General features: G+C 65.6%; 109 protein-coding genes, 1 tRNA gene, 2 pseudogenes and 1 riboswitch (1 of these 113 running past the window's edge). Of the genes and pseudogenes, 52 read left to right on the top strand and 60 right to left on the bottom strand.

From position 1 onward, the window contains the following. Positions 1-736 (top strand): hypothetical protein (locus DU478_RS22915; protein ID WP_407703165.1); only part of this gene is annotated, 736 nt, incomplete at its 5' end. 105 nt (positions 737-841) lie between these two features. Here DU478_RS22915 and DU478_RS13325 read toward each other — a convergent pair. Beyond that, the gene (locus DU478_RS13325) at positions 842-1,549 is read right to left on the bottom strand and encodes a DUF1194 domain-containing protein (RefSeq protein ID WP_114511454.1); all 708 of its coding nucleotides are present in this window, start codon (positions 1,547-1,549) and stop codon (positions 842-844) included. Between the two features lie 159 nt (positions 1,550-1,708). Between DU478_RS13325 and DU478_RS13320 the strand changes: the two genes are divergently transcribed. Further along, positions 1,709-1,906 (top strand): CsbD family protein, encoded by a 198-nt coding sequence (locus tag DU478_RS13320; RefSeq protein ID WP_114511453.1) that lies wholly within the window; start codon positions 1,709-1,711, stop codon positions 1,904-1,906. A gap of 119 nt (positions 1,907-2,025) precedes the next feature. On the opposite strand, the gene DU478_RS13315 is transcribed toward DU478_RS13320, so the two are convergent. From DU478_RS13315 to parE, 3 genes are all read right to left on the bottom strand, one after another. Next, complete coding sequence (locus tag DU478_RS13315; protein WP_325048101.1) at positions 2,026-2,739, bottom strand: hypothetical protein; 714 nt, start codon at positions 2,737-2,739, stop codon at positions 2,026-2,028. A gap of 73 nt (positions 2,740-2,812) precedes the next feature. Then, complete coding sequence (locus DU478_RS23580; RefSeq protein ID WP_267897109.1) at positions 2,813-2,944, bottom strand: hypothetical protein; 132 nt, start codon at positions 2,942-2,944, stop codon at positions 2,813-2,815. Between the two features lie 564 nt (positions 2,945-3,508). Continuing rightward, positions 3,509-5,467: a DNA topoisomerase IV subunit B gene (gene parE / locus DU478_RS13310; RefSeq protein ID WP_114511451.1), complete on the bottom strand. Its 1,959-nt coding sequence runs from the start codon at positions 5,465-5,467 to the stop codon at positions 3,509-3,511. Between the two features lie 142 nt (positions 5,468-5,609). Here parE and DU478_RS22910 point away from each other — a divergent pair, with 142 nt between their 5' ends. Further along, entirely contained in the window at positions 5,610-5,783 is a 174-nt protein-coding gene (locus DU478_RS22910; protein WP_158545780.1) for a hypothetical protein, read from the top strand. Between the two features lie 139 nt (positions 5,784-5,922). On the opposite strand, the gene DU478_RS13305 is transcribed toward DU478_RS22910, so the two are convergent. The 4 genes from DU478_RS13305 to DU478_RS13290 form a co-directional block, all read right to left on the bottom strand. After that, positions 5,923-6,300 (bottom strand): type II toxin-antitoxin system death-on-curing family toxin, encoded by a 378-nt coding sequence (locus DU478_RS13305; RefSeq protein ID WP_114511450.1) that lies wholly within the window; start codon positions 6,298-6,300, stop codon positions 5,923-5,925. Then, the gene (locus DU478_RS13300; protein ID WP_114511449.1) at positions 6,297-6,545 is read right to left on the bottom strand and encodes a hypothetical protein; all 249 of its coding nucleotides are present in this window, start codon (positions 6,543-6,545) and stop codon (positions 6,297-6,299) included. The genes DU478_RS13305 and DU478_RS13300 overlap by 4 nt, the downstream gene beginning before the upstream one ends. 67 nt (positions 6,546-6,612) lie before the next feature. Then, positions 6,613-7,014 (bottom strand): hypothetical protein, encoded by a 402-nt coding sequence (locus DU478_RS13295; protein ID WP_114511448.1) that lies wholly within the window; start codon positions 7,012-7,014, stop codon positions 6,613-6,615. A 5-nt stretch (positions 7,015-7,019) separates the two neighbouring features. Continuing rightward, positions 7,020-8,243 carry a pyridoxal phosphate-dependent aminotransferase gene (locus tag DU478_RS13290; RefSeq protein ID WP_114511447.1) on the bottom strand — a complete coding sequence of 408 codons (1,224 nt, stop codon included), beginning with the start codon at positions 8,241-8,243 and terminating at the stop codon, positions 7,020-7,022. 84 nt (positions 8,244-8,327) lie between these two features. On the opposite strand from DU478_RS13290, the gene DU478_RS13285 reads away from it, so the two are divergent. The 3 genes from DU478_RS13285 to DU478_RS13275 all read left to right on the top strand — a co-directional run bounded on the left by DU478_RS13285 (position 8,328) and on the right by DU478_RS13275 (position 9,568). Continuing rightward, positions 8,328-8,720, top strand: a complete 393-nt coding sequence (locus DU478_RS13285) for a helix-turn-helix domain-containing protein (RefSeq protein ID WP_114511446.1) — start codon at positions 8,328-8,330, stop codon at positions 8,718-8,720. Next, positions 8,717-8,983, top strand: a complete 267-nt coding sequence (locus DU478_RS13280) for a succinate dehydrogenase assembly factor 2 (RefSeq protein WP_114511445.1) — start codon at positions 8,717-8,719, stop codon at positions 8,981-8,983. Before DU478_RS13285 ends, DU478_RS13280 begins: the two co-directional genes overlap by 4 nt. An 87-nt stretch (positions 8,984-9,070) precedes the next feature. Then, on the top strand, positions 9,071-9,568 hold the full coding sequence (locus DU478_RS13275; RefSeq protein WP_114511444.1) for a MarR family winged helix-turn-helix transcriptional regulator: 498 nt from the start codon (positions 9,071-9,073) through the stop codon (positions 9,566-9,568). On the opposite strand, the gene DU478_RS13270 is transcribed toward DU478_RS13275, so the two are convergent. From DU478_RS13270 to DU478_RS13250, 5 genes are all read right to left on the bottom strand, one after another. Beyond that, the gene (locus tag DU478_RS13270; RefSeq protein WP_114511443.1) at positions 9,562-10,293 is read right to left on the bottom strand and encodes a DUF1194 domain-containing protein; all 732 of its coding nucleotides are present in this window, start codon (positions 10,291-10,293) and stop codon (positions 9,562-9,564) included. The two genes, DU478_RS13275 and DU478_RS13270, sit on opposite strands and share 7 nt — an antisense overlap. After that, on the bottom strand, positions 10,290-10,994 hold the full coding sequence (locus DU478_RS13265) for a DUF1194 domain-containing protein (protein WP_407703164.1): 705 nt from the start codon (positions 10,992-10,994) through the stop codon (positions 10,290-10,292). Before DU478_RS13265 ends, DU478_RS13270 begins: the two co-directional genes overlap by 4 nt. Next, positions 10,988-11,422: a VOC family protein gene (locus DU478_RS13260; RefSeq protein WP_114511441.1), complete on the bottom strand. Its 435-nt coding sequence runs from the start codon at positions 11,420-11,422 to the stop codon at positions 10,988-10,990. The genes DU478_RS13265 and DU478_RS13260 overlap by 7 nt, the downstream gene beginning before the upstream one ends. Positions 11,423-11,483: 61 nt before the next feature. After that, a complete protein-coding gene (locus DU478_RS13255; RefSeq protein WP_114511440.1) occupies positions 11,484-12,875 on the bottom strand; it encodes a surface lipoprotein assembly modifier in 1,392 nt (463 codons plus the stop codon). A gap of 4 nt (positions 12,876-12,879) precedes the next feature. Further along, the gene (locus DU478_RS13250; protein WP_147276343.1) at positions 12,880-13,914 is read right to left on the bottom strand and encodes a thymidylate synthase; all 1,035 of its coding nucleotides are present in this window, start codon (positions 13,912-13,914) and stop codon (positions 12,880-12,882) included. A gap of 199 nt (positions 13,915-14,113) precedes the next feature. Here DU478_RS13250 and thyX point away from each other — a divergent pair, with 199 nt between their 5' ends. The 3 genes from thyX to DU478_RS13240 all read left to right on the top strand — a co-directional run bounded on the left by thyX (position 14,114) and on the right by DU478_RS13240 (position 17,399). Beyond that, positions 14,114-15,046, top strand: a complete 933-nt coding sequence (gene thyX / locus DU478_RS13245; RefSeq protein WP_114511438.1) for an FAD-dependent thymidylate synthase — start codon at positions 14,114-14,116, stop codon at positions 15,044-15,046. Continuing rightward, positions 15,043-16,293, top strand: coding sequence for a hypothetical protein (locus DU478_RS22685; protein ID WP_147276342.1), 1,251 nt, complete (start codon positions 15,043-15,045; stop codon positions 16,291-16,293). Before thyX ends, DU478_RS22685 begins: the two co-directional genes overlap by 4 nt. Positions 16,294-16,790: 497 nt before the next feature. Next, positions 16,791-17,399, top strand: coding sequence for an outer membrane protein (locus tag DU478_RS13240; RefSeq protein ID WP_114511437.1), 609 nt, complete (start codon positions 16,791-16,793; stop codon positions 17,397-17,399). 68 nt (positions 17,400-17,467) lie between these two features. Here DU478_RS13240 and DU478_RS13235 read toward each other — a convergent pair whose 3' ends face one another. Then, positions 17,468-17,926 (bottom strand): YHS domain-containing (seleno)protein, encoded by a 459-nt coding sequence (locus tag DU478_RS13235; RefSeq protein ID WP_114511436.1) that lies wholly within the window; start codon positions 17,924-17,926, stop codon positions 17,468-17,470. Between the two features lie 378 nt (positions 17,927-18,304). Between DU478_RS13235 and DU478_RS13230 the strand changes: the two genes are divergently transcribed. Continuing rightward, entirely contained in the window at positions 18,305-18,634 is a 330-nt protein-coding gene (locus DU478_RS13230; protein ID WP_114511435.1) for a hypothetical protein, read from the top strand. Between the two features lie 72 nt (positions 18,635-18,706). Next, the gene (locus DU478_RS13225; RefSeq protein WP_114511434.1) at positions 18,707-19,498 is read left to right on the top strand and encodes an inositol monophosphatase family protein; all 792 of its coding nucleotides are present in this window, start codon (positions 18,707-18,709) and stop codon (positions 19,496-19,498) included. Positions 19,499-19,594: 96 nt separating this feature from the next. Here DU478_RS13225 and DU478_RS13220 read toward each other — a convergent pair whose 3' ends face one another. From DU478_RS13220 to putA, 3 genes are read right to left on the bottom strand one after another with little or no spacing between them, the layout of a single operon-like run. Next, the gene (locus DU478_RS13220) at positions 19,595-19,963 is read right to left on the bottom strand and encodes a GFA family protein (protein WP_114511433.1); all 369 of its coding nucleotides are present in this window, start codon (positions 19,961-19,963) and stop codon (positions 19,595-19,597) included. After that, positions 19,960-20,706: a rhomboid family intramembrane serine protease gene (locus DU478_RS13215; RefSeq protein WP_114511432.1), complete on the bottom strand. Its 747-nt coding sequence runs from the start codon at positions 20,704-20,706 to the stop codon at positions 19,960-19,962. The genes DU478_RS13220 and DU478_RS13215 overlap by 4 nt, the downstream gene beginning before the upstream one ends. 56 nt (positions 20,707-20,762) lie before the next feature. Beyond that, positions 20,763-24,188: a bifunctional proline dehydrogenase/L-glutamate gamma-semialdehyde dehydrogenase PutA gene (gene putA / locus DU478_RS13210; RefSeq protein ID WP_114511431.1), complete on the bottom strand. Its 3,426-nt coding sequence runs from the start codon at positions 24,186-24,188 to the stop codon at positions 20,763-20,765. Positions 24,189-24,293: 105 nt separating this feature from the next. On the opposite strand from putA, the gene DU478_RS13205 reads away from it, so the two are divergent. The 3 genes from DU478_RS13205 (at position 24,294) to DU478_RS13195 (ending at position 25,477) form a co-directional block, all read left to right on the top strand. Further along, entirely contained in the window at positions 24,294-24,770 is a 477-nt protein-coding gene (locus DU478_RS13205) for an Lrp/AsnC family transcriptional regulator (protein WP_114511430.1), read from the top strand. A 31-nt stretch (positions 24,771-24,801) separates the two neighbouring features. Then, positions 24,802-25,344 carry a tetratricopeptide repeat protein gene (locus DU478_RS13200; protein ID WP_114511429.1) on the top strand — a complete coding sequence of 181 codons (543 nt, stop codon included), beginning with the start codon at positions 24,802-24,804 and terminating at the stop codon, positions 25,342-25,344. Between the two features lie 47 nt (positions 25,345-25,391). Then, a tRNA-Leu gene (locus DU478_RS13195) sits at positions 25,392-25,477 on the top strand. Positions 25,478-25,552: 75 nt separating this feature from the next. On the opposite strand, the gene DU478_RS13190 is transcribed toward DU478_RS13195, so the two are convergent. The 9 genes and pseudogenes from DU478_RS13190 to DU478_RS13155 form a co-directional block, all read right to left on the bottom strand. Beyond that, entirely contained in the window at positions 25,553-26,362 is an 810-nt protein-coding gene (locus DU478_RS13190; RefSeq protein ID WP_114511428.1) for an amidohydrolase family protein, read from the bottom strand. Then, positions 26,359-27,645, bottom strand: a pseudogene (locus DU478_RS13185) (TRAP transporter large permease). The gene DU478_RS13190 and the pseudogene DU478_RS13185 overlap by 4 nt, the downstream one beginning before the upstream one ends. 21 nt (positions 27,646-27,666) lie before the next feature. Continuing rightward, positions 27,667-28,218 (bottom strand): TRAP transporter small permease, encoded by a 552-nt coding sequence (locus tag DU478_RS13180; protein ID WP_158545779.1) that lies wholly within the window; start codon positions 28,216-28,218, stop codon positions 27,667-27,669. A 67-nt stretch (positions 28,219-28,285) separates the two neighbouring features. Next, complete coding sequence (locus DU478_RS23575) at positions 28,286-28,735, bottom strand: type 2 periplasmic-binding domain-containing protein (RefSeq protein WP_158545778.1); 450 nt, start codon at positions 28,733-28,735, stop codon at positions 28,286-28,288. Beyond that, positions 28,732-29,208, bottom strand: a complete 477-nt coding sequence (locus tag DU478_RS23570) for a type 2 periplasmic-binding domain-containing protein (RefSeq protein ID WP_158545777.1) — start codon at positions 29,206-29,208, stop codon at positions 28,732-28,734. Before DU478_RS23570 ends, DU478_RS23575 begins: the two co-directional genes overlap by 4 nt. A gap of 57 nt (positions 29,209-29,265) precedes the next feature. Next, positions 29,266-29,391, bottom strand: coding sequence for a hypothetical protein (locus tag DU478_RS23565; protein ID WP_267897108.1), 126 nt, complete (start codon positions 29,389-29,391; stop codon positions 29,266-29,268). A gap of 25 nt (positions 29,392-29,416) precedes the next feature. After that, positions 29,417-30,097, bottom strand: a complete 681-nt coding sequence (locus tag DU478_RS13165) for an RraA family protein (RefSeq protein ID WP_114511424.1) — start codon at positions 30,095-30,097, stop codon at positions 29,417-29,419. Position 30,098: 1 nt separating this feature from the next. After that, entirely contained in the window at positions 30,099-31,052 is a 954-nt protein-coding gene (locus tag DU478_RS13160; protein WP_114511423.1) for an NAD(P)-dependent oxidoreductase, read from the bottom strand. Then, the gene (locus tag DU478_RS13155) at positions 31,049-31,906 is read right to left on the bottom strand and encodes a DUF1932 domain-containing protein (RefSeq protein ID WP_114511422.1); all 858 of its coding nucleotides are present in this window, start codon (positions 31,904-31,906) and stop codon (positions 31,049-31,051) included. The genes DU478_RS13160 and DU478_RS13155 overlap by 4 nt, the downstream gene beginning before the upstream one ends. 266 nt (positions 31,907-32,172) lie before the next feature. Here DU478_RS13155 and DU478_RS13150 point away from each other — a divergent pair, with 266 nt between their 5' ends. The 5 genes and pseudogenes from DU478_RS13150 (at position 32,173) to DU478_RS13135 (ending at position 35,832) form a co-directional block, all read left to right on the top strand. Then, positions 32,173-33,111 (top strand): tripartite tricarboxylate transporter substrate binding protein, encoded by a 939-nt coding sequence (locus tag DU478_RS13150; protein ID WP_114511421.1) that lies wholly within the window; start codon positions 32,173-32,175, stop codon positions 33,109-33,111. A gap of 71 nt (positions 33,112-33,182) precedes the next feature. Further along, positions 33,183-33,332, top strand: a complete 150-nt coding sequence (locus DU478_RS22905) for a hypothetical protein (protein ID WP_158545776.1) — start codon at positions 33,183-33,185, stop codon at positions 33,330-33,332. 18 nt (positions 33,333-33,350) lie between these two features. After that, a pseudogene (locus DU478_RS23715) lies at positions 33,351-33,593 on the top strand (tripartite tricarboxylate transporter TctB family protein); the annotation flags it as partial. A gap of 52 nt (positions 33,594-33,645) precedes the next feature. Beyond that, positions 33,646-35,157: a tripartite tricarboxylate transporter permease gene (locus DU478_RS13140; protein WP_114511420.1), complete on the top strand. Its 1,512-nt coding sequence runs from the start codon at positions 33,646-33,648 to the stop codon at positions 35,155-35,157. Between the two features lie 12 nt (positions 35,158-35,169). Then, on the top strand, positions 35,170-35,832 hold the full coding sequence (locus DU478_RS13135; protein WP_114511419.1) for a GntR family transcriptional regulator: 663 nt from the start codon (positions 35,170-35,172) through the stop codon (positions 35,830-35,832). Here DU478_RS13135 and DU478_RS13130 read toward each other — a convergent pair. The 7 genes from DU478_RS13130 to DU478_RS13100 are packed head-to-tail and all read right to left on the bottom strand — an operon-like array spanning position 35,756 to position 41,779. Further along, positions 35,756-37,045, bottom strand: a complete 1,290-nt coding sequence (locus DU478_RS13130; RefSeq protein WP_114511418.1) for a BatD family protein — start codon at positions 37,043-37,045, stop codon at positions 35,756-35,758. The genes DU478_RS13135 and DU478_RS13130 overlap by 77 nt on opposite strands. Continuing rightward, complete coding sequence (locus DU478_RS13125) at positions 37,039-37,692, bottom strand: hypothetical protein (RefSeq protein WP_114511417.1); 654 nt, start codon at positions 37,690-37,692, stop codon at positions 37,039-37,041. Before DU478_RS13125 ends, DU478_RS13130 begins: the two co-directional genes overlap by 7 nt. Then, positions 37,689-38,621, bottom strand: coding sequence for a vWA domain-containing protein (locus DU478_RS13120; RefSeq protein ID WP_114511416.1), 933 nt, complete (start codon positions 38,619-38,621; stop codon positions 37,689-37,691). The genes DU478_RS13125 and DU478_RS13120 overlap by 4 nt, the downstream gene beginning before the upstream one ends. Next, the gene (locus tag DU478_RS13115; protein ID WP_114511415.1) at positions 38,618-39,574 is read right to left on the bottom strand and encodes a VWA domain-containing protein; all 957 of its coding nucleotides are present in this window, start codon (positions 39,572-39,574) and stop codon (positions 38,618-38,620) included. Before DU478_RS13115 ends, DU478_RS13120 begins: the two co-directional genes overlap by 4 nt. After that, positions 39,571-39,939 (bottom strand): hypothetical protein, encoded by a 369-nt coding sequence (locus tag DU478_RS13110; RefSeq protein WP_114511414.1) that lies wholly within the window; start codon positions 39,937-39,939, stop codon positions 39,571-39,573. Before DU478_RS13110 ends, DU478_RS13115 begins: the two co-directional genes overlap by 4 nt. Beyond that, complete coding sequence (locus DU478_RS13105; RefSeq protein ID WP_114511413.1) at positions 39,936-40,793, bottom strand: DUF58 domain-containing protein; 858 nt, start codon at positions 40,791-40,793, stop codon at positions 39,936-39,938. The genes DU478_RS13110 and DU478_RS13105 overlap by 4 nt, the downstream gene beginning before the upstream one ends. Then, entirely contained in the window at positions 40,790-41,779 is a 990-nt protein-coding gene (locus DU478_RS13100) for an AAA family ATPase (protein ID WP_114511412.1), read from the bottom strand. Before DU478_RS13100 ends, DU478_RS13105 begins: the two co-directional genes overlap by 4 nt. A 158-nt stretch (positions 41,780-41,937) precedes the next feature. On the opposite strand from DU478_RS13100, the gene DU478_RS13095 reads away from it, so the two are divergent. Together DU478_RS13095 and DU478_RS13090 are read left to right on the top strand one after the other, a co-directional pair. Next, positions 41,938-43,275, top strand: a complete 1,338-nt coding sequence (locus tag DU478_RS13095; RefSeq protein ID WP_114511411.1) for a sensor histidine kinase — start codon at positions 41,938-41,940, stop codon at positions 43,273-43,275. Next, positions 43,272-43,928 carry a response regulator transcription factor gene (locus DU478_RS13090; protein ID WP_114511410.1) on the top strand — a complete coding sequence of 219 codons (657 nt, stop codon included), beginning with the start codon at positions 43,272-43,274 and terminating at the stop codon, positions 43,926-43,928. The genes DU478_RS13095 and DU478_RS13090 overlap by 4 nt, the downstream gene beginning before the upstream one ends. A gap of 8 nt (positions 43,929-43,936) precedes the next feature. Here DU478_RS13090 and DU478_RS13085 read toward each other — a convergent pair whose 3' ends face one another. From DU478_RS13085 to DU478_RS13060, 6 genes are all read right to left on the bottom strand, one after another. After that, positions 43,937-45,085: an alpha-hydroxy acid oxidase gene (locus tag DU478_RS13085; RefSeq protein WP_233501230.1), complete on the bottom strand. Its 1,149-nt coding sequence runs from the start codon at positions 45,083-45,085 to the stop codon at positions 43,937-43,939. Continuing rightward, a complete protein-coding gene (locus DU478_RS13080) occupies positions 45,085-45,828 on the bottom strand; it encodes an SDR family oxidoreductase (protein ID WP_114511408.1) in 744 nt (247 codons plus the stop codon). Before DU478_RS13080 ends, DU478_RS13085 begins: the two co-directional genes overlap by 1 nt. A 10-nt stretch (positions 45,829-45,838) precedes the next feature. Beyond that, the gene (locus DU478_RS13075) at positions 45,839-46,603 is read right to left on the bottom strand and encodes an SDR family oxidoreductase (protein WP_114511407.1); all 765 of its coding nucleotides are present in this window, start codon (positions 46,601-46,603) and stop codon (positions 45,839-45,841) included. A gap of 3 nt (positions 46,604-46,606) precedes the next feature. Next, positions 46,607-47,905 carry a M24 family metallopeptidase gene (locus DU478_RS13070; RefSeq protein WP_114511406.1) on the bottom strand — a complete coding sequence of 433 codons (1,299 nt, stop codon included), beginning with the start codon at positions 47,903-47,905 and terminating at the stop codon, positions 46,607-46,609. A gap of 65 nt (positions 47,906-47,970) precedes the next feature. Further along, a complete protein-coding gene (locus DU478_RS13065; RefSeq protein WP_114511405.1) occupies positions 47,971-48,777 on the bottom strand; it encodes an SDR family NAD(P)-dependent oxidoreductase in 807 nt (268 codons plus the stop codon). 21 nt (positions 48,778-48,798) lie between these two features. After that, entirely contained in the window at positions 48,799-50,538 is a 1,740-nt protein-coding gene (locus tag DU478_RS13060; RefSeq protein ID WP_233501257.1) for an extracellular solute-binding protein, read from the bottom strand. A 299-nt stretch (positions 50,539-50,837) separates the two neighbouring features. Between DU478_RS13060 and DU478_RS13055 the strand changes: the two genes are divergently transcribed. The 6 genes from DU478_RS13055 to DU478_RS13030 all read left to right on the top strand — a co-directional run bounded on the left by DU478_RS13055 (position 50,838) and on the right by DU478_RS13030 (position 57,219). After that, positions 50,838-51,797, top strand: coding sequence for a sugar ABC transporter substrate-binding protein (locus DU478_RS13055; RefSeq protein WP_114511404.1), 960 nt, complete (start codon positions 50,838-50,840; stop codon positions 51,795-51,797). Between the two features lie 87 nt (positions 51,798-51,884). Beyond that, positions 51,885-52,682: an SDR family oxidoreductase gene (locus DU478_RS13050; protein ID WP_114511403.1), complete on the top strand. Its 798-nt coding sequence runs from the start codon at positions 51,885-51,887 to the stop codon at positions 52,680-52,682. A gap of 54 nt (positions 52,683-52,736) precedes the next feature. Beyond that, complete coding sequence (locus DU478_RS13045; RefSeq protein ID WP_114511465.1) at positions 52,737-53,711, top strand: ABC transporter permease; 975 nt, start codon at positions 52,737-52,739, stop codon at positions 53,709-53,711. 118 nt (positions 53,712-53,829) lie between these two features. Then, positions 53,830-54,831, top strand: coding sequence for an ABC transporter permease (locus DU478_RS13040; protein ID WP_114511402.1), 1,002 nt, complete (start codon positions 53,830-53,832; stop codon positions 54,829-54,831). Continuing rightward, positions 54,828-56,333, top strand: a complete 1,506-nt coding sequence (locus tag DU478_RS13035) for a sugar ABC transporter ATP-binding protein (RefSeq protein ID WP_114511401.1) — start codon at positions 54,828-54,830, stop codon at positions 56,331-56,333. Before DU478_RS13040 ends, DU478_RS13035 begins: the two co-directional genes overlap by 4 nt. Before the next feature lie 25 nt (positions 56,334-56,358). Continuing rightward, complete coding sequence (locus tag DU478_RS13030; protein ID WP_114511400.1) at positions 56,359-57,219, top strand: fumarylacetoacetate hydrolase family protein; 861 nt, start codon at positions 56,359-56,361, stop codon at positions 57,217-57,219. A gap of 3 nt (positions 57,220-57,222) precedes the next feature. Here the strand turns inward: DU478_RS13030 and DU478_RS13025 are convergent, their stop codons facing one another. From DU478_RS13025 to DU478_RS13015, 3 genes are read right to left on the bottom strand one after another with little or no spacing between them, the layout of a single operon-like run. Further along, complete coding sequence (locus tag DU478_RS13025; RefSeq protein WP_114511399.1) at positions 57,223-58,041, bottom strand: NAD-dependent epimerase/dehydratase family protein; 819 nt, start codon at positions 58,039-58,041, stop codon at positions 57,223-57,225. Then, the gene (locus tag DU478_RS13020) at positions 58,038-58,838 is read right to left on the bottom strand and encodes a glycosyltransferase (protein ID WP_114511398.1); all 801 of its coding nucleotides are present in this window, start codon (positions 58,836-58,838) and stop codon (positions 58,038-58,040) included. Before DU478_RS13020 ends, DU478_RS13025 begins: the two co-directional genes overlap by 4 nt. After that, the gene (locus tag DU478_RS13015) at positions 58,835-60,052 is read right to left on the bottom strand and encodes an NAD-dependent epimerase/dehydratase family protein (RefSeq protein WP_114511397.1); all 1,218 of its coding nucleotides are present in this window, start codon (positions 60,050-60,052) and stop codon (positions 58,835-58,837) included. The genes DU478_RS13020 and DU478_RS13015 overlap by 4 nt, the downstream gene beginning before the upstream one ends. A 315-nt stretch (positions 60,053-60,367) precedes the next feature. On the opposite strand from DU478_RS13015, the gene DU478_RS13010 reads away from it, so the two are divergent. After that, positions 60,368-60,679: a hypothetical protein gene (locus DU478_RS13010; protein WP_114511396.1), complete on the top strand. Its 312-nt coding sequence runs from the start codon at positions 60,368-60,370 to the stop codon at positions 60,677-60,679. A gap of 11 nt (positions 60,680-60,690) precedes the next feature. Here DU478_RS13010 and irrA read toward each other — a convergent pair whose 3' ends face one another. Next, positions 60,691-61,107, bottom strand: coding sequence for an iron response transcriptional regulator IrrA (gene irrA, locus DU478_RS13005; protein WP_114511395.1), 417 nt, complete (start codon positions 61,105-61,107; stop codon positions 60,691-60,693). 167 nt (positions 61,108-61,274) lie between these two features. Between irrA and fabA the strand changes: the two genes are divergently transcribed. The 3 genes from fabA to fabB all read left to right on the top strand — a co-directional run bounded on the left by fabA (position 61,275) and on the right by fabB (position 63,764). Next, the gene (gene fabA / locus DU478_RS13000; protein ID WP_114511394.1) at positions 61,275-61,784 is read left to right on the top strand and encodes a bifunctional 3-hydroxydecanoyl-ACP dehydratase/trans-2-decenoyl-ACP isomerase; all 510 of its coding nucleotides are present in this window, start codon (positions 61,275-61,277) and stop codon (positions 61,782-61,784) included. A 15-nt stretch (positions 61,785-61,799) separates the two neighbouring features. Next, on the top strand, positions 61,800-62,456 hold the full coding sequence (locus DU478_RS12995; RefSeq protein ID WP_114511393.1) for a hypothetical protein: 657 nt from the start codon (positions 61,800-61,802) through the stop codon (positions 62,454-62,456). Positions 62,457-62,537: 81 nt separating this feature from the next. Continuing rightward, positions 62,538-63,764, top strand: a complete 1,227-nt coding sequence (gene fabB / locus DU478_RS12990) for a beta-ketoacyl-ACP synthase I (RefSeq protein ID WP_114511392.1) — start codon at positions 62,538-62,540, stop codon at positions 63,762-63,764. Between the two features lie 242 nt (positions 63,765-64,006). Here the strand turns inward: fabB and DU478_RS12985 are convergent, their stop codons facing one another. After that, on the bottom strand, positions 64,007-65,620 hold the full coding sequence (locus DU478_RS12985) for an AIPR family protein (RefSeq protein WP_114511391.1): 1,614 nt from the start codon (positions 65,618-65,620) through the stop codon (positions 64,007-64,009). A gap of 292 nt (positions 65,621-65,912) precedes the next feature. On the opposite strand from DU478_RS12985, the gene DU478_RS12980 reads away from it, so the two are divergent. Further along, positions 65,913-66,704, top strand: coding sequence for an enoyl-ACP reductase FabI (locus DU478_RS12980; protein WP_114511390.1), 792 nt, complete (start codon positions 65,913-65,915; stop codon positions 66,702-66,704). 65 nt (positions 66,705-66,769) lie between these two features. After that, a complete protein-coding gene (locus tag DU478_RS12975; RefSeq protein WP_114511389.1) occupies positions 66,770-67,444 on the top strand; it encodes an FAD-binding oxidoreductase in 675 nt (224 codons plus the stop codon). A gap of 4 nt (positions 67,445-67,448) precedes the next feature. Here the strand turns inward: DU478_RS12975 and DU478_RS12970 are convergent, their stop codons facing one another. Further along, positions 67,449-68,318, bottom strand: a complete 870-nt coding sequence (locus DU478_RS12970; protein ID WP_114511464.1) for a hypothetical protein — start codon at positions 68,316-68,318, stop codon at positions 67,449-67,451. A gap of 134 nt (positions 68,319-68,452) precedes the next feature. Here DU478_RS12970 and miaB point away from each other — a divergent pair, with 134 nt between their 5' ends. Further along, positions 68,453-69,772: a tRNA (N6-isopentenyl adenosine(37)-C2)-methylthiotransferase MiaB gene (gene miaB, locus DU478_RS12965; protein ID WP_114511388.1), complete on the top strand. Its 1,320-nt coding sequence runs from the start codon at positions 68,453-68,455 to the stop codon at positions 69,770-69,772. A 115-nt stretch (positions 69,773-69,887) separates the two neighbouring features. Here miaB and DU478_RS12960 read toward each other — a convergent pair whose 3' ends face one another. After that, complete coding sequence (locus tag DU478_RS12960; protein WP_114511387.1) at positions 69,888-70,241, bottom strand: hypothetical protein; 354 nt, start codon at positions 70,239-70,241, stop codon at positions 69,888-69,890. A gap of 511 nt (positions 70,242-70,752) precedes the next feature. Between DU478_RS12960 and DU478_RS12955 the strand changes: the two genes are divergently transcribed. The 7 genes from DU478_RS12955 (at position 70,753) to metK (ending at position 77,170) form a co-directional block, all read left to right on the top strand. After that, on the top strand, positions 70,753-71,364 hold the full coding sequence (locus DU478_RS12955; protein ID WP_233501229.1) for an OmpA family protein: 612 nt from the start codon (positions 70,753-70,755) through the stop codon (positions 71,362-71,364). Between the two features lie 13 nt (positions 71,365-71,377). Beyond that, complete coding sequence (locus tag DU478_RS12950; protein ID WP_114511386.1) at positions 71,378-71,695, top strand: hypothetical protein; 318 nt, start codon at positions 71,378-71,380, stop codon at positions 71,693-71,695. Positions 71,696-71,843: 148 nt separating this feature from the next. Then, complete coding sequence (locus tag DU478_RS12945) at positions 71,844-72,830, top strand: PhoH family protein (protein WP_114511385.1); 987 nt, start codon at positions 71,844-71,846, stop codon at positions 72,828-72,830. 69 nt (positions 72,831-72,899) lie between these two features. Beyond that, a complete protein-coding gene (ybeY, locus tag DU478_RS12940; protein WP_114511384.1) occupies positions 72,900-73,424 on the top strand; it encodes an rRNA maturation RNase YbeY in 525 nt (174 codons plus the stop codon). Positions 73,425-73,436: 12 nt separating this feature from the next. Beyond that, on the top strand, positions 73,437-74,414 hold the full coding sequence (locus DU478_RS12935; RefSeq protein ID WP_114511383.1) for a hemolysin family protein: 978 nt from the start codon (positions 73,437-73,439) through the stop codon (positions 74,412-74,414). Then, entirely contained in the window at positions 74,407-75,897 is a 1,491-nt protein-coding gene (lnt, locus tag DU478_RS12930) for an apolipoprotein N-acyltransferase (RefSeq protein ID WP_233501228.1), read from the top strand. Before DU478_RS12935 ends, lnt begins: the two co-directional genes overlap by 8 nt. 38 nt (positions 75,898-75,935) lie before the next feature. Then, a riboswitch (SAM-SAH riboswitch) is annotated at positions 75,936-75,983 on the top strand. Positions 75,984-75,988: 5 nt separating this feature from the next. After that, on the top strand, positions 75,989-77,170 hold the full coding sequence (metK, locus tag DU478_RS12925) for a methionine adenosyltransferase (protein WP_114511381.1): 1,182 nt from the start codon (positions 75,989-75,991) through the stop codon (positions 77,168-77,170). Positions 77,171-77,710: 540 nt separating this feature from the next. Here the strand turns inward: metK and nhaC are convergent. Continuing rightward, positions 77,711-79,237: a Na+/H+ antiporter NhaC gene (nhaC, locus tag DU478_RS12920; RefSeq protein ID WP_114511380.1), complete on the bottom strand. Its 1,527-nt coding sequence runs from the start codon at positions 79,235-79,237 to the stop codon at positions 77,711-77,713. A 390-nt stretch (positions 79,238-79,627) separates the two neighbouring features. On the opposite strand from nhaC, the gene DU478_RS12915 reads away from it, so the two are divergent. The 5 genes from DU478_RS12915 to DU478_RS12895 all read left to right on the top strand — a co-directional run bounded on the left by DU478_RS12915 (position 79,628) and on the right by DU478_RS12895 (position 84,034). After that, on the top strand, positions 79,628-80,374 hold the full coding sequence (locus tag DU478_RS12915) for a dienelactone hydrolase family protein (RefSeq protein ID WP_114511379.1): 747 nt from the start codon (positions 79,628-79,630) through the stop codon (positions 80,372-80,374). Further along, positions 80,374-80,916: a histidine phosphatase family protein gene (locus DU478_RS12910; protein ID WP_114511378.1), complete on the top strand. Its 543-nt coding sequence runs from the start codon at positions 80,374-80,376 to the stop codon at positions 80,914-80,916. The genes DU478_RS12915 and DU478_RS12910 overlap by 1 nt, the downstream gene beginning before the upstream one ends. Positions 80,917-80,958: 42 nt before the next feature. Continuing rightward, on the top strand, positions 80,959-81,684 hold the full coding sequence (gene trmB, locus DU478_RS12905; RefSeq protein ID WP_114511377.1) for a tRNA (guanine(46)-N(7))-methyltransferase TrmB: 726 nt from the start codon (positions 80,959-80,961) through the stop codon (positions 81,682-81,684). A gap of 274 nt (positions 81,685-81,958) precedes the next feature. Then, positions 81,959-83,305, top strand: coding sequence for a 3-phosphoshikimate 1-carboxyvinyltransferase (aroA, locus tag DU478_RS12900; RefSeq protein ID WP_114511376.1), 1,347 nt, complete (start codon positions 81,959-81,961; stop codon positions 83,303-83,305). Positions 83,306-83,425: 120 nt separating this feature from the next. Further along, entirely contained in the window at positions 83,426-84,034 is a 609-nt protein-coding gene (locus DU478_RS12895; protein ID WP_114511375.1) for a (d)CMP kinase, read from the top strand. A 10-nt stretch (positions 84,035-84,044) separates the two neighbouring features. Here the strand turns inward: DU478_RS12895 and DU478_RS12890 are convergent, their stop codons facing one another. Continuing rightward, positions 84,045-85,283, bottom strand: a complete 1,239-nt coding sequence (locus DU478_RS12890) for an ROK family transcriptional regulator (protein ID WP_407703167.1) — start codon at positions 85,281-85,283, stop codon at positions 84,045-84,047. A 239-nt stretch (positions 85,284-85,522) separates the two neighbouring features. Between DU478_RS12890 and DU478_RS12885 the strand changes: the two genes are divergently transcribed. The 3 genes from DU478_RS12885 (at position 85,523) to DU478_RS12875 (ending at position 88,543) form a co-directional block, all read left to right on the top strand. Continuing rightward, positions 85,523-86,497: a sugar ABC transporter substrate-binding protein gene (locus DU478_RS12885; RefSeq protein WP_407703166.1), complete on the top strand. Its 975-nt coding sequence runs from the start codon at positions 85,523-85,525 to the stop codon at positions 86,495-86,497. Between the two features lie 107 nt (positions 86,498-86,604). Further along, positions 86,605-87,696 carry an ABC transporter permease gene (locus tag DU478_RS12880; RefSeq protein WP_114511374.1) on the top strand — a complete coding sequence of 364 codons (1,092 nt, stop codon included), beginning with the start codon at positions 86,605-86,607 and terminating at the stop codon, positions 87,694-87,696. A gap of 61 nt (positions 87,697-87,757) precedes the next feature. Continuing rightward, a complete protein-coding gene (locus DU478_RS12875; RefSeq protein WP_114511373.1) occupies positions 87,758-88,543 on the top strand; it encodes an ATP-binding cassette domain-containing protein in 786 nt (261 codons plus the stop codon). Positions 88,544-88,612: 69 nt separating this feature from the next. Here DU478_RS12875 and DU478_RS12870 read toward each other — a convergent pair whose 3' ends face one another. From DU478_RS12870 to DU478_RS12840, 7 genes are all read right to left on the bottom strand, one after another. Further along, positions 88,613-89,278 (bottom strand): phosphoribosylanthranilate isomerase, encoded by a 666-nt coding sequence (locus DU478_RS12870; protein ID WP_114511372.1) that lies wholly within the window; start codon positions 89,276-89,278, stop codon positions 88,613-88,615. Positions 89,279-89,400: 122 nt separating this feature from the next. After that, complete coding sequence (locus tag DU478_RS12865; RefSeq protein ID WP_114511371.1) at positions 89,401-89,751, bottom strand: lipopolysaccharide assembly protein LapA domain-containing protein; 351 nt, start codon at positions 89,749-89,751, stop codon at positions 89,401-89,403. Between the two features lie 3 nt (positions 89,752-89,754). Continuing rightward, positions 89,755-90,036 (bottom strand): integration host factor subunit beta, encoded by a 282-nt coding sequence (ihfB, locus tag DU478_RS12860; RefSeq protein ID WP_114511370.1) that lies wholly within the window; start codon positions 90,034-90,036, stop codon positions 89,755-89,757. Positions 90,037-90,351: 315 nt separating this feature from the next. After that, a complete protein-coding gene (rpsA, locus tag DU478_RS12855) occupies positions 90,352-92,034 on the bottom strand; it encodes a 30S ribosomal protein S1 (protein ID WP_114511369.1) in 1,683 nt (560 codons plus the stop codon). Positions 92,035-92,279: 245 nt separating this feature from the next. Further along, positions 92,280-92,624: an arsenate reductase (glutaredoxin) gene (gene arsC, locus DU478_RS12850; RefSeq protein ID WP_325048100.1), complete on the bottom strand. Its 345-nt coding sequence runs from the start codon at positions 92,622-92,624 to the stop codon at positions 92,280-92,282. Beyond that, entirely contained in the window at positions 92,621-93,691 is a 1,071-nt protein-coding gene (locus DU478_RS12845; protein WP_114511368.1) for a quinone-dependent dihydroorotate dehydrogenase, read from the bottom strand. Before DU478_RS12845 ends, arsC begins: the two co-directional genes overlap by 4 nt. Continuing rightward, positions 93,688-94,026, bottom strand: a complete 339-nt coding sequence (locus tag DU478_RS12840; RefSeq protein ID WP_114511459.1) for a DUF952 domain-containing protein — start codon at positions 94,024-94,026, stop codon at positions 93,688-93,690. Before DU478_RS12840 ends, DU478_RS12845 begins: the two co-directional genes overlap by 4 nt. Positions 94,027-94,234: 208 nt before the next feature. Between DU478_RS12840 and DU478_RS12835 the strand changes: the two genes are divergently transcribed. The 3 genes from DU478_RS12835 to DU478_RS12825 all read left to right on the top strand — a co-directional run bounded on the left by DU478_RS12835 (position 94,235) and on the right by DU478_RS12825 (position 98,031). After that, positions 94,235-95,794, top strand: coding sequence for a bifunctional metallophosphatase/5'-nucleotidase (locus tag DU478_RS12835; RefSeq protein WP_114511367.1), 1,560 nt, complete (start codon positions 94,235-94,237; stop codon positions 95,792-95,794). 370 nt (positions 95,795-96,164) lie between these two features. Next, positions 96,165-97,358: a class I SAM-dependent methyltransferase gene (locus DU478_RS12830; protein WP_114511366.1), complete on the top strand. Its 1,194-nt coding sequence runs from the start codon at positions 96,165-96,167 to the stop codon at positions 97,356-97,358. Between the two features lie 4 nt (positions 97,359-97,362). After that, a complete protein-coding gene (locus DU478_RS12825; protein WP_114511365.1) occupies positions 97,363-98,031 on the top strand; it encodes an SOS response-associated peptidase in 669 nt (222 codons plus the stop codon). A 9-nt stretch (positions 98,032-98,040) separates the two neighbouring features. On the opposite strand, the gene DU478_RS12820 is transcribed toward DU478_RS12825, so the two are convergent. The 5 genes from DU478_RS12820 to DU478_RS12800 all read right to left on the bottom strand — a co-directional run. Then, positions 98,041-98,469: a cupredoxin domain-containing protein gene (locus DU478_RS12820; RefSeq protein WP_114511364.1), complete on the bottom strand. Its 429-nt coding sequence runs from the start codon at positions 98,467-98,469 to the stop codon at positions 98,041-98,043. Between the two features lie 114 nt (positions 98,470-98,583). Further along, complete coding sequence (locus tag DU478_RS12815; protein WP_114511363.1) at positions 98,584-98,889, bottom strand: hypothetical protein; 306 nt, start codon at positions 98,887-98,889, stop codon at positions 98,584-98,586. Further along, complete coding sequence (locus tag DU478_RS12810; protein ID WP_114511362.1) at positions 98,873-99,916, bottom strand: hypothetical protein; 1,044 nt, start codon at positions 99,914-99,916, stop codon at positions 98,873-98,875. The genes DU478_RS12815 and DU478_RS12810 overlap by 17 nt, the downstream gene beginning before the upstream one ends. Beyond that, positions 99,916-100,320 carry a DUF4383 domain-containing protein gene (locus tag DU478_RS12805; RefSeq protein ID WP_114511361.1) on the bottom strand — a complete coding sequence of 135 codons (405 nt, stop codon included), beginning with the start codon at positions 100,318-100,320 and terminating at the stop codon, positions 99,916-99,918. The genes DU478_RS12810 and DU478_RS12805 overlap by 1 nt, the downstream gene beginning before the upstream one ends. Beyond that, positions 100,317-101,320, bottom strand: partial view of an FAD-binding protein gene (locus DU478_RS12800; RefSeq protein WP_114511360.1) — the 3' portion only. 484 nt of this gene lie beyond the right edge of the window; only the last 1,004 of its 1,488 coding nucleotides appear in the window; its start codon lies off the right edge, out of view; it ends in the stop codon at positions 100,317-100,319. The genes DU478_RS12805 and DU478_RS12800 overlap by 4 nt, the downstream gene beginning before the upstream one ends.

Below are 101,320 nucleotides of genomic sequence, written 5' to 3'. Positions count from 1 at the left end.
CGCGCGCGCCGGGGCGGCAACACCGCGCCCGGACCGCCCGGCGGTTCTGGCCACGCGCCTGGCCCTGGCCGCCGCCGGAGAGGACCTGTGCGGCGGGGCCGAGGCGCAGACGGCACGGGCGTTGCATGCGCAGCTGCAAGCACGGGTTCCGGAGCTGCTGGACTGGGTGGCGCGCGCCAATGCCGCGCGGCCCGAGGCCGGTCACGATCTGCCCGATCCCGAAGGCGGCGCGCTGACCGGCTGGATGCCGCTGGCCTTGCGCCACGACCTGAGCTTGCCGACCCCGCGCCACAACGGCTCCGCGCTGCCGCTGGCGGTGGCGGAGGGCAGCATCGCGGTCGCCGCGGCCATGGCGACGGTGGCCAAGGCCGTCCTGGCCCTGCGCTGTCCGGGCGGGACCCAGGCCGACGAACGCGGCGTCGGCGCAGAACTCGACGCTCTGGTGGCGAACCTGGCATCGGGACGCTGTGCGGCAGGGGGCGCATATCCGTCCGAGATGACCCGCGAGATAGTCCTCGGCGAGGCGGTAGCGCTTGACCTCTTGCGCGACACGCTGGAGGCGGACGGCGCCGCCGCGGGCTGCACGTTGCGCAGCTTCGACGGGCACCGGCTTGCGATGCAGGCGACGCCCTGCGGTCCGGGGGCTGCGCGTGTGACGCTGTGTGTCGACGGGGCCGTGCGGCTCTGGCCGGAACGCGCGCGCAAAGACGCGCAGGACATCTGCGCGGTGGTCTGAACTCGCGGTCCTCGGCGGCCTCATGCAGTGCGTGAAATTTCGCGGATAAGGGTATGAAAGGAAATCATAAGTCCGGGTCGAAAGGTCCGGTCTTTGCAGGTCGTCCTAGCGCAGCCCGAGTGCGTAGTCGCGTTTGGGCATCTCGCCGGAAATCTCGAGGATCAGCTTGCGTTTGACCGCTTCGGCAAAGGACGCGCGATCCTCGGCGGTGACCACGAAGGCGCCGCGTCCGCCGATGATGCGGTCCTCGTACAGCGCCTCGAGCCCGCCCTGCGCGCGGCCCGGATCGTCGGGCCGCAGGATCGGCAGGGCGTTGATCGTCACCCCGGCGGCCAGAACCTCGGCGCGCGCCTCCTCGATGGACGGGCCGGACCAGTTGTTGGCCGAGTCGCCGGAAAAGTCGATCACCCGGCGCCAGCCGTCGATGTCGTTCTCCTCCATCAGCCGCAGCCCTTCGAGCAGCGCCGCCCCGATGGCGTTGCGCYCGTAGGCCTGGCGCGGCGGCACCAGCAGCGCGTCGGCAAAGCCCTGCGCCGTCTCGGGCCCGTCGATCCGCGTCCAGTCCACCACCGTCACCTGGTTGCTGGCCCATTCCACGTAGGTCACCGCGATGGACCCGTAGGCGGTGCGCTGGATCGCCGCCACCACCTCGGGATCGGTGATCGCCGCCGCATAGCCCTGTCGCTGGAACGCGGTTTCGCGCGCGTCGATGGAGCCCGAGGCATCGGCCAGGAGGACCAGTTCCAGATCGGTGTCCTGGGCGCTGGCCAGCGCCGGCGAAAGGGTCAGGAAAAAAAGCAGAAGGGCGCGCATCGCATCTCTCCGATTGGGGCATGTGTGCGGTCTGCCTGAAAAGGTAAGTCCCGCAGCGGTCCTGCCCAGCGGAAAAACGCTTGGGCCGCACGAAGCTGCGGAACCGCCGCACCGGATGCGCGTTCTTTGTGCAGATGTAAAAAGTGCAGGAGTGACGACATGAACTGGGATACGATCGAAGGCAAATGGACCCAACTCACCGGCTCTGTCCGCGAGCAGTGGGGCAAGCTCACCGACGATGACATCGCCGAAGCCAAGGGCAACCGCGATCAGCTGATCGGCAAGATCCAGGAGAAGTATGGGATCGCGCGCGAAGAGGCTGAAAAAGAAGTCGATCAGTGGTCGGCCAGGCACTGATCGGGCTTGAAATGACAATGGAAAGGCGGGGGATGCCCCCGCCTTTCTTGCGTTTGGAGGGCGCGTGCCGGTCCAGCGTGCCGGACCGTCGCGGCGGATGCGGGTCGCGCGGGGCGGACCTACCGGCAGATGTTTTCGGGCTGCGCACCGGCCCAGGGCATGCGCACCACCTTGGGGTCCAACATCCGTTCGATCCGCTGCAACGGCATGCTCTGCGCGATCATGTCGCGCAGCCGCGTGGTACGGGGCGCCTGCGGGTCGAGCAGGTGGCAGCAGACGTATTCCTCGACGATGGCGCCCTGCTGCTCGTAGCCGAAATCCTCGAACCGCGCGGCGCTGTCGGGATCGAAGAGATAGGGGTCGTCGGAGCGCGAATGTTCCGAAAGCGCGCGCAGAGGGTGGTAGCCGGTTTTGCGGCGGTTCTGCCATTGCCAGACATGGGTCAGTTCGTGGGCGAAGAACATGAGGTCAACGAGATCGACCCGGTCGGGGTAGCCTTCGAGGAAATCGTCGCGGAAGAGATCGGGGCGTACCATCACCGTGTTGAAGAGCACCGTCCCCCCCGGTGCGACACGCACCCGTTCCCCCCGCGAGGGCGGCCAGATGCGTTCCGAACAGGTGAGGCGCGGGCGGATGGGACGCGTATAGGTGATGGCCCCGCCGGGATTGTCGCCCACGAGCCGCACCCGCGCCGTGTCGATCTCGCCGCCGCCCAGGGCGTGCGCAAAGGCGATCTCGTCGCCGGTCAGGGACCGGCCGCAGGCGGCGAGACACAGGAACAGGAACACCCAACGCATGGCAGTGACAAAGCCGTAAGCGCGGACGTCTGGCAAGCCCGAACTGCGCACGGTTACGTGTGCCGCGGACCGGGCCGCCACGCGGATGGCGCAGCGCCCCGGCGGCGGGTCACTTCACCTTCTTGCCGCCGATCACCGTATCGGCCCGGGCCGCACCGCTGTTGGCGGTGGCAAGGACCTTGGGCTTTTCCTTCTTGGGTTTCTTCGCTTCGCGGTTGCCGCGATTCTTTTCCTTGGACATGGGTCTGCTCCGTGCGGGTTCCCGGACGGCTCATGCCCACCGGGTCGATGCTCAGAGGGGGCAGGGGCGCCTGACAGTGTCAGGGCGATGTCACCGGTGAGGCAGCAGGCGGCGCGGTTCGGCGTGTGGCCTGCTCCGTGAAGGTGCGCCCGCGTGCGGGTTTGCGCAAGGGGGACGTGCGGGGATTTTTTGTGGGGCGGTGGGTTGGAAACCCACCTTAAGCATAAGGTGAGGTCATGGTGTTCGGCCCGACGTGGAATTGCTCTGCACGTAGAAAAGGAGGTCAAACGCAGGCTGAGGGGCGAGCGGCCTTCTCGCCGGTTGGAGTGGACGCGCACCACCGTCTCTTGATCTGGAGACGCGATCTATTTTCATGCACATCAGCAGACGCATTTCCTGCGCGGAACCAAGGCGGCCCATGGCCGCCGCCGCGCAGCGCCCGACCGCCCCCCGGGCGGGCGCTTTGCCGGTGTTATTTGGCATTTTGGAAGGTTTTCGGGGACGCGGGATAAAGCGCGCTGCTCAATGGTCGGTGCGCCCACCCGCGGTCGGGCGCTGCGCGGCTCAGACGTCAAGCTCCTCCACGAAGCGCGCGTTCTCCTGGATATACTGGAACCGCAGTTCTGGTTTCTTGCCCATCAGGCGCTCCACCAGGTCGCCGGTCTGGCCGGGTTCGTCCTCGTCGATGGTCACGCGGATCAGCCGGCGGGTTGCGGGGTCCATCGTGGTCTCTTTCAGGTCCTTCGCATCCATCTCGCCCAGGCCCTTGAAGCGCTGCACGTCGATCTTGCCCTTGCCGCCGAGACCCACCCCGAGCATCCGGTCCTTCTCGGCATCGTTGGCGACATAGAGCCGCTTCGGCCCCTGCGTCAGCCGGTAGAGCGGCGGGCAGGCGAGGTAGAGGTGGCCCTGGTCGATCAGCGGGCGCATCTGGGTGAAGAAGAAGGTCATCAGCAGCGAGGCGATATGCGCGCCGTCCACGTCCGCGTCCGTCATGATGATGATGCGGTCGTAGCGCAGGTCGTCGAGGTTGAACTTGGACCCCATGCCGACGCCGAGGGCCTCACACAAATCCGAAATCTCGGCATTCGACCCTAGCTTCGACGACGCCGCCCCCAGCACGTTGAGGATCTTGCCCTTGAGCGGCAGCAGCGCCTGGAATTCGCGGAACCGCGCGCCCTTGGCCGAGCCGCCGGCGCTGTCGCCCTCGACGATGAACAATTCGGTGCCGTCGCGGTTCTTGGCGGTGCAGTCGGTGAGCTTGCCGGGCAGGCGCAGCTTTTTCGTCGCCGACTTGCGCGCGGTTTCCTTCTCCTGCCGGCGGCGCAGCCGTTCCTCGGCGCGCAGCACGAGGAAATCGAGGATCGCGCCGGCCGACTTGGTGTCCGCCGCCAGCCAGTTGTCGAAATGATCGCGCACGGCGCCTTCGACCATGCGCGCGGCCTCGGTCGTGGCGAGCCGGTCCTTGGTCTGGCCGACGAATTCCGGCTCGCGCACGAAGCACGACACCAGCGCTCCGGCGCCGCCGATCAGGTCCTCGCGGGTGATCTGGGCGGCCTTCCGGTTGTTCACCAGCTCGCCGTAGGCCTTCACACCCTTGAGGATCGCGGCCCAGAAGCCCTGTTCGTGCGTGCCGCCCTCGGGCGTCGGCACGGTGTTGCAGTAGGAGCGGATGAAGCCGTCGCGCGAGGGTGTCCAGTTGATCGCCCATTCGACCTTTCCGGGCTGGCCGAACTTCTCGCGGAACTCGACCTTGCCGGAGAACGGCTGGTCGGCATAGGTGGTCGCCCCGCCCATGCTGTCCTTGAGGAAATCCGACAGGCCGCCGGGAAAGTGGAATTCCGCCTCGGTGGGCGTGTCGCCGTCGGCAATCGCGGTCTTCCAGCGGATCTTCACGCCGGAAAAGAGGTACGCCTTGGACCGCGCCATGGCGAAAAGCCGGGCGGGCTTGAGTTGGAGCGAACCGAAAATTTCGGGGTCGGGATGGAAGGTCACCGAGGTGCCGCGCCGGTTGGGGGCGGCGCCGATCTTTTCCAGCTGGCCCTGCGGCATCCCGCGCGAGAACTCCATGGCAAAGAGTTCCTTGTTGCGCGCCACCTCGACCCGCAGGTGGTCCGACAGCGCGTTCACCACCGAGGAGCCGACGCCGTGCAGGCCGCCCGAGGTTTCGTAATTGTCGCCCGAGAACTTGCCGCCGGCGTTGAGCGTGCAGAAGATGATCTCGAGCGCCGATTTCGCCGGGTCCTTGGGGTGCGGGCCGGTGGGAATGCCGCGGCCGTTGTCGCGCACGCTCACATGGCCATTCTCGTGCAGCTCGATCTCGATCCAGGAGGCGTGTCCGGCCACCGCCTCGTCCATGGAGTTGTCGACGATCTCCGCCACCATGTGATGCAGCGCGCGGTCGTCCTTGCCGCCGATGTACATGCCGGGACGCAGGCGGACGTGCTCCATATCCTCGAGCACCTGGATCGAGGCGGCGTCGTAATCGCTGGGCGCGGGCCCGGAGAGAAGGTCTTCGGCCATGGCTGCTGCTCTTTCTTGGTTTTGGTTGGGCGCAGTATGGCAGAGGGGCCGGGCCGGGGAAAGAGGCGAGGCGGCGTTTGGCGGCTCTCCGGGGCTGTGGTATTGTTGCGCATTGTTGTCGATTTTCAGGAAAGTATTTGCCATGACCCAGACCGTGCCGGCCACCTCCGACACCACCTCGCCGCCGTTGCAGGCGACCTACAACACCCGCCGCGGCGCCTGTTCCAAATGCAGCTGCCGGGCGTTCAAGGACGAATACGACAGTTCCGTCTGCGGCAACTGCGGCCATTCGAATTCCGATCACGCGGCGTATTGAGGGCCGGACGCCCGTGCCCGGAACGACGTGAATAGTCCCGAACCTGCGGCGGCCGGTTCGGGCCGTCCGTTCCGTGTTGAGCGTATTCGGCGTGGCTTCACCCGGCGGTCCGGGAGCGTGACCCGCGCAAGGTCCGCGATCAGACGGCCTGTCGGCGCAGCCAGTCGGCGAAATCGGCGCTGTCGAGATGTCCTTGCGCCAGCCGGATGATCTGGTCACCGACCTTTGTAGCGTCCCAAGCGATCTCGACACCGTTGAGATCCAGGCAGACGTCCATGCTCTGATGCGCGGTACGTTTATTGCCGTCGTTGAAACAATGGCCCGTCGCGATCGCCTGCGCATAGGCCGCCGCGAGGTCGAAGACATCATGGATCATGCCATAGACCAGCCGGTTGTCGACCCGTGCGAGGGCGCTTTCGAGCGACTTGTCGCGCGCAAGGCCCTGCAATTCCCCGGGATTGAGAACGGAATCGTGGATATGTTCGACGATCTGCGCCGACAATAGGATAAAGGTCATTTGTCCTTAAGGTATTCAAGCACCGGATCGTTGATCTCGCGGCGCTTCTCAAGAGACGCCATCACCTCGTCCATCGTGGCATAGCGCGGTTCACCCTGAAGCGTCGCCTCTTCGGGCACCAGGTAGCCGACGCAGCGGGAATTCTTCATGATCGCCACGGGTTTGCCGCCCGCACGGTCGAGCACCTTCTGCGGTTCGCGCAGTTCGGTCATGGTGCAGATGTGATTGGTGTGCAGACGTGCCATGAGATGCCCTCCGTAATGTACATTGAAATATACATTGCGGTGCGCATTTTGCAAGCGCCGCGCGCTCTCACTCCTTGAGCATGCGCTCGGATTTCTTGCGTACCAGCACCGTGCGGAGGTCGTGCATGGCCAGCAGCAGGTCGTCCGTCACCTCCTCGAGCTGCGCGGCCTCGGCCTTGGACTGCGCCCATTGCGCGGTGAGGTTCAGGTGGTCGATGGTGCGGCGGATGTCGTCGATGTCGCGCATCGCCAGCACCTCGCCGCGCCGCGCCATCCAGCCCCGGATCGCGTCGAGATCCTCCTGGTCCAGGTCGCGGTCGCCATGCGGCTTGATCTCGCCGTTGCGCATGTTGATCACCGCGATCTGGTCCATGTCGATGCGGCGGTGCCGGTTCTCGGTATCCACGCGAAAGGCCAGGGCACCGTTTTCGCGCACGCGAAAGTAATACTGGGGAAGGTCACTGGCCATGGGGGTCACGCACTCCGTAACGGCGACTCCGTCAGGCCCTCGCAGAACCGGACGATCCGGGAACAGGCCTCGTGCAGGACGTCGTCGGAGGTGGCATAGCTGATCCGGAAGTAGGGTGAAAGGCCAAAGGCCGCGCCGAAGACTACCGCGACTCCGGTTTCCGCCAGAAGCGCCGTGGCGAAATCCTCGTCCGTGTCGATCCGCGCGCCGCCGGCCGAGGTCTTGCCCAGACATCCGGCGACCGAAGGATAGACATAGAACGCGCCCTCCGGCACCGGGCAGGAGATACCGGGCGCCGCGTTCAGCATATCCGCCACGAGGTTCCGGCGGGCCTTGAAGGCGGCGCAGCGCTCGGCCAGAAAGTCCTGCGGGCCATTCAGCGCCTCGACCGCCGCCCATTGGCTGATCGAGCAGGGATTGGTCGTCGACTGGCTCTGGATCTTGCGCATTGCCGCGATGAGCGGCTCGGGCCCCGCGGCATAGCCGATGCGCCAGCCGGTCATGGCATAGGCCTTGCTGACGCCGTTGACGGTCAGAGTGCGTTCGTAAAGCTTTGGTTCGACCTCGGCCGGTGTGCAGAAGGTGAAATCGTCATAGGCGAGGTGCTCGTACATGTCGTCGGACATCACCCAGACGTGGTCGTGGCGCAACAGCACATCGGTCAGCGCGCCAAGCTGCGCGCGGGTGTAGCCCGCGCCGGTGGGGTTGCTGGGCGAGTTGAACAGGAACCACTTGGTCTTCGGCGTGATCGCCGCCTCGAGCGCCTCGGGCGTGATGCGGAACCCGTCCTCCAGCGTGGTTTCGACGATCACGGGCGTACCGCCCGCCAACAGCACCATGTCGGGATAGCTGACCCAGTAGGGCGCGGGGATGATGACCTCGTCCCCGGGGTTCAGCGTGGCCATCAGGGCATTGTACAGCACCTGCTTGCCGCCGGTGCTGACGCTCACCTGCGGGGGCGTGTAGGACAGTCCGTTCTCGCGCCGGAACTTGTCGCAGATCGCCCGTTTCAGTTCGGGAATCCCATCCGGCGCGGTGTATTTCGTTTTTCCCGCATGGATCGCCGCAATCGCGGCATCTTTGATATGCTCCGGCGTGTCAAAGTCCGGCTCACCGGCGGCCAGCCCGATGACATCCTGCCCGGCCTCCTTCAGCTCTCGCGCGGTTTGCGTGATGGCGACGGTGGGCGAAGGCTTCACCCGGGCTAAGTTGACGGAGAGGAATGACATCTGACACCGGTTTGTATGCATGGCTCGCCTGTCTTAGGATGCGGGGGCAAACCTATCAAGCGGCAAGCCGAAAGGGAGAGGCGAATGATGGACGGTGACGACTGGTACGGGCCCGAAGTGGCCACCTTCGGGGATCGCGTCGCGGCGGCGCGCGAAGCGTCGCAGATGACCCAGGAACAGCTGGCCAAGCGCCTGGGCGTGAAGCTCAAGACGCTGCAGCACTGGGAGGAAGACCTGTCGGAGCCTCGCGCCAACCGGCTGTCGATGATGGCGGGGCTTCTGAACGTGTCGATGGTCTGGCTGATGACCGGGCAGGGTCAGGGGCTGAGCGCGCCGAGCGACGAAGGCGACGAGTCGCCGGACGTCAAGGCGGTGCTGATCGAACTGCGCGCCGTGCAGAACCGCGTCCACGCCGCCGCCGAAGAGGTCGGGCGGCTCGAGAAGAAGCTGCGCAAGCTTCTGAAGTACCCGGCATGACGCCGGAAACGCCCGAGACCCGGATCAAGCGGCTGCGCATGCGCTCCATGCGCCGCGGCATCAAGGAAATGGACATCATCCTGATGCGCTATGCCGACCGGCGGCTGGCCGATCTGGCACCGGCCGAGCTCGATGCCTATGACGCTCTGCTCGAGGAAAACGACCAGGATCTTTACCAGTGGGTGACGGGCCAGACCGCGGCGCCCGACCGCCTGACAGCGCTGGTCGCGGACATCCGGCAGGTCACCGAACCCGCGGATTAAACACGATATGATCGAAGCTTTTGCAGTTTAACGGATTTTTCGTTTTTTCTTGTCATCTCTCTCCGCACCAGCAAGGCGGAGAGACAGATGAGCATTCATTCCTCGATGAGGGGCGGCCCGGACCAGGGTTTCATGACCGGATATCTCGAGGCGCTGGCGCTTGTCGAACGGTTGCACCGCCTGCTGCTTGACGTGATCAAGGATGAATTCGAACGGGTCGGTGTGCTTGAAATCAACGCGGTGCAGGCGCTGCTGCTGTTCAACATCGGCGACAACGAGGTGACGGCGGGCGAACTCAAGACCCGCGGCTACTACCAGGGCAGCAACGTCAGCTACAACCTCAAGAAACTGGTCGACATGGGCTTCATGCACCACCAGCGCTGCGAGATCGACCGCCGCTCCGTCCGCGTGCGCCTGACCGAACGCGGGCGCGAGATCCGGGATATCGTCTCGCAGCTGTTCGCCCGCCATGCCGACGGGCTGGAATCCAAAGGCGTGCTCGGCGCCTCGGGGATCGAGGACATCACCACGTCTTTGCGCCGGATGGAACGCTACTGGACCGACCAGATCCGCTATATCTACTGATCCGCGCGCGCCTCGCGCACGGGCCCCGTCGCCGGTCCGCGGGACACCGGCAGGTCCGTCAATTCGCGCAGCAGCTTGCGCACCATCGACGCCTCGAAATCCTCGAACCCCAGCGCGGTTTCGACAAAGGCGTCCGTTCCGTGGATCACGTAAGCGCGAAAATAGGAGGTCAGCTGCCCCAGCCCGGGACTGACCTGGCCGGGCCGCTCCGGCAGGCCGATGACCAGCGCATTCACGGTAACGTCGCGCGGCAGAGCGCCGCGTACATCCTGCGGGCGCGGGCCGGTGTTCGACAGCCCGTCCCCGGAGAGGTCCAGCGTCCGGCGCCAGCAGGCCGGCTGCTGCGCCAGCAGGGCTTCGCCATAGCGCATCGCGGACCCCAGCGCCGTCGACGGATCGCCGGGCCCGCGGTCTGCGTCGCGTAAGGAGCGCGCCACCGCGTCCAGCGCTGCGGCACTGTCGATGGCGCGCCAGTCCAGCGTCAGATGCTGATCCGCGGGACCGCTCCATTCGAAGACCGCAAGCCGGACTGGCAAGGCGGGCCGGGACAGAAGCGCGGCGCGCACCTGCGGATGTTCCAGCGCCGCGGCAAGCCCCTGCATCTGCAGCGCATAGTCCTGCGCATCCACCGATCCCGAAACGTCCATCCCCAGCGCCAAGGCTTGCCGGCAGTCGGCCTGCGCCGCGCCGGCCCAGAGCGAAAGCAGCAGCGCCAGCCGCCTCATCCCGGCCGGTCCGCATGGGGCAAGGCGCGGCCCCCGACCTGCATGTCGTTGATTTCACGAAACAGCTTGCGCGTCATGGCGCGGCGGAAACCGGCATAGCCTTCGGCCGTCTCGACAAAGGCACCGGGGCCGTGGCGGACGAAATCCTGGTAATAATCCTGTACCTGCGGATCGGCGCCCAGCACCGCGAGCCCGTTCACCGTCACGCCGTCGAAAGGGAAGTGCCGGTAGGCCAGCTCCGGTCCGAAACCATCGTTGGTGATGCCGTCGCCCGACACGTCGATCACCCGGCGGGTGCAGTCGGGGGCGCGGCGCAGCATCGTGGCGCCGAACCCCAGCGCGTAGCCCATGGCGGTGGGAAAGCGGGTTTCGCTGCGCGCCGTGCCCATGATCTGGCCCGCGGCACGCTCGATCGCGCCCGCATCCGTCAGCAGCGTCCAGTCCTGCACCACGGCGCTCTGCCGCCGCCCGCTCCATTCATAGACCGCCAGCGCCACCGTGCCCGGCCCGCCGTTCAGGATGGCGTGGCGGATGTCCGGGTCGTTCAGCGACGCGGCGATGCCGGCCTTCTGCAGCTCGTGTTCCTCCGCATCGACCGAGGACGACACGTCGAGCGCCAGCAGGAGCGCCAGCCGGCATGGCGTCTGGGCCGCCGCCGGGGCGGCCCAAAGCATCGTCAGAAGGCACAGCAGCCTTACCAATGACCCGTGTTCTCCATGCTGGCCCAGGGCTCCTGCTTGGGCAGCGCGTCGCCCTGCTGCAACAGCTCGACCGAGATGTTGTCCGGCGACCGCACAAACGCCATGTGTCCGTCGCGCGGCGGGCGGTTGATGGTCACGCCGTTGTCCATCAGGTGCTGGCACATGTCGTAGATGTTCTCGACCGTGTAGGCGAGGTGGCCGAAGTGGCGGCTGTCCGAGGGCAGACCGTCGTCGCCGTCCCAGTTGTAGGTCAGCTCCACATCCGCCGTGCCATCGTCCTGTTCGGGCGGGCAGAGGAAAACCAGCGTGAAGCGGCCGCCTTCGTTTTCCTTGCGAGTGCGCTCCTTGAGGCCCAGCAGCTTGAAGAACCGGATCGTCGCGTCGAGGTCCTTGACCCGAACCATGGTGTGCAGATAGCGCGTCGGCATGATGCCTCCTTTGATGTTGCTTTGGCGAAAGGCTAGCAGCCCGCCGCCATAAGTCGAGACATCAGAAGGCGGATTCGAAGCCGATGGAGATCGAGAAGGTTTCGGTGTCGAAGCGGCTGACGTTGGAATCGGTCCGTTCTGCCTGCAGCCGGACGTTGGGCACAAAGCCGTAATAATCGAAATCGTGCAGCGTCAGGTCCAGCGTGGCTCCGTATTCGGTGTCCTCGCGGCCCCCCGGGACCGGAATGAACACGCGGTAGTCGGGATAGGCCTTGCGCGTGGCGCTGAAGGCGGCGGAGATCCTGACCGGACCCACCGGCTCGGCCCGCGCGTAACCCAGTGACAGGGTGTCGCCGTCCGAGGTCTGCTGGGTGTTATCGGACAGGCTTTCCGAGCGCGCCAGCGACAGGCTCAGCCGGTCGTCGTTGGTCAGGTAGTGGGTCACGCCCGCCTGCCATCCGGTGGTTTCGACATCGGCATAGGGGCCGCCGTCGTTCCATTGCTCCTGGTAGAGACCGCCGAAGCTCAGCGAGGTCCTGTCTCCCAGCGGCTGCGACAGCGTCAGCGAGGCACGGCCGTAATCGTAGGCCGGATCGCCGCCGTACCAGGTGCGCCCGAGAAAGCCGCCCCCGGTCAACAACGTGCCCGCCTCGTTGAGTTTCTGCGTATGGCTCAGGCCGAAATCGAACAGGGTCGAATTGTAGGTGCTGCCCTTGGCATTGGGCGCCTTGTCCCGCGCCTCGTCGCTCAGGGTGACCCGGCGCACCTGCAGCGCGCCATGCAGCTGGGTCTGCGACCATTCGGATCGGCGCAGACGGTAGCGCGCGCGCAGGTCGCCCTGGGCCACGTAGCCCGACAGCGCCTGGGCGTCGGGCGACAGGATGCCGACCAGCGGCACCCCGTCGACGACGTTGAGCTCTTCCGACGCGCCGCCGTTGACATTGGAGGAGGGGGCGACCGACAGCCCGAAGGTCAGGTGCAACTTGGCGGCGCGCCGCGCGGCGCGGAATTCCCGCACGGTGCGCGCGCGCATCTTCTCGTCAGGAGCCGCCTGCACGGCGCGACGCAGCCAGAACTGCGCGGGCAGGAACCGTTCGTCCATCGCCTCGGACAAGGCGGCAAGGCGCGCCGCCTCGTGCCTCTGCACGGGGGTGTCCGCCAGCCTGTAGGACAGCTTGGCCGCCGGGCGCGCCTCGGTCGGCTGGCCGTTGCGCAGAAAGGCCTGGGCGATGACGAAATGCGAAAAGCTGTCGTCGGGATGCGCGGCCAGCATCGCGTGGGCGAGGTTGATGGCGATCTCGTACTGGCCCGCGCTGACCGCCCGCATCGCGGCCACGCGCATCTGCGGCAGGCTCAGCACCACCTCGTCGCCGCCGCCCTGTTGCGATAGGGCCGGCGGCGCGGGCGCCCAGAAGGTCAGTGCGGCGCAAAGGGACAGGGCGGCCCGCCGCATCGGATCAGTTCGGCTGGACTTGGTCGCAGACCGCCGCGTCGCCGTCCTTGCCGCACTGGGTCAGGACGAAGACGCCGACCTCGGTGTCGTTCTCGCGCGACTGGGTGGAGTCGCTCAAGGCGACGATACCCGAGACATAGCTGCCGTCGGCGCCGCTGATGATGCCGCCGTAATCGCCGACATCGACGTTGAGCCGGCCGTCATGTTCGGCGTCGCCGAAGAATTCGCCGTTCTCGTCGATATCGGTGATGATCAGTTCAATGTCTTCCCAGGTTTCCGTCGCGGTCCCGTCGATCGGGCTGATGAGTTGCCGGTTGTTGATGCTGCCGTTGATCTTGTTCTCGGCAAAGTTGGCGTTGAAGAAGATCGTGGCGCGCACCATGGCGGGCTGGCCCGGAAGATCGGGCAGGCCGGGCTGTGTCGTGTCGACCGGCAGCAGCGCCGATCCGTCGCTCGAGGTGGCGTTTGTGATGGCCGTGTAATTGCCGGCATAGGATACCTGACCGGCACCGGGGCCGACGCCCACCGCGGGCGGGGTATAATCTCCGTCGCGTTCGTAAAAGCCGCCCGGAAGCACGCGGTTGAACTGGCCGCCGTCGCCCACGGCCACGGCGCGCGCGCCGCCGTCCGCGGTTTCCTGCGCCATCGCGATGTAGAGCCGGTCGAGCGAATCCTCCTGCACCGAATAGGCGAGGTAGCCGCCCATATCGAGCGCCGGGTTGCGCGCGTAGGTCGCTTCGATGGGGGTGGTGTCGACGCCGTCGAGCGAGATGGTCACGGTGCCCTTGTCGGGGCTGAAGGCAAAGCTGGTCACGTTCTGCGAGAGCGTCTCGGGAATGCCGGTCACGCCGTCGGGCACTTCCTCTTCGCCGTCGGTCGGGGGCTCTTCCTCGTCGGGCGGCGTTTCCTCGTCGCCGCCGTCCTCTTCATCGTTGGCGAGCACGTCGTTGACGTCGCCGCCGCTGCCACCGCTGCCGCCGCCGGAGCCGCATGCGGACACGAGAGAGAGCGCCAGAAGCGCCAATAGAAGTCGGTTCATCACTGCTGCCTCGATTTTTATAATCGTGTTTTGCGGGAAGCGTCCGGCGATTGCGTGCGAAAGTCAATCTTCGACTGGGCAGGGTCCGAGGAAAATCAAGGGACTGAGGCGCTTTTGCCGCCACCCTATCTGGCGGTTTCTTGACCGTTTCCGCCAAGATATAGTCGGCGGCGACTCATCTGGTGGGAAAGGATTCGCCATGGCCCCGAAATCGACGCTCTCGGCAGACCAGCAGGCCGAAATCGACGCCCTGCGCGGCACCCGCACCGAAACCCTGCGCGCGACCTCGGCGGGCATGGAGCAGCACCTCTACACGGCGATCCCGGTGCTGGATCACGGCTTTGTCCGCGTCATCGACTACATGGGCGACGATGCGGCGATCTGCCAGGCGGCGCGAGTGTCCTACGGCCGCGGCACCAAGTCGGTGCAGAATGACGAGGGACTGATCCGTTATCTCATGCGCCATTGGCATTCGACCCCCTTCGAGATGTGCGAGATCAAGCTGCACGTCAAACTGCCGGTCTTCGTCGCGCGCCAGTGGATCCGTCACCGCACCGCCAACGTCAACGAATACTCCGCCCGCTACTCGATCCTCGACCGCGAATTCTACATCCCCGCGCCGGAACACCTCGCGGCGCAGTCCGTCGTCAACAACCAGGGCCGGGGCGAAGCGCTGGAGGGCGAAGAGGCCGACCGCGTGCTGCGCTACCTGCGCGACGATGCGATGCGCGCCTACGACCACTACGAAGAGATGATCAGCCAGGACGGCCAGCAGGGCCTCGCCCGCGAACTGGCCCGCATGAACCTGCCCGCCAACATCTACACCCAGTGGTACTGGAAGGTGGACCTGCACAACCTGCTGCACTTCCTCCGCCTGCGCGCCGACGCCCACGCGCAATACGAGATCCGCGTCTATGCCGACGCGATCTGTTCTGTCGTCGCCGACTGGGTACCCTTTGCGTATCGCGCCTTCGAGGATTACCGCATGGGCGGCGCCACCCTCTCGGGCACCGCGCTGGACTGCGTGCGTCGGATGCTGAAGGGCGAGGAGGTGACGCAGGAAACCTCGGGCATGAGCAAGGGGGAATGGCGGGAGTTTAAGGGGGTGTTAGAAGGCGGTCGGTCAAATTGAACATCACGAAGAGGTCTGGCTACAGATTTGATATTGCTCTTAAAGAGCTGGCCTTGTCGCGTGAATTCAAGGAAGGTGGATCGAGAACTTTAAAGAGCTTTGGAAGCGAAGAAATTTGGAAGAGTTATTTTCTCACGGCGCTTAACTATGGCGAGCTGTCATCGGCTTTTATGCAATTGGTGATTGATAGAGCTATTTCCTCACATGATTATGTAAACGAAGGAGACTTTCTGCGCTCCATTAATTCGATAGCTAAGGAATTATTTGGAGGTAGAAGAAAGTATGTTGCTGTTTTTCCTGTTTGGAATGTGAGTCCGTATATTGAAGGAGTAATGCGGAGGAACGGCGTAACAATGAATTTTTCACCTGCTCGCACAGAAAAATGGACGAAAGTCGTTCAGAATAGGCAGGAGCTCGCAAAAGATCAGTTTTTTAAAGGACTTCGAATTTTTCCATCTGAAACTGCTGACGTGTCGCTTGTTTTTTGTTCGGTGACTGCTGTTTCACCACAAGACGCCTATTTGCAGGCAGACACCGTACTTGCAACTGAACTGGGAATTTTGTCTGCACTAGCTACTTCACCGCATTCTTACAGACTAAGTTTTGGGGAGAAAAAGCCAATCTCCAAGTTCTTGGTATGTCCAATGGTGACTGTTCATAGCGAAAAGGGTGAACTGGCCTATAAGGGCTTTTGGTATAGTAGTTTTCCAAGAAACTCTGATCCAGAGCGAAGGGTGCGGGAAGAGGGCGATAAATTAAGCTTTGCTTTTAAGAGGTTGAGGGGCGAAATTTCCAAGTCTGCTCTTAAATCGGAGTCCGAAGACTTCTTGGCAAGATTTCAGAAGGCTTTTAGTCAAACTGATATGGAGGATGTTTTTATGGATGGCTGGCGATTGATGGAAAAAATGTGTTCGGGCAACGATAGAAAAACTTCATACGATGACGTCGTTCGACGCGCGGCTTCTCATTGGATGCAGTCCGATATGATTATCCAAATTGGCATGCACCTCAAAGATAGAAGAAATTATTTGTCACATGGTAGGGATATCGCCGCAGAAGATCAAGAGGACCTTGCGTTCCAGGTGCTAAAGCTATTGCATCCAATATTAATGGGAATTTCATGGAACCGCTTTGGATTTAGATCTCTGAGCGAATATCACGAATTTTGTGATGCTCCGCGAAATCTTGATGATTTACGCCGTAGAATGTTTATAATAGATAAAGCAATTAGTTATATTTCGAAATAGCAGATCTCGTGGCACCAATTAATCGGTTTCCCGGAAAATCCTTGCAAGCTGTACCGCTTACCGCGTCGTAAGCGCCGACCCGCCCCCCGGGTTGGCGCTTTGCTGACCCAAGCGCCTCGATTTGAGGGCGTCCGGACACGGCAGCCATAAACCGCGCATAAGTAGCGTAGCAGCGCCATCCCGCGGGTCGGCGCTGGCCCGGCTTCGGCAGGCGTTGCGTCGGGGCCTCGAATTTGACCCTTGGTCAGCGTCTCGGACGAACCGTTCGTCTTGTGATCGAGACACCCGAAATATGTCAGTTCTCGACCCCGATACCCGGCATTTGAGCCAGTCTCCGCCGGTTCCCTGCGCCCCGAAAAAACTTCGCGCACGTGGCGCAATTCACGCCACGAACCTGTGACCGCGCGAGGGTGGAACGATCCCGCGGCCATGCCCATTTCCCTCCTGTCACCGGCGCCGAACTGCCGGAAATGAAAATGAAAAATGGAGCGACATACATGAAACGCACACTCGCACTCACCGCCATGCTGGGCAGCATCGCAACCGTTCCCGCCTTCGCCGCAGGTCCCACCATGGTCGAAGCCGAACCGGCGCCGATGGCCCCCGCCGTGACCCCGGTAGCGCCGATCCGCGACCGCGACTTCACCGGCTTCTCGCTGGGTGGCCAGTTCGGTTACGGCAAGGTGGATACGGATAGCCCCGACCTCGACGGCGGTGACGGCCTTTACGGTCTGCGCGCCTATTACGACTACGACTTCGGCGACTACGTGCTGGGTGGCGGTCTGCAGTACGACGAGACCGACATCGACCTCGACGGCGCTGCCACCGTGGACAGCGTGCTCCGCGCCGGCGTCCGTGGCGGCTACGACTACCAGGGCAACCTGTTCTACGGCACCGCCGGCTACGCCAAGGCCTTTACCGAGGACGACGCCGTGTCTGTCGGCGATTCGAACGGCTACTTCGTCGGTGTCGGCGCGGAAAGCTTCATCACCGACAACGTGACCGTCGGTACGGAACTGGTCTATCACAAGTTCCAGGATTTCGAGATCGACGATCTCGAAGCGGATGCAACGACCGCCAATATCATGGTCAACTACCGCTTCTAAGCCACTCTTCAGGCTTGAAAAAAGCGCCCGGTCCCCGCAAAGGGGCCGGGCGTCTTCACGTGCCGGGTTCAGCCCAGGATGCCAGGCCAGTTCGCCTGGCCCTTGGCGATGTTCCCGGGGATGTCCTGCAGCCACAGCTCACGCGCGCGCAGGTTGGCGTTGAGGTAGAGCCGCCCCTCGTGGACGGTCCAGGCTTCGGGCTGCGTCGGTGCGAGATAGCCGCGCGACGCGGCATAGGCGCAATAGCCGCCGAAGACCGGCGCATGGCGCATCGGGTCGCGTTCGAACGCCTCGCGGTTGGCGCGCGCGGTAAAGTGCCAGGTGGCCCCCAACCACGTCACGGCGTGATCGGCGCTGCCGGGCACAGGGCCGTTTCCGCTGAAATAGGCGACCGGATCGGTGCCGTTGATGGCGACACCGGCGGACTGGAAGACCTCCGGTTCGCGCGCCGAGGCGGGGCGCGACAGGGTCAGGACGGCGGGGGCGGCAAGGGCCGAGAGCAGGACGTGGCGGCGGGTCAGTGGCATGGCGGGCTCCTGTGAAAAGCATCGACTGACCCCAAGATGACCCGAAACCGCGCATCGCCCCAGCCCGCGTCACCCGGAGTTGAGCCGCCGTGTGGCGGGCGTCATCTGTCGGATCGCTCAAGGACAGGCGCCGAAGTCCCTGATTCCATGCTTGAAAACCCAAGTCGGGCAGGGCGCGCCGCGACCGCCCCGCTGCAGGCGGTCCCCGGCGCACGCCCCGGAGTTGGCGCATATGACGCCGCGACCTGTAACATCTCGTGCCGCTCGGGCCCCTCGGCCTATAAACACTGCGTTTCTGCCTGAATAATTTGACTAATTTCCCGGTGCTGGTACGCTTTGGGCAGGATAGATTTCGAATGTGTTCATAAGGGGGACATCATGGCATTCATCAAGACCATCGCGGCGGCGGCCGTTCTGTGCTGCGGCGCCGGTGCGGCGCTGGCCTGGGACGACGCCTACAAGGGCGACGCCACGCACAATCCCAATTCCAACGTGCTGATGCATTCCTATCCGACGGCGGCGAATTACTGCCCCGCCGGGCTGCAGCCTGTGACCATGGGCGGCGTGATCTGCTGTGGCGAACCCAACGCCGGCCCCTACGTGAACCGCGCCGGCGGCCACAAGCGCGTGCACAAGGCCAAGAGCCACGTTTACCATGCCCCGCGCGCCTATGCCCCCGCGGGGGAAAAGGGCGTGGTCTACCGCTGAGCCGCGCACCCTTGGCAACCGGGGCCGGGCCGCGTATACGCGCGGCCTGATCACGTTCAAGGGGCCGGGCACATGCAGGGCAGCGCAAATCTCAACATCATGATCAAGGCGGCGCGCAAGGCGGGCCGGTCTCTGGTCAAGGACTTCCGCGAGGTCGAGAACCTCCAGGTGTCGATGAAAGGTGCCGGCGACTTCGTCAGCCGCGCCGATCTCGCCGCCGAAAAGATCCTGCGCGAGGAGCTGATGGGCGCGCGGCCCACCTACGGCTGGCTGGCCGAGGAATCGGGCGAAACCGATGGCCAGGACCCGACCCGCCGCTGGATCGTCGATCCGCTGGACGGCACCACCAATTTCCTGCACGGCCTGCCGCACTGGGCGATCTCGATCGCGCTGGAACACAAGGGCCAGATCGTCGCCGGCGTCGTCTTCGATCCCGCCAAGGACGAGATGTTCTATGCCGAAAAGGGCAGCGGCGCCTGGCTCAACGATTCCAAGCGCATGCGCGTCTCGGGCCGGACCCGGATGATCGAGGCGATCTTCGCCACCGGCGTGCCCTTCGCCGCCAAGCACACGCTGCCCGCGACACTCAAGGACCTGGCCAAGCTCATGCCGGAATGCGCCGGCGTGCGCCGCTACGGCTCTGCCGCGCTCGACCTCGCCTATGTCGCGGCAGGGCGCTACGACGGCTACTGGGAGCGTGAGCTCAAGATCTGGGATATCGCCGCCGGGCTGCTCATCGCTTCGGAGGCGGGTGCGCTGGTGCAGGGGGTACGTGAAACCCAGAACCCGCTGGAGGACGGTACCGTGCTCTGCGCCAACGGTGCGCTCTTCGACCATTTCGCCGGGATCATCCGCAAGGTCTGATCCCGCGCGTCCTCCTTCTTCGGTTTTCAATAACCCTCGGAGAGCGCGAGAGGCTGGCCTCTCGCTCGCGCCGCAGGCGCGACCCGGCACGCGCGATCAGCGGTCCGACGGATGGTTCACCCCGTCGTTCCAGTGGATCGGTTCGAACTCCCGCGGGTTCACGCCGTCGATGGCGCCCATGTTGACGCCGTATTCGTTGGGGTCCGACCTGCGCCGGTGGTGGGTGTAGATGCCGCAGACCGAGCAGAAATGGTGCACCGCGGTGCGGGTGCCGAACTGGTACACGGTCAACTTGTCCGCGCCGCGCACCACCTCCAAAGCCTCGAGTGGCGCGCTCACCATCGGTGCCGCGCGCCTGCGGCAGAACGAACAGTCGCAGCGCCGCGCCGTCTCCAGCCCTTCCGACAGGGTGACGCGCAATTCCACCGCGCCGCAATGGCAGGTGACGGTCACGGGCTCGGTCATCGGCGTCTCCGGACGGTGGGGATGCGGCTACGGCTGAGGGTGTACTTGGCCTCGGGATGCGGCGGATGGCCTTCGGTGCGATCCCAGAACCGCGTGCCGCCCAGCCGCAGCCAGAGCGGCAGCGCCAGCAGCGCCCCGATGGCAAAGCCGCCCGCATGCGCCCAGTAGGCGACGCCGCCTTCACCCGCCGCGGCGCCGACGCCGCCGAAAAGCTGCATGGCGAACCAGACGCAGAGCATGATCCAGGCGGGAATCGGGAAGACCTTGAAGAACACCACGAAGATGATGAGGATATCGACCTTGGCCTTGGGGAACAGCAGCAGATAGGCGCCCATCACCCCGGCGATGGCTCCCGAGGCGCCGACCGTGGGGATCTGCGACAACGGCTCGGTCACGTACTGCGCCATCCCGGCGGCGATTCCGCAGACAAGGTAGAAGACGGCAAAACCCAGGTGCCCCATCTCGTCCTCGACATTGTCGCCGAAGATGAACAGGAACAGCATGTTGCCCAGAAGGTGCATGATCCCGCCGTGCAGGAACATCGAGGTGACGATGCCCACCAACCCGTCGCCGGAACTGATCCGCGCCGGGATCAGCGCCCAGTCGTAGTAGAAGGCCCAGAGCGCGCGGTCGTCGCTAAAGAGGTCGTAATAGCTGAGAAAGACCACGATATTCGCCGCGAGCAGCGCATAGGTGACGTAAGGCGTACGGCCCGACGGGTTGTGGTCGCGGATCGGAAACATGCGCCGACAGTGGCGGAAAACGGCGGGGCGTCAAGACACCCCGCCGCAATTGTCGTTCAGGACGTGCCCGCGAGCAGTTTCGCGTTGCCGCCCGCGGCGGTGGTGTCGACGCAGACATGCCGCTCCATCCTCGCGTGGCCGCGGTCCGGCGCGCCGGTGATGAGCGGCAGGATCGGGCCCTTGCGGTTGGCCAGCGCGGCGCGATAGGCGCGCGCCGTGTCGGCATCGCCCCACCAGATCGCCCCGGAAAATCCGTCGAGCTTGGTCAGTGTCTCCGGATCGACGGTGCCCGTCGCGGTGACCGCGTCGCCGTCCAGGTCGCGCACCGCCTTGGCCTGCGCCTCTGCCGCGGCCTTGGTCGGGCCAAGGCACAGCACCGGCAGGCGGGGCAGGGTGGAAAGCACGTTCGATTCGCCCGTCGGCCCCGGCAATTCGGTGCTTTCCGGCGTCGTCGACGGCTTCACGCCCTTCAGCGCCTTTTTCAGCCGGTCGGCGCTGTCGTCCATGTCCCAGCCATCGCTCACCGATTGCGCCTCGTGGCGACGGAAGCGGTTGACGTAGTCGGGGCCGCCCGCCTTGGGACCGGTGCCCGAAAGGCCTTCGCCGCCAAAGGGCTGGCTGCCGACGATGGCGCCGATCTGGTTGCGGTTCACGTAGATGTTGCCGGCGTGGATGCGGGTCGAGACATGCTGCACGCGGTCGTCGATCCGGGTCTGCAGGCCGAAGGTCAGCCCGTAGCCGGTGGCGTTGATCGCGTCGATCACCTTGTCGATCTTGTCGGCCTTGAAGGTGGCGATGTGCAGCACCGGTCCGAAGATCTCGCGCTCCAGGTCCTCGATCCCTCCCACCTTGATCAGGGTGGGTGCCACGAAGTGTCCCGAGTCGGGCGTCGGCGTGGTCTTGATCACGCGGCCCTCTTCCTCGGCGGCGTCGACATGCGCGGCAATGCCTGCCTTGGCCTCCGCGTCGATGACCGGGCCCACGTCGGTGGTGATCTCCCACGGACGGCCGATTTGCAGCGCGTCCATGGCCCCGGTCAGCATCTTGATGAAATGCGGCGCGATGTCTTCCTGCACATAGAGGCAGCGCAGCGCCGAGCAGCGTTGGCCCGCCGACTGGAAGGCGGATTCGACGATGGCGACGATCGCCTGCTCGGGCAGGGCGGTGGAATCGACAATCATCGCGTTCAGCCCGCCGGTTTCGGCGATGAAGGGCGCGCCGGGGGCCAGGTTCTTGGCCATCGACTTGTGGATGATCTGCGCCGTGTCGGTGGAGCCGGTAAAGGCCACGCCGCCCACTTTCGGGTTCGAGGTGAGCGCCGCACCGACGTCACCGGCGCCCGGCAGCAGTTGCAGCGCGGTTTTCGGCACACCGGCCTCGTGCAGCAGCTCTGCCGCGCGATGCGCGATCAGCGGCGTCTGCTCGGCCGGTTTCGCCAGCACCGCGTTGCCCGCGGCAAGCGCTGCGGACAGCTGCCCGGTAAAGATGGCCAGCGGGAAGTTCCACGGGCTGATGCAGGCAAAGACGCCGACCGGCGGTTCGCCTTCGGCGCGCTTGGCGTAGTAGCGCAGGAAGTCCACCGCCTCGCGCACCTCGGCAATCGCATCCAGAAGCGACTTGCCCGCTTCGCGCGCCAGCAGCGCGAAAAGTTCGCCGTAGTTTTCCTCGTAAAGGTCGGCGGCCTTCTCCAAGATCTTCGCGCGTGTGGCCGGATCGGCGTCCCATGGCGCTGCCGCGTCGCAGGCGGCGGCGACCGTGTCGGGCGTGGCCCAGCTGATCTGGCCCACCGTGTCCAGGGGCCGCGCCGGGTTCGGCACCGGCTGGGTGTCGCCCAGGGGCGCCTCGAAAGCCGTCAGCGGCGCGCCGATCCACTGGTGCCGCTCGAAGGGCGCGCGCGCCTCCTCGATGGCCTTGAGCGTCGGGCGGTGGCGGATGTCCCAGCCCTTGGAGTTCACGCGCTCCGGCTTGAAAAGGTCCGGCCCGGTGGGCAGCTTGGTGTCCTTGACCTCGTTGAACGGATCGGCGGCCACGACCTCGGGCGGCACGTCCTCGTCGACGATCTGGTTGACGAAGGACGAGTTCGCGCCGTTCTCCAGCAGACGCCGGACGAGGTAAGCCAGCAGGTCGCGATGCGCGCCCACGGGGGCGTAGATGCGGCAGCGGGTGCCTTCCTTGCGCATGATGATATCATGCAGCGCCTCGCCCATGCCGTGCAGGCGCTGGAATTCGTACTTGGCCGGGTCGCCGCCCATTTCCAGGATCGCGGCCGCCGTGTGTGCGTTGTGAGTGGCGAACTGCGGATAGATGCGGTCGGTCATGCCGAGCAGCTTTTTCGCATTGGCGATGTAGCTGATGTCGGTCGCGGCCTTGGAGGTGAAGACCGGGAAGCCGTCGAGCCCCATGACCTGCGCGCGCTTGATCTCGGTGTCCCAGTAGGCGCCCTTGACCAGCCGCACCATGATCTTGCGGTCGTGCCGCGTGGCAAGGTCATAGAGCCAGTCGAGCGTCGGGGCGGCGCGCTTGCCATAGGCCTGCACGACGACTCCGAAGCCGTCCCAGCCGCGCAGCGACGGTTCCGACAGCACCGCCTCGATCACGTCGAGCGAGATCGACAAGCGGTCGGCCTCTTCCGCGTCGATGTTGAGGCCAATCCCGGCAGAGCGCGCCAGCTGGCAAAGCGTGCGCAGGCGCGGCACCACGTAATCCATCACCAGCTCGCGCTGGGTGTCCTCGTAGCGCGGATGCAGCGCGGAGAGCTTGACCGAGATGCCCGGGTTGTCGCGGATATCCTCGGATTTCGCGGCGGCAGAGATGGCGTTGATGGCCCGCGAGTAGCTCAGATGGTAGCGGCGGGCGTCGGATTCGGTCCGCGCCGCTTCGCCCAGCATGTCGTAGCTGTAGGTGTAGCCCTTCTTCTCCATGTTGGCGGCGCGTTTCATCGCCGCCTCGATGGTTTCGCCCAGAACGAACTGCGACCCCATCTCCTTCATCGCGCGGGCGACGGCGGTGCGGATCACCGGTTCGCCCAGCCGTTTGACGGCGCTGCGCAGGTGCCCCACGGGCCCCAGCTTGTCTTTCTTCAGCACCTTGCCGGTCAGCAGCAGCGCCCAGGTCGAGGCATTGACCAGTGGCGATGTCGAATGGCCCATGTGCTTGCCCCAATCCGACGGCGCGATCTTGTCCTCGATCAGCGCGTCGATGGTTTCGGCGTCCGGCACGCGCAGCAGCGCTTCGGCCAGGCACATCAGCGCGATGCCTTCTTCGGTCGAGAGGCCGTATTCGGCGAGGAAAATCTCCATCAGCCCGGGCTTTGCATGACCGCGTATGCCCTTGACCAGCTCTTCCGCGCGGGCGCTCATCCGCTTGCGCTCTTCGGCGCTCAGTTCGGCGGCGTTGCGCAGCGCGTCCAGCGTTTCGGCCTCGTTGGCGTAGGTCAGCGCGTCAATGCGGGCGCGCAGGTCTGATGCGATGTCTCTAGGCATGGTATCCTCCGGGATGATGAGGTAGCTTAACGTGTACTCCAAAGTCGTTTCGACTGAAGGTCTGGCTTTTGCCGGTGAAAACGACCGAAAAAAGAGGGTTCTGCGATGCAAGACGAAACGCTGGGACTTGATCGCTTCGACCAGGCGATTCTCACCACCCTGGCCGAGGAAGGACGTATATCGATCACCGATCTTGCCAAGCGCATCGGACTTTCCAAATCTCCCACGCAGGCGCGTTTGCGGCGGCTGGAGGAGCAGGGCGCGATCCGTGGCTACCGGGCGATCCTCGATCCCATCCGGCTGGGCCTCGACCACGTGGCCTTTGTCGAGGTGCGGCTGACCGACACCCGCGAAGAGGCGCTGGCGGCCTTCAACGCCGCCGTGGCCCGCATTCCCGAGATCGAACAGGCGCATCTGATCGCCGGCAACTTCGATTACCTCCTCAAGGTGCGCACCAGCGACATGCGCAGTTACCGGGCTGTCCTGGCCGAGCGTATCTCGACTTTGCCCTATATGTCCAACACCTCGACCTACGTGGCGATGCAGGCGGTCAAGGAGGACGGTCTCGCCGATGTGACTTGACCGAGGCGGACTGCGAGAGGCTACTTGGGTCATGAAACACGCCCTGATCGCCGTTTTCTGCCTCTTCGGGACCTCCGCCCTGGCCGACTGTCCGGCGGCTCCCGACCATTCCGACGCCATCGACGCGCTGTTGGCGAAGATCCGGGAGGCGCCCAATGAAATGGCGGCGCAGGGCCTGTCGAACGAAATCTGGGCCCTTCTCACAGAGGCCCCGGACGAAGCGGCGCAAGAGCTTCTGGACAAGGGAATGCGGGCGCGGGGCAGCTATGACCTTCTGGGCGCGCGCAACGCCTTCGATCGGCTGGTGGACTATTGCCCGGATTACGCCGAAGGCTACAACCAGCGCGCCTTTGTCAACTTCATCGCCGAGGATTATGCCGCCGCCCTGCCGGATCTCGACGCCGCGCTTGATTTGACGCCAAACCACGTTCCGGCTTTGACCGGCAAGGCGCTGACGTTGATGGGGCTCGGCCGCGACGACGAGGCGCAGAAGGTGCTGCGGGCAGCCGTTGCCCTCAATCCGTGGCTCGGGGAACGGCACCTTCTCGAGGAGCCGCCGGGACAGGAGCTTTAGTCGACCGCTTTACACGCGCGGGCGGGCCTGTATGGTCCGCGACGCTGGCCCGCGTGGTGGAATGGTAGACACAGGGGACTTAAAATCCCCAGGCCGAAAGGCCGTGCCGGTTCGAGCCCGGCCGCGGGTACCAGATTGCGAACCGTCACCGCGTGCTGACGCGGTTTTTTCGCCGTGCAAAAGTTCTGGAAGCACGGGCCGGCGCGTCTCAGGCGTAGAGCTGAGCGGGGTTCCGGCTGAAGATGCGGGACAGGGCGGCGTCGTCCTTCGCGGCCTCCTGGACAAAGCGGAAAAGCCCGTCGAACCGCGGCTTGTCGACTTCCGTCACATGCCGCCAGTCGCTGCCCCAGACCAGCCGGGACGGATCGGTGGCAACAAGCGTACGCGCCACCGAAAGGCTGTGGTGCCAGGAGCCGTCCGGGTCGCGTTCGTGGTAGGGTCCCGAGAGCTTGACCCAAGTGTTTTCGCTCTCGTAAAGGTCGATGAGCGTCCGGACGTTGCCGGGCGATCCGTGGGAACAGCGCCCGATATGATCGAGCACCACCCGAACCGGGAGGGCGCGCAGCATCGGCACACGCGGTTCGAGCGCGTCGGCGGCGATATGCAGCTGGATATGCCAGCCCAGGTCGGCGATCCGTTCCGCCAGGCGCGGGATGTCCCGCGTCTCTGTCGCGCCCGCCTGCACCTGGTTGAACCGGACGCCGCGCATGCCAAGGTGGTGGAACCGTTCCAATTCGGCGCGGTCGCAGTCGGGAGAGACGACGCCGATCGCCCGGTAATGGCCGCCCAGTTGCTCAAGCGCGTGCAGCGTGACGCCGTTGTCGGTGCCGTAGATCGACGGCTGCGCGATCACGCCATTGATCAGGCCGAAGTCCCGTGCGACCTGCCGGTATTGCGCCGGGCTTGCCGTGTGGTTGGGCAGGGTGGCCGTGGCGGCCACCGGCGCGGCACTGTCGAGGATGTGAAAGTGGCAGACCCAGACCGGCGGTGTCTCGGTCCGCTCCGGGGCCGCGGTCATTCGAACAGTCCGGGCAGCCAGAGGGCAATCTCGGGAAAAGCCACCATCAACGCGATGACCACGAGGATCGACACCAGGAATGGCAGGATTCCGATGAAGACGTCATTGAGCGACCCGCCCTTGCGAATGCCCTGCACCACGTAGCAGTTGATGCCGATGGGAGGGGTGATCATGCCGGCTTCGATCACCAGCATGATGATGATGCCGAACCACACCGGATCGTAGCCCAGTTCGACAACCGCGAGCGCCGTGACCGGCACCGTCAGGACGATCATCGAAATCCCGTCCAGCACGCAGCCGAGAAGCAGGTAGATCACGATGATCACCGTCAGGATCGCCACCGGCGGTAGCGGCAGGGAGGTGATGAACCCATTGATCTGGTCGACGAAGCCGGAAATCCCGAGGGCGAAGTTCAGGTAATAGGCCCCGATCAGAACGAACATGATCATGCCCGCGGACCGCATCGTGCCGTCGACGGCGCGGTTCAGCATGGCGACGGACAGGCTCCGGTTCCAGGCGCTGAGCAGCAGCGAGGCGATGATCCCCAGGGCCGAGGCTTCGGTGGGCGTGGCGATGCCCGCGTAGATCGACCCGACGACGACGAGGAAGATGAAGAACACCGGCAGCAGGTCGGGCAGGCCCGTCACGCGGTCCTCCCAGGTGGCCTCGAACGTCTCGCCGCCCCAGGCCGGTCGGAACGTGCACAGCAGCGCGATCGTCGCCATGAAGACCAGCGCCAGCAGCAGCCCGGGCACGAAACCCGCAAGGTACAGGGCCGGGATCGAGGTCTTGGTGATCGCGCCTTAGATGATCATGTTGATCGACGGCGGGATCAGCGTGCCCGGCGTGCCGCCCGCGGCGAGGGTGCCGAGGAACAGCCGTTCGTTGAAGCCGCGCTTCTCGATCTCGGGCAGGGCGATCGTGCCGACCGTGGCGGCGGTGGCGACGCTCGATCCGGAGGTCGCCGCGAACATCGAACAGGCGGCGATGTTGGTGTGCATCAGGCTGCCCGGCAGCCGGTTCAGCCAGGGCAGCAGCGCCCGGTACATCGACGCGGCGCTGCCGCTGTGCAGCATGATCTCGCCCATCATGATGAAGAGCGGAATCGCGATCAGCAGGTCGTTCGTGGCGGTTTCCCACGTGGTGATGCCGATCACGCCGAAGATGTCGACGGGCAGCCAGAACAGGCTCATGATGATGCCCATCAGGATCAGGATCGCGCCGATCGGCATGCTGGTGACGATCAGCGCGAACAGGCTGAACGTGAAGCCTAGCAATTGCATGGGTGGTCCTCCTGCGGGATGTCAGCGGACATCGTCGGGAATGTCGAAGGGATTGTCCGGATCGGCCGCCAGAGGGGCGGCGTCGGCCGTAGAGCCGCGCAGCTGGGCGATCAGCACCGCAAAGGCGGCAACCGCGAAAAGGATCAGTCCGAACAGAAACAGCGCATGCGGGATCCACAGCGGGATGTCGAGCAAGGTCGAGGTCGCCCCGAATTCCAGCGCCTCGTGCAATTGCAGCCATTCGTTCCAGATGAGGACCGCGGCAATCGCAAAGAGGGCCGCCGCGGCCAGAACGTTCAGCAGCGCGGCCAGTGTCTGCGGCAGCAGCCGCTGGACCACGTCGACGCGGATATGGGCGGCGGACAGGACCGCAAGGGCCATGGCCACGCCGGTGGCGAAGGCAAAGGCGAAGCCGGAGATCTCGGTCGATCCGACGATCGAGACCTTCAGGACCTTGCGCGTGACCGTGTCGACGCAGATCATCGCGGCCACGGCCAGCAGGCCATAGCCTCCCAGTCGCGCCGGATAGACGATGAGCTTTTGCAGGTTCTTCATGTGCGGCAAGTGGGACATGGTTTCGACCATCTGCAAGGAAACTGGCGCCCCGGTCCGCGCGGGACCGGGGCGCCCGTGAGAGGTCTTATTGGGACATGGTGATCCCGACAAGCTGACCCACCGTGTCGTTCCAGTCGGCCACGCAGGCGTCGCCGCAATTGGCCGCGACGTTGGGCAGCACGTGGCTTTGCACGCTGGCCTGGACCGTCTCCAGCTCCGCCTCGGTCGGATAGGTCACGGTCGAGTCGTAGACCGTAAAGCCGCCCTCGGTCTCGCAGCTCTCTTCGCAGGCGGTGCAGGCCAGACCCATCTTGTGGTTGTGGATCTGGGTCGGCCAGGCCATCTCCTGCTCGAAATATGCGCTGGCGAGGGTCAGCCATTCCTGCACCTCGGAGGGTTGTTGCGCGAACCACTTGGCATTGACGATGCGCAGCTGCGGCGCCCAGCCGGAATTCAGCGCGTAGAAATGGCTTGTCACCTCGGGCAGCTTGGCGATATTGCCGCTGGCGGTGCCGGTGATGCCGCAGTCGATCACGCCGCGCTGCAGGGCCGGGCCATTTCCGCAAACGGCATGGACACCGGCGATCCGCCGAGGCCCGAGACGAAGTCGGCCAGCACGCCGTTGAACACGCGCACGGTCTTGCCTTGCAGGTCCGAGAGCTTGGTGACTTCGGACTGGCACCAGAACACCAGCCCCGTCGTCGGCCAGCTGGCCAGGACCTCGGTCCCGGCCTTTTCCCTGAGCGTCTTCTGGATCACCGGCATGAAGGCGGCGGTGGTCTCGCGGATGTCCTCGATGGTCGGCGACACGCCGGAAATATCCAGCGCATCCAGCACCTTGATATCCTCGCCCGCGTAGGACGCCACGGTATCCGCGACATCGTAGACTCCCGACCGGACAAGCTTGATCATCTGCGATCCGGGCACGCCCAGTTCGGTGATCGAGCTTAGCTTGACCTTGATCTTGCCGTCGCTGAGGCGCGGCACGACCTCGGTCCAGAACGGCACCTCGAAGGCGCTCCATTCCGAGGTGCTGGAGGCGATGGCCAGGACGTTGACCTGCGTCTAGTCGGGCAGGTCCGCCGCCAGCGCGCTCAGCTGGTCTTCGGTGACCTCGGCGCGGGCCAGCGCCGGCAGGGCGATGGCGACGGCCATCCCCAGGACCGCCGATGTGATGGATGTGCGTTTCATGTGGTTTCCTCCCTTATGAAGACGTTCAGTCGATGTAGGCGACACCGCGGGTTTCGAGCAGCTTGTCGACCCAGGACCGGTCGACGTTGCCGTCGCGGATGGCGGCGATTTCGGTGACTTCGGCGCGTTGCTTGGCTTCGGCGGCATCGAGGATGGCGGCGGCGGCGTCAAGCGGCACGCAGACCAGTCCGTCGCAATCGCCGACGATCAGGTCTCCGGGATGGATCACCATGGCGTCGATCGAAACGGGCGCGTTGATTTCGCCCGGCCCATCCTTGTAGGGGCCGCGATGGGTGACACCGGCAGCGAACATGCCGATGCCGGACTCCCGGATTTCGTCGGCATCGCGGATCGCGCCGTCGATGACGAACCCGGCAACGCCTTTTTCCTGTGCGAGGTAGACCATGATCTCGCCCATGATAGAATTGGTCAGGTCGCCGCCCGCATCGACGACGATCACGTCCCCCGCTTCGGCCATGTCGATGGCCTTGTGCACCAGCAGGTTATCGCCGGGACGCGTCCGGACAGTGAGTGCAGGCCCGGCCAGGACCGTGCCCTGCGCATGATAGGGGCGCAGGCGCGGGCCGGCGGCGCTCATCCGGCTCATCGAATCCGAGATGTTCGCGACGGGCAATTTCGCGAACCGCTCGACAAGCGCGGCCGCCACCTTTCGGCTGCGGGTGCGGATGGAAAAACCGATGGTCACTTCAAATCTCCTCGATGGTCTTGGGTTGGATTGGGTGCGCCGGAGTCCCGCCGCTGCGAAGCCGGTCCAGAACCTGGCGTACGATGGACAGGCCCACCCGGCGCAGCGCGCCAGTGGTTGCGCCGCCGATATGCGGCGTGGCGAGGAAACCGAGCGATGCGAACAGCGGGTTGTCCGGAGAGGGCGGTTCCTGCGCGAAGACGTCCGACGCGGCCCCGGCGATCTGGCCGGAGGCGAGCGCCTCTGCCAGTGCCGCCTCGTCGACGATGCCGCCGCGCGCGCAATTCACGAGAAAGGCCCCCCTGGGCATCGACCGCAGCGCCGCGGCGTCGATGCAGCCCCGGGTCGACGGCAGCAGCGGCGCATGCAGGAACAGCATTTGCGTGCGTTCCAGCAGGTCGGGAAGCGTCGCGGCCCGCGCGATTTCCGGCGGCCAGCTGTCCTCGGGGATGCCGGGATCGAAGGCATGGACCTTGGCTCCGAACCCGTCGATCAGCCGGCGGGCCGTCGCGCGCCCGGTGGCGCCGATGCCGAAAATCCCGATCCGAAGCTCGCTCAGCTCGTATCCCTGCGTCTGATCGGCGGACAGCCGACCGCCGGCTTTCGTCGCAAGGGATATGGCGTGGATGTTGCGCAGCAGGGCCAGGGCGAACCCGACCGCGAGGTCGGCGACCGACTCGGCATTGGCGCCCGGCGTCGAAAGCACGGCGATGCCCCGTTGCGCGGCGGCGTCGGTGCCGATGGCGTCCAGGCCCGCGCCGTGTTTGCCGATGACCTTCAGGTTCGGGCAGGCCGCGATATCCTCGGCGGCGATCCTGCGCGCCCGGACGATCACCGCGTCGCAGGCAGAGGGGAAGGGGACGTCCTCGGACAGCACCTCCGCCTCCTGCGCCAGCAGGGCGCGGGCGTCGGGATGGATGTGCTCCAGCAAATGGATCGTCGGACGTGCGGTCATCTCAGCGATCCGGCGAGCCAGGACACGGCCTCGGCGACCGAGCCGGGGGCCGGGGGCCGTTCGCTGTCGATGCGCCGGGCGGTTTGCCGGTAGGCGACCAGCACCGCGTCGGTGACCGGCGTCTTCAGGCCCAGCGACCGGGCCTGACCGATCGCCGCCTCGACTTCGTGCTGGCGGCGCGGGGCGTGGATCATGTGCGTCCGCACCATGGCATCGAGGAGGCTGGGAAACGGCCGGGCGCCGATGTCCGACAGGTTGGCGCGCAACTCCTCTTCGAGACCCATGCCCCGGGCGGCTGCGAAACATTCGACGGCCAGCGCCTCGATGCCCTTTGTCATCAGGGTGCGCAGCAGCTTGACGCCGCAGGCATCCCCCGCCTGCGACGCGGGCAGCGCCTTGGCCGAGAAGCCGAGCGTGGAAAGCGCGGCACAGGCCCGGTCCGCCGCCGGACCCGAAAGAAGCACGGGCGCGCCCGAGCCCGACAGATCGACGGAGCCCATGATGGCGCCGTCGACGAAATCGGACGGGCGCGTGTCGAAGAGCGCGGCGCAGTCGCGCATCAGCCCCTGCGGAGAAGAGGTCAGGTCCACGTAGAGGATCGATTCGTCTCGTGTCGCCAGGTCGCGGGCCACCGCCGTCGCCGCGGCCGAGGGCACCGCGCCCAGCACCAGCGTGCCCGACTGCATCGGCGACGGCAGCGCGGCGCTGACGTTGCGGCTTCCGTGGGTGCCGTGCGCCACCGGATCGACGTAGCGGGAAGTGATCCCCGTGCTTTCGATCTGCACCCCGAAGGCGCGTCCGACCTCTCCGAAACCGATCAGCACGATGTCTTGTGTGGATTCTGTGACGCTCACGATCCTGCCCCTCCAGTGGCGGGACAAGAGTACAATCCAGAGACAAAAAGATAATCAAAAAACAACAAGATGGACGATCTTGCTGGATTGCCGTATTAATATCTCACAAAAACAATATAATAGAATATGTTATTTTATGAGTTGCTGATCTCATGGGCAGAAAGCCGTAACTATTGTATCCGAAATACAGTCGCTCCGAGGCAAGCCCTGGCGGCAACCGAAAACGTTGAACGGGAGGAACCCATGAAAAGACCCTGAAGATCGCGATGGCCGCGAGCCTTGCGACGCTGACGGCATCCGCGGCATTCGGCGAGTATCCGGAACGGCCGATCGAGATGATCGTCGCCTATTCGGCCGGCGGCGGAACCGACACCGCCGCGCGCACGCTAGCGCCCTTCATCGAGAAATACCTCGGCAACGATGCGTCGGTCGTGGTGGTCAACAAGCCCGGTGCAGGCGGCGAGATCGGCTTTACCGACCTCGCCCGCGCCGACCCCGACGGCTACACGATCGTGTTCATCAACACGCCCAACATCCTTACCATCCCGATCTCCCGCGACACGCGCTACACGATGGAGGATATCCAGGCGGTGTCGAACGTCGTCTATGATCCCGGCGCATTCAACGTCCGGCCCGGGTCGGAGTTCACGTCGCTCGACGAACTGGTGGCCTATGCCAAGGAAAACCCGGGCGCGGTGACCTATGGCACGTCTGGCACCGGCGGCGACGATCACCTGGCGGCGCTGCAATTCTCGCGCATCGCCGGGATCGAGATGACCCACGTTCCGTTCCCCGGTGCCGCGGATGTCCGCGCCGCGGTTCTGGGCGGGCATATCACCATGGCAGCCATGAACATCAGCGAAGCCATCGACCTGGTGAACCAGGGCGAACTGGTGTCGCTGGGGCAGATGGACGAAGAGCGTTGGGACGGCGCGCCGGACGTACCGACCTTTGCCGAACAGGGCTACGAGGTGGTCATGGGCTCCGACCGTGGCATCGGCGCCCCGGCGGGCATTCCCGAAGAGGCGTTGAACGCCCTTCAGGACGCCATCGCGAAGACCATCGAGGACCCGGAATTCCTCGAGGCGGCGGAGAATCAGAAACTGCCGCTGGCCTATCGCGACGCTGCGGGTTTCCAGGACTACCTGGGTTCGCTCGGCGAGAACCTGCAGCAGATCTGGGACGAGAACCCCTGGGTGCAGTGATCTGACATCCTGCGGTCCCCGGCTCGGTCCGGGGGGCGCAGTCCAATTTTGCCGGCTTCGGGAGGAGACCCATGAACCGCAGCACAATCGAACTGGCCGCCGCCGGAGTTTTCGCCGTGTTATTCGCGGTCGTGTTTCTGCAGGGCATCGGCTACAGCGGCCGCTCCGCCTACATGCCCGCCGCCGCCTCCGGCATCGGGTTCGTGATGTGCTGCTTCTGAGCGCTCCAGTCGACACGCATCCTGGCCGCCGGCCGGGCAGAGCGGCTGGAGGCGACGGGCGCTGACCTGTCGCGCTTCGCGCTGATCCTCGCCGTGGGCGCGGTTTATGTCGCGGGGCTCGTCTGGCTGGGGTTCTTCGCCTCGACGGTGATCATGGTGCCCGCCGTCGCCTGGATGCTGGGCTACCGCGAAACGAAAGTCATCCTGCTGACCACGCTGAGCTTTACCCTGGTCCTTTATGCCGTCTTCCGGCTCCTGCTGCGCGTCCCGCTTGCCCGAGGAAGCCCTGTTGTCGCTGTTCGGAGTCTGAGCCATGGACACCTTTCTCAACATCGTGAACGCGGCGCCGGGCCTGCTCGACCCCTATGTGATCCTGGCGATGATCGTCGGCACCGCCGTCGGGATCGCGGTCGGCGCCCTGCCGGGTCTCTCGGCGACCATGGGCATCGCGGTCCTGATCCCGCTGACCTTCACCATGGAGCCGCTGGTGGCCCTGGGCATGATCGCCGGGATCTACAACGGGTCCATGTACGGCGGCTCGATCCCGGCGATCCTGCTGCGTATCCCCGGAACGCCCGCCGGGGTCGCCACCGTCTTCGACGGGCACGAAATGGCCAAGCAGGGCAAGGCGCGGCAGGCGCTGGACATCTCGCTGGTGTCCTCGTCCATCGGCAGCGCCGTGAGCGCGGTTGTCCTGCTGCTCGTGGCGCCGCCGCTGGCGCTGGTCGCGCTGACCTTCGGCCCGGCCGACTATTTCTGGCTCGCGGTCTTCGGCATGACCACGATCGCGATCATGCTCGCGGGGAACCCGGCCAAGGGCATCCTGTCGGCCTGTTTCGGCCTCTGCATCGGCATCGTCGGCATTGACGGAATCAGCGGCAACGAACGCTTTACCTTCGGCACGGTCGAATTCCTGTCGGGCATCCATATCGTCGTTCTGCTCACCGGCCTCTACGCCATCCCCCCGGCCATCGACCTGCTGCTCGGCAAGAACGCGATCCAAGCGGGGGACGTCGACCTGGGCGAAGCGGCCAAGGGCTTTCGCTGGTCCAGCCTTGTCCCCACATGGATCCGCGCCTCTGCCATCGGCCTGACCGTCGGCCTGATCCCGGCCCTCGGCGGCAACATCGCCGCGCTGCTGGCCTGGCAGGAAGAGCGCCGGTATTCGCGCAACAAGGACAACTGGGGCAAGGGCGAACCGGCGGGGCTGGCCGCACCCGAATGCGCCAACAACGCCGACACCGGCGCCACGCTGATCCCGGCGCTGACGCTCGGCATCCCGGGCAACGCCGTGGCCGCGGTGATCCTGGGGGCGCTGCTGGTGCATGGCTTGCGGCCGGGGCCGGACCTGTTCCGCGGCAATGCGGACATCACCTACGGGTTCATGCTGACCATGCTCGTCACCTCGGGGCTGATGTTCGTGATCGGCAAGCTCGGCGCCAGGGCCTATGTCAACGTGCTGCGCGTGCCGCGCCAGCTCTTGGGGCCGATCATCCTGGCGCTGACGGTCGTGGGCGTCTACGCGATACACAACAGCGTCTTCGAGGTGATCCTGATGCTGGCCTTCGGCCTGGTCGGCTTTGCCATGGAGAAGATGGCTATCCCTAGGGCTCCGGCGGTTCTGGCCGTGATCCTGGGGCCGATTTCCGAGGAAAACCTGCGCCGCTCCCTGCTGATCTCGCAGGACAATTTCGCCTACCTGCTGCAAAGCCCGATCTCGATCGTCCTGGCGCTGCTGGCCCTTGTGGCGCTTGCGTCGCCGTGGCTCCCGAAAGTAAACTGGCGCCGGGGCGGGACTTCGGACGCGCCGAAGGAGAGCGACTAAAGAGGTGTCCCGATGAGTGTCAGCGACGATTTGCACACGGAGTTGCGGCGGCGCCTGATCGCCGGGCATTACGATCCCGGTTTCAAGCTCAGGGAAGAACACGTGGCGTCGGAGTTCGGCATCAGCCGGACCCCGGTGCGCGCCGCGATCCAGCGGCTGGTCACCGAAGGTCTGCTCGAGGCCGCGCCGAACCGCGGTGCCATCGTCAGCGAATGGCGCGACAGCGACACCGAGGAAATCTTCGAGCTGCGGGTTCTGGCGGAAGGCCAGGCCGCGGCCTGGGCGGCCCGCAACATCACCTATGAACAGCTGGACCGGATGGACGCGCTGAACGCCCGGATCGCGGCTGCCGTGGACCAGAAACCCAAGCAGTTCCGCGAGGAAATCCAGACGGCGAACCTGGATTTTCACATGGTCCTCTACGACGCCTGCGGCAGCGCCCGGCTCCGGATGTTCGGCACCAACCTGCTGGACTATCCGCTCGTGAGCGGCGGCTTCTTCATCTATTCCGATCAGGACGCCTACGAAAGCATCCGCCAGCACACGGAGATCGTGAACGCCCTGCGGTCACGCAATCCGGATTGGGCCCGGTCCGCGATCACCTCGCATCTCTGCGCGGCCATCGAACGGTTCCGGAAGGTGCGCCAGGCGAAACAGGCGAAGGCGGCGGAGTGACAGGCCGGCCCGTGGCTCGGCCATCGGGCGCGGTATTCCGAAGGCACGCCGCCTTTTCGCGTTTGACCTGCCCGTAAAGCGCGCCAAGCGGCGGCGGCGCAGTCCGGGCGTGACCAAAGAGCGCGCGGTCGAGTGTCGCGAGTACCGGCATATCGCGCAGGTCCGCGTGCGGGCCTGCGCCATTCAGCAGTCGCGCCGCCAGCAGACGGAAGCCTTCGGCGTCGCCCGCGCGCGCATACCGCCGGAGCCGCCGCAGCATGCGCCGCCTTTCCAACCTGTCCCGCAGATGTGTCGGCAGCCCGCGGTCCCGAAGCGCCAGCGCCAGCACCAGCAGGCAGACGGCCGCGCCGGTCATCAGGTGCGGCCAGCCAACGCCCAGATCCTTGCGCCAGCCACGCGCGGCGTTGTCGGCAAAGCTGGCATAGCCGATGGGGGCGGCGGGCAGGGTGACGGTGCGGGCCGTGCGCGCGGCGGTGTCGAAATAGGGGATCGTGACGGCGGGCAGCACGCCCGGTTCGCCGGTGATCGGCCGCAGCGTCCAGCGCCAGGTCAGCGTCGTGACCGGCCCCTGTGGTGTGACCTGGAAATCGCGCTCTTCGGGCGGGGTGAAGGTGATCAGCCACGGCTCGCGCAGGGCGGGCTGCGGCGGCATCATCTCGGGCGTCGCCCCCAGCGCGCGCAGCACCACGCGGCGTTCGACGCTCTGGCCGTCCACCAGCCTTGCGGCATCGACATCCCAGCTGTCCGAGATCTCCAGCGCGCGCACCGGGAACCAGTCATCGCCGGCGCCCTCGGGCTTTGCCTGCACCTCGAGGCGCACCGGATCGGAGCGCACCAGCACGGTGGAGCGCACGCCGTCGATGCTGATAATCTGCAACTCGTGCGCGATGGGCAGAACCTCCAAAGTGCCTGCACGCTTGGGGTAAAGCGCGATGCGGCGTTCGAACACCTTGGCCATGCGGCCGTCGATGCGCTCGTCGGTCCAGGCGTCCTGGCCCAGCCGGGTCCAGTCGAAATCTGTCATGTCGCGCAGTTTCAGCTCTTCGTTGGTGATGGTCTCGCGATAGATGCCGCGGATCGTGGCGAGGATCATCTCGCCTTCGATCGGGGCGGCCTCGCGCGGGTCGAGCACCAGCTCCAGCTGCAGCGTGCCGCGGTCCTGCGCAAGGACCGGCGCGGCCAGCAGCACCAGCATCAGGATCAGCCTCACCATCGGTCCTGCTCCTCGAGAAAGGCCTCGCCATCGCGGCGGCGGCGTTCCAGTTCGGCGGCCAGGCGGCTTTGCAGGTAAGCGCCGGGTGCGTCGGCCAGCGTGTCGAGCCAGCCAAGGTCGGCGGCGGCGGTGCGTTCGCCGGTGACGGATTTCTTGAGGCTGCGGCGGTTTGGGTCACGCTCGGCGGCCTGGATCGGCTGCGCCGGGTCGTCGGGGTCGAACGCGGCGGTTTCCACGCCGGACTGTGTCAGGATCGTCTCGATCCGGCCATGGCCCATCGCCTCGCCGATCACCGGCTCGACCAGCGCCGCCACCGTGTCGCGGTTGTGGCGGGCATCGGCGTCGTACTGGTCGGCAAAGAGCACCGCGTCGAAATAGGCGACCGACAGCGCATGGTCGCCGGTCGCGGCCAGCGTCAGGCCGCGGTTGTAGGTGGCGCTGCGGCCCACGGCGGCAAAGGCGGCATCGGCCTCGGCATAGCGCCCCGCCTGGTAGAGCGCGGCCCCCCGGGCGGCTTCGTCGCGGATCAGCGGCAGGGCGAGCTGAGGTGCCCCGGCGCGCCAGATCAGCTTGGCCCAGGCCTCGGGTCCGGCCAATGCGCCGCAGATCAGCGCGGCGGCCAAAAGGATGAGCGTACGCCGGGTCATGCGGGCCTCCGGCGGCGGAAGAGCAGGGCCAGCGGCAGCAGCGCCAGGGCCAGCAGCCACGGGCCGTGATCCGCGTAGCGCAGGTTGCGCAGCGCCGGGTCGGCGGCCCCGTCGCCGCGCCGTTCGTCCAAGAATGCCTCGAGGCCGGACAGGTCCGTCGCGGCGGTCGTGATCCCGCCGCCCGCACGGGCCAGACCCTCCAGCGCCTCGGGCGTGGCAGGCGGCATGCCGTAGGGCGCGGCCTCCGGAGCGACGAAGACGGTCGAAACGCGCAGCCCCTCCGCCGCCATCTGCCGGGCGAGGTCCAGCGCCTCGGGGCCGACGCCGCCGCCATCCGAGACCAGCACCACGTCCGGCTGCGCCGCCGCGGCGTCCGACAGCACCTGCCACGCCATCGTCAGCGCGCGGTCGGGACGGCTGCCGCCCAGCGGCATGGTCTGCGCATCCGAGACGGCGACAACGGTCTGCAGGGCGGCGGGGTCCTCGGTGGGCACGCTCACCAGAAAGCTTTCGGACGTGTAGACCGCCAGCGCCACCGGCCGGGTGCCGTGGGTGTCGATCAGCCGCGACACCGCCGCCTGCGCATCGTCGAGCCCGCCGCCTTCGGTGACCGAGGGCGAGAGGTCGAGCAGGATCATCACCGCGTCGAGGTTGCGCAGCACCGGCGCGTCGCCGTCGCGGGTGGCCGGGCCGGAAAGGCCCGCCGCGACCAGCGCCGCCGCCAGCGCCAGCAGCCACGGGGTGGCGTCGCGACCGGGTTCGGTGACGTGGCCACGAGCGCGCAGCGCCGCCAGCAATGCCGGGTCGGTGATCCGTTGCCAGGCGGCCAGCCCGTGCGCAGTTCGCGCCGCCAACGCCCCAAGCAGAAGCGCTGCCGGAATGCCGATCAGCCAGAGCGGCCGCATCAGGATGAGATCGCCGCCGGTCATGTGGCCTCGCGTCCATGCAGCGCCAGGGCCGCGAACAGGCACGCCAGCGCGCTGCCGGCGCACCAAGGCCAGTAGACCTGCCAGGCCCGGACCGGCGGCGCGTCGGCAAGGCTCGGCTCCAGCCGGTCGATGGCGGCGGTGACGGCGGCGAGGTCTTCGGTGGTGCGCACGCGGAAGGTTTCGCCGCCCGAGGCCTCTGCGATTTCGCGCAGGGTTTCGCTGTCCACGGCGTCGCGGGCGTCGGGCGTGGTCTCGAGGTCCGCGGGGCCGAGCGCGATGGTATATATGCGGATGCCCAGGCTCTGCGCCGTGGCCGCTGCGGCGACGGGGTCGACGGCGCCGGTGGTGTCCTGCCCGTCCGACAGCAGGATGATCACCCGGCTCTCCGCCTCGCGGTCGCGCAGCCGCCGGATCGCAAGCCCCAGCCCGTCCGCGATGGCGGTGGACTTGCCCGACACGCCGATCTGCGCCGTCTCGATCACCCTCGCGGCGGCGGCGACGTCATGGGTGAGCGCCGCCGCCACGTAGGCCCGATCGCCAAAGACCACGAGACCCACCCGGTCGCCGGTGCGGCCCCGGACAAAGCCCGCGCCCACCGCCTGCACCGCGGCAAGGCGCGACACCTGCGCGCCGTCGAGGTCGAAATCCTCGCGTTCCATCGACCCTGAAAGGTCCAGCGCCAGCACGATGTCGCGGCCTGAGGCCGGGACCACGTCCAGCACCCGTTCCTGCCGGGGGCCCGTCAGCCCCGCGACCAGCGCGGCCCAGGCGACGAACAGCAGGATGCCGGTGCCATGGCGGCGGGCCGGGGTGCTCTCTGCGGCGACGAAACCCGCGGCGATGGCAGGGGGCAGGGCCACCGCGCCGGCGCGTTGCGACCGCGCGGGCAGCAGCGCCAGCAGCAGGAGGGGCAGGGGCAGCAGCAGCGCGAGCCAGGGCGCGGCGAAACTCATTGCGCGCGGCTCCGTGCGGCCTTGAGGATCGCGGTTTCCAATGGGGCCGGATCGAACCGCACCGCGGGATCGTAAAGCGCCGCGTCCAGCTTTGGCGGCGCGGTGCCGCCATAATCCCGCAGCAGCGCCGCGAGGCCGGTCAGGCGGCTTTGCGGGTTGCAGGTGGCCAATGCCGCGATGGCCTGCCGCGCGGTCTCGGCCCGCCGCGGCCTGCGCCGCGTCACCACCCGCAGCACCGCTGATAGCAGCAGCCCCGCCACCAGTCCGAGCGCCACTGCGGCAAATGCGTCCTGAAGGCCGAAGCGCGCGAAGCTTTCCGGCACCCGCACCGGGGCGAGGCTGGCGACCAGCTCTTCCGGGGTCATGCCGCGCGATCCTCTGACTGATCCTCGACGGGCAGGTCCGCGCGGAGCAGTCGGAACGGGATATCGTGCCGCGTCAGTATGTCGGCGGAGGGCGACGGTCCGAACCGCCCGCGCCGGAAGCCCGCCCCGATCCGGGCAGCAAAGCGGCCGCGCGGCACTTCGGTTTCCACCGCGTCCTGCACCAGCAGCACCTCGAGCGGGCACTTGCGCATCAAGGCCGCCGCCGCCGTGCCCAGGTCCGGGCCCGGATCGTCCAACCCGGTGGCAAGGCAGATCGACACGCCCGGCGCGGCGCGGGCGGAGACCGCGTCGAGAAGGGGCGCCAGCGTGTCGTGCCCGTCGGCGGCGGCGGCCAGCGCCTCCGCATGGTGCTGCGCCAGCGCGCCCGCGATGCGCAGCATCGCGGCCTCGCGCGGCTGCGGGGCGATCACGTCCAGATCCGCGTCGCGCAGGACCACCAGACCGACGCGCCCGCCCGCGAGGACCGCGCGCCAGCCGGCGAGCGCCAGCGCCTCGGCGGCGGCGACCGACCGAAACCGCCCGCGCGTGCCCCAAAGCATCGGGCTGCGGAAATCCGCGACCAGGAGAAGCGTGCGCTCCACGTCCTCGTGCCGGCTGCGCACCTGCGGTCGCCCGCTGCGCGCGGTGGCGGCGGGGTCGATGCGCCGCAGGTCGTCGCCGTCCTGATAGGGCCGCAGGTCGAAGAGATCGGCGCCGTCGCCGCGTTTCGGACCCGAAAGCCCGCCCGAAAGACCGTGCGACAGGCCCGCCGTCGTCTCGGGCCGCACCAGTCCGGCCAGCGCGACCAGCCGGTCGAGCGACACCTCGGCGCCGGAGGCGGCGGGCAGGGTCACAGCGGCACCACCGCCGTCAGCACCTCGGCAAAGATCGTCCGCGCCGTGTCGCCCGCCGCCTGCGCCCGCCATGTCGGCGCCATGCGGTGGCAGAGCACATCCGGCGCCAGCGCCGCCGCATCCTCGGGCACGGCGAAATCGCGCCCGTGCAGCCAGGCCCGCGCGCGGACGGCGGAGGCCAGCGCCAGCGTGCCGCGCGGGCTGACGGCATGGCGGATGCGGGATGTCACGTCGAGCCCCTCCGCTGGCCGCCGCGTGGCCATCACCAGCGCCACGATGTAGCGCCGCAGGGCAGGCGACAGGTGCACCTGCAACACCTCTTCCTGCATCGCCGCCAGCGCCGCGTGGTCCAGCATCGGCGCGTCGCGGCCCGCATGGGCGCGCAGCTCGCCTTCGACCAGGTCGAGGATCGCCATCTCGTCCTCTTCGCCGGGCAATTCGAGCAGGATGTGCATCAGGAACCGGTCGAGCTGCGCCTCGGGCAGGGGAAAGGTGCCTTCCTGCTCCAGCGGGTTCTGTGTGGCCACCACCATGAACGGGTCCGGCAGGCGCCGCGTGGTACCGCCGGATGTCACCTGGCCTTCGCCCATCGCCTCGAGCAGCGCGGATTGGACCTTGGGCGGGGCGCGGTTGATCTCGTCCACCAGCACGAGGTTGTGGAAGACCGGGCCGGGCAGGAACTCCATCCGGCCGCTGTCCTGGCGGTAGATCTGCGTGCCGGTCACGTCAGAGGGCATCAGGTCCGGCGTGCACTGGATGCGGGCGAAGCTCCCCTCGATCCCGTCCGCGAGCCGCCGCACCGAGCGCGTCTTGGCCAGCCCCGGCGCACCTTCGATCAGCACGTGCCCGCCGGTCAGCAGCGCGATCATCAGCCGTTCGACCAGCGCGCGATGGCCGATCAGCCCGGCTTCCATCCGCTCCGCCAGCGCCCGCGCGGGGGCGGTGCCGGGCCTTTCTGCCGTCGTGGTCTCTGCGACTGTGTCCATCCCGTCCTCCCGGTCCTGCGTGCCGGGCCAACGGACCACGGACGCGCCGTGGTGGAAAGCCCTCGTGCCGGTTTCGCCGAAGATCGGGCAAATTGCCCGCGACAGGCGCGCCGCTTTGCCCGATCATGCGGAGGAACGTGACGATCCGGGAGAGAGACATGAGTCTGCGGTTCCGACTGGTCCTGACGCTCTGGCTGGTGACGCTGCTGGCCGGGGCGGTGACGCTTTGCCTCGCCGCCGCCGATGCCTACCGGACGGCGGCGCAGAACACCCAGACCACGCTGACCCGCGCCAGCTATGTGCTGGAGCGCAACTATCACATGGAGCCGCGGGTGGGTGATCCGCTCTATGCGGAGATGACGTCGATCAAGCTGCTTGGCGTGATGGCGCCGGGCACCTGCATCGTCTTCGAACAGCGCAAGATCTCGGAACGGCGGCTGTGTGCGGGCTGGCAGGTCTTTGGCCAGATCGCGCCGGCGCGGTTCCGCACCGCCGTCGAACAGGTGCTGACGCCGCCCGCGCCGGTGACGCGCACCGGGACGGCCTCGCAAAGCGGTGCGTTCCGAATCGAGTCCTCTTTCGACCCGGTGGCTGCCGCGACGCTGGCGTGGCAACGGGTGCGCATGACGCTCTGGCAGACGTTGGCCATGGCGGCGGGGGTGCTGGTACTGGGCACTATCGCGATCCTGTCGCGGCTGGGGCCGGTCGGCGGCATCGTCTCGGGTCTGGACAGGCTGGCCAGCGGCGACCTGGGCGCGCGGGTGGATGCGGGAGGGCGCGACGAGTTCGGCCAGATTGCGCAGGCGGTCAACCGTCTGGCCGCGCGGCTGCGGGCCAGTGCGGCTCAAAGCCGGGCGCTGACCCGCAAGCTGATCGAGGTCGAGGATGTGGAGCGCCGCCAGCTGGCCCGCGACCTGCATGACGAGTTCGGCCAGACCCTGACCGCCACGGCGGCGCTGGCCGCATCGGTCGCCTGCGCCGCGCCGCCCGACCGGCGCGACATCGCCCGCGACGCCGAAGCCATCGGCGCCAACATCCGCAGCATGATGGAGTGCCTTCGCGGCGCCTTCGCCCGGCTGCGGCCGCCGGACCTCGAAGAGGTGGGGCTGGCCGCGTCATTGCGCACGATGCTGGCGGGATGGGAGGTGCAGCGCGGTGCGAGGCTGACGCTGGATTGTGCGCTGGACGAGGATCGGCTGCCGGACGCGGTGGCGCTCGACCTTTACCGGATCGTGCAGGAATGCGTGACCAACGCCATGCGCCACGGCACGCCGCGGCATGTCCGAGTGACGCTGCGGGCCGAAAGCGCCACGGTGCGCCTGGGTGTCGAGGATGACGGCGGCGGCACGCTCGAGGCGGACCGGCAGGGGCACGGGCTGCTGGGGATCTCGGAACGAGCCGGGGCCATGGGCGGCACCTTTGCCATCGCCGAGACGCCGCGGGGCATCCGCGTCACCGTGACCCTGCCGGACGCGCTGAGCCGCCGCGCCGCATGACCGATCACCGCATCATGATCGTCGATGACCACCCGGTCGTGCGCGAAGGCTACAGGCGGCTCATCGACCTGCAGCCGGGCCTGCAGATCGTCGCCGAGGCCGAGGATGCCCGCAGCGCCTATGCCCGCTTCCGCGAGGCAATGCCCGACGCGGTGGTGATGGACGTGACCCTGCCCGGCGCCAGCGGGATCGAGGCGATCCGGCACATCCGCCAGTACGACGACGCTGCTAAGATCGTGGTCTTTACCATGCACCAGGGGTCGGCCTTCGCGCTCAAGGCAATCGAGGCGGGGGCGGCGGGCTATGTCACGAAAAGCAGCGCGCCCGACACTCTGATCAAGGCGATCTTCGGCGTGCTCAAGGGCCGCACGATGATCTCTCCGGACGTGATCGAGGCCATCGCGCAGGACCGCATCGCCGGGTCCGGCACCCGCCTGCGCGACCTCAGCACGCGCCAGACCGAGATTCTGCGGCTGCTGGCCAGCGGCTGGCCGGTTGAGCGGATCGCCGAGGCGCTGTCGATCAGCCTCAAGACCGTGCGCAACAACCATTACCACATCAAGAGCGTGCTGGGGCTCGAGACCGATGCGCAGATGGTCTGGTTCGCGATGGAAGCGGGGCTGGTTCAGGGGCCGCGCGAGGAGGACGCCTGAGCCGCGCCTTAGGTGGTGGCGCGCGGGCGGCTCAGGGCATCGGGACCGACATCGGCAAAGGCCGCGGTGCCCAGCTGGCCGAGGGCGCGTTCCAGTTCGAGCGTGAGGATCTGCATCGCCCGCTCCGCGCCGTCGCGGCCACCGGCACCGACGCCGAAGGCCAGCGCCCGCCCGGCCAGGGTGAAATCCGCCCCCAGCGCCTTGGCACGCAGCACGTCCGCGCCGCGCCGGATACCGCTGTCGAGAAGTATCTTCAGCCGTCCGCCGACCGCATCCGCGATGGCAGGCAGGGCTTCGATGGTGGGCGGGCCGAAGGCCACCTGCCGCCCGCCGTGGTTCGACACGACGATCCCGTCGCAGCCCAGCTTGGCGCATTTCAGCGCATCGTCGGGATGCAGGATGCCCTTGACCAGAAGCGTGCCCTTCCAGCGGTCGCGCAGGCGCTTGAGATCGTCCCAGGTGAAACTGGGGGTGATCAGCGTCTTCTGCACATCGGCGTAGGACGTCGCCGCCTTCAGCAGGTCGGCGTAGTTGGCGATGTTTGGCTTGCCATGCGAGAGGCTGGTGAGGGTCCAGCGCGGGGTCATCGCGAGTTGCAGCAGCACTTCGGGCGTCACGCGGAAGGGCACGGCCAGCTTGTTTCGGATGTCGCGGTCGCGCTTGCCGGCGGCGGGCACGTCGGCGGTGACCATCATCACCTCGTACTGAGCCGCTTCGGCCCGGTCGATCAGACCTTGCGTCACCGTGTCATCGCCCGAGACATACAGCTGGAACCAGCCGTTGCCGTCCGCCGCCTTGGCAAGCCTCTCCAGCGTGGTCGAGGCGGCGGAACTGGCGACGTAGGGAATGTTCTCGCGCTTGCACATCCGGGCGAGGATCAGGTCGGCCTCGGGCCAGAAGGCGTTGAGCATCCCGATGGGCGCCATGCCGAAGGGGGTGGCATAGATTTTGCCGAAGATCGACACAGTCATGTCGACCCTGCCAACGTCGGTCATGTAGCGCGGCGTCAGTTCGACCTCTTCGAAGGCCGAGATGTTGCGCCGCAGGTTGCATTCGGATTCCGCGCCGCCATCCACGAGGTCGAAGGCAAAGCGCGGGATCCGGCGTTTCGCGATCCGGCGCAGGTCGTCGATGCAGGCGGCGCGGTCCAGTGCCATCAGATCGACCACCCGCCGTCGATGGCAAAGGCCTGCCCCGTGGTGAAGGCCGACATCGGTCCGGCGAGATAGCAGACCATCTCGGCGATTTCTTCGGGCGTGCCGAGCCGGCCCATGGGCTGGCGGTCCTTGAAGGCGGCAAGCGCCTTGTCGAAATCGCCGGTGGCCGCCAGCCGGTCGTTCAGCGAGGGGCTTTGCACCGTGCCGGGGCAGATGGCGTTGCAGCGGATGCCCTGCTTGACGAAATCCGCCGCGATGGACTTGGTCATGCCGATGATCGCCGCCTTGGACGACCCGTAGGCAAAGCGGCGCGGCGCGCCCTTTTCCGAGGACACGATCGAGGCGATGTTGACGATCGACCCGGAGCCTGCGTCGAGCATCCCCGGCAGCACCGCCTTGGTCAGCCGGAAGATCGCCTTGGCGTTGAGGCCGAAGGACCGGTCCCAGACGTCGTCGTCGCAGTCGAGGATCGTGCCGTCATGCACCCAGCCCGCGCAATTCACGAGGATATCGGGGGCAGGGACCGAGGCCAGCAGCGCCGCCACGGCGTCGGCGTCCATGACGTCAAGCTTGTGGGCGCTGATCCGCTCGGACCCGGCGGCGACGGTTTCGACCGCCGCGGCGTCGATATCGGTGGCGATCACGGTCGCGCCGCGCAGCGCCAGCCCCTCGGCCGAGGCGCGGCCGATGCCGTTTCCGGCGGCGGTGACCAGCGCGGTCTTTCCAGTCAGTGAGTTTTCCATGGGTCCTCTCTCAGCGTGCAAGCCAGCCGCCGTCGACGGCGAGGATGCTGCCATTGCAATAGGCGGCGGCGTCGGATGCCAGGAACACCGCGGCGCCGGCGATCTCGGACGGGTCGGCGAACCGGCCCTGCGGAATCCGCTCCAGCAGCGCCTTCGAGCGCACCGGATCGTCGCGCAAAGCCTGGGTGTTGTCGGTGGCGGTGTAGCCGGGGGCGATGGCGTTGACGTTGACTCCGTGCGGCGCCCATTCGTTGCAAAGCGCCCGGGTCAACCCGATGGCCGCGTGCTTGCTGGCGGCATAGCCCGGCACGGTCAGCCCGCCCTGGAAGCCTAGCACCGAGGACACGATGACGATCTTGCCGCTGCCCTGCGCCACCATGCGCTTGCCGGCGGCCTGGCTCAGCAACCAGACGGAATCGAGGTTGACCGACAGCACCCGCCGCCAGTCGTCGAGCGCCATCTCGACCGACGGCGCTCGGTGGATGATGCCCGCGTTGTTCACGAGAATGTCCAGCCCGCCCAAAGCGTTGCTGGCGAAGTCGATCACCTCTTCGGCGGCCGCGGCATCCATTCCGGCGAAATCCGCCTTGACCGCCGCCGCCTTGACGCCGAGCGCCTCGATGGCCTTGAGCGTGTCGTCGGGCGCGTGGCTGCGGTACGTCAGCGCCACGTCGGCCCCGGCGGCGGCAAGGCCGAGGGCAATGCCCTCGCCGATGCCGGTGGCGCCGCCGGTGACCAGGGCCTTGCGGCCGGTCAGGTCGAACGGGTTGGCCATCGCTCAGTACCGGTTCGCGATGGGCAGCTCTTCCGCCGGGAAGAGGCTGATGACCTCGCAGCCCTTTTCGGTCACGACGACCTCTTCCTCGATCCGCGCGGCCGAATAGCCGTCGGCGGCGGGGCAGTAGGTTTCCAGCGCAAAGACCATGCCGGTCTGGATCTCCATCGGGTGGTCGAGGCTGATAGCGCGGGAAATGATCGGCCGTTCGTGCAGCGCCAGACCCAGCCCATGTCCGAACTGCAAGCCAAAGGCCGCATCCTCGTTCGGAAACCCGAGCGACTCGGCGGTCGGCCAGACCTCGGCCACCTTGTCGGTGGTGACACCCGGTTTGATCATCGCGATGGAGGCGTCGATCCATTCGCGCGCCTTCACGTAGGCGTCGTTCTGCGCGGGCGTCGCGCGGCCAACGTTGAACGTGCGGTAATAACAGGTTCGATAGCCTTGATAGGATTGCAGAATATCAAAGAACGCCTGGTCGCCGGGGCGGATCAGCCGGTCGGTGAAGTTGTGCGGATGCGGGTTGCAGCGCTCGCCGGAGATGGCGTTGATCGCCTCCACATCGTCGCTGCCCATCTCGTAGAGCATCTTGTTGGACAGGGCGACGATGTCGTTCTCGCGCACGCCCGGTTTCAGCTCTTCGTAGATCATGTGGTAGACGCCATCGACCATCGACGCCGCCTGCGTGAGCAGCTGGATCTCGTCCCAGTTCTTGATCTCGCGCGCCGCCAGCATGATTTGCTGGCCGTCGACCACGTTGATGCCCTCGGCCAGAAGGGCGTGGAACATCGCGGTTTCGGCATAATCGACGCCCACCGGCATGTCGGCCATGCCTGCGTCCTTGATGAGCTGCGCGATCATCTTGGCGTATTTGGTCATCAGGCCGAAATCCGGCGGGATGGTGCCGCGCATGCCAACGACGCCGGCCAGGCAGTGGTCGGGCTCGAGCCAGTCGGAATGGCGCTTGTGGTGCATCGCCGCCGAACCGAAATCCCAGACGTAGGGGCTGTCATCGCCGGTCAGCAGACAGAAGCGGCACATCTTGTCCCGCTCCCATTCGCCGATCTTGGTGGCGGTGACGTAGCGGATGTTGTTCACGTCGAAGAGCAGCAGCGACCCGGCCTTGGAATTCTGCAGAGACTGCCGGGTGCGGGCCAGCCGGTAGCGGCGCAGGCGGTCATGGTCTATGCGGCGTTCGAAATCGACCGACATGTGGCCCCAGGCGGGCAGGCGCTCGCGCCATTCCCAGTTCGGTTCGAGGTCTTGCGGTGTGAGCATGTTCGGCATCAGGGCGCGGGACATGAAAGGCTCCTTTCGGATACGCGGGCGCGCATCCATTCTGTTGCAAAATCAGGGGGTTGTTCGGGTTACTTCGTGACCCAGCCGCCGTCGATCGAGATCATCTGGCCGGTCATGTAGTCGCTGTCGTCGCTGGCCAGGAACGATGCGGTGCCGACCACGTCCTTGGGATAGGACACACGCTTGATCACCAGGTTGTTCTCGACGATGTCGTCGTAGGCCTGGCCCGCGCGCTCCTTGAACCCGATCTCGACCAGGTCCTTGTCGAGCTGTTCCCAGAGCGGGGTGACCACGACGCCCGGGGCATAGCCGTTCACGGTGATGTTGTGCTCGGCCAGACCCAGCGCGCCACACTCGGTCAGCGCGAGGCAGCCGTATTTCGAGGTGCAGTAGACGGTGACGTCCACCAGCGGTTTGCGCGATGCGATGGAACCGACGTTGATCAGCTTGTAAGGCTTGTCCTGCGGTCCCTGCGCGATCATCTGGCGCGCGACCTCCTGCATGCCGAGCCACATCGCCTTGGTGTTGACGTTCATGATCATGTCCCAGTTGTCTTCATCGATATCCATGAAGAACCGGGGCTTGTTGAGGCCGGCGTTGAAGAGGCCCACGTTGATGGAACCGAAGGCCTCGACCGTCGCGGCGACGGCGGCGGCATTGTCGGCGCGGCTGGTGACATCCATCCTGACCGCTACGGCCTTGCCATTGCCGGCGGCGTTGATCGCATCGGCGACCTTCTGCGCCTCGTCGCCATCGAGATCGCCCAGACACACGTTGGCGCCCTGCGCCGCAAAGGCTTCGGCATTGGCGGCGCCCATGCCGCGGGCGGCACCGGTGATCAGGATGTTCTTGCCCTTCAGGCGTTCGGTGTCCATGTGTCTCTCCTCCTCGGGACGTCAGGTCTTTGGTCGGGGCGTGATCAGCGCGTCGGCGCGATCCTGGGCCCGGCGCAGGGCGTCGCGCGGGTTCTGGATGCCGCGCAGCATGTCGTGGAATTCCTCGCCGCAGATCTGGATGATCCCGGCGATCTCGGGCACCGGCGGGCGGGGCCAGAATTGCAGTTCGTCGCGCCAGGACATGCCGTCCACGGCCTCGAAGATCGGCGAGGCGCGGCGCACATCCGGATCGGCGGCGACGGAGTAGCGGGCGTTGGTCCGGCTGCCGTTCTGCACGAAAAGCTTCTGCGCCTCGGGCGAGGTAAAGAGCGTCAGTGCCTCGGCGGCGGCGGGCAGGCGTTCCGGCGCGAGGTTCGACGGGATGCCGAGCGCATAGCCGCCGATCGGCGCGACCGCGGTGGCGCCCGGCCCGACCGGATGCGGCAGATAGCCGGTCTGTCCGTAGGCGGGCGAGGTCTCGTCGAGCTCGAAATAGGGGGCCAGCAGCGTGTAGCCGTAGGCCATGGCGATCTTGCCCTGGGCATAGGGCCGCACGCGCTCGTACCAGGACATCGACAGGATGTCGGGCGGCGAATAGCTCAGTAATTCGCGCAGGAATTCCGCTGCCTGCAGGCCCGCGTCGGTGTCGATCGTGACGCGGTAGTCGCGGTCGGCCAGACGGTCGGTATCAAAGCCGCCGGCCACTTCGGGCAGGTTCAGGATCGGCTGGCCGAAATCGGCCATGGTCATCAGTACCGTGTGCCCCAGCGCCGTGCCGCGCGCGGCGTTCCAGCCGATGCCGTAGAGCCCGCGCTGCGGTTGGTGCAGCGTGCGCGCGGCCTGCAGCAGCGCGTCGGTCGTCGCGGGCGGCTCCAGCCCCGCAGCGGCCAGAAGGTCGCGGCGGTAGAACAGCAGTTCCGGCGTGGTCTGGGCGGGCACGGCGAAGGCGCGGCCACCCCAATGCGTCGCCTTCCAGCCGGCGGTGTGGAAATCCGCCGGATCGAGTGCCGCGACGTCAAAGGCATCCTCCAGCGGCATCAGCACGCCCCTGTCGGCAAATTCGCCGATCCAGGGCAGGTCGACTGCGATGATGTCGTAGCGGCTCGTGGGCCGGTCGGCATTGCGCAGCGCCTCGTCGCGCAGGCGGTCAATGGAAAAGGCGCGCTGGCTGATCTGGGTGCCGATGGACTGTTCGAACTGGCGCTTGAGATTCTCCATGACCATGAAGGTGGGGTCGCCATGGACCAGCACCCGGATGCCGCCCGACACGCGCAACGGTTCGGACCGGATCGGCAGGGGCGGGATCGAATGCGCCGCGGCGTAGCTGCCGCCGAAGTAATAGTCCTGCGGGTTGGTGGCAGACCCCAGACCGCCGAAATGCCCCTCGGCGATGCGCTGCACGCGGCCCGACAGCTGCACCCATTGCGACAGCAGCTTGTCGCTTGGATGCAGGGAAAAGCTCTTGCGGGTCTTGGTGCGCGGGCGCTGGTCGATGAGCCCGGCCTTCATCATGTCCTTCATGCGTCGGTTGGCGGTGGCGTAGGGCACGCCACTGGCGCCGATCAGAGAGGTGGGGGTGACTGTGCGCGCCTCGAAATGGCCCTGAAGCAGGTGCAGCGCCATGCGCAGATGCGCATCGGTCGAGGCCAGTTCGATCGTGTCCTCGACCTCGCCGCACAGGTCCTCCAGAAAGGACAGAACCGTCAGCATCTCGGCATGGACGCTTTGCGAAACGGAAACGCCGTGCTTATGTCCTGCCATCGCGTTCACGCTGGTATCGATCCTTTCCGATAAAGCCTGCACCGAACCTTCGGTGTATTTGGTCGATTTGGATGACATCGATCCGCTCATCTCGTCCGCCTTCAAATTGTTCAGAATGACGATCAGATCGTACCGGGAAGACATCCAGTTTGGATAAAATAATCTCCAAAATGGATTTTATTGCCGGTCTCACGGCGTGGCGCCTTGGGCAGTATGCGGCAAGAGCCACTCTCGGGGGTGATCCGGGAGCAGGCCGTTGAACGACCAAGACAAGAGACGTCAACCGGGAGGAGACCCAAATGACACTTCGCACCATCCTTGCCGCATCGAGCGCGGCACTGGCGCTGACAGGCATGGCCCAGGCCGCCGAGCACGGCCCGTTCAAGATCGGCATCACGCAGAACAACGTCGGCGTGGACAGCTACCAGACCACCTACGAGCAGGCTTTCATCGCCGCCGCCGAAGAGAACGACATGGTCGAGTCGGTGGTCCTGGATGCCGGCGGCGACGTCGCCCGCCAGATCGCCCAGGTCGAGGATCTGATCCAGCAGGACGTCGATGCGATCATCATCTGGCCGACCAATGGCGAAGCGGTGATCCCCGCCGTGCGCAAGGCGCACCAGGCCGATATACCGGTCATCGTCACCAACTCCAATATCGCCGAGCAAGGCTTTGATTTCGTGGCCTCTTTCTCGGGTCCCGACAACATCACACAGGGTGCCCGGTCGGCCGAGATCATGTGCGACAAGTTCAAGGACATGGGCATCGAAGCCGAAGCCCGCGTTGTGCAGATCAGTGGCCAGCCCGGCTACACCACCGCCATCGAGCGCGCCAAGGGGTTCGAGGATCGTCTGCCCGAGGTCTGCCCGGACGTCACGCTGGTCGAAACCCAGCCCGGCGACTGGAACCGCGAGAAATCCCAGCAGGTGATGGAAGCCTTCCTGGTCAAGTACGACGACATCGACGGCGTCTATGCCGGTGACGACAACATGGGCGTGGGGGCTCTGAACGCCGCCAAGGCCGCGGGCCGCGAGGACATCATCTTTGTCGGCGCCACCAATTTCTCGGTCGGATACGAGGCGATGGAGGCGGGCGACTACTGGGGCTCGATCTACCAGTCGCCGGTCGATGACGCCGAAGCGGCTCTGCAAACCGCGATCGACGTGCTGAACGGCGAAGACGTGCCGTTCCTCAACTACTTCGACACGCCGAAGATCACCCAGGACAACATGAGCGAGTTCACCAAGCCGGTGTTCTAAACTCCTCCCGGGTGCGGGGCGCGGGCACAGCTCGCGTCCCGCAGTCTTTCGACGAGTTCGACGGTTTCAGAGACAGGGAGGCGCGTCATGGGACGTGTGACGGGACGGGTCTGCATCGTGACGGGTGCGGCGCGCGGTATCGGCCGGGCCATCGGCGAAGCGCTTCTGGACGAGGGCGCCAAGGTCTGTTTCGCCGATATCGACGGCGATGGCGCGGCCGGCGTGGCCGAGCAGAACCGCAGCCGCCTGAACGGGCAGGCGGGCAACGTCACCTCGGCCCAAGTCGACGTCGCCAACCGTGACGCGGTGCGCGCGATGATCGCCCACACGGTCGAAACCTTCGGGCGGCTCGATGTGAAGTTCAACAATGCCGGTGTTAATCGTCCGATGAACTTCATGAACGTGACCGAGGACAACTGGAATTTCATCATGGGCGTCAATGGTCTGGGCTGCCTGATCGGCATGCAGGAGGCGGCGCGCCAGATGATCGCGCAGGGCGGCGGTGGCAAGATCATCAACACCGCCTCGATCGCCAGCCGCCAGGGGTTCGACAACGTAGCACCTTATTGCGCCTCGAAATTCGCCGTCGTGTCGCTGACCCAGTCGGGTGCCCGCGATCTGGCCAAGCACGACATCACCGTGACCGGCTTTGCCCCCGGCGTCGTCGCCACGGAGATGTGGGAACAGGTCGACCGCGATCTGATGGACATCGGCGCGGCCAGCCGTCCGGGGCAGGCGATGGAAGAGTTCTCCGCCGAGATCCTGCGCGGCCGGGTGGCCAAGCCGAAGGACATCACCGGCACGACGACCTTCCTCGCCTCCGAGGACAGCGATTACATGACCGGGCAGATCGTTATGATCGACGGCGGCATGACACTGGTCTGACGTGGCCGCGACGATATCTGACCGTTGACCGCCAGCGACCTTGGGGAGGGGATCATGGCAACACTGACAAAGCAGAAAATCGGCAGCGTTCTGGCAAAGCAGGGCATCCTGGTCGCCTTTGCGCTGTTCATCATCGCCTTCACCTTCGCCAATCCGAAATTCCTGTCGGTGGACAACTTGTTCAGCGTTATACGATCTTCGGCAATCCTTGGGATCATGGCGCTTGGCGTCACCTTCGTGGTGATCAGCGGCAATCTCGACCTGTCCGTGGGATCGATGATGTCCTTCTCGACCATCGTGGTTCTGGACCTGCACGACAAGATCGGTCCGTTCCTCGCGATCCCGGCGATGTTCGCCATGACGCTCTGCCTTGGCGCTTTCATCGGCTTCCTCGTGGGGTATCTGAAACTCAATTCGTTGATCGTGACGCTGGGGATGCTGTCGGCCATCCACGGTCTGACGCTGACCTATTCCGGCGGCAAGAACATGGACATCGCCGACAAGGAAGGCACTTGGTTCAGCGTCTTCGGCCAGGGCACGGCCTTGGGTATCCCGGTGCCGATCCTGATCTTCCTCGGCCTTGCCGCGGTTCTGGGCCTCGTGCTGGCGCGCACGCCCTTCGGGCGCAAGGTCTATGCGGTGGGCGGCAACGGCACGGCGGCGACCTTCTCGGGCATTCGGCGCGCGCGGACGGTGTTCCTGTGCTACGTCATGTCGTCGGCCTGTGTGGCGGTGGCGGGGCTGATCCAGGCCAGCCGGAGCCTTGGGTCGCAGAACACCGTGGGGCAGGGTCTGGAGCTCGAGGTGCTGGCGGCGGTCATCCTGGGCGGCGCGTCGCTGATGGGCGGGTCGGGCACGATCTTCAAGACTGTCATCGGCGTGCTGATCCTGGGGTTCATCCAGAACGGCCTGCTGCTGCTCGGGTTGCAGTTCTACGTCCAGTTCGTCGTGACCTGGGTAATCATCATCCTTGCGGTCTGGCTCGATATCGCGGCCAAGCGCGGCAAGCTCTGGTCACCGATCGCGTAATCCGCCCGCCAGCAGCGACGCGGTAGGGCAAGCAATCAGCCCTCAAGCAGCGAAGCGGTAGGGCAAGCAATCAGCCCTCAAGCAGCGAAGCGGTAGGGCATTAGAAGAGGAAAAGGTCATGCAACCTGGTGCACTTTCCGACGCTCTGAAAAAAGGCGCGATCTGGGGCTTCATCGTGCTCGAGCTGATCTTCTTCAGCGTCGCGGGCGAATACCTGTCGCTCTCCGACAACGCCTTCATGGATTACGAGAACATGCTGCTGCTGCTCAAGCAGTCGGCCCCCATCGGCATCATCGCCATGGGCATGACCATCGTGATGATCAACGGCAACATCGACCTCAGCGTGGGCGCGACCTATGCCATCGCCGCGATCATCCTGCTGGACAGCATGACCTGGCCGATCTTTGCAGGCCTGGGCGACTGGGTGATCCCGGTGGCCTGGCTGCTGGCGCTGCTGGCGGGCACGATGCTGGGCGCGCTCAATGGCATCATCGTCTGGAAGACCGGCGTCGACGCCTTCATCGTCACGCTGGGGTCGATGCTGGGCTTTCGCGGCATCGTCTTCATGTTCAACGGCGAGAACCCCACGAGCCACCTGAACTGGACGCTCGTCGACTTTGCCGAAGCGCAGGTCCTGGGGCTGCACACGGCCACCTGGTTCCTTGCGATCGTGACTCTGGTGCTGTGGTACGTGATGACCCGCACGGTGCACGGCCGCAACGCCTATGCCATCGGCGACAACCGCGAGGCGGCGGTCAACGCGGGCATCCGCGTCGGGCCGCACATGATGATCAACTTCGCGATCATCGGCTTCCTGGCGGCGCTGTCGGCGGTGGTCTTCTATTCGGAATCGGGGTCCGTGAACCCCAACGACGGCCAGCTCTACGAGCTGTGGGTCATCACCGCCGTCGTGCTGGGCGGCACCAAGATCACCGGCGGCGCGGGCAGCGTCATCGGCACCCTGGGCGGCGTCATCGCCATCCAGCTGCTGCGCAAGGGTCTGGGCCATATCGGCGCCGACACCTCGACGGTGAACCTGGTGATCGGCCTCATCCTGATCGCGGTGCTGGTGCTCGACCGTCAGCTGAACGTCAAAGGCAAAGAGGAGCTCAAGGTATGACCGATCCGGTTCTGCGTCTCGAAGGCATCGTCAAGACCTTTCCCGGCGTGCGCGCGCTCGACGGCGTGTCGCTGTCGGTCATGCCCGGCGAAGTCCACGCCCTGATGGGCGAAAACGGGGCGGGCAAATCCACGCTGATGAAGGTGCTGGGCGGCATCCACCAGCCGAACGAAGGCCGCATCCTGATGGACGAAAAGCCGGTGGTCATGGCCGGCCCGCTCGAAGCCAAGGCCAAGGGCATCGTCTTTATCCACCAGGAACTGAGCCTCGCCGAGGAACTGACGGTGGCCGAGAACATCTACCTGGGCGAGCTGCCGAAAAAGAGTTTCGGCCGGGTCGACTGGGCGACGCTGTTCTCCAAGACCGATGCGATCCTGAAAAAGCTCAACGTGGGGTTCGGCGCCAAGACCCGGGTCGGATCGCTGTCCATCGCCAACCAGCAGATGGTCGAGATCGCCCGCGCGCTGACCGTGGATGCCAAGGCGGTGATCTTCGACGAGCCCACCGCGTCGCTGACGGATGCCGAAAAGGTTGTGCTTTTCGACGTGATATCCGATCTGCAAAAGAGCGGGGTCGGGATCGTCTATATCTCCCACCGGATGGAGGAAATCTTCAAGATCACCGACCGCATCACCGTGCTGCGCGACGGTCAGTACCAGGGCACGGTCGAAACCCGCGAGACCGACGAGGAAAAGGTCACGCAGATGATGATCGGGCGCAAACTCGACCTCAGCCGCAATGCGTCGCATCACGAGCTGGGCGACGTGGCGCTCGAAGTGCGGGGGCTGAGTTGCGGCAAGCTCTACGACGACATCAGCTTTGACATCCGCCGCGGCGAGGTGGTCGGCTTCTACGGCCTTGTCGGCGCCGGCCGCACCGAGATCGCCGAGACGCTCTTTGGCCTGCGCGATCCGTCGAAGGGCAAGATCCTTCTCGACGGCGAGGAGGTGCGCTTGAACTCGCCTTCGGACGCCATCGCCCGCGGCATCAGCCTGGTGCCCGAGGACCGCAAGGGGCAGGGGCTGGTGCTGGGCATGAACTGCCGGGACAACATGACCCTGCCGCAGGTCGACGACCTCAAGGCCGGGCCGTTCGTGGCCGAGGGCGCCGAGGTCGCGATCTTCGATCTCTACCGCGACAAGCTGGACATCCGCACGCCGGGCTGGAAACAGAAGGTCGGCAACCTGTCGGGCGGCAACCAGCAGAAGATCGTCATCGGCAAGTGGCTGTCTATGAAGCCCAGCGTGCTGATCGTGGACGAACCGACCCGCGGCATCGACGTGGGCAGCAAGTCCGAGATCCACAAACTGCTGCGCGAGCTGGCGGCGCAGGGCTATGCGGTCATGGTCATCAGCTCGGAAATGCCCGAGGTTCTGCATGTCTCGGACCGGATCGTCGCCATGTATTCCGGCCGGATCATGCGGACCTTCACGTCCGAGGAAGTGACCGAGGACAGCCTCATCCAAGCGATTTCCGGCATCGGCGGCGACAAGGCCGCCTGACCCCCATCCCAACACTGGAGACACCATGAAACTGCTTCGCTATGGCCCCCCGGGTGCCGAGAAACCCGGGATACTGGACAGCGCGGGCCGGGTGCGCGACCTGTCGGGCAGAGTCGAGGACATCGCGGGCGCGGCTTTGCATCAGGACAGCCTCGCGGCGCTACGCAAGCTCGACATCGACACGCTGCCGCTGGTCGACGGCACGCCGCAGGACGACCTGCGCCTCGGGCCCTGCGTCGGCCGGGTCGGCAAGTTCGTCTGCATTGGCCTCAACTATTCCGACCACGCGGCGGAAGCCGGGATGCCGGTGCCGCCCGAGCCGGTGATCTTCAACAAGTGGACCTCTGCCATCTGCGGGCCCAACGACCCGATCCAGGTGCCGCGCGGCAGCACCAAGACCGACTGGGAGGTCGAGCTGGGCGTCGTGATCGGCACGGGCGGCAGCTATATCGACGAGGGCGACGCCATGGCGCATGTGGCGGGACTCTGCGTCATCAACGACGTGTCCGAGCGGGAATTCCAGCTCGACCGCGCCGGAACCTGGGACAAGGGCAAGGGCTGCGACACCTTCGGTCCGACCGGGCCGTGGCTGGTGACCATGGACGAGGTCGCCGATATCGACGACCTCGAGATGTGGCTCGACGTCGATGGTGAGCGGATGCAGTCCGGCAATACCTCGACCCTGATCTACAAGGTGCCTCACCTCGTGTCCTACTGCAGCCGCTTCATGAGCCTGCAGCCGGGCGACGTGATCTCGACCGGTACACCGCCGGGCGTCGGCATGGGATTCAAGCCGCCGCGTTACCTGCATGGCGGCGAGGTGGTTTCGCTGGGGATCGCCGGGCTGGGCGAACAGCGGGCGTCGGTTCTGCCCGCGCCTGCGTGAGCGTTACGGAACCGTCTTCAGAAGATCGGGCAGGGCGCGATCAAGCGCCTGCCAGCCGCTTGGGCGCCAGCCAAGGGCGCGCAAACGGTCGCAGCGCATTTCGCTGACCGGCGCGTCGCTGGCCTCTGGCAGGGCGGACGTGCCGCCCGTGAGCGCCGCCACCCGCGCCAACAGGTCGCGGCGGTCCAGCAGGATGTCCGAGGCATTGAAGACACCTGTCTCGGTGCGGTGCAGGAGCAGGTGCACGGCCCGGGCGAGGTCCGCGCCGTGCAGTTCCGTGCTGCGTCGGGGCTGAATCGGTCGGCCCGCTTGGAAATCCGCGAACAGACCTTCCCATTTGTGGCCCGTCCCTTCGCCGTAGACACCGGTGGCGCGGATCGACGCCGCGGAGAATGCGTCGCCGCAGAGGGCATCAAGCGCCTGTTCCGCCTGCCATTTCACCTCGCCATAAAGGGTGTCGGGGCGCGGCGGCATATCCTCGGTCAGTGTCGTGCCCGGCGGGTAGGCGCCATAGACCGCGCGGGTGCTGAGAAAGGTCACCCGTCCCACGCCTGACACTTTCGCCGCCTCGAAGAGCGCCAGAGACCCGTCGAGGTTGGCGCGCGTGAACCCCTCGGGATCGTCGCCTTCGCCGCCGCGATAGCGCCCCGGCACATGGGCAAGGGCACTATGCACCAGCGCGTCGCAGCCCGAGAGGTCGGGCCGGTCGCCCAACCGGTACTCCGGACGTGACAGCGGCACCACCGTGTCGCCAGCCGCGCGAAGGCCGTCCGCGATGAACCGCCCCACGAGCCCGGTCGCACCGGTCAGCGCGACCTTCATGCCGGGCCGGGCAGGGCGGCCGTGTCGGGCACCGGCCCGTCGCCCGCATAGGCCCGCCACAGGTCGATGAGCGGGCGCAGCCGGTCGGCCTTGGCGTGATCCTGCCAGGGTTTCTCGTACTGGAAGTGCAGCACCTTGATCTGCTCCCACGACCAGAGGTCGGGCAGGTTGAACCAGACGTATTGCAGCATGTTCATCGTCACCGGCAGCCCGTGCCAGTCGGGAAAGTAGTCCTGCAGGAAGGTCTGATCGGTGCGTCGCCAGAACGCTTCGGGCGCGTCGAGCCGCGCCAGCATCGCGTCGAAGGTGGCCGGATCGGGCCGGGCGGTGAAGACGCCGGAGTTCATGCGGTGAAAATCCGCCACGGATTCGTAAACGTTGGGCGCGGCGCAGAACTCGGGGTAATCGAACAGCCTGTCGATGTTGCGCAGGACCAGCGTGTCGGCGTCGAGGAACACCACCCGGTCGTAGGGCAACTGCCAGAGCCGCAGCTTGGCGAAATTGTCGAGCGGCGTGTGAAACCCCGGCTTTTCACCCTTGGTGAAAGGCGCCGCGTCGTGCAGCGCCTTGCGACCATGGCGGGCGTTGAACCCGTCGGAGGTAGGCAGCAGTTCGACAGGCACCAGCCGCGCGCCGAGGACGGTCAGCGGCGCCAGCGCCTCTGGCGGGACGCCGCCGGTGTGCATGACGACCATGTCGGCCCCGGTGCCGCTCAGCACCAGCGAGCGCACCAGTGCCCTCGCTCCTACAGAGAAATCGGCATTTGTCACCAGGGTGACGTAGGCGCGGTCGGTCATGACACGGATTTGAGCCGCGGATCCTCGGGGTCGGCTTCGACCTCTGCGGCCAGTTCGCGGGTCCAAGCGCTGACCGCCGGAACGCGGCTGCGGTCGATGCGGTGGGCGAACTTGCGCGCCACCTCGACCACCTCGTCGAGCAGCCCCGCCTCGAGCGTCGTCGGGTTGAGCCCCAGCGCCATGAACTGGTCGTTCTTGACGATCAGGTCGTTTTCGGCGGCTTCCTTGCGGGGGTTGGGCAGCCAGGCGATCTTGGCCCCGGTGAGGCCCGCCACCATCTCTGCGAGATCCCGCACCCGGTGGGTTTCGGTCATCTGGTTGAAGATCTTCACCCGCTCGCCCGCTGCAGGCGCATCCCCCAGCGCCAGTTCGATGCAGCGCACCGAATCCTGGATGTGGATAAAGGCGCGGGTCTGTCCGCCGGTGCCGTGCACGGTCAGCGGATAGCCGATCGCCGCCTGGATCAGGAAGCGGTTGAGCACCGTGCCATAGTCGCCGTCATAGTCGAACCGGTTGATCAGCTGCGGGTCGCGCCGGGTCTGGTCGGTATGGGTGCCCCAGACGATGCCCTGGTGCAGGTCGGTGATCCGCAGCCCGTCGTTCTGCGCGTAAAACTGAAACAGGATCTGATCGAGGCTCTTGGTCATGTGGTAGACCGATCCGGGCCGCGTGGGATAGAGGATCTCCTGTCCCTTCTTGCCGTCCGGCGTGTCGATCTCGACGTCGAGGTAGCCTTCGGGGATCGGCGCGCCAACCGAGGAATAGCCGTAGACCCCCATGGTCCCTAAATGCACCAGATGCGCGTCGATGCCCGTCTCGACCATCGCCGTGAGCAGGTTGTGCGTCGCGTTGACGTTGTTGTTGACGGTGTAGACCTTGTGGCGGTCGGATTTCATCGAATAGGGCGCGGCACGCTGTTCGGCGAAATGAATGATCGCATCGGGCTTTTCCGCTTCGAGCCATTGCTTCAGACGCTGGTATTCTCCCGCGAGGTCCAGCAGGTGAAAGCGGATCGAGCGCCCGGTCTCGCGCTTCCAGATGCGGCACCGCTCTTGAATGCTGTCCATCGGGGTCAGCGACTGCACGCCCAGTTCGGTGTCGATCCAGCGCCGCGACAGGTTGTCGATGATATGCACTTCGTGTCCGGCGTCGGAGAGGTGCAGAGAGGTGGGCCAGCCGCAGAATCCGTCGCCTCCGAGAACGGCAATTTTCATGGGGTATCTCCTTCGGGTCCGAGGCGCAGAGCGCCGAGAGTGCCAAGTCCCGCGAGAGGCAAGGCCGGGTGCGATCTGTCACGATCTTATCAAAGTTTTATGTCATTTGACGTCCAAGGACAGGGGGCGACCCGGAATTTTCCGCGGGATCGGCGCCCGCTTGCCGGTCTCGGGCGTCACCTCTGCAGGGTGATCCTTACCGAGATCCATTTGGATTTAACCCTTTTTTTACCTTGAATCCCCAACCCTGATCGCGCCGGACCGGGGTTTATTGCCCTCGGGGCGGCTGAACCGGAACAGCAAGGACACCCCGATATGACCAACCTGACGCGCGCCGCTTTCGTGATGCTCCCACTTTGGCTCGCGGGCTGCGAAATGCCCGCGGCACAGCTCGACCCGGTGGTGGCGTCTTTCAACGAGGCCAGCGTCGGCATCCAGCTCAACGGCAATGCGATGGATTTCTCCAGCGCCGAGGCCCGCGCCGGTGCCGTGGCCCGCGCCGATGCCAAGGCAGCCGAGATATGCAGCCGCGGGCCCAATCGGCGCGCGGAATTCGCCAGCACCCGCAATCTGCCGACCGGCGATTACAGCTACGTCCAGGAACGGCTTTATCTCTGCCTGCGCTAGGCGCGCGGGGCTCAGCTGCGGCGCAGCCGGATCACCACGTCGACGCTGGTGATCTGCGCGCCCTCGGGCGCGTCCGGCAGGCGCAGTATTTCAAGCTGGTCTGACGGCGCATCGGTCAGCGTGCCGTCGTCTTCCCAGAAGAAATGCGGATGGTCATGGGTGTTGGTGTCGAAATAGCTTTTCGATCCGTCCACCGTCACTTCCTGCATGAGGCCTGCATCGCAGAACGCCCGCAGCGTATTGTAGACCGTGGCCAGCGACACCTTTTCGCCGCGCGTCTTGGCGGCGGCAAAGAGGCTTTCGGCGGTGACGTGGCGGTTCTGCCCGTCGCCCACAAGCAGCGACGCAAGGCTCAGCCGCTGACGCGTCGGACGCAGTCCGGCCGTGTCGAGCCAGTCAGTTCCGCGTTGCTTGGCCTCAGGTGTCATTGTCACATCATCCTTGGGTCTTTGCATATATATAGAGGCGACAGGGCCGGGATTTCAAACAAAATTGCCGCGCTGCAGACATGGCGGCGGGCGCGGCAGGCTTGCGCGTCGCGCGCGCACGGTGATAGAGGGGCGTGATTGCCACGACAGGAGTGAGAGGCGCCGCCATGGCCGACTATCCAAGCCGTTTCGACAAGGACGACCTGCTGAAATGCGCCCGCGGAGAGCTCTTCGGTCCCGGCAATGCGCAATTGCCCGAACCGCCGATGCTGATGATGGACAGGATCACCGACATCTCGGGCGACGGCGGCGCGCACGGCAAGGGCCACGTGGTGGCTGAATTCGACATCACGCCGGACCTGTGGTTCTTCGACTGCCATTTTCCCGGCAACCCGATCATGCCCGGCTGCCTGGGCCTTGACGGTCTGTGGCAGCTCACCGGCTTCAACCTGGGCTGGCGCGGCTGGCAGGGGCGGGGCTATGCGCTGGGTGTCGGCGAGGTGAAGCTGACCGGCATGGTGCGCCCGGACCGCAAGATGCTGACCTACAAGGTGGATTTCATCAAGGCCGTACAGACCCGCCGGCTGACCATGGGCGTCGCCGACGGCATCGTCGAGGCCGATGGCGAGGTGATCTACCAGGTCAAGGACATGAAGGTCGCGTTGAGCGAAAGCTGAGGCGGCGCTGCCGCGATGAGCGACCACTACGCGCCGGCGTTCTTCTCGAAGCTGGAAGAGCAAGCTGCAGGCAGCGACTGGACCGCCCGATATCAACATGTCGCGCAGCAGATCGGGGATTGGGTTGTGGCCGCCGGACCCGATATCGGACAGCCGGGACGGATCGGGTTCTACGCAAAACCCGCCGTCTGGGACACGATCCTGCGGTCCGTCATGCAGATCACGGACATCGTCCCGACCGACCCGGCCTTCCACTTCACCCGCTCCTTCACCTGCCCGGTCCCGGTCCTGCGCTCTGTCGAAATCGACCCTGGTCTAACGGATGCGGACGCCGCCGCAGCCCTCATCCAGTTCGCCGAGACCTGTGCGGCCAGGCGAGAGATCTGGGCCTACACGTCCTTTGACGCGACGCTTCCGCAGGACGTTTCGAACGGCGAATACCTGATGACGCAGGTGATCGACCGGCTGCACCGGAGGCAGTGGACCGCGGCGCGCGAGATCTGCCGCGGCGTCGTTTCGGGCCAGACCTATGCCGGTTACGTGCTGGCCTCCGTGGACAGGCAGGCTGCGCCGGATGACGAAAACCGCAGACCGTCGCTGAGCTTTTTCCATCTCGCGCTGCTCTGGATGGACCGGCAGCCGTCGTTCTGGTCTCGGCTCCTGCGGCGCTGAGCGGCGGGCCTTGCGCCAATGCGGTTGCGTCTCGGGCCCGTGCTGCCCTACACAGGCAGCAACCAAAGCGAAGGAGGCCGCATGCGCCGCGTCGTCGTCACTGGGCTGGGGATCGTCTCCAGCATCGGGAACACCGCCGAAGAGGTTCTGGCCTCTCTGAAGGCCGGAAAATCCGGCATCACCGCCAACGCGGCGATGAAGGAGCATGGCTTTCGCAGCCAGGTCGCCGGCGACGTGAAGCTCGACGTGACCGAGCACGTAGACAAGCGCGCCCTGCGTTTCATGGGGCCGGGGGCGGCCTATGGCTATATCGCCATGACCCAGGCCATCGCCGATGCGGGGCTGGCGGACAGCGACATCTCGAACCCGCGCACCGGGCTCGTGGCGGGGTCGGGCGGGCCGTCGACCAGCGCCATGCTGGCGGCGCACCAGACCGTTCTGGAAAAGGGCAGCCCGAAGCGAATCGGACCCTTCGCCGTGCCGAAATGCATGTCCTCGACAATCTCGGCGAACCTCTCGACCGCGTTCAAGATCAAGGGCATCAACTATTCCATCACCTCTGCCTGCTCGACCTCGCTGCACTGCATCGGCAACGCGGCGGAGCAGATCATGCTGGGCAAGCAGGACGTGATGTTCGCGGGCGGGGCGGAGGAGCTGGACTGGACGCTGTCGTGCCTCTTCGACGCCATGGGCGCGATGAGCGCCAAGTACAACGACACGCCGGAACGCGCCTCGCGCGCCTTCGATGCCGACCGCGACGGCTTTGTCATCGGCGGCGGCGGCGGCATCCTCGTGCTGGAAGAGTTGGAGCACGCCAAGGCCCGTGGTGCCAAGATCTACGCCGAGGTCACCGGCTACGCCGCCACCTCGGACGGCCACGACATGGTGGCACCGTCGGGCGAGGGCGGCGAGCGCGCGATGCGCCTGGCCCTGCAGTCGCTCAAGGACCGCAAGGTGGGCTACATCAACGCCCACGGCACCTCGACCCCGGTGGGCGACGTCGGAGAGATCGAGGCCGTCCGCCGCGTCTTCGGCGACGGCCAGACCCCGCCGGTGAGTTCCACCAAGTCGATGACCGGCCACAGCCAGGGGGCCACCGGCGCGCAGGAGGCGATCTATTGCCTGCTTATGCTGGAGCACGACTTCATCGCGCCGTCCATCAACGTGGAGACGCTGGACCCGGCGCTGAAACCCGCGGAGATCGCCACGTCGCTGGTGGAGAACGCCGGGCTGGACACGGTGATGACGAATTCCTTCGGGTTCGGCGGGACGAACGGGTCGATGCTGTTGTCGCGGTTTGTGGGGTGAGGGGGGTCGGCAGCGTTATTGCTGTGTTCAGGCGCCCGTTTATGCAAAATGGGCGGAGAGCAGCAGTTCGCTGCGCATCGCATGAATGACCGGGAAGCGCAGAGAGCGGGCGTTGTAAAAACTTCAGCCTGCAGCGCCACCCGCCTTTCGCTCGACAGAAATGCGCTTTACCTCATCAACTAACGGGCGTGACTTTGCGCTATCTCGTTCAAGTTCAAGTTCAAGGGTTTGTAGGCCCTGCTTCACAATTGGACGCATTCATCGAACGCCTCCTTAGAAGCGCTCTGATCGGCGAGCTTGCCTAATAGATTGGCACAGTATGATTGGCATTTCTTACTCTTAGCACCAGGATACTCGTGCTCCTCGTAGCGGTGTCGGAACGCCAGCAATAGAAAGAACTTAAAGGGGCGAATAACGCGCTCTACAGCGTCCAAACGACGAATGGCTATTTCGAAGCGATATGCAGCGAATGCTGAAGTATAATAGGCGTCGGGTCGATGATCGTTCTGAAAGACACGATCTTTGTTATTTTTGAGGAGGGTGCCTTGGTAACGGCCAGCCTGATTTGGGACATCACAAAACATTGATGCATAGTATTTTAGCTGCGCACCTTTTGTTACTATCCTACCCTTTTCTATGCCTTCAGATCGCGCAAATTGCTTCCCTCGTCGCTCGTAGAATAGCCGAAAATCACCGTCTTTGGCTGCATAAAAATCCTCCAAATCGTGCTGAAAAGAGGTAAATGCTAGCAGGTCGTTTTCATCTACTTGGGTCTGCTTGTTGGTTGACTTGATAATAGACTGCGCCACTTCCTCATCTTCGGTGTGGATAAGCTTGATCGGCACATGTAGGTCATCGTTAACATCAGAACGGTTTTCAAAGATCACGTGACTGGTTTGGCAGCCATTCACGATTTGATAATCCTCTAAAAGGTAATTTTTCGAGGTCGGTCTTATGTTCTTTGCAACTATGGTTATGCCATTGTTTCTAAGTACGAACTGATCCAGTTCACCATTCTGAATCGTTCTTGCAATGTCGGTATTTACTGGGTTCGCACCTTGAAAGTCACGCACATTATCCACAAAAACCGTACGCAACAAATCTCCATCATCGTCCACTAACAGCTTTAAAAACTCAGACGCGGGGAGAGAGCAAACGTATGCCGCCTCAACGCCGCGAATTGTTGGTAGAGTTATCAAATTGTCGATTCTCACGCTTCGGGAAAGGCTGATCTTGGTTTGGCGATACAGCTTTTGTAGCTCTCTAGCGCCAAGTGGCTCAAATGATACCTCAGAGAATAGGTTCGTATCCTCTAGCTCTTCCCGTTTTCGTGAAATAATGCTAGTTATGTATGGATCGTTCTTCCAACTTCCTGTACATGCGTAGAATATACGACAGATAGGGTTATCTTTAAGCTTGGCTGCATTTTCATACACCCTATTTATTATCTCAATTAATCGCTTTATATCATCGTTAAATGGGAGAGACTGGTTGTCAGAAAATATCTCCTTGACCATATTGTCACCGAGCGCGAGCATCGCAGCGCCGTCAAAACTACTTGATGTCTTTGCTTGGAGAATCAGGAACTCAACATCCATAACCCCGCTCATCGACAGGATATCATCTACCACTTGCGCATCAAACACAAATCGACCGTTAATCTTTACTGCAAACGCGTCGACATTCAAATCTCCACCGTCGCCGCAAACAACTTCAGATGTGTCTATTTCCTCAGGAAAGCGCGCAGAGAATACGCTAAATGACGAAAAATGTTCAAATTGATCTGAAGGGCTAAAATTGGTTAGGCCATTTGCTTCAGAAAAATCTGTGATCAGTGAATGTGTAACGGGGTCCATTGTCGTTGGTGCTCCACTGCTAGGCGTTGAGGCGTTGTTAGCACTAGACTGTCACCGGTGGCTATCGCAAGATTGACTGTACCGAGGTTCAACTAAAGCAAGAATTGCCAGCACTAGTGAAGTTTACCCCTGTTTGAAAAGGCTATGCGCAATGTCCGTTTCGGGCTGCGTCCGGACCTTCGTCGCGTTGAGCATGAACTGCCGCTCAGGCCCTATAGCGCAACCCCACCACCCCCCACCTTGACCTCCCCCGCCGTTCCGGTCAGACCTGATCCAAAAGCCGGAGGGGCACATGACGATTTCTTTGCAGGGCAAGCGCGGGCTCATCATGGGGGTGGCGAACGAACGCTCCATCGCCTGGGGCATCGCCAAGGCCTGTGCCGAGGCGGGGGCGGAGCTGGCCTTTACCTACCAGGGCGAGGCCTTCGGCAAGCGGCTGGAGCCCCTGGCGCAGAGTGTCGGCAGCGATTTCATGGTCGACGTGGACGTGAGCGACGATGCCTCTCTGGATGCCGCCTTTGACGCACTCGGGCAGCGCTGGCCGACGCTCGATTTCCTCGTCCATGCCATCGCCTTTTCAGACAAGTCCGAATTGCAGGGACGAATCCTCAACACCTCGCGCGCCAACTTCAAGAATTCGCTCGACATTTCCGCCTACAGCTTCATCGACGTGGCGCGGCGGGCGCATCCGATGATGGTCGAGAACGGCGGCACGCTGCTGACGCTGACCTACATGGGCTCGACCCGCGTCACGCCCAACTACAACGTCATGGGCGTGGCCAAGGCGGCGCTCGAGGCGTCGGTGCGGTATCTGGCCAACGACCTCGGCCCCGAGGGCATCCGCGTCAACGCGATCAGCCCCGGCCCGATGAAGACCCTCGCGGGCGCGGCCATCGGCGGGGCGCGCAAGACCTACAAGCACACCGACATGAACGCGCCGCTGCGGTCGAACGCGACGCTCGATGCGGTGGGCGGCACGGCGGTCTGGCTCTGTTCGGACGCGGGCGCCTTCACCACCGGAGAGGTGGTGCGGGTGGATGGCGGGTTCCATGTGCTGGGCATGCCGCAATACGAAAATCTCTGAACGGCGCGAATTCTTGGAACGGCCCGGGGTCCGGCGGGTTTCCCTGTCAACAGACAGGAGCGACCATGACCCATACCCTCACGCTGCAAGCCATCAAACCGGTCACCCACGACACCTATCACCTGACGTTCGACAAGCCCGAGGGTTTCGAGTTCACGCCCGGGCAGGCGACCGAGATGAGGCTTGACCGGGACGGGTGGCGCGACGAAGGCCGGCCGTTCACCTTTGCCAGCCTCCCGGACGAGCCGACTTTGGATTTTGTCATCAAGACCTACCCCGACCATGCCGGCGTCACGGAGCAGATCCCCTCTCTCGAGCCCGGCGACACGGTCACGATCAAGGATGTCTGGGGCGCTATCCAGTACAAGGGCGACGGCGTATTCATCGCGGGCGGCGCAGGGGTCACGCCCTTCATCGCGATCCTGCGCGACAAGCTGGCCCGCGACGGCGCGCTGGACGGCAACACGCTGATCTATTCGAACACGGCCGAACGCGACATAATCCTGCGCGAAACCTTTGAAGGCATGCCGGGTCTGACCTGCCATTGGACGGTGACGGATCAGGAAAACAGCCCACTGGCGCATGGCCAGATCGACCGCCCGATGCTTGAGCAATATGTCGATCCAGATGCCACCATAAGTTATATCTGCGGACCGGATCCGATGATCGACGCGGTCCGAGACACGCTGCGCGACATGGGGGTGGCCGAGGACCGGATCGTGACCGAAGACGGTCACTGACCGCTCAGAACCACTGGCCCGGTTCCATCAGCCCGAGATCCAGAAACTGCCGGGAATGCCATTCGAACATCGTGGAGTTGTGCCAGCGGAATGTTTGGATGTCGAAGGTCGAGCCGGGATTTGACTTGAGCGCCTTTGCGGTGCGGAACGACGCGATGGCGCACGTGAGGTTGTTGTGCCACGGGCAGGCGTAGGTGTTGTATTCCTCGTCCGAGAAGGTGTGATCGTCGCGCAGCCGCAGGCCAGGCTTGGCACGGAAGAGCGCGATCCGGTCGATCTTGCGGCGCACCTGCGGCACGTGTTCCTCGTAGCGCCAGCGCAGGCCGCCGTAGAAATCCAGCTGCCGCTCCTTCGGGTGGTTGTGGTTGGCCGGATCGGGCCGCGCCAGCGCGTAATAGCCCGACCGGTCCATATAGGCCTCGTCCAGCGACACGGCGTTGGGAAAGCGCCCGAGATCGCCCGCGTAAAGGTCGATCACGTAGCTCAGCATCGCGTCGCGTCGTTCTTCGCTATGGAAGGCCAGCAATTCGCCGATCGTGCGCGTTTCGATGAAGGGGAAGAACAGATACTCGGCGTTGTAGCAGTAAAAGAGCCAGAGCCCCGGCGCGGCCTCGTTCACCGCGCCCACGGCCGACTGCAAGGCACCGTCGCGCGTCATCTCGTAATCCACACGCTGCACGGTTTCGCGCAGGTCGGGCGGCAGGGTGAAGACCGCAGGCATGAACGCCACCACGGCGCGAAAGCCAAGCTGCTGATGATGGCGCAGGGTGGTGTCGATTTCGACGTCGTCTTCGCAGAACACCAGCGCCACCGGACCCTTGGCCAGCACTGCCGTGCCGCGGGTCAGGAAATCCTTGAGGCTGGAATAGTGCATCTTTTGCATCTCGTTGCCGCGGCGGTGGCGCCGCCCCGCGTTTTATCGCAAAATCGGTGAATTCCTCGTGCATTGCAAGACGCCCCGCTTCTGCGCTAAGGGCAGCGCCTGAACCCGTTACCCGGAGGCCCGCCATGACCGCGCCGAAGAAACTTTATATCAAGACCTACGGCTGCCAGATGAACGTCTACGATTCCGAGCGCATGGCCGAGGCGTTGGGGGGGCAGGGCTACGTGCCGACGGACCGGGCCGACGATGCCGACATGATTCTTCTCAACACCTGCCACATCCGCGAGAAGGCCGCCGAAAAGGTCTATTCCGAGCTCGGTCGCTACAAGTCTCTCAAGGCCGACAAGCCCGACCTCAAGATCGGCGTCGCGGGCTGCGTGGCCCAGGCCGAGGGCGAAGAGATCATGCGCCGCCAGCCGCTGGTCGATCTGGTCGTCGGGCCGCAGAGTTACCACCGTCTGCCCGCGCTTGAAGCGAAGACGCGGGCTGGCGAAAAGGCGCTCGACACCGATTTCCCCGAGGACGACAAGTTCGAGGCGCTCAAGCGCCGCCCCAAGGCAGCGCGTGGACCGACCGCCTTTCTGACCGTGCAGGAAGGCTGCGACAAGTTCTGCGCCTTCTGCGTCGTGCCCTATACCCGCGGCGCCGAAGTGAGCCGCCCCGCCGACCGCATCCTGACCGAGGCGCGCGACCTGGTGGAGCGCGGCGTGCGCGAGATCACCCTGCTGGGCCAGAACGTCAACGCCTACCACGGCGCGGGGGCGGGCGGCGATTGGAGCCTCGCGCGGCTGATCTGGGCACTCAATGACATCGACGGGCTGGAGCGCATCCGCTTCACCACCAGCCATCCCAACGACATGACCGACGACCTTTACGAGGTACACGGCACCTGTCCCAAGCTCATGCCCTACCTGCATCTGCCAGTGCAGTCCGGGTCCGACCGCATCCTCAAGCGGATGAACCGCAGCCACACCGCCGAAAGCTACCTGCGCTGCATCGAGAGGCTGCGCGCGGCGCGGCCCGACATCCTGCTTTCGGGTGATTTCATCGTCGGATTTCCCGAAGAGACCGAGGCGGATTTCCAGGCCACGCTCGACCTGATCGAGGCGGTCGGCTACGGCTATGCCTATACCTTCAAATATTCCACGCGGCCGGGCACCCCGGCGGCAGAGCGCGTGCAGGTGCCCGAGGACGTCAAGGACGACCGGCTGCAGCGGCTTCAGGCGCTCATTACCCGGCAGCAGCGGGCTGCGCAGGACGCGATGGTGGGGCAGGAGGTCGGCGTGCTCTTCGAAAAGCCCGGCCGCTTGGTCGGTCAGATGGTCGGGAAATCCGACCATCTGCACGCGGTGCATGTGACCGCCAAAGGTGTTTCACCCGGCGACCTGCGCCAGGTGAAGATCGTCGAAAGCGGTGCCAATTCGCTGGCAGGCGTTCTGGTCTGAAAACGCCTGCGGCTTGAGCTTAATGCATTCCGCGTGAAATCCGGATCACGTGTCGCTGCCTGACATCAAGGATTTTAACGCGTTCGGTGATGCATCCCGTTTTACGTTGAACGCCCTAGTGGTTCTTGTTCCGGTGCGAGGCCGCGTCGTGGAAAATCCGCTCCATCGTGGCCTTCAGGGCGCCCGGGTTGTTGACCAGACGGTCGTCGCGGCACACCCGCTCGGCGATGGCATGGGCGGTTTCGAAGGTGTAACCGGCGTTCACCAGGCTGTCGACGAAGTTGGAATTCGGACGGTCCCAGATCACGTCCTTCCACGGACCGCGGAAGCAGCTCACTTCGATCACCGTCCGTTCATGGACGTGTGGCCGGTCGAGATGGGGATGATGGTGGGTGTTGTTCGCGCCATGCGCCCAGACCGGGCTGGCGAGTGCCGCCGCGAAGGCCGCAATTACGATGGAAGTTTTCATGAGCAGGCCTCTTGGGCTGAGGGGTTAATCTTTAATGACGAATCACCGGGCGCCGTCTTGGCCAGCATGCACTCCGGCCAGTGATGCCTCAAAATAGCCACAATTCGGCCGCGTTCATAGAAATTTAACCTTTGGGTTCCGGTTTGGGAACAGTCACCCCAAAGACCGGACATTGTCGTCTTTACTGGAACAGTCACAAGGCGTCGTCTTCGGACCCTGTGAATGGCTGCAAAGGCGTCGTCGTCAGGCATTCTTTCACCGTCTGTCCGGCCGGGGGTACGCACCGCCTCTGTACCGTCCGGTTTCGGTCCGCGGCCGGCCCTTGTTTCGTGGCCATCCTTGCGTCTGCGCCAGGTGCCGCATGCCGGTCCAAATAACCGCCATTCCCAAAGGTTTTCGCTTCACACATCGGTTTTGTTTGCTAAGGTGTTGTTTATAGTGAGTTTGCCTGCTTGCGGCACGAATCCATGCTGCCGGGCTGGGGGAAGAAACAATAAAAGGGACAAAGGCTGTGGCGAATTTCTTTACCAAAGCCATCAGCGCCGTGGCAGTCGCCGCGGTGTTGGCCACCGGAGCGGGACTGGCTGCCACCAGCGCCGCGCAGGCGGACGAGGCGGGCGCATCTGTGCCGTTCATTTCCACGCAGAACACCCGCACCATCCGCGGTGAGCGGTACATTCCCGGCATCTGGGTCGATCCCGATGGCTGCGAGCACTGGGTGATGGACGACGGCGTGGAGGGCTACATGACGCCGCATGTCACCCGCAAGGGCATCCCGGTCTGCCGGCGCTCGAATGTCTGCGGCGTGATGAACACCGACCAGTTCTTCGCCACCGACAAGTTCCACATCTCCCACGCTGGCCGCGCCAAGCTGGCGGAATTCTTCCGCTCCGCCTCGGCCACCGCCTACGTGATCGCGGGCCACACCGACAGCCGCGCGAGCGACGAATACAACATGCGCCTGAGCTACAACCGCGCCAACGCGGTCGCGGCCGTGGGCCGGTCCATCGGCGCCAACATCGTCGACATCCGCGGCTTCGGCGAACGCATGCCCGCGGCCTCCAACGCAACCGCGACCGGCATGGCCAAGAACCGCCGCGTCGAAATCATCTGCATCCGCTGAGGGGACCCGGAACATGACATTTGCAAGAACGCTTCTGGTCCTGCCCCTGATTGCCGGTGTGGCGGCCTGTTCGCCGGACATCCCGATCGGCCCGGACAAGAGCCAAGACCGCAACTTCTTCGACCGCGACGACCTAAGCGGCATGCGCGCCGGCATCTGGGTCGACCCGGTAGGCTGCGATCACTGGATCATCGACGACGGGGTCGAGGGCTACCTCTCCGCGCGTCTCGACAAGTACGGCAAGCCGGTCTGCTCGGGCACCGCCCCGCCGACCGTCGCCACCGGCGATTTCAAGCAGGGTTCGACCAGCATCATCGGCGATCCGCTCTGATCTTCGGACGTATGGACTTCGGCAATGGCCGCGCAGCTGCCCGCTGCGCGGCCATTTGCTTGTGGCGCGGGGCCTGACGCCGGGAACCGCTTGCCTTGGAGGGCTGCAAAAGGCAGCATCAAGACGACTCGCCAGATCGGAGACATGCGTGATAACAGGCACCCAGAGCCCGCCCGCCGCCGAAGCTCTCATCGAATTTCCCGACAACCGCTTGCTGATCGAACTCTGCGGTGAATTTGACCGCAACCTCACCGAAATCGAGACCCGCCTGGGAGTACAGATCCTGCGCCGCGGCAACCTGCTGGCGGTCTACGGCGATGCCGCCGCGCGGGCCGAGGCGACCGAGGTGCTGCAGGCGCTCTATGCGCGGCTCGAACAGGGGCGGCCGGTCGATCAGGGCGACATCGACCGCGAATTCCGCATGAACAGCGACACGCCTGGCCCCGATGCGCAGCTCGAGATGTTCCAGGGCGGCAAGGTCGAGATCAAGACCCGCAAGAAGCTGGTGGAACCGCGCACCGACGCGCAGAAGGCCTATGTCCGGTCGCTTTACCAGAACGAGCTCGCCTTCGGCATCGGCCCGGCGGGGACCGGCAAGACCTATCTTGCCGTGGCGGTGGGGGTGAACATGTTCATCACCGGCCAGGTCGACAAGATCATCCTCAGCCGCCCGGCGGTCGAGGCGGGCGAGAAACTGGGCTACCTGCCCGGCGACATGAAGGACAAGGTCGACCCCTACATGCAGCCGCTCTACGACGCGCTGAACGATTTCCTGCCCGGCAAGCAGCTGGCCAAGATGATCGAGGAAAAGACCGTCGAGATCGCACCGCTGGCCTTCATGCGCGGCCGCACGCTCAGCAATGCCTTCGTGGTGCTGGACGAGGCGCAGAACGCTACATCGATGCAAATGAAGATGTTCCTCACGCGCCTGGGCGAAGGGTCGCGCATGGTCATCACCGGCGACCGGACCCAGATCGACCTGCCGCGCGGTGTGCCCTCGGGCCTCTCGGATGCGGAACGGCTGCTGGGCCAGATCCCCAAGATCAGCTTCAACTACTTCACCGCCCGCGACGTGGTGCGCCACCCGCTGGTCGCTGCGATCATCGAGGCCTATGAAAAAGACGGCGGCGTCTAGGCCGGATCCCGTGCTTCATCTTGCCGATAAACTCCGGGGGTTCGGGGGCAGCGCCCCCGAGAACATGCGATGCTGACCGAAACCATTGTCGAGGATGCGGGCTGGCAGGCGCTCGACATCGCATCCCTGGCCGAAACCGCCGCCACTTCGACGCTGCGGCACCTGGGTCTCGACCCTGCTCGCTATGAAATCGCGGTACTCGCCTGCGACGACGACCGCATCGCGGCACTCAACGCCGATTTCCGCGGCAAGCCGCAGCCCACCAACGTTCTGAGCTGGCCCGCCTTCGACCTGGGCTCCGACCGGCCGGGCGGCGCGCCCGAGGAGGTCCCGCCAGGGACCGAGGAGGAACCCGAAACCCTGGGTGACATCGCCATCGCCCTGAACACCTGCCTGCGCGAGGCATCGGTGGCGGGAAAGCGCCCAGAAGAGCACGTGACGCATTTGATCGTCCACGGGGTGTTACATCTGCTGGGATATGACCATATCAGTGATGTCGATGCCACGTTGATGGAACGCAACGAGGTTGCCATACTTGGCAAACTGGGTCTGCCTGACCCATATATTGAAATGACCGGGCCGCAGGCCCTCTGAGAGATAGGAACAATGGGCGATACCGACGGCTCGTCTAACGCGGCGCACAGCGCGCAGAAGACGGAAGAACACGAAGACCACCCCGAACAGAGCGGATTTTTCCGCCGCATCGCCGCGGCCTTTGGCGGCTCCGATACCCCCGAAGAAGCCAGCAACGGGCAATCTTCGGCCCAGGCGCCGCGCCTGACCCACGGGATGATCAATCTGCGCCGCATGCGGGTCGAGGACGTGTCGATCCCGCGCGCCGACATCATCTCGGTGCCCGACACCATCTCAAAGGAGGATCTGGTGAAGATCTTCCGCGAAAGCGGTCTCACCCGGCTGCCGGTTTATTCCGGCACGCTCGACACGCCCGTCGGCATGGCGCATCTCAAGGATTTCGCGCTGATGCACGGGTTCAACGGCTCGGGCGCCCGGTTCAGCCTCAAGAAGATGCTGCGCCCGCTGCTCTTCGTGCCGCCCTCGATGCCGATCGGCGTGCTGCTCACCAAGATGCAGACCGAACGCCGCCACATGGCTCTGGTGATCGACGAATACGGCGGCGTCGACGGGCTCGTCACGATCGAGGACCTGATCGAACAGGTCATCGGCGAGATCGAGGACGAGCACGACACCGACGAAGGCACCTTCTGGACCCGCGAGAAATCCGGCTGCTACCTGGCGCAGGCCAAGACCCCGCTCGAGGATTTCGAGGCCGAGATTGGGCTCGAGCTGACCGACGACGACGAGATCGACGGTGAAGAGATCGACACGCTGGGCGGTCTGATCTTCATGCTGGCCGGTCACGTGCCCGCTCGCGGCGAGATGGTGCCGCATCCCTCCGGCGTGGAATTCGAAGTGGTCGACGCCGATCCGCGGCGGATCAAGCGGGTGCGCGTGCGCATGCCCGGCAGCCCCGGCACCGCGGCAGCCGCCGCCTCTGCCAAGCAGCCCGCCACACGCACGGACCCCGCCACGGCAGCAGAGCATACCGGCTCCGGCCGTGCGTGACACTGTCATCGGGCCGTATGCCCGGCTGCCCCTGGCCATCGGGGCAGGGGCCCTCTTCGCTTTGGGTCAGGCGCCCTTCGACCTCTGGCCCGTGGCGCTCTGCGGGCTGGTGGCGGGTGTCTGGCTGCTCGACCGGCACATGCCGGCGCACAGCGGTGCCGGTATCGGCTGGGGCTTCGGCCTTGGCTACTTCGCACTGGCGCTCAGCTGGATCTACGAGCCCTTCCAGATCGACGCCGCCGCCACCGGCTGGATGGCGCCCTTTGCCGTCGTCGGTCTGGCGGGCGGACTCGCGTTGTTCTGGGCGCTGGCCTTCTGGGCCACGGCGCGGACGGGGCGGCTTTGGGCGCTGATCCCGTTCTTCGCCGGGGCCGAGCTGATGCGGACCTACGTCCTCACCGGGTTTCCCTGGGCGCTGCTGCCCTATGTGTGGGCGCCTACCAACGCTATCCAGTGGGTCTCGGTCGTCGGCCCGCATGGCCTGAGCCTGCTCACCGCCGGTGTCGCGGTGCTTGTTGTGCAGGCGCTGCGGCGGCGCAATCTGGGGTTCGGGGCCGGTGCCGCGGCGCTCGTGGCGGGTCTGATCGGCGGCGGCGCACTGATCAAGCCCGCTCCGCAGGACCTTGCCGACCGTCCCGTGGTGCGGCTGATCCAGCCCAATGCCCCCCAGCAGGAGAAATGGCGCCGCGACATGATCCCGGTGTTCTTCAACCGGCAAGTGGATCTCACCGCGGCGGGGCCGCCCGCCGATCTGGTCGTCTGGTCCGAAACCGCGCTGCCGATGCTGCTCGCTAATGCCGGCGAGGCGCTGGCCGTGATCCGCGACGCCGCCGGTCCGGTGCCTGTGGTCGTGGGCGTGCAGCGTGAAGAGGCGGGGAATTATTATAATTCCCTGGTGGCGGTGCAGCCGGGCACCGAGGTCTATCAGTATTACGACAAGCATCACCTGGTGCCCTTCGGGGAATACATGCCGATGGCCAGTGTCTTTGCACGGTTCAACATCTTCGGCCTCGCCACGCGCGCGGAGGGCGGCTATGCGGCCGGACCGGGGCCCGCGCTGCTGGACCTCGGACCGCTTGGCCGGGCGTTGCCGCTCATTTGTTACGAGGCGGTGTTTCCGCAGGATGTGGGCACCGCGCCCGAGCGTCCGGATATGCTCCTGCAGATCACCAACGACGCCTGGTTTGGCACCTGGTCGGGTCCGTACCAGCACCTTGTGCAGGCCCGCATCCGCGCGATCGAGCAGGGCCTGCCGATGCTGCGGTCTGCAAACACCGGCGTCTCGGCGGTGATCGACGGCGGTGGACGGGTGCTGGCCTCGCTGCCGCTTGGGGTCGCGGGAAAGCTCGACCACCCCCTGCCGCCGCCGCTGCCGCCGACGATCTATGCGCGCACCGGCGATCTGCCGGCCTTCGCGCTGATCGCTATGCTGGCCGCAGCGGCGGTGATCACGCGCCGGCGGCGCCCGCCGAATACCGATTGACCTAAGCTGCGACGCAGCGTACGCAGTCCGCTATTCAATCCCTGCCACAACGGCTTCCTGGCGTGGCGGGCGAACCCAATGGAGCGTTATCATGTCTCGTAAAGACTATATTTTCACCTCGGAATCCGTTTCCGAGGGCCACCCGGATAAGGTCTGCGACCGGATTTCCGATGCCATTCTCGACGCTTTCCTGTCCGAGGATCCGCTGGCCCGCGTCGCTTGCGAGACGTTTGCCACCACCAACCGCGTGGTGATCGGCGGCGAGGTCGGTCTGTCCGATCAGGCGACGCTCGAAAAGTACATGGCCAAGATCCCCGACATCGCCCGCGCCTGTATCCGCGATATCGGCTACGAGCAGGACAAGTTCCATTGGAAGACCTGTGAGATCAGCAACCTGCTGCACGAACAATCCGCCCATATCGCACAGGGCGTGACCGGCGGCGGAAATCGCGACGAAGGCGCCGGCGACCAGGGCATCATGTTCGGCTATGCCACCAACGAAACCGATGCGCTGATGCCGGCACCGATCCTGTTTTCGCATGCCATCCTCAAGCGCCTGGCCGAGGTCCGCAAGGACGGAACCGAACCGCTCCTGCGCCCGGATGCCAAGTCTCAGTTGTCGGTCCGGTACGAGAACGGCAAGCCGGTGGGCGTGTCCCAGATCGTCCTGTCGACCCAGCATGCCGACGAACGCCAGACCAGCGACGACATCCGCGCCATCGTGGAGCCCTACATCCGCGAGATACTGCCCGACGGCTGGATCGACGGCGATACTGAATGGTGGGTGAACCCCACGGGGACCTTCGTCATCGGCGGACCCGACGGCGACGCGGGCCTGACGGGCCGCAAGATCATTGTCGACACCTATGGCGGCGCTGCACCGCATGGCGGCGGCGCCTTCTCGGGCAAGGACCCGACCAAGGTCGACCGCTCGGCGGCCTATGTGGCGCGCTACCTCGCCAAGAACGTCGTGGCGGCAGGCATGGCCGAGCGCTGCACGATCCAGCTTTCCTATGCCATCGGCGTGGCCAAGCCGCTGTCGATCTATGCCGACACCCACGGCACCGGAGAGGTGGACGCCGCTGCCATCGAACGTGCCATTCCCAAGGTCATCGACCTCACCCCGCGCGGCATCCGCACGCACCTCGACCTCAACAAGCCGATCTACGAACGTACCGCGGCCTACGGCCATTTCGGTCGCGCGCCCGAAGAGGACGGCGGCTTCAGCTGGGAACGCACCGACCTGGCCGAGGCGCTGAAGAAGGAAGTCTGAGCCACAGTCTTTCGGAGTGGAAGGGGCGGCCAGGTGCCGCCCTTTGCATTTCGCGGTGCAAATGAGCGCAAGGGGCTCGGAGCGCAATGTCAGCTTCGAGACCTCCGCGGAACTTGCCCGCGCGGAATCAAGGCCGAAGGCCGCCGCGCATCGCCGGGCCGCCCCCCGGCACGGCGATATGTCTGCCGCAAGCGCAACGATCTGATCTCTTTCGGATTTGCGGGTATAAAGCTCTGCATCTCACACGTTGGATCGCCGCACCGCGGCCCGTCGATGCGCGGCTTGTGCAAGGCCCACTCCGTCCGCAACGCCCGACCTCTGGCGCGGAGGTCTCTCGAAGATTGCTGCGGGAGACTGAATTGGACGCAATTTCATGCCCGCAGGGATCTCGGCCATAATTTGCACCACGAAAGGCCAAGGGCCGGGCCACGGGCCTCCCTTTCCCTTTGCAACTTGCCCCGGGAACTGTCCACAGCGGTGGGCAAAGAAAACGCGCCGCCCGCATGGGACGGCGCGCAAGCTGTTATTCGATGCTTGACGTCACTCGGCCGGAGCGGCCTTGGCATCGGTTCCGAAATCCGGGCGCTCGTAGCCGTAATCCGACATGTCGGTGATATCGCGCCCATGCTGCTGCCAGTCGGCGCGCTCCGCCTCGGACGCCTTGGGCGAGAACAGCCCGGTCCAGGCGTAGAGGATTCCGATGATTGGAGTCATCCAGCAGGCAAAGGACATCGGGATGTAGAGCAGGTTCTCGAGGTTCCCGGCGCCGATGCCCAGCCCCAGCGCCGAAATGACGAAGGCGCCGCCCGCGTTCCACGGGATCATCGGCGACATCAGCGTGCCGCCTTCCTCGATGCCGCGGCTGAGATTGAGCGTCGAATAGCCCATCCCGCGGTAGACCGGCGAATACATCCGGCCCGGCAGCGCGATCGACAGGTACGGATCGCCCGCGACGAGGTTGGTGGCGAAGGAGGTGCCGATGGCCGCCGTCTGCACTCCGGCAAAGCTGTGCACCTTGCGCAGGATCGCGGCGATAATCGTCTGCAGGCAGCCGGTCCGTTCCAGCGCGCCGCCGAAGCCGAGCGCGATCAGAATGAGCGATATGGTCCACATCATCGACTGGATGCCGCCGCGGTTGAGCAGGCTGTCGATCTCGCTCACCCCCGTGTCGATGGAGTAGCCGCTGTTGGCGTACTGGAACACGTCATGCAGCCCCGAACCCTGCGACAGGATCGCGGTGAGCCCGCCCAGAACCACCCCGGCAAAGAGCGACGGGATCGGCGGCTGCTTGGCCACGGCCAGCGCGATGACCAACACGGCGGGCAGCAGTAGCCAGGGCGAGATCAGGAAATTGTCCTGCAGCGCCGTGGTGATGGCTTCGATCCGCTCGAAGGTGGCATCGCCGCCCTCGACCATGCTGAACCCGGCCCAGATATAGATTGCCAGCGCGATCAGCATCGCCGGAACCGTCGTCGGCATCATGTTCTGGATATGGGCAAAGAGGTTCTGCCCTGTGACAGCGGGCGCGAGGTTCGTGGTGTCCGACAGCGGCGAGATCTTGTCGCCGAAGAAGGCCCCCGAAACGACCGCGCCGGCGGTCCAGTAGACCGGCACGTCGAAGCCCGCGCCGATGCCCATGAGCGCAAGGCCCACCGTGCCGACCGTGCCCCAGGAGGTCCCGAGGGAGACCGACACGACGGCGCACATGATCATCGCGGCGGCCAGGAAGATCTGCGGCGACAGCAGGATCAGCCCGTAGTAGATCAGCGTCGGCACCGTGCCGCTGGCGATCCAGACGCCGATGATCATGCCCACGACGATCAGTACCGACACCGAAGGCAGGGCGACGGTGATGACGTGAAACACCCCGTCCTCGAGGCTGGGCCAGTCATGGCCCAGGTAGACGCCGACAAACCCGGTGATCGCAAGGCCGATGGCCAGCGGGATCTGCGGGGTGAAATCGTTGAAATAGAAAAGTTGCAGCGCCAGCAGAAGCAGCGTCAGAATGACCGGCGTCAGCGCCAGCGCGAGCGATGGCTTGCGCGGAGAAATCTCGTCTTTCGACATGGTTTTTCCTTTATTCAAGGTGACGGATGCGGGCGGGTCGAAAAGGGCCGAGGCCGTGATGTATCCGGCGGTCCTGGCCGGGCTTCGGCGGATGACTTGATCGCGACACGGGAAGTCACAAGAGCCAAGCCTATGTTTCAAAACGGCGTTCCGGCGCGTTCAGGGCCATTTTTCCATCTGGGGCGACGCGGGGCCGTTCACCGAGCCTGCAACGTCATGCCTTCTGGCGCAACAATAAGTTGTTCCGAACCCGGCGATGGCGGGGCCATACCCGCGTCCGGAACAGGGCTTGCGCCGTTCGGCGGCGCAGCCGCCTTTTCTTTTGCGGCAAAGAGCTACCTTCCGGCAGGCACACCGCAAGACGCCAGCCACATCACGGGAGGAGACCAGATGATCCGTACCAGTCTAGCCATCGTCGCACTGACCGCGGCCACCGCGGCTCAAGCCGAAATCACCGCCGATTACCACCGCTACACTGTGGGGGACCGAGAATACGAAGGCTACGTCGCCACCAACACCGCGATCACACCCAAGGGCACGGTGCTGATCGTGCACGACTGGGACGGCATGACCGCCTACGAGGAGCGCCGCGCGCAGATGCTGGCGGCGCTTGGCTACACCGCCTTTGCCATCGACGTCTACGGCGCCGACGAGGACCCGCAGAGCGTCGAAGAGAACCGCGCCCTGTCCGGCGCGCTCTACGGCGACCGCGAGGAGTTCCGGGCGCGGCTCATGGGCTCTATCGCCGAGGCGGCGAACATCACCGGCGCCACCGACAACGTGGCGATGATGGGGTATTGCTTTGGTGGGGCGGCGGTGCTCGAAGCGGCGCGCGCCGGGGCGGAACTCAATGGCTTCGTCAGCTTCCACGGCGGGCTGGGCACGCCTGAGGGGCAGGACTACTCGGCCGCCAGCGCCCCGGTGATGCTGTTCCACGGCAGCGCCGATCCGGTGTCGGGCATGGCGGACCTCGCAGCACTTCTGGACGAATTGCAGGCGGCGGGCGTCGAACACGGCGCCGAGGTCTTCGGCGGTGCGCGCCACAGCTTCACGGTGCATGGCTCGGACGATTACGATCTGACCGCCGACCAGGAAAGCTGGGAGGGGCTGCTCGAGTTCCTCGACGTGCAACTCTGATGCTGACGCGTCTTGTCCTTTGCCTCGGCCTGCTCTGGCCGGGGCTCGTCGCTGCCAACGACTGGGACGCACTCGACCAGCCCGGCGCCTTCGCGATCATGCGCCACGCGCTGGCCCCAGGCACCGGCGATCCCGCGGGGTTCGACATCGACGATTGCAGCACCCAGCGCACGCTCAGCGACCAGGGCCGGGATCAGGCCCGGGCCGTCGGCGCAGCCTTTGCCGAGCGAGGCATCGCTTTCGACGCGGTGCTGACCTCTGAGTGGTGCCGCTGTTCGGAAACCGCGGAGCTGCTGGCGCTGGGCCCTGTGGAGGCGGCGCCAGCCTTAAATTCCTTCTTCGGCGATTACGACCAGCGCGCATCGCGGACCGAGGCGGCGCTGGCGTTGCTGCGGGACCGTGACGACCGACTGTTCGTGGTGACGCACCAGGTCAACATCAGCGCGCTCGCCGGGCAGGGCACCCAGTCGGGCGAGGTGCTGGTGGTGCGCACGGGCGCGGACGGGCTGGAGGTGCTGGGGTCGATCTACGTCGCCTCCTGAGAGGCGTTGCGCGCGCGGCGCGGGACGGCTACACCGCGCCGCATGAGCGACAAGAGACCCTCCGACACCCATCCCACCGGCGCGCCCTGGCGCAACTTCTACGGCCGCTTCAAGGGCAAGACCCTGCGCCCCAGCCAGGAAGCCTACCTCGACGAGGATCTGGATGCGCTGTCGCCCGGGGCCGTCGACTGGGAAGACAACCCCGAACGGTCGCCGCTGGACCTCGGCACCCGTTTCGGTGGCGCGCCGGTGTGGCTCGAGATTGGCTTTGGCGGCGGCGAGCACCTGGTGCATCAGGCCGCCGAGAACCCGCAGGCAGCGATCATTGGCTGCGAGCCCTTCATCAACGGCGTGGCGATGCTTTTGGGGAAGGTTCGGCAGGCCAAGGTCGGCAACCTCGCGATCTACCCCGGCGACGTGCGCAACCTCTTCGACGTGCTGCCCGATGCGGGTATCGAAAAGGCGTTCCTGCTCTATCCCGATCCCTGGCCCAAAAAACGGCATCACCGCCGCCGCTTCGTCACGCCGGAATTCTTGGAGCCGCTGCACCGCGTGCTGGTCCCGGGCGCCGAATTCCGCGTCGCGACCGACATCCCCGACTACGTGCGCCAGACCCTCGTCGAGGTGCCGCGCGCCGGGTTCGATTGGCTGGCGGAGCGGCCCGCCGACTGGCGGCAGCCCTGGGGCGACTGGACCTCGACCCGCTACGAGCAGAAGGCGCTGCGCGAGGGCCGGGTGCCTCATTATCTGACCTTCCGCAGGCGTTAGCCGCCGGAGCCTCCGGCGGGAGGTTTGTTGGCAAGATGAAGTTTGGGGCGTGGCGCGCCTGGGGTGACTTGAGATTGCCGGGTTGCAAGCCCACCGGCTGACGTTTCGCGGGCAGCAGGTGCCGGAGCCTCCGGCGGGAGTTTAGGGGCAAGATGAAGCCGGGGCGGATCGCAGTGGCGGGTGCCGCCGGGATTTTCGCCAAAGAGCGTGAGCGGGTGATGGACGCGGGGCGGGGGCGTTGCTATCAGGCGCGGGCAACAGAGGATCACCGCACATGTCAGCTCACGGCCCCGCCATCCCGATGATTTCACGCAAATGCGGCGCGCTCACCGGCACGGCGGAGGTGCCGGGCGACAAGTCGATTTCGCACCGGGCGCTGATCCTCGGGGCGATGGCCGTGGGCGAGACGAAGATCGCCGGTTTGCTGGAAGGCCAGGACGTTCTGGACACCGCGAAGGCGATGCGGGCCTTCGGGGCCGAGGTGACGGATCACGGGGCCGGGCGCTGGTCGGTGCACGGCGTCGGCGTCGGTGGTTTTGCCGAGCCCGGGACCGTCATCGACTGCGGCAATTCCGGCACCGGCGTGCGGCTGATCATGGGGGCGATGGCGACCTCGCCCATCGTCGCGACCTTCACCGGCGACGCGTCGCTCAACAAGCGGCCGATGGCGCGGGTGACCGATCCGCTGGCGCTCTTCGGCACGCAGGCCTATGGCCGGTCGGGCGGGCGGTTGCCGATGACCATCCTCGGCGCTTCCGATCCGGTGCCGGTGCGCTACACGACGCCCGTGCCCTCGGCGCAGGTGAAATCGGCGGTGCTGCTGGCGGGCCTCAACGCGCCCGGCGAAACCGTGGTGATCGAGCGCGAGGCGACGCGCGATCATTCCGAGCGCATGCTCGCGGGCTTCGGTGCGGAGCTGTCGGTCGAGGACAGCGCCGACGGGCGGGTCATCACACTGAAAGGCCAGCCCGAGCTGCGCCCGCAGGAGATCACCGTGCCCCGCGACCCGAGTTCCGCCGCCTTTCCGGTCTGCGCAGCGCTGATCACCGAAGGGTCGGACGTGCTGGTGCCGACCATCGGGCTCAACCCGACGCGGGCGGGGCTCTTTACCACGCTGCAGGAGATGGGCGCGGATCTGACCTTCGAGAATCTGCGCGAGGAGGGCGGCGAGCCGATGGCCGACCTGCGCGCGCGCTTCTCGCCCGACCTCAGGGGCATCGAGGTGCCGCCCGAACGCGCCGCGTCGATGATCGACGAATACCCGGTGCTGTCTGTGGTCGCGGCCTTTGCCACGGGGCGCACGGTGATGCGCGGGGTCAAGGAACTGCGGGTCAAGGAATCCGACCGGATCGAGGCCATGGCCAGCGGGCTGCGGCTCAACGGCGTGACGGTCGAGGACGGTCCCGACTGGTGGATCGTGGAGGGCCGCGGGCACGGCGGCGTCACGGGCGGCGCCGAGGTGCAGAGCCATCTCGATCACCGCATCGCCATGGCGTTCCTGATCCTCGGCATGGCGTCGACCAGGCCGGTAACGGTGGACGATGGCGGGCCGATCGCCACGTCTTTCCCGATCTTCGAACCGCTGATGTCCCGTCTCGGCGCGCAGATAGAACGTCTTTAATGGCGGTATTTTAATGGCTTGCGCGGGGGTGCTGAGGCGATGCCCGAGCAAGTGGAGCATTGCCGCTTGCGCAATCCGCGCCCCCGCCGCAGTCTGGGGCGGCGCGTCACAGGAGGCAGCATGGCATTCACCATCGCAATCGACGGGCCCGCGGCGGCGGGCAAGGGCACGATTTCCAAGGCCCTGGCGGAGCATTTCGGCTTTGCGCACCTGGACACCGGGCTGCTCTACCGCGCGGTGGGTCGGCGCACGCTGGACGGCACGCCCGCGCATGACGCCGCGCTGGCGCTGACGGCGCAGGATCTGGAGGCGGGCGATCTGCGCACGCCCGAGGTGGCGCAGGCGGCCTCCAAGGTGGCGGTGATCCCCGAGGTGCGCGCGGCGCTGCTGGATTTCCAGCGCGCCTTTGCCCGGCGCGACGGCGGCGCGGTGCTGGACGGGCGCGACATCGGTACGGTGATCTGTCCCGAGGCCGAGGCCAAGCTTTTCGTCATCGCCAGCGCCGAAGTGCGCGCCAAAAGGCGGTTCGAGGAACTAAGGAGCGCCGGGATCGAGACCGAGTACGACGCGGTGCTGCGCGACGTGCACGACCGCGACGCGCGTGACATGGGGCGGGCGGATTCGCCGTTGCGGCCGGCCGAGGATGCCGAAGAACTCGATACTTCCGAGCTGGACATCGGTGAGGCCGTGGCCCGCGCCGTGGCCATGGTGTCGAAGAAAATCGTCTGACGGCAGGCGATTACGCCAGCTTCATGATCGCGTTCTGATCCACGAGGAACCGCATCGACAGCGGCAGGCTGGCCGCCCCCAGCGCGCGCGCATCCGGGCCGGCGGTGCCTTCGGAGATCTGTGGCGGCGAGATTCCGGCGAGGTTGTGCTGGCCGAGGTGATGGCGGGTGCGTGCGACGATGGCGCGGCGCACCGTCTCTGGAATCCAGCCGTCGATCAGCGCCGCCTCGAAGTCTATGAGCGTTGTGGCGGACAGGACGGCCGAGGCGATCCCGGCGGCGGTCAGGTCGATCCAGTCGTCGAGGATACCGTCATCGACCTGCCATGTCTCGGGCGACGGCCAGAGCGAGTCGGCGCTGTGACCCGCGGTGCGCAGGCGGCGTTCCAGCACCGACAGCGAGGCGATGTCGATCAGCTGGTGCACCTCGCCGCCGCTGGCGATGGGCATCGACCCGATCGCCCCCGCGTTGCCCGACTTGCCGGAAAACAGGCTGCCGTTCAGGACGATGCCGCCGCCAATGAAATAGCCGATGTAGAAATAGATGAAGTCCTGCGGCTTCTGCGAAGTGCCGAACACCAGTTCCGCGCCGCAGGCGGCGGAGGCGTCGTTCTGCAGATAGACCGGGAAGGTCAGCCGCGCCGCGAGGTCCGCCTGGATGTCGACATGCCGCCAGGAGGCCATGGCGTCTTCGGGCACGCCGATGGACTTGGCCCAGTCCCAGAGCTGGAACGGGATGGCGATGCCGAGGCCCGAGATGCGGTCCCGATCGCGTGGTGACAACTGCGCGGTGAGCTCGTCGACGCCGCTTAGGGCGAACTCCAGCGTCGCTTCGGGGGTGGGGTAGGCGTGGATGCGGTGCAGGCGGCTCTGCACCTCGCCAAGGAAGTTCGTCAGCACCATGTCGAGGCTGCGCCGCCCGATCTTGAGCCCGAAGAAAAACGCGCCCGCGGGATCGAGGTGCATCGGCACCGAGGGCTGGCCGACGCGGCCGCGCACCGGTTCGCCCTTGGCCAGCAGCCCGTCGGTTTCCAGCGCCCGCATGATCACCGATACGGTCTGCGCCGAAAGGCCGGTCATCCGGGCGATATCGGCCTTTGCCATCGGGCCGAGGCGGCGTAGGATGGACAGCACAAGACGTTCGTTATGGGCGCGCATGCCGGATTGATTCGATCCGCGAATGCTGGTCACGGTTTCCTGGTCTGCCTGTACGCCTGGGTTTTTCTCGTTCACATCCCGTCCTCCCTCGATGACGCAGAATGGAAGAGAGACGCAGAGTCTGTCAATAATAAATAAGAGTGATTTATTTAATATTGACAGAAGCAGGTGATTCCCTGTTTCTTGGTTGCAGAGGGCATTCTGGGAGGATGCCCCGACTCAGCGGGGCCGGACCCCCCGCGGATTGCACGCATTTCTGGGAGGAAACCAACGTGACAAACACCTTTACCAAAGCTGCCCTGCTGGGCATGACCGCGGCTGGCCTTGTCGGCATGGCAGGCGGGGCGCAGGCCGCATCGCATTCGATCAGTGCCTGCCTGATCACCAAGACGGACACCAACCCGTTCTTCGTCAAGATGAAAGAGGGCGCCGAGGCCAAGGCCGAGGAACTGGGCATCGAGCTGAACTCCTACGCGGGCAAGATCGACGGCGACGTCGAAACCCAGATCGCCGCTGTCGAAAGCTGCATCGCCGCCGGAGCCAAGGGCATCCTCATCACCCCGTCGGACGGCCCGTCGCTGACCCCGATCATCACCCAGGCGCGTGAAGCCGGTGCGCTCGTGATCGCGCTCGACACGCCCTTCGAACCCGCCGACGTGGCCGATGCGACCTTTGCCACCGACAACTTCAAGGCCGGTGAGCTGATCGGCGAATGGGCTGCCGCCAGCCTCGAGAATCCCGAGGAGGCCAAGATCGCGATGCTGGACCTCAACGCCAGCGAAGTCTCCGTGGACTACCTGCGCAACAACGGTTTCCTTCAGGGCTTCGGCATCGACATCAAGGACCCGACCGACATCGGCGACGAGGACGACCCCCGCATCGTCGGCAACGACGTGACCAACGGCAACGAAGAGGGCGGCCGCACCGCGATGGAGAACCTGATGCAGGTCGATAGCTCCATCAACGTGGTCTACACCATCAACGAACCCGCGGCGGCCGGCGCTTACGAGGCGCTGCGCTCCTTCGGCATGGAAGACCAGGCGCTGATCGTGTCGGTCGATGGCGGCTGCCCCGGCGTGCAGAACGTCAAGGAAGGCGTGATCGGCGCCACCTCCATGCAGTTCCCGCTGCTGATGGCGTCGCTGGGCGTCGAGGCCATTGCCAAGTTCGCCGAAGACGGCACCAAGCCGGAGAATTCCGAAGGCCTGGATTTCACCAACACCGGCGTCGAGCTGGTGACCGACAATCCGGTCGACGGCATCCCGTCGATCACCTCCGACGAAGCTCTGGAGAAGTGCTGGGGCTGACCCCGCGCTTTTCGGGAAGGGGCGTCGCGCTCCTTCCCACCCCACCTCTCACAAAACTTTGACCCGACATTTCGTTTCGGCCACGCTGGACCGGAGGAGGAGAGATCATGTCTGACACACCGAAGGGGTCCCGCAAGACGGGACAGGATTTCGAAAGCACGCTGAGTTCCAGCGACACGAAAGTGGCCGCCTTCGAGCGCAAACACCGCGGCGTAATGGACACGATCCAGCACGTTCTGCACCTCAATCCGACCCTGGTGCCGGTGATGGTGCTGGTGGCCAGCGTCCTGATCTTCAGCCTGCCGATGGTCACCGAGGGCAAGTTCCTGACCATGTTCAACCTCAGCCTCGTGATGCAGCAGGTGTCGATCATCGGCATCCTCGCGGCGGCGCAGTCGCTGATCATCCTGACCGCGGGCATCGACCTGTCGGTGGGGGCGCTGATGATCTTTTCGGCGGTGGTCATGGGGCTCACGGGCGTCAACCTCGGGATGCCCAGCTTCGTCGCGCTGATCCTCGGTTTCGTGGTCGCGATCGGCGGTGGGCTGGTGAACGGGCTCTTCGTGACCCGCGTGAAACTGCCGCCTTTCATCGTAACGCTGGGCACCTGGTACATCTTCTTGTCGATCCTGCGCCTTCTGACCGGCTCGCAGTCGATCCGCAGCCAGGATCTCGATGCCGAGGCGCCGTTTCTAAAGATATTCGGCTCGTTCATTTCGCTGGGCTCGGCGCGGATCACTTTTGGAGTGATCCTGATGATTCTGGTCTTCGCGGTCCTGTGGTACATGCTCAACAAGACCGCCTGGGGCCGTCACGTCTATGCCATCGGCGACGACAAGGAAGCCGCCGAACTGGCCGGGATCAAGACGGACCGGATGCTGCTGACCGTCTACATGATGGCCGGTCTGGTGGTCGGCATCGCCGCCTGGGCCTCGATCGGGCGGGTCGGATCGATCTCTCCCAACGCCTTCGCCGAAGCCAACCTGCAAAGCATCACCGCCGTCGTGATCGGAGGCATCTCACTCTTCGGCGGGCGCGGCTCGATCCTGGGTCCGCTCTTCGGCGCGCTGATCGTCGGCGTGTTCGAGAGCGGCCTGCGCCTCGCCGGGCTCGACGTGCAGTGGCAGGTCTTCGCCATCGGCTGGCTGATCATCCTTGCCGTCGCCATCGACCAGTGGATCCGGAAGGTGTCGGCATGAACGTCGTCCCGCAACCCCTTGCAATCGCGGCAGGTCCGCTCGATTTCGGAAAGGTATCGCAATGACACAGGCACCCATCCTCAAGGCCCGCGGACTGGTCAAGCGCTATGGCCGCGTGACGGCCCTCGACAACGCCGACTTCGACCTCTACCCCGGTGAAATCCTCGCTGTGATCGGGGACAATGGCGCCGGAAAATCCTCTCTTATCAAGGCCCTGTCGGGCGCCGTTCAGGTGGACGAGGGCAGCATCGAACTGGAAGGCAAGCCGATCACCTTCAGCTCTCCGCTGGGTGCGCGCAACGCGGGGATCGAAACGGTCTACCAGACGCTCGCCCTGTCCCCGGCGCTGTCGATCGTCGACAACATGTTCGTCGGCCGCGAGATCCGCAAGCCGGGCTTCATGGGCAAATACCTCAAGATGCTGGACAAGAAGGCGATGGAGGAGTTCGCCCGCGAAAAGCTCAGCGAACTCGGCCTGATGACGATCCAGAACATCAACCAGGCGGTGGAAACGCTGTCGGGTGGCCAGCGCCAGGGCGTTTCGGTGGCCCGCGCCGCTGCCTTCGGGTCCAAGGTCATCATCCTCGACGAGCCGACCGCCGCCCTTGGCGTCAAGGAAAGCCGCAAGGTGCTCGAGCTCATCCAGGACGTGCGCTCGCGGGGGATTCCCATCGTGCTCATCAGCCACAACATGCCGCATGTCTTCGAAGTGGCCGACCGTATCCACGTTCACCGGCTGGGCCGCCGGCTCTGCGTTGTGAACCCGGACGATTACACCATGTCCGACGCGGTGGCCTTCATGACCGGCGCCAAGGAACCGCCCGCCGAGGCGATGAGCGCGGCCTGATCTTCCCGGCGATGAAAACGCCCCGTCCTTCGAACCGAAGGGCGGGGCGACTGCATTGCGCAGTGTCGTTCAGACCAGTTTCGGAACCGTCGGCCGCACCGTCGCCGCCGCGACGAAAGCGGCAATCCTGCCCGCGTCCTTGATCCCTGGCGCCGCCTCCACGCCCGACGACACGTCGACCTGCCGCGCGCCGGTCAGGGCGATGGCCTCGGCGACGTTGTCCGGCGTCAGCCCCCCGGCCAGCATCCAGGGCACCGGCCAGCGCCGCCCGGCGATCAGCCGCCAGTCGAAGGACAGCCCGTTGCCGCCGGGCAGGGCCGCGTCCTGGGGCGGCTTGGCATCGACCAGCAACTGATCGGCCACGCGGCCATAGTCCAACAGCGCGGGCAGGTCGCTTTCATCGGCGACGCCTACCGCCTTCATCACCGGCAGGCCGTAGCGCGCGCGGAGCGCGGCGACCCGTTCCGGGCTCTCGGTGCCATGCAGTTGCAGCATGTCGAGGGGCACTTGGGCGGTGATCGCATCCAGCAGCGCATCATCCGCATCGACCACCAGCGCCACCTTGGCCAGCCCCGGCGGCGCCGCGACGGCCAGAGCCCGCGCCCGGTCGACCTCTACATGGCGCGGTGATCTCGGAAAGAACACGAATCCCGCATAGGCCGCGCCGGCATCCGCCACGGCGGTAACGTCCTCGGGCCGTGTCAGCCCGCAGATCTTGACCCTGATGTCCGACATCGTCGTTTCGCCTCGCGCGCCTGTTTCCAAGGGCGTCAAATACTCCGGGGAGTCCGCGCGCCGGCGCGCGGACGGGGCAGCGCCCCCAAACGAAAAGGGTTTCGCCTTCGAACGAAGACTCTTCAGCTCGCCTGATCGAGCAGCGCCAGAACCTCGTCCTTGTCCTTGTCGCGCTCGCCCTTCACGCGTCGCAACTCGCGCTGCAGCTGCTTGACCTCGGACTGGCGGCGGGCGGCTTCGGCGCGGTGCTTGTGCTCGCGCAGCCATTCCCAGATGAAGCCGATCAGCAGGCCCGCGGCGATGCCGCCGAAAATCACCAGAAACAGCGGCAGGCTGATCGTTTCCTGGAACCCCAGCAGAGCCGAGACGTCGGCGGGCAGCAGCTGCAGTGTGACAAGGCCGCGGTTGGCCAGGGCCACGCAGATCAGGACAACGGCCAGAGCGGCCAGGAAGGCATAGCGGATATAGCGCATGGATTACTTTCCGTTCAGGCGGTCGCGCAGCAGCTTGCCCGTCTTGAAAAAGGGCACGTGCTTTTCCTCGACCTCGACGGATTCCCCGGTGCGCGGATTGCGGCCCACGCGCGCATCGCGCTTTTTCACGGAGAACGCGCCGAAGCCGCGCAGTTCGACCCGGTCGCCCCGGGCCATGGCATCGGTGATCTCTTCGAAGATGGTGTTCACGATACGCTCGACGTCGCGCTGGTACAAATGCGGATTCTCGTCGGCGATCTTCTGAATCAGTTCAGACCTGATCATGGTCGCTAATCCCCCCAAGACGCTGATCCGCGTCTGAAATTGTTATGCATCGACTATAGGACGAGTTCGGCAAAACGGAAACACGATCCGGCGTGAAAAATCCAATATTTGCAGAGGCTTTGGGGCCATTGGCGGAATTTTGCGACTTTTCGCGGCCGTTCCCGCGGGGAATTCCGGGCTTCGCTTCCGCGCTGTCGCCGGTCCCCGGGGCATTGATTCGGGCTTGGGACGCCGTGCAGCCGGGCACCGTTCGGGGCACGAAAAAGCCCCGTGCACGCGGCACGGGGCTTTGGATCGGATCGTCGTGGACGCCGTTTAGTCGTCGTCGCGCTTCAGCGCCGCACCCAGGATGTCGCCGAGCGACGCACCGGAGTCGGAAGAGCCGAACTGTTCCACGGCCTCTTTCTCTTCGGCGATCTCGCGCGCCTTGATCGACACGCCCAGGCGACGGGTCTTGCTGTCCACGTTGGTCACGCGCACATCGACCTTGTCACCGACAGAGAACCGCTCGGGGCGCTGTTCGGCGCGGTCGCGGCTCAGGTCGGAGCGGCGGATGAAGGACTTCATGCCCTCGTATTCCACCTCGATGCCGCCGTCCTCGATCGCGGTGACGGTCACGGTGATGATCGAACCGCGCTTCACGCCGCCCACGGCTTCGGCGAACTTGTCGCCGCCGAGCGCCTTGATCGAGAGCGAGATGCGCTCCTTCTCGGTGTCCACTTCGGACACGACCGCCTGCACCACGTCGCCCTTGCGGTAGTTCTGGATGGCATCCTCGCCACGCTCGTCCCAGCTGAGGTCCGACAAGTGCACCATGCCGTCGATTTCGCCATCGAGACCGATGAAGAGACCGAATTCGGTGATGTTCTTGACCTCGCCCTCGACCTGCGTGCCCTCGGGATGGGTTTCCGCGAAGACTTCCCACGGGTTGCGCATGGTCTGCTTGAGGCCCAGCGACACGCGGCGCTTGGCCTGGTCGATTTCCAGCACCATGACTTCGACCTCTTGGGAAGTCGACACGATCTTGCCGGGGTGCACGTTCTTCTTGGTCCAGGACATCTCGGAGACGTGGACCAGACCTTCGACGCCCGGTTCCAGCTCCACGAAGGCGCCGTAATCGGTGATGTTGGTCACGCGGCCCGCATGCACGGATTCCAGCGGGTACTTGGCCGCGACCAGGTCCCACGGATCTTCCTGCAACTGCTTCATGCCGAGGCTGATACGATGGGTTTCCTTGTTGATCTTGATGACCTGCACCTTGACGGTTTCGCCGATCGACAGGATCTCGGACGGGTGGTTCACCCGGCGCCAGGCCATGTCGGTGACGTGCAGCAAGCCGTCCACACCGCCGAGGTCGACGAAGGCGCCGTATTCGGTGATGTTCTTGACCACGCCGTCCACGGCCTGGCCTTCGGTGAGGTTGCTGATGACCTCGGCGCGCTGCTCGGCGCGGCTTTCTTCGAGGATCGCACGGCGCGACACCACGATGTTGCCCCGGCGGCGGTCCATCTTGAGGATCTGGAACGGCTGCTTGAGACCCATGAGCGGGCCGGCGTCGCGCACCGGCCGCACATCGACCTGGGAGCCGGGCAGGAAGGCCACGGCACCGCCGAGATCGACGGTAAAGCCGCCCTTGACGCGGCCGAAGATCGCGCCTTCGACGCGGGCATCGTCGGCATAGGCTTTTTCCAGACGGTCCCAGGCTTCTTCGCGGCGGGCCATTTCACGGGAAATGACGGCTTCGCCACGGGCGTTCTCGACCTGACGGAGGAACACCTCGACCTCGTCGCCGACGGAAATGTCGGGCTGTTCGCCGGGGTTCGCAAATTCCTTGAGTTCGACGCGGCCTTCCATCTTGTAACCGACGTCGATGATGGCTTGGCCCGCCTCGATGGCGATGACCTTGCCCTTGACGACAGACCCTTCGTCGGGCGTGTCCATTTCGAAGCTTTCGTTCAGGAGGGCTTCGAATTCCTCCATGGATGCTTTAGCGCACATGCGTGTGTGTTTTCCTATCTTACGTCTATTTGCTGGCCGTGCGGTTGTCTCCGCCGGTCTTGGATTGGTCCTGACGCCACCGCAAAACGACAAAGGGCCGGTGGTTGTCCGACCCTGCCTGTGTTTTTGTTCTGCGGCGAGAAACGCCGTGTCGACGCCGGGTCTATAACGTGACGAACCCTGCATGACAAGCCTGATGCGCAGCGGACCCGTGGTCGTCGGGGCGGTGCGCGAAGGGGTCGCCCTCAGTCGAGCAGGGCACGCAGCGCCTCGGGCGGGCGGCCGATCGCCGCGCGATTTCCACGGATCGCGATGGGACGTTCGATCAGTCGCGGCGCTGCCGCGAGGGCGCGCAGAACGGTCTCGGTGTCGCTGTCGCTCCGCAGGCCCATTGCCGCGAATTCCGGCTCTTTCCGGCGCACCATCTGCATCGCCGGGACGTCCAGCAGATGCAGGACCGCGCGCAACTCGTCGACGGTTGGCGGATCGTCCAGGTAGCGGCGGACGGACAGGGCCGGGCCGCTCTCCTGCAAGAGCGCCAGTCCGGCGCGCGATTTCGAACACCGCGGATTGTGCCAATAGGTGATCACAGCCAGTCCTTCCGCCCCGTGCCCACCGCTTCGGCCACCGAGCCGAAACCATCGCGCGCCAGAAGCCGGTCCAGCCCCCGCGCGATCTCGGGCAGCAGCGACAGCCCGCCATAGACCAGCGCCGTGTAAAGCTGCACCGCTGAAGCGCCCGCGCGGATCTTGGCATAGGCCTGTTCCGCCGATCCGACGCCGCCCACGCCGATCAGGGGCAGGCGACCGTCCGTCAGAAGCGACAGACGCGCCAGCACATGGGTCGACCGTTCGAACAGCGGCTGCCCCGACAGGCCGCCCGCTTCGGAGGCCAGCGAAGAGGTCAGCCCGGTGCGGTCCAGCGTGGTGTTGGTGGCGATGATGCCCGCGACACCCGCCGCGATGGCGACTTCCGAGATGTCCTTGAGCGCGCCGGCATCGAGGTCGGGCGCGATCTTGAGAAACACCGGGATCGGTTTCGCCAGACCGTTCCGCGCCTCGATCACCCCGCCCAGAAGGGCCGCGAGCGCGTCCTTGCCCTGCAGGTCGCGCAGTTTCTCGGTGTTGGGCGACGACACGTTGACCGTGGCGAAATCCAGGTGACGCCCGCAATGGGCCATGACCTGGGCGAAATCCGCCGCCCGGTCGGCGCTGTCCTTGTTGGCGCCGAGGTTGAGGCCGATCACCGCGTCGCGCGGGCGGGTCGACAGCCGCTCGGCCATCGCCTCCATCCCGTCGTTGTTGAAGCCGAAGCGGTTGATCGCCGCCCGGTCGCGCGTCAGCCGGAAGAGCCGCGGCCGCGGGTTGCCGGGTTGCGCAAGCGGCGTGGTGGCGCCAACCTCGAGAAAGCCGAACCCCGCACGCGACAGACCCAGCAGCGCCTCTGCATTCTTGTCGAACCCCGCGGCCAGACCCACAGGGTTGGGCAGGTGCAGCCCCGCCACCTGGGTCCGCAGCCGGTCGGAACTGATCAGGCCCGGCGCCGGGGTGAGTCCCGCGCGCAGCGCCGTCAGCGCCAGCCCGTGCGCCGTCTCCGGATCGACGCGACGCAGCAGGGCAAGCCCGGCGCGTTCGATCCGTGCGGCTGCGGCGGTCATGGCAGCAATCCCTCGAACCGGTGCCGTCCATCCCGCAGCGGCAGGTCGCGGGTCCAGAGCACGTCTTCGCGGCGCAACGGGCGGTAGAGGTGCGGGAAGTCGACGCCGCCGCGCGACACCTCCCAGATCAGCGCATCGCCCAGCCCGTCCGCTTCGACTGCCAGCAGCTTGAGACCGTCCTCGCCGTTGAAATGCTTGGCGGCGGTCTCGGCGACGGTTTCGGCGGTGGAGAAATGGATGTAGCCGTCGGCCAGGTCGACCGGGGCGCCCTTGGTCTCTCCCGCGCGGGAGAAGGCCTCGTGTTCGTCTCTGCGGAATATCTTGTAGATCAGCATGGCGTTGACATGCCGTGCCAGACCGGATTTGGCAAGAGGCAGAGGCTCCGGCGGGCGGCGCGGCAAAAGATGCCGCACCGCCGGACATTCGGGCAGCCTCTGGCGCATGACGTCGGGGCGCGCGACGGCGGCCCGCGCATGCGTCTGGACAGGGGCGATGCCTTGGGTCTAGCGTTTACCCATCAAGAAGCCCAGCAAAGGAAATCCCATGACACTGCATCGTCTTCTGTCCGGCGCGGCGGCGCTGGCGCTGACCACCGGTGCGGCCAGCGCCGAATATGCGCTGACGATCCTGCACACCAACGACTTTCACGCCCGGTTCGAACCGATCAGCGCCTACGATTCCGGCTGCTCGGTCGAGGACAACGAAGCAGGAGAGTGTTTCGGCGGCTCGGCCCGGCTGATGACGGCCATCGAGGATGCCAAGGCGCGCAGCGACAACTGGGTGCTGGTGGATGGCGGCGACCAGTTCCAGGGCACGCTGTTCTACACCTATTACAAGGGCAAGCTCGCCGCCGAGATGATGAACAACATGGGCTACACCGCGATGACCGTGGGCAACCACGAATTCGACGACGGTCCCGAGGTTCTGCGTGGTTTCATGGACGCGGTCGAGTTTCCGGTGCTGATGTCCAATGCCGATGTCTCGGGCGAACCGCTGTTGGCTGATGTGCTGATGAAATCGACGGTGATCGAACAGAACGGCGAAAAGCTGGGCTTCATCGGGCTCACCCCGCAGGACACCGACGAACTGGCCAGCCCCGGGCCCAACATCGTCTTTACCGACCCCTCGGACGCGGTGCAGGGCGAGGTCGACAAGCTGACCGAAGAGGGCGTGAACAAGATCATCGTGCTGTCGCATTCGGGCTATGGCGTCGACCAGCGGGTGGCCGAGAACACCACCGGCGTCGACGTGATCGTCGGCGGCCATTCCAACACGCTCTTGGGCGACATGGAGGGCGCGGCCGGCGCCTATCCCACGGTCGTCAACGGCGTGCAGATCGTTCAGGCCTATGCCTACGGCAAGTTCCTGGGCGAGCTGAACGTGACCTTCGACGACGCGGGCAACGTGACCGAAGCCACCGGCGCGCCGCTCCTGATGGATGCCTCCGTGGCCGAGAACGAAACGATCAAGGCGCGCATTGCCGAAGCCGCCGCCCCGCTCGAGGAGATCCGCAACCGCGTGGTGGCCGAGGCCGGCATGGCCGTGGTGGGCGATCGCGACGTCTGCCGCGCGATGGAATGCGGCATGGGCAACCTCATCGCCGATGCGATGCTGGCGCGCGTGCGCGACCAAGGCATCGACGTGGCGATCCAGAACAGTGGCGGCATCCGTGCGTCGATCGACGAAGGCGAGGTGACCATGGGCGAGGTGCTGACCGTGCTGCCGTTCCAGAACACGCTCTCGACCTTCCAGGTCTCGGGCGCGACGCTGGTCGAGGCGCTGGAGAACGGCGTGAGCCAGATGGACGAAGGCGCGGGCCGCTTCCCGCAGGTCGCCGGCATGAGCTTTGTCGTCGATCCCGCGGCAGAGGTCGGATCGCGCGTGTCTTTGGTGATGATCGGCGGCGAACCGGTCGACCCGGCGCAACTCTACGGCGTGGTGTCCAACAACTATGTGCGCAACGGTGGCGACGGTTACAGCATGTTCGTCGAGGCCGAGAACGCCTATGACTTCGGCCCGGACCTGGCCGACGTGACCGCGGAATACATCGCCGAGAACGCGCCCTACACGCCCTATACGGACGGCCGGATCACCATCAAGTAAGGTCTGATCCTTCTATCCTGGCGCCCTCGCAGGTCTCTGCGGGGGCGTTTTTTGTGAGGCTAGAACTGTAAGGCCGCGCGTCGGCGGGCCACGGACCGGCGATCGCAGGTTGCCGCCAAAGTGCTTTATGCCGGCCAAATACATCTTCCCGGGCAGCTTTGCATGGTTGTGACCAAATCGCCGGGCCCTGGGGTGGCCCGGCGATGCGCGGCGGCGGCCTTGGGCCGCCTTTGTTCCGCGAAAAGCGGCACACTCATCGAACTGTGAGATTTCCGGCAGACCCACACGCGGTCTGCATCGCCGCACCGTATCTCCCCGCCCTTGGCAACCTCCATCACCCATGACACTCTGCGCTAAAATCGGGGGCGGCATGGTCACGGTTCAGGAACAATACGAAGTCTACCCGTACCCCGAGCGTGACCCGGCGGACGAACGCACCCGGCTCATCACCGGCTCGCCCTCGCATCCGCTCGAAATCGACCATTTCCTGTTCGCAGGCAAACGCGACTGGTCACAGCCGCTGCGGGCGCTGGTGGCGGGCGGTGGCACTGGCGACGGGCTGATCCAGCTGGCGCAGGTGCTTGCCAGCGCCGGGAAGCCCTACGCGATCACCTATCTCGATATGTCCAAGGCCGCCCGCGCCGTGGCCGAAGCGCGGGCAGAGGCGCGCGGCCTCACCGGCATCACTTTCGTCACGGGTTCGCTGCTGGATGCGGCCGAGCATGGCCCCTTCGACTATATCGACTGCTGCGGCGTGCTGCATCACTTGCCGGAGCCCGAGGCGGGCTTCGGCGCCCTGCGCGCCGCCCTGGCGCCGGGCGGCGGCATGGGTTTCATGGTCTACGCGCCTTATGGTCGCTCGGGGGTCTACCCGCTGCAAGAAGCCTTCGGCACGCTGCTGGACGGTCTGCCGCCCGAAGAGCGGCTTGCACGCGCGAAGGAGATCGTCGCGGCCTTGCCCGAAGGCCATCCCTTCGCTGCCAACACCAACCTGCGCGACCACCGCGACAGCGATGCCGGGTTCTACGACCTGCTGCTGCATGCGCAGGACCGCGCCTATGACGTCGAAAGCCTGCTGGCGACGCTGGATGCGACCGGCTGGCAGTTGGTGTCCTTTTCCATGCCCGCGCTCTACGACTTGGGCCGGATCACCGACAGGCCCGAGGGTATGCCAGACCGCGCGGCCATGGCCGCTGCGGAAAAGCTGCGCGGCACCATCAAGACTCACGTCGCCTATGCCGCCCCGGCCGGCGAAGACCGCAAGCCTGCCACGATGCGTGACCGCAGCCTGGTCCCGCACCTGCGCGGCGCGGCGCCCGACGCGGTGGCGCGGGCCGTGGGGCAGGGCAAACCCCTGCCTGTGTCGCTGGGCGGGGCCAAAACGCAGTTGGACCTGCCGAAAAACGCCGCCCGCGCGCTGGCCGCGGTCAACGGTCGCCGCTCCCTGCGCGAGATCGAGGCGGCCTCTAGCCTCGATCCCATCGCCTTCGGCGCGGCCTGGGGGCGGGTGGATGCGGAACTGCCGGCTTGCGGGCTGATGCTCTACTCAAGCCTGGGGCGCTAGGGCCATGTGCGGACGTTTTGCCGTGACCCTGCCCAGCGACGCCATGGCGCAGCTTTTCGACGCGGTGCCGGGCAACGACCTGCCGCAGGTGCCCAATTACAACGTCTGCCCGACCAACGACGTGCATGCGGTCTGGCACGACGGTAGCGCTCGCCGGCTCGGCGCGATGCGTTGGGGGTTCCTGCCGCATTGGTACAAGGCGCCGAACGACGGACCGCTGCTGATCAACGCGCGGGCCGAGACCATCGCCGATAAACCCGCCTTCCGCGCCGCCGCCCGCGACCGGCGCTGCCTCATCCCGGCCAACGGCTTTTACGAATGGACCAAGGACGCGGACGGCAAGCGGCTGCCGTGGTACATCCATCCGGCGGACGGCGAGGCGCTGGCCTTTGCCGGCGTCTGGCAGGACTGGGAACGGGACGGCACCGCGTACCGCACCTGTGCCATCGTCACCACCGGTGCCAACGACGCGATGTCGCGGATCCATCACAGGATGCCGGTGGTGCTGTCGTCCCAAGACTGGCCGCTTTGGCTGGGCGAGGCGGGGCATGGCGCCGCGCGGCTGATGACCGCCGCCCCCGAGGATGCGCTGGCCTTCTATCGTGTCGACCCAAAGGTCAACTCCAACAAGGCCAGCGGCCCCACGCTGGTAGAGCCGCTGAACCCTGCATAAGCTGCAAGATCAGTTGTCGTAGGCCTCGTCGGCCAGCATCAGCGGCTTGCCGTCGCTGCCAAGGTCAACCGGCGGCGGGTTGAGGTAGTCGATCTGGCCGATCGCCTCGACTACTTCGCCGGTCGTGCCGAGCAGTCCGCCCAGGTCGAGTGCATCGGGCAGCAGGTTGTTGTAGGTTGCCTTCATCCCGTCCACGACCTCGAGCGTGTAATCCTGGCCGGGCAGCAGCAGGCCGGTGCTCCAGCTGCCGTCCGAGGCGGTGGCGGACATGGGAAGTTCACCCTGGTTGTAGAAGCGGACCGTGTCGCCCACCGAGGGATGGACCAAATCGGGGAAATAGCCGGTGTCGAGCAGCATCACGTAATGCTCCTCGGCGTGCAGAGGGGCCGCGAGGGCCACGGCGGCCAGCACGGAGAAAAGCCCGGTTTTACGCAGCATGATATGCTCCTTGAAGATCTCGAACGCCCCACCCGAGTCTGTCTAAAGGATGGTTAAAACCAAAATGGGGCAAAAATTTGGCGCAACCTAGGTTCGGGCCCTGCGCCGAGTCCGTCAGGACGGCGGCGCACCGGGAAGGGGCAGGCATCCCGGCAGGCCCGCGGGCAGCACCAGCAACGCGCCCGCACGGTAGAGCGCAAGCCCCAGCCCCTCCCTGTCGGCGCGCACCGCGACCCAGGCGGGGCCACCGCCCACCACCGCTGCGTCCTCAGGCAGCCGCGACACGAAATCGCCGCGCGGCAGCACCGCGATGGCGCCCGGGGCGGCGTCGCTCAGCACCATCACCAGTGCCAGCGTCGCCAGCCATCCGGCCGCGACACCCAGCAGCGCGAGGCTCCAGCGCCTAATAGTCGTGAACATGTTCGAGCGTCATCTGCCGCCCTTCCATCGCGCGCAGGTCGTCCGCGAGCCGCGTCACCTTCGTCAGGAACAGGTGCCGCGTGTCGCCATAGCCCTGCCGGTCGAAGCTGAACAGCGCGCCGTCGGCTTGCGGAAAAACCGACACGGCGGTGTAGAGGACATCGTCGTTGCCCGCGATCTCTACGAAATCCGCGCCCTCCGCAGCCATCCGTTCCAGAAGCCGTGTCAGCGCCCGGTAACGCGGGGTTTCGATCACCAGCCCCGCATCCTCCTCGCGGATCACCTGAACGTCGGGCAGGGCCGCAAGCGCCTCTGCCTCCAACCCGGTCACTACCATCTGCAGCCGCAGGGCATCTGCCCCGACACTCTCGACCGCTTGTGCGATCAGTCCCGCATAGGCGGATTTGAACCGGTACTCCAACCCCACGGCCAGCGACCGTTCGCGGTCTCGCAGGGCATCGGTGGCGTTCTCGGAAAGCGCCACCGCGGCGCCGTCGAAATCCCACTTGTACCAGGGCACCTGCTGCAGGAACTGCGCGTATTCCGCGGCCTGCTGCGCCGTCAGCCGGTCGAGCGGCGCCGGTTCCGGTCCGCGCAGGGAGGCAAAGAGACGGCCCAGCGTTTCCTCGTAAGCGGCCTTGGCCAGCAATTCGGCGGTGAAGCTCACGCCGATGGTATAGACCAGCTGCTTGGCGCCGGTGTCCATGCCGCCGTGCTCTGCCGCCGCCGTGGTCAGCGCGCAGAGCGACGACCAGTAGCCGGTGATCGCGGGCAAGAAGGCGTAGTCGTGCGGATCGCCGTCGCCGATGACCCGGGCGTAGTCGTCATAGGCATGCACGATGTGCCATTCGGGGTAGGTCAGCAGGGTGCGCGCCTCGGCCCGGTGCTGTTCGGGCGGCAGGATCGCAGCGTAATCCTCGGAATCGGTCGGGGCGGTGCAGGCCAGGTCGTTATAGGCGACCGGCGCCAGCAGCAGCGCCAAGCCCAGCACCAGCACGAGCAGCAGGCGCCCCAGCCAGCGCAGCATCAGCGGCGGTCCAGTTTCAGCCCGGCCCAGAGCGCGAAGCCCCCGAGCGCAAGGTGCGGCAGGTTGGCGAAGAGCCGGGGCAGGGTCCAGGACATCCCCGCGGAAGGGTTGGTGAAGATGCCGAAGTCCAAAAAGCCGTAGCCGGTGAAGAAGCCGAACACCCCGTCGCCAAGGTAGAGCGCGCCGAAAAGCACAAGGAAGATCTTCGCCGCGCGGTGACTGACGAGCGCCGCTGCCAGCGCCCAGAGCGCCGAGGCGACGTGCAGCGCGTCGTCGAAGAGGTCGAGCGCGAAGATGCCGAAGGCCAGCCCCTCGTCATCGGTCAGACCGGGGATGTAGTTGATCGACGCCGCCCCCAGCAGCGCGACCGTGTAGCCGAGGCAGATCTTTTGCAGAAGGGTCATAGCGGCTCCAGGTAGGTGTCCCACAGGGCGTTGCGGAAGGTGAGGTCCGGGTCGAGCACGCGCTTGGCCTCGGCGAATTCTATCGCGCGCGGATAGGCGCGGGCGAACTGGGTGACCGTCGCGTGCGGCCGGTAGGGCAGGTAGTAGGTGCCGCCGATATCGGTGATGGCTTCGATCAGCTCCCGCGTCATGCGGGCCATGTCGGCCTCGGCGCGGGCGGTCATCTCCTGGCTGAAGGACATGACGGCGGCGATACGCGGCACAGGCGCATAGGCCAGCACGCTGTCGGGATCGGTGTCGATGTAGCGCAGCGTGACGTTCAGGAATTCCTGGTAGGAGGCCGGGATGATCCGCCGGCACACCTCGAGGAAGTCCGGGAACCGCTCTGGACTGACGAAATATTCGTGAAGGATGTCGGTGCGGTCGGGGTCGCGGTCGTCCAGCGTCACCACCGGTTCGTTGATGAGGCTGTTGCGCGTGAACGGGCCCTTGCCGATCAGCGAGCCGACCTCGGTCTCGGTCCACCAACGCAGGCGTTTCAACCGCTCGTTGCCCAGCTGCGCGCGGTAGAGGTAGGAGGCGAGATGCGACACCGTGCCGGAGCCGCTGGCGGGTGGGATGTCGGTCTGATCCTCGGAGGGGCGCATGGTGATCATCAGCGCCTCTTCGAAGAAATCCGCGCGCCCGACGTTGAGCCGCCCGTAGGCCATGGTGACCTCCGGATCGTCTATGGCGGCGACGAAGCGGGTGCCGAACTCCTCGGCCGGAAAGGTCTCGTAAGCAGGGTCGAGATTGCGGTTGCGGGCCACCTCCACTTCCATCCGCGTGATCGCGCCGGTCAAGCCGTAGCCGCCCATCGTCATGCCGAAGAGCTCGGCGTTTTCGTCCCGCGAACAGGTGACGAGGTCGCCCGAGGGCAGGATCATCTCGAAGCTGCGGACCGTGGCGCCCATCGGACCCATCTTGACCGGCCAGCCGTGGGCATTGACGCAGAAGGTCG

Origin of the sequence: Thalassococcus profundi (assembly GCF_003344785.1) — a bacterium.
Lineage (GTDB): Bacteria > Pseudomonadota > Alphaproteobacteria > Rhodobacterales > Rhodobacteraceae > Puniceibacterium > Puniceibacterium profundi.
Note: the sequence above shows the minus strand (reverse complement) of the source record. Positions and strands in the feature narration are given on the sequence as shown.

What these genes read in the sequence shown, in the direction of transcription:
- DU478_RS13115 (WP_114511415.1), bottom strand. Translation starts at nt 39,574, where the DNA reads ATGAGTTTCGCCGCGCCCTGGCTCGCGCTGCTGCTGCCCCTGCCCCTC.
- parE (WP_114511451.1), bottom strand. Translation starts at nt 5,467, where the DNA reads ATGGCCGAAGACCTTCTCTCCGGGCCCGCGCCCAGCGATTACGACGCC.
- DU478_RS12970 (WP_114511464.1), bottom strand. Translation starts at nt 68,318, where the DNA reads ATGCACTATTCCAGCCTCAAGGATTTCCTGACCCGCGGCACGGCAGTG.
- miaB (WP_114511388.1), top strand. Translation starts at nt 68,453, where the DNA reads ATGACCGCGCCGAAGAAACTTTATATCAAGACCTACGGCTGCCAGATG.
- DU478_RS12835 (WP_114511367.1), top strand. Translation starts at nt 94,235, where the DNA reads ATGACACTGCATCGTCTTCTGTCCGGCGCGGCGGCGCTGGCGCTGACC.
- DU478_RS13275 (WP_114511444.1), top strand. Translation starts at nt 9,071, where the DNA reads ATGAGCATTCATTCCTCGATGAGGGGCGGCCCGGACCAGGGTTTCATG.
- DU478_RS12845 (WP_114511368.1), bottom strand. Translation starts at nt 93,691, where the DNA reads ATGACCGCCGCAGCCGCACGGATCGAACGCGCCGGGCTTGCCCTGCTG.
- DU478_RS12820 (WP_114511364.1), bottom strand. Translation starts at nt 98,469, where the DNA reads ATGCTGCGTAAAACCGGGCTTTTCTCCGTGCTGGCCGCCGTGGCCCTC.
- DU478_RS13040 (WP_114511402.1), top strand. Translation starts at nt 53,830, where the DNA reads ATGCAACCTGGTGCACTTTCCGACGCTCTGAAAAAAGGCGCGATCTGG.
- DU478_RS13295 (WP_114511448.1), bottom strand. Translation starts at nt 7,014, where the DNA reads ATGGCCAGTGACCTTCCCCAGTATTACTTTCGCGTGCGCGAAAACGGT.
- DU478_RS13095 (WP_114511411.1), top strand. Translation starts at nt 41,938, where the DNA reads ATGAGTCTGCGGTTCCGACTGGTCCTGACGCTCTGGCTGGTGACGCTG.
- metK (WP_114511381.1), top strand. Translation starts at nt 75,989, where the DNA reads ATGTCTCGTAAAGACTATATTTTCACCTCGGAATCCGTTTCCGAGGGC.
- DU478_RS13320 (WP_114511453.1), top strand. Translation starts at nt 1,709, where the DNA reads ATGAACTGGGATACGATCGAAGGCAAATGGACCCAACTCACCGGCTCT.
- DU478_RS12935 (WP_114511383.1), top strand. Translation starts at nt 73,437, where the DNA reads ATGGGCGATACCGACGGCTCGTCTAACGCGGCGCACAGCGCGCAGAAG.
- DU478_RS13240 (WP_114511437.1), top strand. Translation starts at nt 16,791, where the DNA reads ATGAAACGCACACTCGCACTCACCGCCATGCTGGGCAGCATCGCAACC.
- DU478_RS12975 (WP_114511389.1), top strand. Translation starts at nt 66,770, where the DNA reads ATGACCCATACCCTCACGCTGCAAGCCATCAAACCGGTCACCCACGAC.
- DU478_RS12995 (WP_114511393.1), top strand. Translation starts at nt 61,800, where the DNA reads ATGAGCGACCACTACGCGCCGGCGTTCTTCTCGAAGCTGGAAGAGCAA.
- DU478_RS13130 (WP_114511418.1), bottom strand. Translation starts at nt 37,045, where the DNA reads ATGGTGAGGCTGATCCTGATGCTGGTGCTGCTGGCCGCGCCGGTCCTT.
- ybeY (WP_114511384.1), top strand. Translation starts at nt 72,900, where the DNA reads ATGCTGACCGAAACCATTGTCGAGGATGCGGGCTGGCAGGCGCTCGAC.
- DU478_RS13100 (WP_114511412.1), bottom strand. Translation starts at nt 41,779, where the DNA reads ATGGACACAGTCGCAGAGACCACGACGGCAGAAAGGCCCGGCACCGCC.
- aroA (WP_114511376.1), top strand. Translation starts at nt 81,959, where the DNA reads ATGTCAGCTCACGGCCCCGCCATCCCGATGATTTCACGCAAATGCGGC.
- DU478_RS13025 (WP_114511399.1), bottom strand. Translation starts at nt 58,041, where the DNA reads ATGAAGGTCGCGCTGACCGGTGCGACCGGGCTCGTGGGGCGGTTCATC.
- DU478_RS12880 (WP_114511374.1), top strand. Translation starts at nt 86,605, where the DNA reads ATGTCTGACACACCGAAGGGGTCCCGCAAGACGGGACAGGATTTCGAA.
- DU478_RS12980 (WP_114511390.1), top strand. Translation starts at nt 65,913, where the DNA reads ATGACGATTTCTTTGCAGGGCAAGCGCGGGCTCATCATGGGGGTGGCG.
- DU478_RS13085 (WP_233501230.1), bottom strand. Translation starts at nt 45,085, where the DNA reads ATGGCACTGGACCGCGCCGCCTGCATCGACGACCTGCGCCGGATCGCG.
- DU478_RS12810 (WP_114511362.1), bottom strand. Translation starts at nt 99,916, where the DNA reads ATGCTGCGCTGGCTGGGGCGCCTGCTGCTCGTGCTGGTGCTGGGCTTG.
- DU478_RS12875 (WP_114511373.1), top strand. Translation starts at nt 87,758, where the DNA reads ATGACACAGGCACCCATCCTCAAGGCCCGCGGACTGGTCAAGCGCTAT.
- DU478_RS12895 (WP_114511375.1), top strand. Translation starts at nt 83,426, where the DNA reads ATGGCATTCACCATCGCAATCGACGGGCCCGCGGCGGCGGGCAAGGGC.
- DU478_RS13050 (WP_114511403.1), top strand. Translation starts at nt 51,885, where the DNA reads ATGGGACGTGTGACGGGACGGGTCTGCATCGTGACGGGTGCGGCGCGC.
- DU478_RS13020 (WP_114511398.1), bottom strand. Translation starts at nt 58,838, where the DNA reads ATGACCGACCGCGCCTACGTCACCCTGGTGACAAATGCCGATTTCTCT.
- DU478_RS13300 (WP_114511449.1), bottom strand. Translation starts at nt 6,545, where the DNA reads ATGGCACGTCTGCACACCAATCACATCTGCACCATGACCGAACTGCGC.
- DU478_RS13125 (WP_114511417.1), bottom strand. Translation starts at nt 37,692, where the DNA reads ATGACCCGGCGTACGCTCATCCTTTTGGCCGCCGCGCTGATCTGCGGC.
- DU478_RS12825 (WP_114511365.1), top strand. Translation starts at nt 97,363, where the DNA reads ATGTGCGGACGTTTTGCCGTGACCCTGCCCAGCGACGCCATGGCGCAG.
- ihfB (WP_114511370.1), bottom strand. Translation starts at nt 90,036, where the DNA reads ATGATCAGGTCTGAACTGATTCAGAAGATCGCCGACGAGAATCCGCAT.
- DU478_RS13305 (WP_114511450.1), bottom strand. Translation starts at nt 6,300, where the DNA reads ATGACCTTTATCCTATTGTCGGCGCAGATCGTCGAACATATCCACGAT.
- trmB (WP_114511377.1), top strand. Translation starts at nt 80,959, where the DNA reads ATGAGCGACAAGAGACCCTCCGACACCCATCCCACCGGCGCGCCCTGG.
- DU478_RS13120 (WP_114511416.1), bottom strand. Translation starts at nt 38,621, where the DNA reads ATGACCGGCGGCGATCTCATCCTGATGCGGCCGCTCTGGCTGATCGGC.
- fabB (WP_114511392.1), top strand. Translation starts at nt 62,538, where the DNA reads ATGCGCCGCGTCGTCGTCACTGGGCTGGGGATCGTCTCCAGCATCGGG.
- DU478_RS13070 (WP_114511406.1), bottom strand. Translation starts at nt 47,905, where the DNA reads ATGTCCCGCGCCCTGATGCCGAACATGCTCACACCGCAAGACCTCGAA.
- DU478_RS13160 (WP_114511423.1), bottom strand. Translation starts at nt 31,052, where the DNA reads ATGACCGCACGTCCGACGATCCATTTGCTGGAGCACATCCATCCCGAC.
- DU478_RS23580 (WP_267897109.1), bottom strand. Translation starts at nt 2,944, where the DNA reads ATGTCCAAGGAAAAGAATCGCGGCAACCGCGAAGCGAAGAAACCCAAG.
- DU478_RS13080 (WP_114511408.1), bottom strand. Translation starts at nt 45,828, where the DNA reads ATGGAAAACTCACTGACTGGAAAGACCGCGCTGGTCACCGCCGCCGGA.
- DU478_RS13060 (WP_233501257.1), bottom strand. Translation starts at nt 50,538, where the DNA reads ATGGCAGGACATAAGCACGGCGTTTCCGTTTCGCAAAGCGTCCATGCC.
- DU478_RS13290 (WP_114511447.1), bottom strand. Translation starts at nt 8,243, where the DNA reads ATGTCATTCCTCTCCGTCAACTTAGCCCGGGTGAAGCCTTCGCCCACC.
- DU478_RS12865 (WP_114511371.1), bottom strand. Translation starts at nt 89,751, where the DNA reads ATGCGCTATATCCGCTATGCCTTCCTGGCCGCTCTGGCCGTTGTCCTG.
- DU478_RS13140 (WP_114511420.1), top strand. Translation starts at nt 33,646, where the DNA reads ATGGACACCTTTCTCAACATCGTGAACGCGGCGCCGGGCCTGCTCGAC.
- putA (WP_114511431.1), bottom strand. Translation starts at nt 24,188, where the DNA reads ATGCCTAGAGACATCGCATCAGACCTGCGCGCCCGCATTGACGCGCTG.
- DU478_RS13150 (WP_114511421.1), top strand. Translation starts at nt 32,173, where the DNA reads ATGGCCGCGAGCCTTGCGACGCTGACGGCATCCGCGGCATTCGGCGAG.
- DU478_RS13015 (WP_114511397.1), bottom strand. Translation starts at nt 60,052, where the DNA reads ATGAAAATTGCCGTTCTCGGAGGCGACGGATTCTGCGGCTGGCCCACC.
- DU478_RS13065 (WP_114511405.1), bottom strand. Translation starts at nt 48,777, where the DNA reads ATGGACACCGAACGCCTGAAGGGCAAGAACATCCTGATCACCGGTGCC.
- DU478_RS13055 (WP_114511404.1), top strand. Translation starts at nt 50,838, where the DNA reads ATGACACTTCGCACCATCCTTGCCGCATCGAGCGCGGCACTGGCGCTG.
- DU478_RS13110 (WP_114511414.1), bottom strand. Translation starts at nt 39,939, where the DNA reads ATGACCCCGGAAGAGCTGGTCGCCAGCCTCGCCCCGGTGCGGGTGCCG.
- DU478_RS12950 (WP_114511386.1), top strand. Translation starts at nt 71,378, where the DNA reads ATGACATTTGCAAGAACGCTTCTGGTCCTGCCCCTGATTGCCGGTGTG.
- DU478_RS13220 (WP_114511433.1), bottom strand. Translation starts at nt 19,963, where the DNA reads ATGACCGAGCCCGTGACCGTCACCTGCCATTGCGGCGCGGTGGAATTG.
- fabA (WP_114511394.1), top strand. Translation starts at nt 61,275, where the DNA reads ATGGCCGACTATCCAAGCCGTTTCGACAAGGACGACCTGCTGAAATGC.
- DU478_RS12885 (WP_407703166.1), top strand. Translation starts at nt 85,523, where the DNA reads ATGGCAGGCGGGGCGCAGGCCGCATCGCATTCGATCAGTGCCTGCCTG.
- DU478_RS13045 (WP_114511465.1), top strand. Translation starts at nt 52,737, where the DNA reads ATGGCAACACTGACAAAGCAGAAAATCGGCAGCGTTCTGGCAAAGCAG.
- DU478_RS13135 (WP_114511419.1), top strand. Translation starts at nt 35,170, where the DNA reads ATGAGTGTCAGCGACGATTTGCACACGGAGTTGCGGCGGCGCCTGATC.
- DU478_RS13230 (WP_114511435.1), top strand. Translation starts at nt 18,305, where the DNA reads ATGGCATTCATCAAGACCATCGCGGCGGCGGCCGTTCTGTGCTGCGGC.
- DU478_RS13035 (WP_114511401.1), top strand. Translation starts at nt 54,828, where the DNA reads ATGACCGATCCGGTTCTGCGTCTCGAAGGCATCGTCAAGACCTTTCCC.
- DU478_RS13215 (WP_114511432.1), bottom strand. Translation starts at nt 20,706, where the DNA reads ATGTTTCCGATCCGCGACCACAACCCGTCGGGCCGTACGCCTTACGTC.
- DU478_RS13260 (WP_114511441.1), bottom strand. Translation starts at nt 11,422, where the DNA reads ATGCCGACGCGCTATCTGCACACCATGGTTCGGGTCAAGGACCTCGAC.
- DU478_RS13280 (WP_114511445.1), top strand. Translation starts at nt 8,717, where the DNA reads ATGACGCCGGAAACGCCCGAGACCCGGATCAAGCGGCTGCGCATGCGC.
- DU478_RS12870 (WP_114511372.1), bottom strand. Translation starts at nt 89,278, where the DNA reads ATGTCGGACATCAGGGTCAAGATCTGCGGGCTGACACGGCCCGAGGAC.
- rpsA (WP_114511369.1), bottom strand. Translation starts at nt 92,034, where the DNA reads ATGTGCGCTAAAGCATCCATGGAGGAATTCGAAGCCCTCCTGAACGAA.
- DU478_RS13235 (WP_114511436.1), bottom strand. Translation starts at nt 17,926, where the DNA reads ATGCCACTGACCCGCCGCCACGTCCTGCTCTCGGCCCTTGCCGCCCCC.
- DU478_RS12985 (WP_114511391.1), bottom strand. Translation starts at nt 65,620, where the DNA reads ATGGACCCCGTTACACATTCACTGATCACAGATTTTTCTGAAGCAAAT.
- DU478_RS12840 (WP_114511459.1), bottom strand. Translation starts at nt 94,026, where the DNA reads ATGCTGATCTACAAGATATTCCGCAGAGACGAACACGAGGCCTTCTCC.
- DU478_RS12910 (WP_114511378.1), top strand. Translation starts at nt 80,374, where the DNA reads ATGCTGACGCGTCTTGTCCTTTGCCTCGGCCTGCTCTGGCCGGGGCTC.
- DU478_RS13225 (WP_114511434.1), top strand. Translation starts at nt 18,707, where the DNA reads ATGCAGGGCAGCGCAAATCTCAACATCATGATCAAGGCGGCGCGCAAG.
- DU478_RS13200 (WP_114511429.1), top strand. Translation starts at nt 24,802, where the DNA reads ATGAAACACGCCCTGATCGCCGTTTTCTGCCTCTTCGGGACCTCCGCC.
- DU478_RS13180 (WP_158545779.1), bottom strand. Translation starts at nt 28,218, where the DNA reads ATGTCCCACTTGCCGCACATGAAGAACCTGCAAAAGCTCATCGTCTAT.
- DU478_RS13075 (WP_114511407.1), bottom strand. Translation starts at nt 46,603, where the DNA reads ATGGCCAACCCGTTCGACCTGACCGGCCGCAAGGCCCTGGTCACCGGC.
- DU478_RS13010 (WP_114511396.1), top strand. Translation starts at nt 60,368, where the DNA reads ATGACCAACCTGACGCGCGCCGCTTTCGTGATGCTCCCACTTTGGCTC.
- DU478_RS12815 (WP_114511363.1), bottom strand. Translation starts at nt 98,889, where the DNA reads ATGTTCACGACTATTAGGCGCTGGAGCCTCGCGCTGCTGGGTGTCGCG.
- DU478_RS12830 (WP_114511366.1), top strand. Translation starts at nt 96,165, where the DNA reads ATGGTCACGGTTCAGGAACAATACGAAGTCTACCCGTACCCCGAGCGT.
- DU478_RS22905 (WP_158545776.1), top strand. Translation starts at nt 33,183, where the DNA reads ATGAACCGCAGCACAATCGAACTGGCCGCCGCCGGAGTTTTCGCCGTG.
- DU478_RS12805 (WP_114511361.1), bottom strand. Translation starts at nt 100,320, where the DNA reads ATGACCCTTCTGCAAAAGATCTGCCTCGGCTACACGGTCGCGCTGCTG.
- DU478_RS22910 (WP_158545780.1), top strand. Translation starts at nt 5,610, where the DNA reads ATGACCCAGACCGTGCCGGCCACCTCCGACACCACCTCGCCGCCGTTG.
- DU478_RS12915 (WP_114511379.1), top strand. Translation starts at nt 79,628, where the DNA reads ATGATCCGTACCAGTCTAGCCATCGTCGCACTGACCGCGGCCACCGCG.
- DU478_RS13255 (WP_114511440.1), bottom strand. Translation starts at nt 12,875, where the DNA reads ATGCGGCGGGCCGCCCTGTCCCTTTGCGCCGCACTGACCTTCTGGGCG.
- DU478_RS13250 (WP_147276343.1), bottom strand. Translation starts at nt 13,914, where the DNA reads ATGAACCGACTTCTATTGGCGCTTCTGGCGCTCTCTCTCGTGTCCGCA.
- irrA (WP_114511395.1), bottom strand. Translation starts at nt 61,107, where the DNA reads ATGACACCTGAGGCCAAGCAACGCGGAACTGACTGGCTCGACACGGCC.
- DU478_RS13205 (WP_114511430.1), top strand. Translation starts at nt 24,294, where the DNA reads ATGCAAGACGAAACGCTGGGACTTGATCGCTTCGACCAGGCGATTCTC.
- DU478_RS12960 (WP_114511387.1), bottom strand. Translation starts at nt 70,241, where the DNA reads ATGAAAACTTCCATCGTAATTGCGGCCTTCGCGGCGGCACTCGCCAGC.
- DU478_RS13030 (WP_114511400.1), top strand. Translation starts at nt 56,359, where the DNA reads ATGAAACTGCTTCGCTATGGCCCCCCGGGTGCCGAGAAACCCGGGATA.
- DU478_RS13190 (WP_114511428.1), bottom strand. Translation starts at nt 26,362, where the DNA reads ATGACCGCGGCCCCGGAGCGGACCGAGACACCGCCGGTCTGGGTCTGC.
- nhaC (WP_114511380.1), bottom strand. Translation starts at nt 79,237, where the DNA reads ATGTCGAAAGACGAGATTTCTCCGCGCAAGCCATCGCTCGCGCTGGCG.
- DU478_RS13090 (WP_114511410.1), top strand. Translation starts at nt 43,272, where the DNA reads ATGACCGATCACCGCATCATGATCGTCGATGACCACCCGGTCGTGCGC.
- DU478_RS13285 (WP_114511446.1), top strand. Translation starts at nt 8,328, where the DNA reads ATGATGGACGGTGACGACTGGTACGGGCCCGAAGTGGCCACCTTCGGG.
- thyX (WP_114511438.1), top strand. Translation starts at nt 14,114, where the DNA reads ATGGCCCCGAAATCGACGCTCTCGGCAGACCAGCAGGCCGAAATCGAC.
- DU478_RS13270 (WP_114511443.1), bottom strand. Translation starts at nt 10,293, where the DNA reads ATGAGGCGGCTGGCGCTGCTGCTTTCGCTCTGGGCCGGCGCGGCGCAG.
- DU478_RS23565 (WP_267897108.1), bottom strand. Translation starts at nt 29,391, where the DNA reads ATGAAACGCACATCCATCACATCGGCGGTCCTGGGGATGGCCGTCGCC.